The organism is Bacillus sp. USDA818B3_A (assembly GCF_009928415.1).
In the GTDB taxonomy this organism is placed as follows: domain Bacteria; phylum Bacillota; class Bacilli; order Bacillales; family Cytobacillaceae; genus Neobacillus.
In genome coordinates this window covers 523,757-639,099 of sequence record NZ_JAABNN010000001.1, presented here as the reverse complement: position 1 = coordinate 639,099, position 115,343 = coordinate 523,757, and the positions used below count along the sequence as shown (strand labels likewise).

100 protein-coding genes and 1 pseudogene (2 of these 101 running past the window's edge) are annotated in these 115,343 nt (G+C 38.8%); 83 read left to right on the top strand and 18 right to left on the bottom strand.

The window, feature by feature from the left end; all coding sequences use genetic code 11:
* The 20 genes and pseudogenes from GXK58_RS02895 to GXK58_RS02805 all read left to right on the top strand — a co-directional run.
* Positions 1 to 1,252 carry the 3' portion of a family 78 glycoside hydrolase catalytic domain gene (locus GXK58_RS02895; RefSeq protein WP_160719636.1) on the top strand. It extends 2,225 nt beyond the left edge of the window, so only the last 1,252 of its 3,477 coding nucleotides appear in the window; its start codon lies off the left edge, out of view; the stop codon is at positions 1,250 to 1,252.
* 326 nt (positions 1,253 to 1,578) lie between these two features.
* Positions 1,579 to 1,892 (top strand): annotated as a pseudogene (locus tag GXK58_RS27175) (carbohydrate ABC transporter permease); the annotation flags it as partial.
* A 36-nt stretch (positions 1,893 to 1,928) separates the two neighbouring features.
* Positions 1,929 to 2,807 carry a sugar phosphate isomerase/epimerase family protein gene (locus GXK58_RS02890; RefSeq protein ID WP_160719634.1) on the top strand — a complete coding sequence of 293 codons (879 nt, stop codon included), beginning with the start codon at positions 1,929 to 1,931 and terminating at the stop codon, positions 2,805 to 2,807.
* 124 nt (positions 2,808 to 2,931) lie between these two features.
* Entirely contained in the window at positions 2,932 to 4,029 is a 1,098-nt protein-coding gene (locus GXK58_RS02885; protein ID WP_160719632.1) for a Gfo/Idh/MocA family protein, read from the top strand.
* A 291-nt stretch (positions 4,030 to 4,320) separates the two neighbouring features.
* The gene (locus GXK58_RS02880; protein ID WP_160719630.1) at positions 4,321 to 5,289 is read left to right on the top strand and encodes an AAA family ATPase; all 969 of its coding nucleotides are present in this window, start codon (positions 4,321 to 4,323) and stop codon (positions 5,287 to 5,289) included.
* Complete coding sequence (locus GXK58_RS02875; protein WP_160719628.1) at positions 5,286 to 6,407, top strand: DUF58 domain-containing protein; 1,122 nt, start codon at positions 5,286 to 5,288, stop codon at positions 6,405 to 6,407. The genes GXK58_RS02880 and GXK58_RS02875 overlap by 4 nt, the downstream gene beginning before the upstream one ends.
* A 256-nt stretch (positions 6,408 to 6,663) precedes the next feature.
* Complete coding sequence (locus GXK58_RS02870) at positions 6,664 to 7,695, top strand: hypothetical protein (RefSeq protein ID WP_160719626.1); 1,032 nt, start codon at positions 6,664 to 6,666, stop codon at positions 7,693 to 7,695.
* A 566-nt stretch (positions 7,696 to 8,261) separates the two neighbouring features.
* Positions 8,262 to 9,278 carry an amidohydrolase family protein gene (locus tag GXK58_RS02865; protein WP_160719624.1) on the top strand — a complete coding sequence of 339 codons (1,017 nt, stop codon included), beginning with the start codon at positions 8,262 to 8,264 and terminating at the stop codon, positions 9,276 to 9,278.
* 48 nt (positions 9,279 to 9,326) lie between these two features.
* Positions 9,327 to 10,673 carry an MFS transporter gene (locus tag GXK58_RS02860; RefSeq protein WP_160719622.1) on the top strand — a complete coding sequence of 449 codons (1,347 nt, stop codon included), beginning with the start codon at positions 9,327 to 9,329 and terminating at the stop codon, positions 10,671 to 10,673.
* A 150-nt stretch (positions 10,674 to 10,823) separates the two neighbouring features.
* Complete coding sequence (locus GXK58_RS02855) at positions 10,824 to 12,266, top strand: sigma-54 interaction domain-containing protein (RefSeq protein ID WP_160719620.1); 1,443 nt, start codon at positions 10,824 to 10,826, stop codon at positions 12,264 to 12,266.
* A gap of 407 nt (positions 12,267 to 12,673) precedes the next feature.
* The gene (locus GXK58_RS02850; protein ID WP_237389539.1) at positions 12,674 to 13,186 is read left to right on the top strand and encodes a CoA-transferase; all 513 of its coding nucleotides are present in this window, start codon (positions 12,674 to 12,676) and stop codon (positions 13,184 to 13,186) included.
* A gap of 31 nt (positions 13,187 to 13,217) precedes the next feature.
* Entirely contained in the window at positions 13,218 to 13,556 is a 339-nt protein-coding gene (locus tag GXK58_RS02845) for a cupin domain-containing protein (protein ID WP_160719618.1), read from the top strand.
* A 25-nt stretch (positions 13,557 to 13,581) separates the two neighbouring features.
* Entirely contained in the window at positions 13,582 to 14,364 is a 783-nt protein-coding gene (locus GXK58_RS02840; RefSeq protein ID WP_160719616.1) for an SDR family NAD(P)-dependent oxidoreductase, read from the top strand.
* 22 nt (positions 14,365 to 14,386) lie between these two features.
* The gene (locus GXK58_RS02835; protein ID WP_202171273.1) at positions 14,387 to 15,337 is read left to right on the top strand and encodes a 3-hydroxyacyl-CoA dehydrogenase family protein; all 951 of its coding nucleotides are present in this window, start codon (positions 14,387 to 14,389) and stop codon (positions 15,335 to 15,337) included.
* A gap of 38 nt (positions 15,338 to 15,375) precedes the next feature.
* Entirely contained in the window at positions 15,376 to 16,314 is a 939-nt protein-coding gene (locus GXK58_RS02830; RefSeq protein ID WP_160719614.1) for a cyclase family protein, read from the top strand.
* A gap of 187 nt (positions 16,315 to 16,501) precedes the next feature.
* The gene (locus GXK58_RS02825; RefSeq protein WP_160719612.1) at positions 16,502 to 17,350 is read left to right on the top strand and encodes a 3-keto-5-aminohexanoate cleavage protein; all 849 of its coding nucleotides are present in this window, start codon (positions 16,502 to 16,504) and stop codon (positions 17,348 to 17,350) included.
* Between the two features lie 98 nt (positions 17,351 to 17,448).
* Positions 17,449 to 18,756 carry an MFS transporter gene (locus tag GXK58_RS02820; protein WP_160719610.1) on the top strand — a complete coding sequence of 436 codons (1,308 nt, stop codon included), beginning with the start codon at positions 17,449 to 17,451 and terminating at the stop codon, positions 18,754 to 18,756.
* Between the two features lie 140 nt (positions 18,757 to 18,896).
* Positions 18,897 to 19,154: an HPr family phosphocarrier protein gene (locus GXK58_RS02815; protein WP_160719608.1), complete on the top strand. Its 258-nt coding sequence runs from the start codon at positions 18,897 to 18,899 to the stop codon at positions 19,152 to 19,154.
* Between the two features lie 37 nt (positions 19,155 to 19,191).
* Positions 19,192 to 19,992, top strand: a complete 801-nt coding sequence (locus tag GXK58_RS02810; RefSeq protein ID WP_160719606.1) for a DAPG hydrolase family protein — start codon at positions 19,192 to 19,194, stop codon at positions 19,990 to 19,992.
* Between the two features lie 212 nt (positions 19,993 to 20,204).
* Positions 20,205 to 21,452: a GGDEF domain-containing protein gene (locus GXK58_RS02805; RefSeq protein WP_160719604.1), complete on the top strand. Its 1,248-nt coding sequence runs from the start codon at positions 20,205 to 20,207 to the stop codon at positions 21,450 to 21,452.
* Between the two features lie 73 nt (positions 21,453 to 21,525).
* On the opposite strand, the gene GXK58_RS02800 is transcribed toward GXK58_RS02805, so the two are convergent.
* Positions 21,526 to 22,794 carry an AraC family transcriptional regulator gene (locus GXK58_RS02800; protein ID WP_160719602.1) on the bottom strand — a complete coding sequence of 423 codons (1,269 nt, stop codon included), beginning with the start codon at positions 22,792 to 22,794 and terminating at the stop codon, positions 21,526 to 21,528.
* A 99-nt stretch (positions 22,795 to 22,893) separates the two neighbouring features.
* Between GXK58_RS02800 and GXK58_RS02795 the strand changes: the two genes are divergently transcribed.
* The 8 genes from GXK58_RS02795 to GXK58_RS02760 all read left to right on the top strand — a co-directional run bounded on the left by GXK58_RS02795 (position 22,894) and on the right by GXK58_RS02760 (position 33,931).
* Positions 22,894 to 24,303 (top strand): MFS transporter, encoded by a 1,410-nt coding sequence (locus GXK58_RS02795; RefSeq protein ID WP_160719600.1) that lies wholly within the window; start codon positions 22,894 to 22,896, stop codon positions 24,301 to 24,303.
* A 46-nt stretch (positions 24,304 to 24,349) separates the two neighbouring features.
* A complete protein-coding gene (gene uidA / locus GXK58_RS02790; RefSeq protein ID WP_160719598.1) occupies positions 24,350 to 26,140 on the top strand; it encodes a beta-glucuronidase in 1,791 nt (596 codons plus the stop codon).
* Between the two features lie 429 nt (positions 26,141 to 26,569).
* Positions 26,570 to 27,409: an amidohydrolase family protein gene (locus tag GXK58_RS02785; protein ID WP_337248159.1), complete on the top strand. Its 840-nt coding sequence runs from the start codon at positions 26,570 to 26,572 to the stop codon at positions 27,407 to 27,409.
* A 73-nt stretch (positions 27,410 to 27,482) separates the two neighbouring features.
* Complete coding sequence (locus GXK58_RS02780) at positions 27,483 to 28,424, top strand: aldo/keto reductase (RefSeq protein ID WP_160719594.1); 942 nt, start codon at positions 27,483 to 27,485, stop codon at positions 28,422 to 28,424.
* 378 nt (positions 28,425 to 28,802) lie between these two features.
* Positions 28,803 to 29,696, top strand: coding sequence for an ABC transporter permease (locus tag GXK58_RS02775; protein ID WP_160719592.1), 894 nt, complete (start codon positions 28,803 to 28,805; stop codon positions 29,694 to 29,696).
* Between the two features lie 28 nt (positions 29,697 to 29,724).
* Positions 29,725 to 30,624, top strand: coding sequence for a carbohydrate ABC transporter permease (locus tag GXK58_RS02770; RefSeq protein ID WP_202171272.1), 900 nt, complete (start codon positions 29,725 to 29,727; stop codon positions 30,622 to 30,624).
* Positions 30,625 to 30,651: 27 nt separating this feature from the next.
* Positions 30,652 to 32,289, top strand: a complete 1,638-nt coding sequence (locus tag GXK58_RS02765; protein WP_160719590.1) for an extracellular solute-binding protein — start codon at positions 30,652 to 30,654, stop codon at positions 32,287 to 32,289.
* A gap of 172 nt (positions 32,290 to 32,461) precedes the next feature.
* Positions 32,462 to 33,931, top strand: coding sequence for an alpha-L-fucosidase (locus GXK58_RS02760; protein WP_160719588.1), 1,470 nt, complete (start codon positions 32,462 to 32,464; stop codon positions 33,929 to 33,931).
* A gap of 308 nt (positions 33,932 to 34,239) precedes the next feature.
* Here the strand turns inward: GXK58_RS02760 and GXK58_RS02755 are convergent, their stop codons facing one another.
* A complete protein-coding gene (locus GXK58_RS02755; protein WP_160719586.1) occupies positions 34,240 to 35,280 on the bottom strand; it encodes a LacI family DNA-binding transcriptional regulator in 1,041 nt (346 codons plus the stop codon).
* A 367-nt stretch (positions 35,281 to 35,647) separates the two neighbouring features.
* Between GXK58_RS02755 and GXK58_RS02750 the strand changes: the two genes are divergently transcribed.
* The 10 genes from GXK58_RS02750 to GXK58_RS02705 all read left to right on the top strand — a co-directional run bounded on the left by GXK58_RS02750 (position 35,648) and on the right by GXK58_RS02705 (position 47,344).
* On the top strand, positions 35,648 to 36,823 hold the full coding sequence (locus tag GXK58_RS02750) for a serine hydrolase domain-containing protein (protein WP_160719585.1): 1,176 nt from the start codon (positions 35,648 to 35,650) through the stop codon (positions 36,821 to 36,823).
* An 87-nt stretch (positions 36,824 to 36,910) separates the two neighbouring features.
* The gene (locus GXK58_RS02745) at positions 36,911 to 39,262 is read left to right on the top strand and encodes a glycoside hydrolase family 95 protein (protein ID WP_442862451.1); all 2,352 of its coding nucleotides are present in this window, start codon (positions 36,911 to 36,913) and stop codon (positions 39,260 to 39,262) included.
* Positions 39,263 to 39,267: 5 nt separating this feature from the next.
* A complete protein-coding gene (gene fucU, locus GXK58_RS02740) occupies positions 39,268 to 39,696 on the top strand; it encodes an L-fucose mutarotase (protein WP_160719582.1) in 429 nt (142 codons plus the stop codon).
* A gap of 100 nt (positions 39,697 to 39,796) precedes the next feature.
* Positions 39,797 to 42,169: a glycoside hydrolase family 95 protein gene (locus tag GXK58_RS02735; protein WP_160719791.1), complete on the top strand. Its 2,373-nt coding sequence runs from the start codon at positions 39,797 to 39,799 to the stop codon at positions 42,167 to 42,169.
* Between the two features lie 74 nt (positions 42,170 to 42,243).
* On the top strand, positions 42,244 to 42,585 hold the full coding sequence (locus tag GXK58_RS02730; RefSeq protein ID WP_202171271.1) for a UxaA family hydrolase: 342 nt from the start codon (positions 42,244 to 42,246) through the stop codon (positions 42,583 to 42,585).
* A complete protein-coding gene (locus GXK58_RS02725) occupies positions 42,572 to 43,735 on the top strand; it encodes a UxaA family hydrolase (protein WP_160719581.1) in 1,164 nt (387 codons plus the stop codon). Before GXK58_RS02730 ends, GXK58_RS02725 begins: the two co-directional genes overlap by 14 nt.
* Before the next feature lie 17 nt (positions 43,736 to 43,752).
* Positions 43,753 to 44,547, top strand: coding sequence for an SDR family NAD(P)-dependent oxidoreductase (locus GXK58_RS02720; protein WP_160719579.1), 795 nt, complete (start codon positions 43,753 to 43,755; stop codon positions 44,545 to 44,547).
* A gap of 37 nt (positions 44,548 to 44,584) precedes the next feature.
* Positions 44,585 to 45,355, top strand: coding sequence for an SDR family NAD(P)-dependent oxidoreductase (locus GXK58_RS02715; protein ID WP_160719578.1), 771 nt, complete (start codon positions 44,585 to 44,587; stop codon positions 45,353 to 45,355).
* A gap of 59 nt (positions 45,356 to 45,414) precedes the next feature.
* Positions 45,415 to 46,350 carry a fumarylacetoacetate hydrolase family protein gene (locus GXK58_RS02710; RefSeq protein ID WP_160719576.1) on the top strand — a complete coding sequence of 312 codons (936 nt, stop codon included), beginning with the start codon at positions 45,415 to 45,417 and terminating at the stop codon, positions 46,348 to 46,350.
* Positions 46,351 to 46,513: 163 nt separating this feature from the next.
* Complete coding sequence (locus GXK58_RS02705; RefSeq protein WP_160719575.1) at positions 46,514 to 47,344, top strand: helix-turn-helix domain-containing protein; 831 nt, start codon at positions 46,514 to 46,516, stop codon at positions 47,342 to 47,344.
* Positions 47,345 to 47,373: 29 nt separating this feature from the next.
* On the opposite strand, the gene GXK58_RS02700 is transcribed toward GXK58_RS02705, so the two are convergent.
* Both GXK58_RS02700 and GXK58_RS02695 read right to left on the bottom strand, forming a co-directional pair.
* The gene (locus GXK58_RS02700) at positions 47,374 to 48,789 is read right to left on the bottom strand and encodes a HEAT repeat domain-containing protein (RefSeq protein ID WP_160719573.1); all 1,416 of its coding nucleotides are present in this window, start codon (positions 48,787 to 48,789) and stop codon (positions 47,374 to 47,376) included.
* Positions 48,790 to 49,183: 394 nt separating this feature from the next.
* Positions 49,184 to 50,347 (bottom strand): serine hydrolase domain-containing protein, encoded by a 1,164-nt coding sequence (locus tag GXK58_RS02695; RefSeq protein ID WP_160719572.1) that lies wholly within the window; start codon positions 50,345 to 50,347, stop codon positions 49,184 to 49,186.
* 345 nt (positions 50,348 to 50,692) lie between these two features.
* Here GXK58_RS02695 and GXK58_RS02690 point away from each other — a divergent pair, with 345 nt between their 5' ends.
* From GXK58_RS02690 to GXK58_RS02645, 10 genes are all read left to right on the top strand, one after another.
* The gene (locus GXK58_RS02690; RefSeq protein WP_160719788.1) at positions 50,693 to 51,613 is read left to right on the top strand and encodes an aldo/keto reductase; all 921 of its coding nucleotides are present in this window, start codon (positions 50,693 to 50,695) and stop codon (positions 51,611 to 51,613) included.
* Positions 51,614 to 51,975: 362 nt separating this feature from the next.
* Positions 51,976 to 53,781 (top strand): tannase/feruloyl esterase family alpha/beta hydrolase, encoded by a 1,806-nt coding sequence (locus tag GXK58_RS02685; RefSeq protein WP_202171270.1) that lies wholly within the window; start codon positions 51,976 to 51,978, stop codon positions 53,779 to 53,781.
* Positions 53,782 to 54,524: 743 nt separating this feature from the next.
* A complete protein-coding gene (locus GXK58_RS02680) occupies positions 54,525 to 55,883 on the top strand; it encodes an MFS transporter (RefSeq protein WP_160719570.1) in 1,359 nt (452 codons plus the stop codon).
* Positions 55,884 to 56,039: 156 nt separating this feature from the next.
* A complete protein-coding gene (locus tag GXK58_RS02675) occupies positions 56,040 to 58,277 on the top strand; it encodes a helix-turn-helix domain-containing protein (RefSeq protein ID WP_237389538.1) in 2,238 nt (745 codons plus the stop codon).
* Between the two features lie 223 nt (positions 58,278 to 58,500).
* Positions 58,501 to 59,355: a 3-hydroxyacyl-CoA dehydrogenase family protein gene (locus GXK58_RS02670; protein WP_160719569.1), complete on the top strand. Its 855-nt coding sequence runs from the start codon at positions 58,501 to 58,503 to the stop codon at positions 59,353 to 59,355.
* Between the two features lie 19 nt (positions 59,356 to 59,374).
* Positions 59,375 to 60,154, top strand: coding sequence for an enoyl-CoA hydratase-related protein (locus GXK58_RS02665; protein WP_160719567.1), 780 nt, complete (start codon positions 59,375 to 59,377; stop codon positions 60,152 to 60,154).
* 132 nt (positions 60,155 to 60,286) lie between these two features.
* Positions 60,287 to 61,846, top strand: a complete 1,560-nt coding sequence (locus tag GXK58_RS02660; protein ID WP_160719565.1) for a class I adenylate-forming enzyme family protein — start codon at positions 60,287 to 60,289, stop codon at positions 61,844 to 61,846.
* Positions 61,847 to 61,866: 20 nt separating this feature from the next.
* Positions 61,867 to 62,289, top strand: a complete 423-nt coding sequence (locus GXK58_RS02655) for an acyl-CoA thioesterase (protein WP_160719564.1) — start codon at positions 61,867 to 61,869, stop codon at positions 62,287 to 62,289.
* Positions 62,290 to 62,293: 4 nt separating this feature from the next.
* Positions 62,294 to 63,997 (top strand): acyl-CoA dehydrogenase family protein, encoded by a 1,704-nt coding sequence (locus tag GXK58_RS02650; RefSeq protein WP_160719562.1) that lies wholly within the window; start codon positions 62,294 to 62,296, stop codon positions 63,995 to 63,997.
* Between the two features lie 98 nt (positions 63,998 to 64,095).
* The gene (locus tag GXK58_RS02645) at positions 64,096 to 65,271 is read left to right on the top strand and encodes an acetyl-CoA C-acetyltransferase (RefSeq protein ID WP_160719561.1); all 1,176 of its coding nucleotides are present in this window, start codon (positions 64,096 to 64,098) and stop codon (positions 65,269 to 65,271) included.
* 79 nt (positions 65,272 to 65,350) lie between these two features.
* On the opposite strand, the gene GXK58_RS02640 is transcribed toward GXK58_RS02645, so the two are convergent.
* Positions 65,351 to 66,115 carry a helix-turn-helix domain-containing protein gene (locus GXK58_RS02640; RefSeq protein WP_272928113.1) on the bottom strand — a complete coding sequence of 255 codons (765 nt, stop codon included), beginning with the start codon at positions 66,113 to 66,115 and terminating at the stop codon, positions 65,351 to 65,353.
* A 208-nt stretch (positions 66,116 to 66,323) separates the two neighbouring features.
* Here GXK58_RS02640 and GXK58_RS02635 point away from each other — a divergent pair, with 208 nt between their 5' ends.
* Complete coding sequence (locus GXK58_RS02635; RefSeq protein WP_160719557.1) at positions 66,324 to 67,169, top strand: phytanoyl-CoA dioxygenase family protein; 846 nt, start codon at positions 66,324 to 66,326, stop codon at positions 67,167 to 67,169.
* Complete coding sequence (locus GXK58_RS02630; RefSeq protein ID WP_237389536.1) at positions 67,123 to 68,058, top strand: sugar phosphate isomerase/epimerase family protein; 936 nt, start codon at positions 67,123 to 67,125, stop codon at positions 68,056 to 68,058. Before GXK58_RS02635 ends, GXK58_RS02630 begins: the two co-directional genes overlap by 47 nt.
* 104 nt (positions 68,059 to 68,162) lie before the next feature.
* Here GXK58_RS02630 and GXK58_RS02625 read toward each other — a convergent pair whose 3' ends face one another.
* On the bottom strand, positions 68,163 to 69,242 hold the full coding sequence (locus GXK58_RS02625) for an AraC family transcriptional regulator (protein WP_160719556.1): 1,080 nt from the start codon (positions 69,240 to 69,242) through the stop codon (positions 68,163 to 68,165).
* A 174-nt stretch (positions 69,243 to 69,416) separates the two neighbouring features.
* On the opposite strand from GXK58_RS02625, the gene GXK58_RS02620 reads away from it, so the two are divergent.
* The 5 genes from GXK58_RS02620 (at position 69,417) to GXK58_RS02600 (ending at position 76,850) form a co-directional block, all read left to right on the top strand.
* Positions 69,417 to 70,835: an MFS transporter gene (locus GXK58_RS02620; protein WP_160719555.1), complete on the top strand. Its 1,419-nt coding sequence runs from the start codon at positions 69,417 to 69,419 to the stop codon at positions 70,833 to 70,835.
* A gap of 41 nt (positions 70,836 to 70,876) precedes the next feature.
* A complete protein-coding gene (locus GXK58_RS02615) occupies positions 70,877 to 73,627 on the top strand; it encodes an alpha-L-rhamnosidase (RefSeq protein WP_160719553.1) in 2,751 nt (916 codons plus the stop codon).
* A 51-nt stretch (positions 73,628 to 73,678) separates the two neighbouring features.
* Positions 73,679 to 74,995 carry an MFS transporter gene (locus GXK58_RS02610; protein ID WP_160719552.1) on the top strand — a complete coding sequence of 439 codons (1,317 nt, stop codon included), beginning with the start codon at positions 73,679 to 73,681 and terminating at the stop codon, positions 74,993 to 74,995.
* Between the two features lie 40 nt (positions 74,996 to 75,035).
* The gene (locus GXK58_RS02605; protein WP_160719550.1) at positions 75,036 to 75,875 is read left to right on the top strand and encodes an MBL fold metallo-hydrolase; all 840 of its coding nucleotides are present in this window, start codon (positions 75,036 to 75,038) and stop codon (positions 75,873 to 75,875) included.
* Between the two features lie 93 nt (positions 75,876 to 75,968).
* Complete coding sequence (locus GXK58_RS02600; RefSeq protein WP_160719549.1) at positions 75,969 to 76,850, top strand: ROK family protein; 882 nt, start codon at positions 75,969 to 75,971, stop codon at positions 76,848 to 76,850.
* A 467-nt stretch (positions 76,851 to 77,317) separates the two neighbouring features.
* On the opposite strand, the gene GXK58_RS02595 is transcribed toward GXK58_RS02600, so the two are convergent.
* Positions 77,318 to 77,506: a TetR-like C-terminal domain-containing protein gene (locus GXK58_RS02595; protein ID WP_160719547.1), complete on the bottom strand. Its 189-nt coding sequence runs from the start codon at positions 77,504 to 77,506 to the stop codon at positions 77,318 to 77,320.
* Here GXK58_RS02595 and GXK58_RS02590 point away from each other — a divergent pair.
* On the top strand, positions 77,473 to 78,588 hold the full coding sequence (locus GXK58_RS02590) for an MFS transporter (RefSeq protein ID WP_160719782.1): 1,116 nt from the start codon (positions 77,473 to 77,475) through the stop codon (positions 78,586 to 78,588). The genes GXK58_RS02595 and GXK58_RS02590 overlap by 34 nt on opposite strands.
* Before the next feature lie 434 nt (positions 78,589 to 79,022).
* Here GXK58_RS02590 and GXK58_RS02585 read toward each other — a convergent pair whose 3' ends face one another.
* Positions 79,023 to 79,280: a hypothetical protein gene (locus GXK58_RS02585; RefSeq protein WP_160719545.1), complete on the bottom strand. Its 258-nt coding sequence runs from the start codon at positions 79,278 to 79,280 to the stop codon at positions 79,023 to 79,025.
* A gap of 55 nt (positions 79,281 to 79,335) precedes the next feature.
* Complete coding sequence (locus tag GXK58_RS02580) at positions 79,336 to 80,295, bottom strand: EamA family transporter (RefSeq protein WP_160719543.1); 960 nt, start codon at positions 80,293 to 80,295, stop codon at positions 79,336 to 79,338.
* Positions 80,296 to 80,420: 125 nt separating this feature from the next.
* Here GXK58_RS02580 and GXK58_RS02575 point away from each other — a divergent pair, with 125 nt between their 5' ends.
* A complete protein-coding gene (locus tag GXK58_RS02575) occupies positions 80,421 to 81,305 on the top strand; it encodes a helix-turn-helix domain-containing protein (protein WP_237389551.1) in 885 nt (294 codons plus the stop codon).
* A 41-nt stretch (positions 81,306 to 81,346) separates the two neighbouring features.
* Here GXK58_RS02575 and GXK58_RS26955 read toward each other — a convergent pair whose 3' ends face one another.
* Entirely contained in the window at positions 81,347 to 81,511 is a 165-nt protein-coding gene (locus GXK58_RS26955) for a hypothetical protein (protein ID WP_202171269.1), read from the bottom strand.
* 503 nt (positions 81,512 to 82,014) lie between these two features.
* Between GXK58_RS26955 and GXK58_RS02570 the strand changes: the two genes are divergently transcribed.
* From GXK58_RS02570 to GXK58_RS02540, 7 genes are all read left to right on the top strand, one after another.
* On the top strand, positions 82,015 to 83,121 hold the full coding sequence (locus tag GXK58_RS02570) for an alpha/beta hydrolase family protein (protein WP_160719539.1): 1,107 nt from the start codon (positions 82,015 to 82,017) through the stop codon (positions 83,119 to 83,121).
* Positions 83,122 to 83,136: 15 nt separating this feature from the next.
* Complete coding sequence (locus tag GXK58_RS02565; RefSeq protein WP_160719537.1) at positions 83,137 to 84,045, top strand: fumarylacetoacetate hydrolase family protein; 909 nt, start codon at positions 83,137 to 83,139, stop codon at positions 84,043 to 84,045.
* 24 nt (positions 84,046 to 84,069) lie between these two features.
* On the top strand, positions 84,070 to 84,825 hold the full coding sequence (locus tag GXK58_RS02560) for a cyclase family protein (RefSeq protein WP_160719535.1): 756 nt from the start codon (positions 84,070 to 84,072) through the stop codon (positions 84,823 to 84,825).
* Between the two features lie 41 nt (positions 84,826 to 84,866).
* On the top strand, positions 84,867 to 85,997 hold the full coding sequence (locus GXK58_RS02555; protein WP_160719533.1) for an FAD-dependent monooxygenase: 1,131 nt from the start codon (positions 84,867 to 84,869) through the stop codon (positions 85,995 to 85,997).
* 257 nt (positions 85,998 to 86,254) lie between these two features.
* Positions 86,255 to 87,199 carry a VOC family protein gene (locus GXK58_RS02550; protein WP_160719531.1) on the top strand — a complete coding sequence of 315 codons (945 nt, stop codon included), beginning with the start codon at positions 86,255 to 86,257 and terminating at the stop codon, positions 87,197 to 87,199.
* An 86-nt stretch (positions 87,200 to 87,285) separates the two neighbouring features.
* Positions 87,286 to 88,209 (top strand): AraC family transcriptional regulator, encoded by a 924-nt coding sequence (locus GXK58_RS02545; RefSeq protein WP_160719529.1) that lies wholly within the window; start codon positions 87,286 to 87,288, stop codon positions 88,207 to 88,209.
* A 98-nt stretch (positions 88,210 to 88,307) separates the two neighbouring features.
* Positions 88,308 to 89,558: an MFS transporter gene (locus tag GXK58_RS02540; RefSeq protein ID WP_160719527.1), complete on the top strand. Its 1,251-nt coding sequence runs from the start codon at positions 88,308 to 88,310 to the stop codon at positions 89,556 to 89,558.
* A 139-nt stretch (positions 89,559 to 89,697) separates the two neighbouring features.
* Here GXK58_RS02540 and GXK58_RS02535 read toward each other — a convergent pair whose 3' ends face one another.
* The 4 genes from GXK58_RS02535 to GXK58_RS02520 all read right to left on the bottom strand — a co-directional run bounded on the left by GXK58_RS02535 (position 89,698) and on the right by GXK58_RS02520 (position 93,745).
* Positions 89,698 to 91,113: a PQQ-dependent sugar dehydrogenase gene (locus GXK58_RS02535; RefSeq protein WP_160719525.1), complete on the bottom strand. Its 1,416-nt coding sequence runs from the start codon at positions 91,111 to 91,113 to the stop codon at positions 89,698 to 89,700.
* A 213-nt stretch (positions 91,114 to 91,326) separates the two neighbouring features.
* The gene (locus tag GXK58_RS02530; RefSeq protein ID WP_160719523.1) at positions 91,327 to 92,061 is read right to left on the bottom strand and encodes a HipA family kinase; all 735 of its coding nucleotides are present in this window, start codon (positions 92,059 to 92,061) and stop codon (positions 91,327 to 91,329) included.
* A gap of 116 nt (positions 92,062 to 92,177) precedes the next feature.
* Positions 92,178 to 93,272 carry a glycosyltransferase gene (locus GXK58_RS02525; protein WP_237389535.1) on the bottom strand — a complete coding sequence of 365 codons (1,095 nt, stop codon included), beginning with the start codon at positions 93,270 to 93,272 and terminating at the stop codon, positions 92,178 to 92,180.
* A gap of 5 nt (positions 93,273 to 93,277) precedes the next feature.
* Positions 93,278 to 93,745, bottom strand: coding sequence for an NUDIX hydrolase (locus tag GXK58_RS02520; RefSeq protein WP_160719521.1), 468 nt, complete (start codon positions 93,743 to 93,745; stop codon positions 93,278 to 93,280).
* A gap of 240 nt (positions 93,746 to 93,985) precedes the next feature.
* Here GXK58_RS02520 and GXK58_RS02515 point away from each other — a divergent pair, with 240 nt between their 5' ends.
* The 11 genes from GXK58_RS02515 to GXK58_RS02465 all read left to right on the top strand — a co-directional run bounded on the left by GXK58_RS02515 (position 93,986) and on the right by GXK58_RS02465 (position 103,857).
* Positions 93,986 to 94,582, top strand: a complete 597-nt coding sequence (locus GXK58_RS02515; RefSeq protein ID WP_160719519.1) for a serine/threonine protein kinase — start codon at positions 93,986 to 93,988, stop codon at positions 94,580 to 94,582.
* Positions 94,583 to 94,674: 92 nt separating this feature from the next.
* Entirely contained in the window at positions 94,675 to 95,673 is a 999-nt protein-coding gene (locus tag GXK58_RS02510) for an NAD-dependent epimerase (RefSeq protein ID WP_160719779.1), read from the top strand.
* 325 nt (positions 95,674 to 95,998) lie between these two features.
* Positions 95,999 to 96,361 carry an STAS domain-containing protein gene (locus GXK58_RS02505; RefSeq protein ID WP_160719517.1) on the top strand — a complete coding sequence of 121 codons (363 nt, stop codon included), beginning with the start codon at positions 95,999 to 96,001 and terminating at the stop codon, positions 96,359 to 96,361.
* Positions 96,362 to 96,364: 3 nt separating this feature from the next.
* Complete coding sequence (locus GXK58_RS02500; protein ID WP_160719515.1) at positions 96,365 to 96,778, top strand: anti-sigma regulatory factor; 414 nt, start codon at positions 96,365 to 96,367, stop codon at positions 96,776 to 96,778.
* 3 nt (positions 96,779 to 96,781) lie between these two features.
* The gene (locus tag GXK58_RS02495; protein ID WP_160719513.1) at positions 96,782 to 97,786 is read left to right on the top strand and encodes a PP2C family protein-serine/threonine phosphatase; all 1,005 of its coding nucleotides are present in this window, start codon (positions 96,782 to 96,784) and stop codon (positions 97,784 to 97,786) included.
* Between the two features lie 89 nt (positions 97,787 to 97,875).
* Positions 97,876 to 98,475, top strand: coding sequence for a PP2C family serine/threonine-protein phosphatase (locus GXK58_RS02490; protein ID WP_160719778.1), 600 nt, complete (start codon positions 97,876 to 97,878; stop codon positions 98,473 to 98,475).
* 86 nt (positions 98,476 to 98,561) lie between these two features.
* Positions 98,562 to 99,386, top strand: a complete 825-nt coding sequence (locus tag GXK58_RS02485; RefSeq protein ID WP_160719776.1) for an STAS domain-containing protein — start codon at positions 98,562 to 98,564, stop codon at positions 99,384 to 99,386.
* Positions 99,387 to 99,643: 257 nt separating this feature from the next.
* Positions 99,644 to 100,936, top strand: a complete 1,293-nt coding sequence (locus tag GXK58_RS02480) for an ABC transporter substrate-binding protein (protein ID WP_160719511.1) — start codon at positions 99,644 to 99,646, stop codon at positions 100,934 to 100,936.
* Between the two features lie 59 nt (positions 100,937 to 100,995).
* On the top strand, positions 100,996 to 101,985 hold the full coding sequence (locus GXK58_RS02475) for a carbohydrate ABC transporter permease (protein ID WP_237389533.1): 990 nt from the start codon (positions 100,996 to 100,998) through the stop codon (positions 101,983 to 101,985).
* Positions 101,982 to 102,845 (top strand): carbohydrate ABC transporter permease, encoded by an 864-nt coding sequence (locus tag GXK58_RS02470; RefSeq protein WP_337248157.1) that lies wholly within the window; start codon positions 101,982 to 101,984, stop codon positions 102,843 to 102,845. The genes GXK58_RS02475 and GXK58_RS02470 overlap by 4 nt, the downstream gene beginning before the upstream one ends.
* Before the next feature lie 112 nt (positions 102,846 to 102,957).
* The gene (locus GXK58_RS02465; protein WP_160719509.1) at positions 102,958 to 103,857 is read left to right on the top strand and encodes an SDR family oxidoreductase; all 900 of its coding nucleotides are present in this window, start codon (positions 102,958 to 102,960) and stop codon (positions 103,855 to 103,857) included.
* Positions 103,858 to 103,945: 88 nt separating this feature from the next.
* Here the strand turns inward: GXK58_RS02465 and GXK58_RS02460 are convergent, their stop codons facing one another.
* The gene (locus tag GXK58_RS02460) at positions 103,946 to 104,494 is read right to left on the bottom strand and encodes a hypothetical protein (protein ID WP_202171267.1); all 549 of its coding nucleotides are present in this window, start codon (positions 104,492 to 104,494) and stop codon (positions 103,946 to 103,948) included.
* Positions 104,495 to 104,713: 219 nt separating this feature from the next.
* Here GXK58_RS02460 and GXK58_RS02455 point away from each other — a divergent pair, with 219 nt between their 5' ends.
* A complete protein-coding gene (locus tag GXK58_RS02455) occupies positions 104,714 to 106,387 on the top strand; it encodes an ABC1 kinase family protein (protein ID WP_160719507.1) in 1,674 nt (557 codons plus the stop codon).
* A 71-nt stretch (positions 106,388 to 106,458) separates the two neighbouring features.
* On the opposite strand, the gene GXK58_RS02450 is transcribed toward GXK58_RS02455, so the two are convergent.
* Positions 106,459 to 106,845, bottom strand: coding sequence for a hypothetical protein (locus tag GXK58_RS02450; RefSeq protein ID WP_160719505.1), 387 nt, complete (start codon positions 106,843 to 106,845; stop codon positions 106,459 to 106,461).
* Between the two features lie 217 nt (positions 106,846 to 107,062).
* Positions 107,063 to 107,281: a hypothetical protein gene (locus tag GXK58_RS02445; RefSeq protein WP_160719503.1), complete on the bottom strand. Its 219-nt coding sequence runs from the start codon at positions 107,279 to 107,281 to the stop codon at positions 107,063 to 107,065.
* A gap of 249 nt (positions 107,282 to 107,530) precedes the next feature.
* Between GXK58_RS02445 and GXK58_RS02440 the strand changes: the two genes are divergently transcribed.
* The 5 genes from GXK58_RS02440 to GXK58_RS02420 all read left to right on the top strand — a co-directional run bounded on the left by GXK58_RS02440 (position 107,531) and on the right by GXK58_RS02420 (position 111,096).
* On the top strand, positions 107,531 to 108,358 hold the full coding sequence (locus tag GXK58_RS02440; protein ID WP_160719501.1) for an electron transfer flavoprotein subunit beta/FixA family protein: 828 nt from the start codon (positions 107,531 to 107,533) through the stop codon (positions 108,356 to 108,358).
* The gene (locus tag GXK58_RS02435) at positions 108,359 to 109,393 is read left to right on the top strand and encodes an electron transfer flavoprotein subunit alpha/FixB family protein (RefSeq protein WP_160719499.1); all 1,035 of its coding nucleotides are present in this window, start codon (positions 108,359 to 108,361) and stop codon (positions 109,391 to 109,393) included.
* 283 nt (positions 109,394 to 109,676) lie between these two features.
* A complete protein-coding gene (locus tag GXK58_RS02430) occupies positions 109,677 to 110,123 on the top strand; it encodes a hypothetical protein (protein ID WP_160719498.1) in 447 nt (148 codons plus the stop codon).
* Between the two features lies 1 nt (position 110,124).
* On the top strand, positions 110,125 to 110,349 hold the full coding sequence (locus GXK58_RS02425; RefSeq protein WP_160719496.1) for a helix-turn-helix transcriptional regulator: 225 nt from the start codon (positions 110,125 to 110,127) through the stop codon (positions 110,347 to 110,349).
* Positions 110,350 to 110,400: 51 nt separating this feature from the next.
* Positions 110,401 to 111,096 (top strand): DUF4386 domain-containing protein, encoded by a 696-nt coding sequence (locus tag GXK58_RS02420; RefSeq protein WP_160719494.1) that lies wholly within the window; start codon positions 110,401 to 110,403, stop codon positions 111,094 to 111,096.
* 106 nt (positions 111,097 to 111,202) lie between these two features.
* Here GXK58_RS02420 and GXK58_RS02415 read toward each other — a convergent pair whose 3' ends face one another.
* The gene (locus tag GXK58_RS02415) at positions 111,203 to 112,081 is read right to left on the bottom strand and encodes an AraC family transcriptional regulator (RefSeq protein WP_160719492.1); all 879 of its coding nucleotides are present in this window, start codon (positions 112,079 to 112,081) and stop codon (positions 111,203 to 111,205) included.
* 256 nt (positions 112,082 to 112,337) lie between these two features.
* Between GXK58_RS02415 and GXK58_RS02410 the strand changes: the two genes are divergently transcribed.
* Both GXK58_RS02410 and GXK58_RS02405 read left to right on the top strand, forming a co-directional pair.
* Positions 112,338 to 114,740 (top strand): hypothetical protein, encoded by a 2,403-nt coding sequence (locus tag GXK58_RS02410; protein WP_160719490.1) that lies wholly within the window; start codon positions 112,338 to 112,340, stop codon positions 114,738 to 114,740.
* Between the two features lie 5 nt (positions 114,741 to 114,745).
* Positions 114,746 to 115,343 carry the 5' portion of an MFS transporter gene (locus GXK58_RS02405; RefSeq protein ID WP_237389532.1) on the top strand. The gene runs 773 nt beyond the window's last position, so the window shows 598 of its 1,371 coding nt (coding positions 1–598); the start codon lies at positions 114,746 to 114,748; its stop codon lies beyond the right edge, outside the window.

The following is a 115,343-nucleotide window of genomic DNA, read 5'->3' as shown; positions in this document are numbered from 1 at the left end:
ATGGTTATACACCTTAAGAGATAGTCAGTTTGAAACAGGGGCACTTCCTGTGTTTGCCCCAAGCTATATACTGCCTGATCAAGATACAAGTGGATTTGGTGGTTTCTGTGGTGTTTCTTGGGATGCAGCGATTGTGTTGATCCCATATAACTTATATAGACAATATGGTAAGAAGGAGATCATCCGGGAAAATATTGGAGCCATTGATAAATATCTAAACTATTTGCTGGAAAATCCTATGACTGTAGGGGATAAAGTATATAATGGCTTAACAAGCAAAACGGGTATTCTTGCTGATTGGCTAAGTATTGAGCTTACCGACTACACATTAATTAATAATGCCGTTTATGCCTATTTATTAGAAACTTCCTCAAAAATGGCTGAAATAATCGGTCAACCTGAGCTTTCTAATAAGTATAGAGCTGCCTATAAAATAACAAAGACTCAATGGAACGAACTTTATGTGGATGAGGATGGCCGTACAAGAGATTTGGAAGGCAAGCTTCAAGATACTCAAGCATCTTACGCAACTCCTCTTAGATATGGTGTATTTAGTGAAATAAATGAGCCGAAAGCCGTGATCCATTATCAAGAAACGGTTAAGAGGACTTTAACGGAGAAGGGTAACTATACGATTAAAACAGGATTTTCAGGAACCCCAAATCTTGTACCAACGTTATCAAAATATGGATATTTAGAGGAAGCTTATAACCTATTTGAATCAACAGAGTATGCTTCATGGCTATATCCTGTTATCAATGGGGCCACTTCCATATGGGAACGCTGGAATTCCTATACGGTTGATGGTGGGTTTAATGGCAATAATTCAATGAACTCTTTTAACCATTTTTCGCTAGGTGCTATCTATGAATGGATGATGGGGTATCAACTAGGAATCATGTCTGATGAAGAAAAATCCGGCTACAAGCATTTCATTCTTCAGCCTCAAATGGGTGGGAAGTTTGAATATGTAAAAGGAAGCTTTGAGTCGCCATATGGAACAATTCATAGCGGATGGACAAAGAGTGAGGGCAGCTTGTGGGATCGTTATGAAGTAAAAGTACCTGCAAATACAACTGCTGATTTATATTTACCAGTTGAAGATGATGCTAAGTTTGAGGTAGTAAGTGAAGGTGTTATTTATAGAGGAAATACTACTTTTAATCATATAAAAGTGGCATATTTTGAACTTGTATCTGGAAACTTTAAGTTTAATCGAGTCAATGATTGCATTGAAGTATCAATAGATTAATAGTTCGTTGTCATTTCAGTAATGAATTTATTAATACCATTATGCAAATTGTATTCTTTATTCCAAATTGCCAAAAACGTCTTCAAAATCTCAAAATTGAAGGCGTTTTTTGCCTTTTAACAAAAAAATAATACCCTCAAATGTTTCAGGTAATGAAGCGGTAGAACTTTGGATTAATGCCGAAAGATTCAAAAGTGGCAATTCCTCAAAACTAGAGGCCCTATTTGAACTAATTCAGTTGTTCCTAAAGAATGGCGTAAATCTTCCGATTGTTTCTCGTATAGTGAGTAAAGTATATGTAAGTCAAAACCAGATTTTTTTAGATAATGGCCTTGCCGTTCTCTGAAGCTGTTATTTCTGTTGTATGGCTTTATAACTTAGTTGGACACTGGAATGATTTCTTAACAGGAATCATATATATTCGTGACTATAGTTTACAACTGTTGCAAATTGTTTTAAGAGAAATATCATTTCCAACCAGGTGTTTGCTGAAGGTGCAGGGTCCGGTCGTGCAGAAGGCGGGTATAAACAGCGATATACTGACCAGATTTAGTACGGTGTTATCATCGTTTTTACTTTACCGATTTTAATTGTTTATCTATTTATCGAAGAATACTTAGAAAAAGGCGGCCATCTCTGAATATTTATAAGAGTTTAATAGGAGGATATTGAAAATATGATTAAAAAAATAGGCATGAGAATACCACCAAAAATTAGAGAAGAGGGGATGGAGTCCATTGCAAGATTTGCTGCCAGTACTGGCTTGGATGTGATCGATGTTCCCTATTATAACCAAGAGGTGAAAGCTATCTTAGAAAAAGAAGGCCTAGAAGTAGGGTCCATTGATGGTATAGGGGCTGTCGGAAGGACAAAGCTATTAAGTGAGGATAAGAAAAGCCGTAAAGAAGCCGTGGCCGCTCTAAAAATACAAATGTCAGAAGTTTCTGAACTCGGCGGCGAAGTGATGTTTATGTGTTTAGTTCCGGAGGATATCACCATGCCAAGAAACAAAGCCTTTGATATTTGGAAAGAAACCTTTCCTGAGGTCGTGAGGCATGCCGAACAAGAAAATCTTTTTATTGCATTGGAAGGATGGCCAGGACCTGCTCCCTATTATCCAACTCTGGGTTGTACACCGGAAATTCTAAGAGCGATGTTCGAAACAATTCCTTCTAAACATTTCGGGATTAATTATGATCCATCCCACTTAGTAAGACTTGGGATAGACCATTTAAGAGTAATAACTGAGTTTGGTGATAGAATCCAATACTGCCATGGTAAAGACACAGAAATATTACATGAAGAACAATATGAATGCGGTAATATTGCTGCAACCTTTGGAGCTAAATATAATTTTTCGGAAGGGCCATGGAGATACACAATCCCTGGACAAGGGGATGTTGACTGGGGAAAAGTAGCAGTAAGACTTGAAAAAGTGGGTTATCAGGGTCCAATCAGCATTGAGCTAGAAGACCATCACTTTTGGGGATCGTTAGAAAAGGAGCAGCTGGGAATTAGAAAAGCAAAAAGTCATCTTTCCATTTATTTTAGATAAGCCAGAACAATTGTGAGATATAACACAAATTCCAGCAGCAATCTAAAAATCTTCCCAAACAACTGTTTACTTTCGAGAAAGATTTTCGTTAGTCTCTAATTAAGAATGAGTTGGGGGAAACCAGATGTCAAATACGATTAATATTGGAATCATTGGCAGCGGAGGAATTGCTGCAGCCCATGCTAGAGCCTACAAACAAATGTCGGAGGTAAGAATTGTAGCAGTAGCCGACGTCATACCAGGCAAGGCGAAGCAATTTATTAAACAGCTTGAATTAGAAGAGGCGAAAGCCTTTGATAACCATCTTGAGCTTTTGAATATGGATATTGATGGAGTCAGCATTTGTACACCAAATGTTGCCCATCATAACACCAGTATTGCTTCCCTTTATGCCGGCAAACACGTGCTAGTTGAAAAGCCGATGGCGGTTACCTTACAACAGGCTATTGAAATGGTTGAAGCATCAAAGAAGGCAGATAAAATCCTCACAGTGGGATTTCAGCCAAGATATGATCCTAATATGATAGCGGTAAAAGAAATCGTCCAATCGGGTCAATTAGGTAATGTCTACTATGTTCAAACAGGTGGTGGACGCCGGCGTGGAATGCCTGGAGGGACCTTTATCAATAAAGAATTAGCCGGTGCCGGGGCGATGGCGGATATCGGATGTTATTCGTTAGATCTTGCTCTGAATGCGTTGGGCTACCCTAAGCCCCTAACCGTTTCCGCCTTTACTTCTAATCATTTCGGAACAAACCCGCTTTACCACAAGGAAGCGGACAAGTTTGAAGTAGAAGACTTTGGTGTAGCGATGATTCGTCTAGAAGGGGGAATTGTTTTAAACTTTAAGATTTCTTGGGCCATGCATATGGACACACTAGGACCAACCATCTTTCTTGGAACCGATGCAGGTTTGAAATTAACTCCAGCAGGCAGTGGACCAAAAAGTGGAGTGTGGGACGGGGGAATCGGTTCAATCAGTTTATTCCATGATATTAAAGGGCATCATGTTGAATCGGCCATTCCTGTCCAAAATCATCAATTAAATATTTTCTATGAGAAGGTTCGCGACTTTGTTGTGGCAATACAAGAAGGTAATTCTGCACCTATTCCTGGTGAACAAATTTTGATCAATCAAGCAATCATTGATGGAATTTTACGTTCGTCAGAACAAGGCAGTGAAGTAAAGATCAACAAACCCGAATTTAGTGTACGTTTTTAATAATAATTATTAGCGGTTTTATTCTATTAAGATAGAATAAAGCCGTTTTTATTTTTGGCTATGATAAAGCCCCTTCACAGAACTTCGATATTTTAGGGCTAAATGTACCTGTCTGCATTTTTCTAAATTGACCATCCAAAAGGCCGCCAAAATACAATATGCATACAGGAGTATTACAATAATTATGAGTATTCTATTAATTCCCTTTAATATAATATCATTCTATTAATTAATTGCTTATAATAGGTTCAAGGGATGTATCTAAATATCAATGAATAGGGGTATATAAGAGTGCAGTTATCAGATATAAGGGAAGTAACGGCCAAAATAAAGCGAAATGTTAATCATGTTGTCGTCGGGCAAGGGGATACGATTGATTTATTGCTTGTTGCGCTTGTTTCTAATGGACATGTGTTATTGGAAGATGTGCCTGGTACAGGTAAAACATTGTTGGCGAAAGTCTTAGCAAAGTCCGTTTCAGGTACGTTTAAACGAATTCAATTCACCCCAGATTTATTGCCCTCGGATATTACAGGAATTTATTTTTATAGTCAACAAAAGGGAGAATTTGAATTTCGGCCAGGACCCATTTTTACTAACTTCCTTTTAGCAGATGAAATTAATCGTGCCACACCAAGAACACAATCAAGTTTACTTGAAAGTATGGAGGAGCGCCAAGTAACGATTGATGGCCACTCCCATCAGTTAACCAATCCATTTTTAGTTATTGCGACACAAAATCCAGTAGAAAGCTTGGGAACATTTCCGTTGCCCGAAGCACAACTGGACAGATTTCTTTTAAAAATAAATATGGGTTACCCATCAAAACAAGAAGGTATGGATATTTTATTGCGATTTAAACAGAACAATCCATTAGAAGCATTAGAATCTGTAGTTAGTGTGGAAGAGATTGTTGCGATGCAAAAAATTTACCATGAGGTAGAGATAAGTCAGGATGTACTTTCATACTTAATGGATATTATAGAGGCAACCCGAAATCATGAAAGAATTTTGCTTGGGGTCAGTCCGCGTGGAAGTCAAGCCATGTTAAAGGCCATCCAAGTATATGCATTATTACAGGGAAGGACCTATATCATACCGGATGATATAAAAAAAATAGCCAAGCCAGTTTTAGGGCATCGTCTTGTACTAGCAAAGCGAATAGGCATTAAGCATGGTGAGGTTGATGCTGTAATAGACGACATCCTGGCTAATGTAAAAGTCCCTACTGAATCAGAAAAGGATTTGTTTTACAAATGAATATAGCTTGGTTCATCGTTGTATTTCTCTTTATTTTTCTTATACAGGGATTTATAAATCGAAAATGGGGCTTGAAAGGAATATCATACCAACGTTATTTGAAACAGACCTCTGTTAGTGAAGGTGAAAAGGTAGTAATGGTCTACGAAATTATGAACCGTAAATTATTGCCTGTTCCATGGCTAAGGTTAGAAACAATGATCCATTCAAATTTACTAAGTGAAGAATCTGTAAAATTTGAAGAGGAAGGCCCCGTCTATCATTCTACTTTATTTAGTTTATGGCCCTATCAAAAAATAACCCGAAAGATTCTCCTAATAGGAAGAAAAAGGGGTTATTACCTGCTTCCAAGTGTGTCAGTGACAGCAGGAGACGCGATGGGATTTGGTGGCGTCTTTGATTCCTTCGCTTCACAGACCGCACTAACGGTTTATCCGAAACTAGTGCCAATGGAGGAAATCCCTTTGCCCTCTCATAGTTGGCTTGGTGAAATGACTGTGAAACGCTGGATCATTGAAGATCCGTTTTTACATGCAGGAGTACGTGAATATCAGCAAGGGGATTCTTTCAATTCAATTAATTGGAAGGCCACAGCCAGAACACATTCCTTTCAAATCAATAAGAAAGATTATACGGCGGATCATCATTTACTTATTTATGTAAGTTTTGATATAAACGAAGATGTAAGGTTACCGATGGAGAAACTCGATCTATTTGAAAAGGCGCTGTCTTACGCGGCAACACTGGCAAGCTATACCATTAATCAGGGAGTTGCCACAGGATTTGGCTGTAATGGTTATTATGTTGAACCATTTGTCAATTCAATTTCACTGGTTAAGCCATCTGTCCGCATTGAACCGTCAAGTGATGGACAACAAGTAGAATTCATATTGGACGCCATTGCTAAAGTAAAGATGGATCGTAGTCGTAATTTCCCTGCATTTTTACAGGAAGATATCAATGGTGAATTGACAAATACTGATATTATTATATTTGCCTATAAAATTACGGAAAAAGTAGAGCTGCAAATTGATAAATTGGAACAATTAGGTAATGCAGTTAAGGTAGTGATATTAGCAGATGAAGTAAAGAAGGCAGAGGTGGAAAATGCGGGTTAAAGCAAGCCGTTTCCTTAAACCTTTAATTTCCGGACTAGTCGAAGGATTAGTTTTTTTTCCGGTGTTTCTATTGTTAGCTGTGTTTTGTCTGAATCATGAAGAGATCCTCTTATGGTTTTTGGGTTTACTGTTTCTATTCTACATTCATTTCCTTTTTCGTTGTCTTTTACCCAATTGGCGCTTTCTTTCCTTCATAAGCGCTGCAGGCATGGTAACTATATATAGTCTCCTATTTTTTGATTCTATATGGGCAAAAATGATCACACTTTTAATCGGTTTCGTTGTTGCTTTTCGAGGAATTCAACATGCCGAAAAAGATGGGGAACAGCTGATGCAAAGTCAAATCATGTGGGCGATCAGTTTACCCTTGTACTTTGTGAGTTATATCATTTTTGCGTTTAACCAGCACCTCGTTATGTACAAAAATTGGATTAGTACGGCAGGTTTCCTATTTATTATTGTCATGGTTTTTATGACAAACGAACAGCTCTTACATCATGCATCATTTTCTAAAGAAAAACAGAAAAAGGTTGGAAGTGAAGTCAAACGTCTTAACCGGATCTATCTTTTCATTATTTTATTGATCATCTTTTTCATTTCTAACTTTCAATCTATCAAATCGGCCTTGTATTTTGTTGTGAAATCCTTTTTTGGACTTTTATTTGGCGGGGAAGAATCCAATGAATCTGCGGAAGTTGGAACGAATCAGCCAGTAAGACCGCCAATGATTTTAGGCAAAAACGAAACAAACCCGATGCCGGTATGGTTAGATCATCTCCTTTGGATCATCGGTATTATATTTGTTGTTGGATTTTTTGTCGTGTTAGCGGCATTATTGATAAAAAAGTTCAGAAAAATGGTTCGACGATTGTTTTCTTGGATAATCAACCTATTCTCTCGAATTCTAAAAAACAATCATCGTAAAGATTTAGTAATAGAGTATGAAGATGAAAAGGTCTCATTATTTGATTTGGGAAAATTTCAAAGGGAAGTTAAAGAAAATGTTCAAGAATTATTTCGAAATATAACAAAACGTAAACCAAATTTTGAGCAAATGACGATTGAGGAAAAAATTCGTTTTATTTATCTTTTTTTAGCAGGAGAAGTGAAACAACAAGAACAGTGGCGAGCATCATTAACCGCTCATGAAGTCCTGGAATTAAATGAGCGAATGGAAAAATTAGAGCTTATTAAAAAATGGTATGACGACATTCGCTATGGAAAACTGCTGTTAAATGAATTGGAAATGAAACAGGTGGACGATTTTTGGTTAAAGCTAAGGCAATAATTTGGGTGCCTGTCCACCCTGTTCTGAGGGACAGGCACGGACTACATTTATCCATAAAGTCAATATAAAAATGGTCGCCATTACTTTTAAACGGCGAATATATTCTCCGCTTAAATACGTCTTTAAATAACTATATTACTGCGTCAGCCTTTCGGCTGGCGTTTATTTAATATGGAAGTTAAAGATTTGGTTCGCCCGTAAAACAAAAATGAGGCATCAATCTCTCTTCTTCCTTATTTCTGATACATTTGTTTGAAGATTGATACAAAAAAATATCACACCTAAATACATATTTATCAAGACTTTTCCTGAATTATTCCTATACTTGATACATTTTGTTATCGGTTTGTTTACTATAAAAAGACTCGACTCAATCACTAAGTTGCATGGAGATAGCTTCTACCAATTTATTTTAAGGTCTTACTAGTTGGCACGATATTTGCAATATTTAAAATTGAAAAAATAATATACTTTATAAAATTTGTGAGGAGGTTAAACTAAGAAATAATTTTGTAAGCGATTTCTATTTTGCTTTTTCATTTAAAAATACAAAGGGGAAAGAACATATGAAAAGAATTGATTTTGAAAACCATTTTTACGATGAAAGTTTACTAGATGTGTTAGCTAAAAGACAGCAGCCGCCATTTTACAGAAAAGAAACTAACGTTATAACCTGGACGGATGCGATTACGATGCCCCAGGATGTCATCTTGCCACAGCTATTGGAGGTTGCTGAAAAGCGAAATCAGTTAATGAAAGAGCAAGGGGTAGATGTGGTTATTTTAAGCAGTTCGCCGGGGCCGGAGCAATTGGATGAAGAGGATAGTATTGAGGTCTGCAGGAGGACCAATGATACGCTGGCAGAGATTATCAAAAAGTACCCAACCCAATATTTAGGGAGTGCTATTTTACCAGTCAAAAATCCAGCCGAGGCTTGTAAGGAGCTAGAACGATGTGTAAAAGAATATGGATTTGTTTCCTGGCATACCCATTCCAACTATGGTGACACTGCGCCGGATGATGAATTTTATTTCCCTATTTTTAAAAAGGCTGAAGAACTTGGTATATATGTCTATTTGCATCCACAGCTTCCAAACGATATGCGGGTAGAGGGATTTGGATTTACCGTGGCGGGCCCTGCTTTAGGTTTTACATTGGACACCATCATTACGATTACCCGTATGACAGTTTCCGGTCTGTTTGATAAGCTGCAAAACTTAAAGGTAGTGCTCGGTCATTTAGGTGAGGGACTTCCATTTCTATTAGATCGAATGGACAATCGGGTAAAATTTCTGCCAAACCCCTTTATTAAATGTAAGGAAGATGTTAGTTACTATTTTAAGAATAATATTTATGTCACGACCAGTGGAAATATGAGCAAAGAAGCATTTATATGTACAAAAGAGGTATTGGGAATGGATCGGATTTTATTTGGAAGCGATTACCCCTATGAATCTCTTCCAGATATGATGCAGTTCCTAACAGATGTTCCCTTGACTGACGAAGAAAGAGAGAAATTATTCTATCGAAATGCAATTGAAAAATTAGGGATAAACCTTTATCAGCATCATCATCATCGATAAAAATTAACCATTCGTTATAAAAAAAGTATATCCCTGGGGGGGAAATGAATGTCAAAAATCAATATAAATGAGTTTATCAGTACGACAAAATTTAATAAATTTCATCTTACCATGTTCACTTTATTTTTTATGATCATTACCTTTGACGGATTTGATATGGTGATGTACGGAGCTACAATGCCAGTTTTATTAAAGGAATTTCATATGACCCCGACACAGGCTGGTTTGATTGGCAGCTGCGGATTAATTGGTGCAGGTGCAGGCGCCTTAGCATTTGGCTTTCTCGCCGATCGAATAGGGAGAAAAAAAGTGATTATTTTATGTACGATCTTTTTTAGTGTTGGAAGCCTATTGTCAGGTTTCTCAACCACTATGACTACATTTGGATTCTTCCGATTTATCATGGGATTAGGATTAGGGGGAGTCATGCCTAATATTGTATCACTTACCACAGAATATGCACCGAATAAAAATAAAGCAGTCATGGTGGCAGCTATTTTTTCAGGAATGCAAGTGGGCGGAATACTAGCATCCGGGCTCTCTATCTGGCTTTTAAAAGATTATGGATTTGAAATATTGTACATGATCGGGGGTTTTCCGCTCCTCCTATTACCACTCTTAATAAAGTTTCTTCCGGAGTCTACTGTTAATCTCATTAAAAATAACCGAATCGAAACATTAAGAAACATCTGCGGTAAACTACAACCAACGATTAACCTGCCAAAAAATGTGAGTTTTGAACTGGACAATACTGAAAAATCCTCTCTACCAGCCTTATTTAGGGAAAAAAGAGGAGTGAATACCATTTTAATATGGATTGTATTTTTTATGAATATGTTTATTACTGCAGGTGTTTCAACCTGGCTTCCACAATTAATGATAAAGGCTGGTTTTGGGCTTAGCTTTGGTCTATTGTTTTTGCTTACCCTAAATTTAGGGGCACTTTTTGGAAGCAATATTGCTGGTTTTGTTGTTGGGCGTATAGGCTATAAAAAAACATTAGTAAGTTTATACCTGTTAGCCTTTGTTTCCATTACACTGTTAGGTTTCACCACTAATCTTTTTGCCGTACTAACCTTGGTGGCGTTAGCTGGTATTGGATTTTTCGGTGGACAAAACATTGCAAATGGATATTTATCTCTATTTTACCCACCATCCATGAGATCGACTGGGATGGGATTTGCTTTTGGATTAGGAAGATTTGGAGCCATCTTTGCTCCAACGATTTTAGGGTTTATTGTGTCATGGGGCTTGCATCTTTATGTCAGCTTTTTGGCAGTGTCTATTCCTGGGTTGATCGCAGCATGTATCGTTCTTCTCATCCAAGAAAAGAAAAGTGATCTGCAAACATCAAAGACTACGAAAATGGGAGATCCTGAAATTCAGATAAACTAGAAGAAGCTAAAAAGAGGATCATCTATTGATCCTTTTTTGCGTTTTATTCAAAAAATCATTTGTAAAATGGAAATAGGTAAATTAGAGTAGTACATATGATAGCGCTTTATTTATAATATAGGCATGATTGTAGAGAGGGGAAATCCTATTTTGAAAGCATCAATTACTGAGAATGATAGAGTTATAAGCAATACCCTAAACGAAAATAAACATATTGTGATTGATGGTTTTGAACTCGGTGATGAGCTTTCTGATGGAATACTTGTAACCGATCAAGACGGAGTAGTGTTACGAATCAATAAAGCCTACTCAAAAATAACAGGTATTTCAGAAGAGGAAATGATCGGTCAGCATATGCAAACATTTGTTGAAAAAAAGTATATTAATCGGCCTGTATCTTTATTAGTCTTGAAAGAAAAAAAGAAGATTTCCATTATGTCTACCACACCGGCGACCAATAAAAAGATATTAGTTACGGGAACGCCAATATTTGATAAAAAGGGAGAAATCACTCAAGTATACACCATAATAAGAGATTTTACTGAGCTGATCCAATTAAAGGAAATGCTTGAAGAAAAAGAACGGGAAAACGAAAAGTATTATAAGGCCTTACAGCTTTTTAATGAAAATAAAGGAAATCCTAGTTTTATTGGGGAATCGGCTCCTGTTATTAAAATTAAAAGATTAATTGAGCAAGTTTCAAATACAGATGCTACGGTTTTAATTACTGGGGAAACAGGAGTTGGGAAAGAAGTGATTGCTAGTGAACTAGTGAAAAATAGTTCAAGGCATAAAAAGCCTTTCGTTAAGGTAAACTGTTCGGCGATTCCGGAGACACTTTTAGAGTCGGAGCTTTTTGGTTACGAAAAAGGAGCGTTTACAGGTGCTCAGCAAAAGACAAAATTAGGATTATTTGAAGAAGCGAATCACGGTACCATTCTGCTCGATGAGATTGGTGAAATGCCGATGAAGCTCCAGTCAAAACTATTACGTATTCTTCAGGAAAAAGAAGTTGTGAGGATTGGCGGGTCACAACCAATTAAAATTGACGTACGGATTATTGCGGCTACCAATCAAAATATCCTCAATCAAATAAAAGAAGGCAGCTTTAGAGAAGACCTTTATTACCGACTAAATGTGATTCCCATTACAATACCGCCATTAAGAGAAAGATGCGATGACATTTATCTACTCGTATATCATTTTCTTAATCAGTTCAATACGAAATATAATAAACAAAAAAAGATTGCACCTGAAGAATTAGACTTATTAGCGAATTATCATTGGCCAGGAAATATTAGGGAGTTAAAAAATACAATCGAGCGACTAGTGATCATTGGAGAAAACGAATACATTACTCGGGATATCATTATTCTTACATTAGGTGAGGAACATTTTACTAGTCATAAAGGAAATAGAATTATGCCCCTGAAAGAGGCAGTAGCGATACTAGAAAAAGATATTATTACCAATGCATTAAAAAAATATGGCAGTACACATAAGGCCGCAAAGGCTTTAGGTGTAACTCAGCCGACTGTGTTAAGAAAGGCAAAATCCCTGGGAATTACGGAATGGAAATTGAATAGTGAATAATTGAGTAAAAATCTTTACATGACGAAATGAGAACAGTTCGTCATGTAAAGATTTTTTTTGCTGGGTGAATGATTTCAATCATGATACATCATTGTATCGATTGATAAAAAAATGCATCATCGTTAACCTCTTTAGATTGTTCAATCAATTAGACTCTAGTGAAACTTGATAAAAAAATGTATCAGATTCTGAATACGAGATCTATTTTCACCTGACCGATTGATAGGATGGAAATCTTCAAAAAGTTACTAGTTATATGAAAACGCAGACAAAATGATTTAGCTAATCAATGTTGGCACGGAACTTGCAAATATAAAGAATGTAAAGGCCAAATCACAAAAGGGCAAAAAATAATCAATCCGCTATCATGAAAAAAGGTTGTTATTACACGTAGGTGGTGAAGAAGAGTGTCCAACAGCAGGAAAAAGCATTTGATTGCAAAGATGATTGCAGAGGAGTTAAAGGATGGGGATGTTGTCTATCTTGGCCGCGGCTTGCCTCGGATGGTTGCCGATTATGTTGTAGATAAGGAAGTAAACATCATTCTTCAATCAGCCAGGCATATCGATTTAGCCGTTCTTGAGGCACTGGAAGTAGATGAAAAAGGAAACCTCGCATTCGCTAACATCCTAGATATTGGTAGTGAGATGGATTTTGTAACAGGGGCCAAAAAGGTGATTATAGCCATGACGCACACAGGGAATGATGGGGATTCCAAAATATTGAGAGAATGTCGTCTTCCTTTAACGGCTGTAGGCCTAGTAGATTTAATTGTTACCGATTTAGGGGTAATCGAAGTGACACCAAATGGACTTCTTTTAAAAGAAATGGTTTCAGGTGTAGGACTAGAGGACTTTTTGAAAAATACAGAAGCTGATCTATTTATTAGTGACGAATTAGAAACGAGAGCTTCTATTTAAAACAGATGGTCCTTGAAAGGAGGTGTGCAGAATGAGAAAGGTTGATTTTTCTAGTGTAAAACCATATAGTGCTCCATTACATTTCGATTGTGCCACTTTAAAGCTGCATGGAACTGAAGAAACAGGATCCACAAAATTCTGGATGGGAGTTACCCATTTTCTTCCGAACGGCGGCGCTGAATATGCCTATGAAGATTCTACAACCGAGAAGGTTTATTTCGTGTTGGAAGGCGAGGTCACCATTAAGACAAAGACAGAAGACTATATCCTTAAAAAATATGATTCTATTTTTCTCGCTCCAAATGAAGGCCGATCCATTATCAATGAAACAAACATGCCTGCTACGATGTTAGTGGTCGTTAATTATTAAAATATAAAAATAGGTGTGATAATTGATGGTTAAAAAAGAAGAGGTAAACAGTCAATTTAATCTCGAAGGCAAGGTTGCCTTAGTGACCGGTGCAACCGGGGCTCTCGGCAGTGCAGCTGCATGGGGATATGGATACGCTGGGGCGAAGGTCATGCTGACCGCTCGCACGGAAACGAAGCTTAAAGCACTTTATGAACAAATGCAGGCGGAAGGAATTCAATGTGCCTATCGGATTGGAGATCCCGCAAAAGAAGCACAGGTAGAAGCTGTTGTGGCAGCAACGGTTGAAGAATTCGGCGGCATTGATATTTTAATGTGCTCGGCTGGAATGAACAATCCAAAGCCAATATTAGAACAGCCAACAGAGGAATGGGAGGCGATCATGGACGCCAACGTAAAAGGAACTTGGCTTTATTGCAAAAAAGCCGGACAAGTGATGAAAGAACAGGGAAGAGGGGGAAAGGTCATTCTCGTTTCTTCTACAAGAGGAAAGCTTGGGATGAAGGGGTATACTGCCTACAGCCCATCAAAAGCAGCAATCGATCTTATGGCTAAATCGCTTGCATGTGAATGGGGAGAATTCGGGATTAATGTGAACGCAATTGGCCCGACGGTCTTCCGTTCTGACCTTACTGAGTGGATGTTTGAAGACGATACAGCCCGGACAAAGTTCTTAACACGAATTCCAATTGGAAGGCTTGGAGAACCGGAGGATTATGTTGGAGTATGCACGTTCCTGGCATCTTCTGCAAGCGATTTCATTACAGGAACAACGATTTACGTGGATGGTGGATATTTGGCTGGCTAAGGGAAGAAGGTGAGGGAACAGTTTGAGTAAACACAGCGACATGAAAGTAGCTATTTGCGGATCCGGATTAATGGGCAGCGGCATTGCCCAGATTTTTGCAAGCCAAGGGTTTAGTGTCAGCATTTATTCGGTTGAAGATTCAGTGGAGGAAGTCCTTCAGAAAGTAGAAACAAATTTAAATATCATGTTAATTAGGGATGTCATAACGACAAAGGAATTTCAGCATACCTTATCTAGGCTGCATATTACAAGCGACTTAGAAGAAACCATTAAAGATGCTGGATTTGTCGTGGAATGCATCCCGGAAGATATGAACTTAAAACAATCATTTTTTGAATTGCTGGATAAAATTTGCGAGCCGCATGTTATTTTAGCCACCAATACGTCTGTAATGAGCATTACGGAAATTGCCCAAAAAGCAGTACGAAAGGAACGAATCCTCGGAACACATTTCTGGAATCCAGCGTATTTAATTCCATTGGTCGAAGTGGTCCAAACAAAAGATACCTCAGAAGAAGTGATTCAACAGACAATGGAGCTATTAAGTTCAATTGGAAAACATCCAATCAGAGTGAAAAAAGATGTTCCTGGTTTCGTTGCGAACCGTTTGCAGCATGCCCTTTGGCGGGAGGCTATTTCAATTGTAGAAAATGGAATCGCCGATGCCAAAACAGTCGATGATTCAATCAAATATGGATTTGGGATGAGGCTTCCCATCCTGGGGCCAATGGAAAATGCGGATATGGTAGGAACAGAATTAAGTTTGTCGATCCATACTTATCTATTAAAATATCTCGAAAATTCCCCTGAGCCATCACCACTATTAAAAGAACTTGTGGAAAAAGGCGAACTGGGATTTAAATCCGGTAAAGGGTTTCAGGAATGGACGCCTGAAAAAATCGAGAATTCAAGAAAAAAATTAACTGAATACTTACTTGATGTCACAATCGAAGACAAAAAAAAACACCAATAAAACAATAAAATACGAAGGAACTTTAGGAGGAATTTATAATGGGTAAAAAAGTATTAGTCGATTTGAGTCATCCTTTTCATGCGGACATTCCAGTTTGGCCATATTTTGCAAAGCCGAAAATTGACACGATGCATAACCTTTCAAAAAGTGGAGTGCTCACCCAAAAAATCGATGTTGTTATGCACTGCGGGACACATGCAGATGCACCCCGTCATGTGATGGAATACGAGTTTGATGGGAGACGGGCACGTTATACTCATGAAATGCCTTTAGATGCCTATTATGGCGATGCAGTTTGTCTGGATATACAAGTGGAACGATGGGGACTTATTAAAGCTTCACATCTTGATGATGCGTGCAGACGAGCAAACATTAAACCGGAAGAACTTAAAGGGATGGTTGTCTGTTTGAGAACAGGAATGCATCTTAAATTTGACGAAAGCAAGGAATATTATCATTATTCCTGCGGAACGGGCCGAGAAGCAGGGGAATGGTTTGAAAAATATCAGCCAAAATGTGTGGCAATGGATATGCAGGCCCTTGATCATCCTCTTCATACAACCATGGGTAAGAACGGTGGTTCGCTTGCGATGAATTTGGATGGTTATTCAGGTAAAACCATAACAGAAGAATACATTGAGCAATTTGGGATGGAGGCATTTGCAGAATTTAATAAGGAGACTTATATCCAAGTACATGGAATGGATAAATATATGCAGGTCTTTGGAAAACTGGAAGAACATCATCTAGAAGGAACTTGGGAGCCTTGTCACAAATACATGTTAGGTAATGGGATTGTAGGGATCGAAAACCTCGGCGGTGACTTGGATAAAGTTGTCGGCAAACGCTTTAAATTTATGTCATTCCCAATTCGCTGGTGGTTAGGCGATGGCTCGATGGTTCGCTGTGTTGCAGAAATTGATGAAGATGATGTAAACGATGTACCTGAACGTACTTATACATTCGGAGCTTTGTGATAGTTCATTTTTTAATAAATTCAGATGTATGTTTTCAACAAGTGAGTGCTGAAAATGATAGAAGTATTATGTGCTGGAAGAGTGGAAACAGAAATGGGAGTTTTATAGAAACCTGTGTTCTCCTTTCCGCTGTGGGACCATCTTTTATTGTTAAATGACCATTACATTTTAAAAGGAAGCGAGAAAAATGAGCAATTTGGAGAACAAAGTCATTTTAACTGTGGCACCAACTGGAGCCTGGCCAACAAAAAAGGATACACCGTATATACCATTACAGCCTGAAGAAATAGCCAATGAGGTGTATGCTTGTTACAAAGCGGGAGCATCCATTGCGCATATTCATGTTCGTGATGATGAAGACCGTGCTTCCATGAGCTTTGAAAAATTTGAAAAAACGGTCAAACTCATAAGAGATCGTTGCAATATTGTTCTAAATCTTACCACCTCCGGGGGGCTGGGGTTAACCGATGACATTAGGATGAATCCCTATGTGGAGCTAAGGCCCGAAATGGCTTCCTATGATTGTGGAACGATGAACTGGGCGCATAGTACTGTATTTGAAAACAGCCCAAATTTTCTGGAAAAATCAGGGCTTAAGATGCAGGAAGTTGGGGTTAAACCGGAAATCGAGATATTTGATGCAGGGATGGTATACAATGCTCTCTATTATATTAAAAAAGGTATTTTAAAAGAACCATGTCATTTTCAATTTGTTCTTGGAGCTCCGGGCGGAATGACCGCAACTGTAGAAAATCTAGTATTTTTGAAAAGTTTGATTCCAGAAGGTTCTACTTGGAGTGCGCTTGGAATCGGTAAGGGGCATTTACCTATTTTATATGCAACACTTGCTCTGGGCGGCCACTTGCGTGTTGGAATGGAAGATAATATTTATTACGCGAAAGGCCAATTGGCAAAGTCAAATGTTGAATTTGTGGAAAGAACAAAGAGAACGGTTGCTGAAATTGGCAAAGAAATTGCTACACCAGACGAAGCTAGAGAGATTTTAGATTTGAAAAAAAGCTATCAAAAGGCATAATCAATGATCTTGCATTCCCCTGAATCTACCATGATTCAGGGGAAAAAAATAAAGTAATTGTAAGGGTTTTCATAATTAGGATATATGGGGGCTATTTTATGGGAGAAAGGGCCAAAATTAAAAATGATTTTGGGGCTAAAGGTTGGAGCATGATTTTTTTCTGTATGCTGATGTATTACAATTTTGCCGCTTGGACAGCGGATGGCATTAACATCTTTAGCCAAGCTTATGCGAAAGAATTTGGCTGGGATCCTTCATTACTTCTTTCTTTTTCAACACCGGCCAACTGGGTTGGGGTAATCGGTGCGCTAATTTTTGCACAGGTTGTAGTAAAAAAAGGTTCCCGTTTTGTTTCAGCTCTTGGATTAATCATACAAGGAATTATTTCCATTTGGTTTGGAAACATCCACTCTGTCATTGCCTATGCTATTGCCATTTCTGCTTTAAACTTTTTTGTATCCGGATTTGGCTACGTTGTTCCCGGAACCATAATGAACGTTTGGTTTCCTCGAAAAAAAGGCTTGGCTTTGGGATGGGCGACTATGGGGATGGGGTTTTGTACTGCCAGCTTCGTAGCACTTCTTTCTTATTCTTTTTCACATTTAGGCATTTCCAAAACCATGACTATCGTTGGCTGTGTACTTATTGTTCTAGGAATTGCCTCCATTTTCTGGGTGAAGGATACACCTGAAATAGCAGGTGCATACCCGGATAATGAGCCGAATTCCAAGGAAGACCTTGAAAAAATGGCGAAATTAATGAATGCCTATAAAAGCCCTTTTACACTTAAGGTTTTGTTAAAGGATAAAGACATGTGGTTAATTTCTTTAGGATATGGCTGTGTTTGGTTAGTGACGATCGGGATTGTAAGTCAGTATGTCGTTCGTCTGGTTTCAGTTGGTTATAGTGAGTCCTTTGCACTTACCATGCTAAGCTCGGCTGCGTTTTTTTGTCTGATTGGAAGTTATTTATGGGGTTGGTTGGACCAAAAAGCAGGAACCAAAAAGGCAAGTATGATATACATAGTTTCCTATATTATTACACTCGTTTTATTGCTTGTTGAAGGAAATGTGGTTCTTACATTTATTACATCTATTGCTGTGGGTTCTGGTCTTGCCGGTATAAAGAATTTTATTACATCCATGACTGGCTCTGTTTATGGACGATATGACTTTGCTGCTGCAAATCGATTAGTTACTCCTATCGCTAACTCAGTACGTGCTCTTCCATTTGTTATATTGGGTGTTTCTATGAAATATTCCGGTGGATTTGATATTGCCTACATGATTTTTATCGTGATTGATTTGGTAGGCCTGGTTCTTATCAGTCGAATCACCTCTGAATGCAAGGGAACTATAAGCTTGGAAATTTCTGAACAGGATGGGTTACAAACGGCTGCTAAATAAGATAAAAATAACGGCAGTATGAAGATTGTTTCTAGAATTGCTTGTGAGATATTTAGATTAGAAGAACGGGGTACGGGTAGCCTTATTTCATGATGATACGACTCTTGATGAAAACAATAACTTTTGAGGAGGTTTATAAGATGCTAGTAAAACAAGTGGAGGTAAAATTGAAAACAGGGCTTCAGGCGCGCCCCGCTGCACTATTCGTTCAGGAAGCAAACCGATTTTCTTCGGAGATCCTTCTTGAGAAAGACGGAAAAAAAGTAAATGCAAAAAGTATTATGGGACTAATGAGCCTGGCAGTAAGCTCAGGAACTGAAATCAACATTCTTGCTGATGGTGAAGATGAAGAAGATGCTATTTCTTCACTTTCTGATTTTATCAAAAAAGAAAGGTAATATAACCATTCTTTATATATGGAAGGGATGAGAACAAATGGATAGGGATAACCAAGTAGTTTCAGAGAAGAATAAGGAAAGAAGTTATTGTAAATATTTGAATCTAGAGATTGAACATCCGTCTGAAGAGACTCTTAACCTGATTAAACAGGGGCCCACAGATCCCCGAAAAGCGATAAGGATTGAAGAGCGAAATGACTTATTTAATGAAGGATACTTGGATACGGAAACGGGTTATTGTGTAATGGAAAACGGGACTGCTTTTGTAGCTTGCTTAACAAAAATGCCTGAGGTTACTACCGAAATGTTCGAATGGTGGTTTGCTTGGCATGGCCTGGATAGTCTCCGATATCAAATTTGGAATCCTGAAGATCATTTTGAGGTAGAAAACTTGCACAGAGAGAAAGCCCTGGACTCTTCACTTACATATAAAGAGCGTTATTGGAATACGACACATCTTGTTACAGAAGATATTGGCTTAGGCAGAGATATGATCCGGCTTAATTTTAAAAATCCCGCTGATATGGGATATAATACAGATAAAATTGGAACCAGTGCTTGCGGCACCATAATCTGTGCAAATGGTACCTCTGAAAATAAATTAAATGCTGTCATGACACATTTTGTGCGGGCTATTGAAGGTGGAGTTGAATTAAGAACACGTTTTTGGATTGGATATCATATTGATGAAAACAATAACCCAGTAAAGGTACTTCCTGAAGGAGTAATCATCCCAGAATTTGCTCCAAAAGCACTTATCAATCATTGTGCAAAGGAATTTGCTCATTTGGCAAAGATTTTACCAACTTTGTTTGAAGAAGAAAAGCTGAATTTTTAATGAATTAATAAGTTTTAATGTTATAAAAGTTTTTGGGGTCCCGGAAATGAGTAAAAATGAATTTGTCAAACTTTTAATAAGGAGAGGGGACTATTTTAATGGGAGTCAACTCTCCTTATTTAGGTGGTTAAAAAAGAATTGGAAAAAATATATGACTATAGTCCTCTTTTTTTGTATACTTTAGAGAAAAATACCAAACTATGAGGTCGAATATGAAATTTAGCTATGCGTTTGTAACTCCACAGGTTTCTCTTGAAAAACAACAAATGCTAGAAAAACATTTATTTCATGAAAATATTAAACGGTGTAAACTTTTTGCTCGGATCGTCATTTTATTCGAAGCTATTCTTATTCTAATGAATTTGTCCTCGACGTTAGCAGCAAATCAAGGGAAATTCGTGTTAAACACCTATTTAGTATTATATTTTGTTTTATTAATTATGAGTGCTGTCATGCTTTTGTATATGCGTTGGTTTGAAAGAAAGGCTGCTTATACAGAACAACAATTCAAACGGTTTCAATTAGGGTTATTAGGTTTTGTCAATTTCTTTTTGGTATGGGGAGCAGTTGTTACACTTGTTGATCAAGAAGATTATGGGCATGTCATGGCTTTTGCGGTAAATTTTATGTGTGTATCGATTCTTTTTCACGCTTCTAACCGGACAATTCTGATGTTGTACATACTCCCAATCGCTGTTTTATCGATTGGTTTACCAATTTTTCAACCTTCAACTGCGATAGTAATGGGTCATTATATCAATCTTTCTGTCTTTTTATTTTTTTGTTGGTTGGCTTCAAGAATGTTATATATCAGCGATTCTACCAATTTTTTCAATAAAATGCTCTTAACTGAAACGAATATTAGTCTGGCATCAAAAATTGAAGAAAATGAAAAAATTAATCTGGAATTAGCAAAAGCGAATGAACAACTCAAGAAAATGACGATCATAGATGAATTAACTAAAATACCAAACCGGAGAGGATTTCAACAATATATCCGAGAAACCTTGGCTCATACGAATGATAAGCGAAAAATCTCTTTGATGATGCTTGATATTGATGCTTTTAAATTATTCAATGATAACTACGGGCATCTTGAAGGAGATAAAGTTATTAAGTCAGTTGCACAAACAATCCAAACTTGTATAGATTCTTCTGTAAGTACTACTGCTCGCTTTGGCGGAGAAGAATTTGTAGTAGCTATTTATGATTTAGATGACTTTGAGATTTACCAGCTTGCCGAAGACATTAGATTAGCGATCATTCAAATGAATATCCCTCATGAATATTCTCCGGTTACCAATCACGTTACGATTAGTATTGGTATTGCTTCTGGGTTTGTTAGTAATGAGGTAGAGATAGAACAGTTAATGGAGGATGCAGATCGTGCCCTTTATCAATCAAAATCGAAGGGCCGGAATTGTGTTGAATTCTTTGAAGAGCAGTTGGTACTACGTTAGATAAATAAAAGTGTTGGAAACCATAATAGGAGAGACCACGTCTCATCCTATCTTTTTTCCTTTTATATCTGCATTAATTCCTTGAATTCCGAAATTCTGTAGGTGTACGCCCTTCCAACTTTTTAAACACACTAGTGAAATAGACGGCATCATTAAATCCGACGTATCCTGCTATCAAGTCAATGGAGGTAAGTTCATTTTTCAATAAGACCTTTGCCTCCTCAATTCTTCGTTTATGCATGAAAGAGGTGAGTGTCATGCCGGTTTCCTTTTTGAATTGTCTGGACAAATGGGAAGGGTGTGTATGACAATGTTTGGAAATTTTCTCGAGACTGAAAGATTCATCGAAGTTAGTAGATAAATAGCTCACTGCTTTTTGGATCAAAAGGGAATAACCTGAAACAGCACGAGATTCCACTAGGTCGCAGTATTCCTCAAACATGTTCGTAATAAGCTTTCTTAAAGCCTCGATACTTTCGATCCTTTCAATTTGAATCGCAAACTTCTCAGAGATATGATGAAGGTAAAACGGCGGAACCTTTCCATTTTCTGCTGCGATTCTTAGCATAGTATTTATATTGATTAGCTGATTTTTCATTACTCGAACTGGACGATTTGGAAGACGGTCAGAAAAATCAAATAATCCCTCTGATTTTGATAAATTTTCCTTTAATTTCACTTTGTCTCCCATTTGAACAGAATGAAAGATCTCTCTACCCATTTTGTATCTTAATTCAATCAAATCAATATATTGTTTATCTAACTTTTTAACTATGTTTTCCTTATAAGATTGATTCAATTTTTCTAAAGAATCTTTTTGTGTATGCACTGTATGTAAAGGCACTTGCTGAAGTGTATGAACCATATTTAAAACATTTGCCAAACTATTAATCTTGGCGGTGCTTAACAGCTTTAGACTACGTAAGAATTCTTCCACTATGAATAGCTTCTGTTCATCCAATTTGTATTTATTTTTGAGTTCAATAGTATCTGGAAATTGCAGTAAGAAGGGTCCGTTGACAATAAGCTTAGTTTCTTCTCCGTTTACTGTAAAAAGGCTGGATAAATAAGTTAATCCAAATTCGTTGGTCAGCATACAGCACTGTCCAGGATTTTGCTGTAACTCCATCGATAGTAAGTTAAAATTCTGTTGTTGAAGTTGAATTAAAAAGGGAGGCAGGGGATTTCGTTCAAACGTTAGGAGGACGGAACCGTCTCCTTCTACAATATATGTGTTGATATCGTTTAAATTAAAAATGGTTGAAGTGGCGACGATCATCTGCTGAGAAATCTCCATAGCATCGAAAATCCTTTCTTCGCTAAAATAATTATGATAATGCAATTATATTCCTTCTTGCTATATTATAACAGTTGTATAATCCATTTTGTAAGCGCTTATTTATTGTAAATCTTTCAAAAAGAAAATCAGGGGGGAGAAACAATGAATTTAGGTACGGAAGTAAAAAAAGTAACAACAGTATCTGCAGGCGAAATTAGAAAGTTTGGCATGAGGGATAAGCTGGGTTACTTATTAGGTGATTTTGGAAACGATTTCTTTTTTATTTTTACTGCCGCATTCTTAATGGTCTTTTATACAGATGTCTTTCATCTTAATCCTGCGGCTGTCGGGGGTCTTTTTCTAATCGCAAGATTGTGGGATGCAGTGGCGGATATTACTTGGGGGCGTTTTATTGATACAAGGGAAACAGGAAAAAATGGCAAATTTAGACCATGGATATTTAGAATGTCATTTCCGTTAGTCCTTTCCGGTGTGTTAATGTTTGTTCAAATTCCCGGCATGTCCAACGGTTTTTACACTGCTTATGCTTTTGTTACTTATATTCTTTGGGGAACGTTGTATAGTACTGTTAATATTCCATACGGATCGATGGCTTCCGTTATTTCTAGTGATCCAGTGGAACGTACAACACTATCCAGCTGGAGAGGTTTGGGGGCCAGTCTTGCAGGATTAATCATCGGAGTGTTTGGACCAATGCTTCTGTTTGTTGATAATAAGGCGGATGCCAATCACTTTTTAATGACAGCTATCATTTTCGGTGTTTTAGCGATCGCTTGTTATATGGGATGTTACGCATTAACCGTTGAGAGAATTGTAATAGATGATACAGCAAAACCAAAAGTGAAGGTTAGTCAAACTTTAAAAGGTCTTTCAAGAAATAAGCCATTGATTTGGTTTTTAATAGGTGCACTCATTTTTTTGGTAAGCTTTATGTTAATAGGTACCGTAAATACTTACTTATTTAAGGATTATTTTGCTAATGCGAAAGCATTAAGCTTGGTGAATTTATTTCAAGCAATTACCGTGTTCATAGGTATGCCGCTAGTTAAACCTTTAGTAGCGAAATTTGGTAAAAAGGAAATCGCCTCAGCAGGGTTATTACTTGCGGCGATCGTATACTTCCTTTTATACCTCCTCCCAAATTTAACAGCCATGCAATTTATCGGAATTTTAGCCATCGGAATGTTTGGCTATGGAATCTTTAACTTAGTTATTTGGGCTTTTGTAACGGACATTGTTGATTACCATGAATACCTAACAGATTTACGTGAAGACGGAACGGTATATTCGCTCTATTCATTTGCGCGTAAGGTTGGACAAGCAGTTGCTGGAGGTATTGGAGGTGCCGCGATTGGAGCGGTCGGGTATAATCCCTTGGTAAAAGCTCAAAGTCAGAATACCCTTAATGGAATACACACCCTTGGTACCTTGATTCCTGCCATCCTTTTATTAGTGGTGTTTGTAGTATTTGCATTTGGCTATCCATTAAGTAAAAAACGAACAAACCAATTAACCATAGATTTAGCCAAAAAAAGAAATGAAGTAAATTAAGCTATCAAAAAATAAAATAACTAAACATCAAAGGAGAACTTAAAAGATGTTATATCCAATTGTTACTGAAACGCGCAGCATTATTGATTTAAATGGAATTTGGAATTTTAAAGTGGATCAGGGGAATGGTTTCCAGGAAAACTGGCAAAAGTCAAAACTAAGTGGCACTATCAGCATGGCGGTTCCTTCCTCTTTCAATGATATTGGAGTACAAGCAAGTATACGCGATCATGTTGGCTGGGTTTGGTATGAGCGGGAATTTTCGGTCCCAGCTATTCTTCAATCGGAACGTATCATAATACGATTTGCTTCTGCCACACATCAAGCAAAGGTTTATGTGAATGGGGAGCTCGTTATCGAACATAAAGGCGGATTCTTACCATTTGAAGCAGAGCTAAATCAATTTTTAAAAACAGGAAAAAATCGATTAACGGTTGCCGTCAACAATATTGTTGATGAAACAACCTTACCGGTTGGCTTTGTAATTGAGAAGGAAATTCCTGGTGTTGGTAAGGTGAAAAGAAACACTCCTAATTTTGACTTTTTCAACTACGCAGGTTTACAACGTCCGGTGAAAATCTATACTACACCAGTCACTTATGTTAAAGATGTAACGATTGTAACTGAGGTGAATGGACAAGTCCACTATTCTATCGAAGCTTGTGGTACTGCAGAAATAATAGTCAGGGTATTGGATGAATCGGGAGTTGTTGAAGGTGAAGCAAAAGGTGTTTCTGGAATGATTAACATCCCAAATGTCAGACTGTGGGAGCCGCTAAATGCCTATTTGTACACTCTTCAAGTTGAGCTGGAAGCGGATGGAGAAACAATCGATGTTTATGAACAACCGTTTGGGGTTAGAACAGTAGAAATCAAGGGCGGAAAGTTCCTTATTAATAATAAGCCGTTTTATTTCAAAGGTTTTGGAAAGCATGAGGATACACCGATTCATGGAAGAGGATTCGATGAATCGGCTAACGTAATGGACTTTAACCTAATGAAGTGGATTGGAGCCAATTCATTCCGTACAGCCCATTACCCGTATTCAGAAGAAATTATGAGGCTTGCCGACCGTGAAGGATTTGTCATTATTGATGAGGTACCTGCAGTTGGATTGCATTTGAATTTTATGGTCATGTTAAACGGTGGCATGGCTCAGAGAGAAACCTGGAAAGAACTAAAAACATTCGAACACCATCAGCAAGTGATCAAGGAATTGATCGAGCGTGATAAAAACCATCCCTCTGTTGTTATGTGGAATGTAGCAAATGAACCTGCTTCAGAAGAAGAAGGAGCATATGAATATTTTAAACCGCTAGTTGAACTGGCAAAAGAACTTGACCCACAAAAACGACCAGTCACTCTTGTGACGCATATGGGTTCTACACCGGAAAAAGATAAAGTAGCGGGATTGCTGGATATCCTCACCTTTAACCGGTATTATGGCTGGTATACTGATGGCGGTGATTTATTGGCAGCTAAAGAAAAGCTTCGTTCGGAGCTAAATGGCTGGCTTAAACGCTGTCCAAACAAGCCATTTATGATGACAGAGTATGGTGCTGATACGATCGCTGGATTTCACGACGTGGAGCCTGTCATGTTTACGGAGGAATACCAAGTGGAATTTTATCGAGCAAATCATGAAGTGTTTGATGAATTTAACCATTTTGTTGGTGAACAAGTGTGGAACTTTGCTGATTTCGAAACAAGTCAAGGAGTCATTCGAGCTCAAGGAAACAAAAAAGGTATTTTTACCCGTGATCGGAAACCAAAATATGCCGCACATGAATTGCGAAGACGCTGGATGCAAATACCGAATTTTAACTATAAGGGATAACCGGCCTGTGTGGTGACCCCAATTGTTAGAGTCTCTTAAAAGGTAATTGGCAGGTATGATACGGTATTGGACCGGACTCATGCCTGCCAATTTTTGCTTTAAACGCTTGTTACTATAATAATTATTCTTCTATTCTCTTTTATTTATTCTTCAAATCGGCCCAGTGCTTCTCCATAATACATTTCTTGTTTCATTAAACCGAATAAGTTTTCCATAAGCCATTTATCTATATAAGGTCCTTCTCATAATTTGAGGGAACATAAATTTTATTATAATCAAAATTAATTTTTATTGACGAAAAGAATAGTTCGGTGTTAAATTTATGTTACCGGTAACAAAAAATGTAAACAGAATGAGACCTTTTGTTTATTCTTTGCTTGAATCAGCTTTCTAAATAAGTAAATTATCAGAGATTACATGATAGAAAGGATGAAAAAATTGCGGATTGATTCTCACCAGCATTATTGGAAAATAAGCCGGAATGATTACGGCTGGATAACGCCAGAAATTACTACACTGTATCGTGATTTTCTTGAAGAAGATTTAAAAACACATCTGAAAAAAAATAAGATTGATAAAACCATTGTCGTTCAAGCTGCCCCAACCATAGAAGAAACAGAATTCATCCTCTCGCTTAGTAACGAATCGGAAACAATAGCAGGCGTTGTTGGATGGATTGATATAGAAGATCCTTCGTATAAAGAACAGCTTAATAGATTTAGAAAAAACTCTAAATTCTGTGGCATTCGGGTGATGATTCAAGATATGCAGGATGAGAATAAAGTTTTAGAACCAATTTTTTTGGAAGCCTTTTCTTATTTTGTAAAACTTGATCTGCCTGTAGATCTATTAGTTAAGGAAAATCAGCTGCCAGCTGTATTGGCCTTATTAAAGCTAGTTCCCATTCGTGGAGTGATTAATCATATTGCTAAGCCAAGGATCAAAGATGAAATCATGGAGCCTTGGAAAAGTCAAATGGAACAAATAGCAAAATATCCGAACATATATTGTAAACTATCAGGTATGGTTACGGAAGCTGATCACACAAACTGGCAAAAAGAAGACTTTGTTGATTATGTACAACACATTGTCAGTATTTTCGGAGTAAACCGGATCATGTTTGGAAGCGATTGGCCTGTATGCCTGCTGGCAGCGAGCTATGATGAAGTCTATGGTCTATTGAAGGAAACACTGCCAGGTAAATTAACAGAAGATGAAGAAGCTAAGATCTTTGGAGGAAATGCATTGGAGTTTTACGGATTAAAATAGAAAAAAACCAGCAGATAAAATTAATGAAATACTTTGGTCAAAAACATGACAATTCTAAATGGAGGAATTTTAAGTGAAATACAGAAAATTGGGAAATACGGGCTTAGAAGTATCAATCCTTAGTTATGGAGCATCCTCTTTAGGCTCGGTCTTTAGACATATAGATGAGGCGGAAGGAATTAAAACTGTTCATACGGCAATTGATAATGGCATTAATTTAATAGATGTTTCTCCATATTATGGATTAACCAAAGCCGAGACAGTCCTTGGTAAAGCAATCAGAGAAATTCCAAGAGATAAATTTATCTTATCAACCAAAGCTGGACGCTATGGGGAAAACCAGTTTGATTTCTCTAAGCAGCGAATAATGGACAGTATTGAGGAAAGTCTGACAAGATTACAGACTGATTATGTAGATATCCTGCTCCTGCATGATATTGAGTTTGGTTCAATCAATCAAATTATGGAGGAAGGAATACCAGTATTGCAGCAGTTGAAACGCGAAGGGAAAATACGATTCTTCGGTGTATCGGGGCTGCCACTAACTATTTTTGATAGAGTGCTCAATCAAACAGAATTGGACGTTATTTTATCGTATTGTCATTATTCTTTAAATGATACGTCCCTTCTATCTCTTATTCCTTTGTTGAAAGAGAAAAAGACAGGATTGATAAACGCCTCTCCGTTGTCAATGGGATTATTAAGTTCAAAGCCTGTTGCGGACTGGCATCCTGCAAGTGAGCATATCCGAACGATTTGTAAGCAGGCTGCCGAATTTTGTGAAAGAAACGGGTCGGATTTATCTAAATTAGCGATCCAATACTCCGTCCAAAACGAAATAATTCCTACAACTTTGGTAAGTACAGCAAGTGTTGAAAATATTAAGAAAAACATTAAATGGACGAATGAAACAATTGATGAGGAGTTATTGAATAGTGTACTTGATATATTAGCTCCCATTCATAATAAATCATGGCCTAGCGGTAATGTTGAACAATGGGAGAAAATTATATAATAAAATTTTAATAGAAGAGCACTTAAATAAGAGAAAAATTATTATTTTATCTTGAGTTTTTTTAATATATAGAATATTATAAATGTAATGATACCGATAACAAAGACTAAACTTATAATTTGTTGTTATCGATAACAACAAATAAACCAAATTGAGGAGGATGTGGTCTGTGAAATTTTCATAGAATAAACCATTTTGAAAGCGTTTTAACTAGCATCCTTTATTACACTATCAATATCAAGAAGTAGGGAAGTTTAGAGTAGAAAAGCTTAAAATTCAAAGAAAAACGATAAGGAGGGATTTTAACTGAAAACGGTAACAGTAAATCAACAATCACTTTCGGTATCCAAAAAAAGAAAAGTCGGCAGTGGCAAGGCGATGAAAAGCCTGCGAAAACATTGGCAGTTTTATTTACTGATTATTCCTTCCGTCCTCTATTTTATTATATTTAAGTACATTCCCATGCTTGGAACTATTATTGCGTTTAAGGATTACAGTGTGGTTCAAGGAATCATGGGAAGCCCGTGGGTGGGACTTAAGTACTTTAAACTATTTTTTGACAATCCGGCGGCTTGGGATCTGATTAAGAATACATTGTTTATAAGTTTGTATAATATTGCAGCTTGCTTCCCGCTGCCAATCATTTTAGCGTTAGCCCTTAATGAAATCCGCCAAGGCCGTTTCAAAAAATTTGTACAGATTGTAACTTATGCTCCATATTTCATCTCTACTGTTGTATTAGTTTCTATGATTATAGTATTGACATCACCAAGGCTAGGAATTTTTAATCAACTCTTAGAAGCGATTGGGTTAAATTCCATCAATTTCATGGGGGATCCTGGAATATTTCGTTCCATTTATGTTTGGTCAGACGTTTGGCAATTTACGGGTTATTCAGCCGTTATTTATCTAGCCGCTCTTGCAGGAATTGATACTTCTTTATATGAAGCAGCAAAAATAGATGGAGCATCGAGACTGCAAAAAATTATTCATGTAGATCTGCCAGGGATAATGCCGGCTATTACGATTGTATTAATTTTAACAGTTGGAAACGTTATGGGAGTTGGGTTTGAAAAAATATTTTTAATGCAAAACCCGCTTAATTTGGATACTTCAGAGGTGCTGTCAACCTATGTCTACAAAATGGGTCTTCTCAATGCAAACTACAGCTTTGCTGGAGCGATAGGGTTATTTAACTCTGTTGTAAACTTGATACTTCTTATCCTGGCAAATGTATTAGCTAAAAGAATCTCTGGAAACAGTCTGTGGTAATTAGTTTAAAAGAATAGGAGGGTGGGTTTTGGTAGGTAAAACAAATTCAATTAAAGATTCTTTCGGTGACAAAGTGTTCCTTGGGATTGTTTATACATTTTTATTTCTAGTGGTATTAATCATTCTGTATCCATTGATTTATATTGTCAGTTCATCACTGAGCAGTCCGCTGGCTGTATCGTCAGGAAAAGTTTGGCTATGGCCGGTTGATTTTTCATTAGCAGGATATAAGGCTATTTTTAACAATTCACAGGTCATCGTAGGTTATGCTAACTCCTTATTCTATACCTTTTTCGGCACAATAATTAGTGTCACACTGACGGTGCTGTTAGCTTATCCACTTTCTCGTAAATCGTTCTATGGCCGTAATGTCTTGATGATTTTTATCATGTTTACGATGTTATTTTCAGGCGGATTAATTCCAGAATATCTGGTGGTTAAAAATCTACATATGCTAGATACTCGATGGGCTTTAATCATTCCAAAGGCGATTGCTGTTTGGCAGGTCATTATTGCCGTAACTTTTTTTAGGACAAGTATTCCTGAAGAAATAGTAGAAGCAAGTGAGATGGATGGTTGTAGTGACTTAAGGTTTTTATGGTCAGTAGTTCTGCCGTTATCAAAACCAATTATTGCCGTTTTAGTCCTCATGTATGCAATTTTCCAATGGAATTCTTATTTTGATGCCATGCTTTATTTGAAATCTGAAGGTTTATTCCCGCTTCAAGTGGTTTTACGTAATATTCTAATTTTAAATACCAATACATCTGCCACTATTGATGCACAAAAATTAATGGATATGAAACAGCTCGCTGATCTGATGAAATATTCATTAATTGTGGTTGCTAGTCTTCCAGTTCTTATTATTTACCCATTTGTACAGCGTCACTTTATGAAGGGTGTCTTAATTGGCTCAGTAAAGGGCTAAATTTTTAAACATAGGGGAGAGGAAGTAATGAAAAAAGCGGGAATTTTGGCAGTGCTTCTATTAGTTGTACTTGCCACATTATTATCAGGATGCTCAGACAAAACAGAATCAACCACTTCAGGCAATACCAAAGATGGTGCAAATGTTTTGACTATCTTTGGTCCTCAATCGACGGACACTAAGTTGGCTACAAATGTTTTCACTAAGGAAGTAGAGGAAAAATTCAACACAAAGATTGAATGGCAGACAACAACCTATGATGCTGCATCAGCTAGTCAAAAACGCCAAATATCGTTAGCCAGCGGTGATTATCCTGACGCTTACATGCTAGTTCCGTGGTTAGATCAATTCACTACTAATGATCTATTAAAATACGGAAAACAGGGAGTTATTATCCCATTAAATGACCTGATTAAAAAATATGCTCCAAATATTCAAAAAACACTTGATACCAATAAAACATTTAAGGCAATGACGGTTTCCCCTGATGGAAATATCTATGGCATTCCACAGCTGAATGAGTGCTACCATTGTACATGGCCACAGAAGATGTGGATTAATAATGATTGGTTGAAAAAATTGAATTTGCCAATGCCAAAAACTACAGAAGATTTTAAAAATGTTTTAGAAGCTTTTAAAAACCAGGATCCGAACGGCAACGGCAAAAAGGATGAAGTCCCGCTTAGTGGGGCAGTAGGAATTGCAGATCAAAATGTTATTCCATTTCTAATGAACGGATTCATTTATGATGATGGCAAAAAAAGGTTATTATTGAATAATGGGAAGGTTGACTTTGCCGCTGACAGGCCGGAATGGAAGCAGGGATTAGAATACATGCATTCTTTATATAAAGATGGATTAATTGATCCAGGTGCATTCACCCAGAATAGTGATGCCTACCAAAAACTAGGAGATAATGCTGGAGCAGAAATTTTGGGTGCTGGTACAGCCACACATCCTGGTGAGTTTGTTTCAGATCCAAAACGTTTGTTTTCAGATAATTATGCAGCACTCGCGCCACTACAGGGTCCAAATGCTGCTTATGCCTCTTATATTTACCCTGTTGCTCCTGGAGCCGACTTTGTACTTACAAACAAAGCGACGAAGGAAGATCAAATCGCAGCGATTAAGCTAATTGACTACTTGTTTACGGTGGATGGACAATTAAAGGGGCAATATGGTAAAGAAGGTCTTGACTGGAGAAAACCTAAAGCAGGTGATATCGCGATTGAAAAAAGCGCGGAGCCAATTTTCGCTACAATTCCAGCAAAAGACGGTGATAAGCCTCACAATACCGCCTGGGGTCCAATGGCACAATACGGATCGCCAATTTCATTTAGAAATGGATGGATTCAGTCAACTGAAGTTAATACATCTGAAGGATATGAACGACGACTTCAGGATGCAACCCATATGTATGATGGTAAACAGCCAGATGACGTATACCCAACATGGTCAATCTGGATGGACCCATCTGATGCAGATGAAGCAGCCATGTTAGAAACAAATATTCAAAATTATGTTAGTCAGAGCCTTCTGAAATTTGTGACAGGGGAAAAGAATTTAGATAAAGACTGGGATGCTTATGTCAAAGGGTTCAATAAATTAAACCTTAAGCGGTATTTGGAGATTATGCAAAAAGCGTATGATAAATCATCAAAGTAGAACACGATGAATGAATAGGGATAATGAACGCCATCTTTCCGAGGCTATTAAGAAAGGTGGCGTTTTTCCTTAATTGATGTACATATCAATATATGAAATGAGGAATAAGAATTTTATTTATTCATGTTATGGATGTTAAAAAAATGAGGCACTTTATGAAGGGGAATTAAGCATGGATAAAAAACAATATTTAGAAGAGATTGATAGAGTAATAAAAGAAGGAAAATTCAAAGATGACTGGGATTCACTTTCACAATTTAAGATACCTGATTGGTACAGAAATGCAAAATTTGGTATCTTTATTCATTGGGGAGTATATTCAGTTCCGGCTTTTGGAAGTGAATGGTATTCTAGAAATATGTACATACAGGAATCAAAGGAATATAAACATCATTTTCAAACGTACGGAAATCATAAAGAATTTGGTTACAAAGATTTTATTCCTATGTTCAAGGCGGAGAAATTTAATGCGGATGAGTGGGCTCAACTCTTTGAGGCTGCAGGAGCAAAATATGTAATGCCAGTCGCGGAACATCATGATGGTTTTCAAATGTATAGAAGTGAGCTTTCTAAATTCAATGCATATGAAATGGGTCCAAAACGTGATGTTTTAGGTGAATTGGGAGATGCTTTTAAAAAACGCGGGCTTGAGCTTTGTGCGTCTTCCCATCGTGTAGAACATTGGTTCTTTATGGGTCATGGGAAGGAATTTGAAAGTGATGTTAAAGAACCGCTAGTTTGTGGAGATTTCTACTGGCCAGCTATGGCCGAACCAGATCATCAAGATTTATTTAGCCAAGATCCATCACAAGAGTTTTTAGAGGATTGGCTGTTGCGGACTTGTGAAATTGTCGATCGTTACCGCCCGAAAGTAGTTTATTTTGACTGGTGGATCCATCATAGTGCAGTCAAGCCTTATTTGAAAAAGTTTGCAGCATATTATTATAATCGTGCTGAGGAATTGGGCATAGACGTAGCCATCAACTATAAACATGATGCGTTTATGTTTGGTACTGCCGTGGTTGATATCGAACGGGGCCAGTTTGCAGATCAAAAGCCATACTTTTGGCAGACAGATACTGCTGTTGCGAAAAATTCTTGGTGTTATACAGAAAATAACAATTATAAAACCGCAAAGGAAATTATTTGTGATCTTGTTGATATCGTTAGTAAAAATGGTAATCTATTGTTAAATGTTGGACCGAAGTCTGATGGAACGATTCCTAAAGAGGATAAGGAAATTCTATTGGAAATCGGTAAATGGTTAAAGGTTAATGGCGAAGCTATTTATAATACTAAGGTTTGGCGAATAGCCGGAGAAGGGCCAACAACGATTGAGGAAGGTCAGTTTACTGATGGCAAAATAAAAGTATTTACTTCCAAAGATATTCGCTTTACCGTTAATGGCTCATATATATACGCCACTGTTTTAAGCTATCCGAAAAATGGACGAATAGAAATTAAATCTCTTGCGGAAAGAAATGCTTCCAAGCTCCCTCATTTTCATGGAATCATTAAAGCTGTCTCTTTATTAGGCTTTGAAGAACAGATAGCTTGGGAACGAACAGAGGAAGCCCTAATCATTAATACAAATAATGTACAAAGTGAAAAACCGGTTGTTTTTAGAATTTTAGTTGATTAGCTTATATGGAAAGAAAGCAAAGGATAAGGTAACTTAATGCTTTAAAAACATCATTTAAGAAATGTTGTAACCGCTAACCAATAGTGGTTCTTATTTAGGATTTAATGATGAAATAACCATTGAATATATTTGAGATTCAGATTCTTTAAAAATGGCATCTGAATCTTTGATATGTTCTATTTTTTTTTTACGAGCGATTATGCAGAAATATTTAAAAAGGGAAAAAAATTTATTATTTAAATATGAATTTGTTCAAGAGGAATAGCTATGAATGGAGCAGAATGGGAAATAAAAAAACTACCTTTTTTTTATTTAGGTAGTTTAGATTTTTCTGCTTTCCCACGCTGATGAAGAGAAGAAGTTCGCAAATGTATCTCAGAGGGCAGGACAATTTTTCTTGCTTTTTCAGGTGCTGCTCCTTCAATTCTTTCGATTAATAACTGTATGCCAATATACCCGAAATTGTATGCTTGTTGTTCTGCAACGGTTAATATTGATTCATTTTCCGTATAATTTGGTACATCATAGGACACGACGGCCATTTCTTCTGGGACTTTAATATTGTGTTTGTAAAGGATTTTCATCGTATTCATTCCAATAAAGTTATTGGTTGCAAAAATAGCTGTTGGGCGTTCTTGCTCTGGTAAATTTAGAAGCTCTTGAATGGAATTTGTTACATCACTGTCCCGGAATTGGCTTTCCTTAATTAAATGGTTGTTAACTGATATACCATGTATCTTTAACGTATCAATATAGGATTGTTGTCTTTCACGGGCAGTCGATACAACTAAAGGACCATTTATAATAGCAATTTTTTGATGCCCTTGTTTAATTAAATGCTCAATTAACCTGCGGGTAGTTGCTTCATTGTCGCTAAGAACTTGATCGCAGTCAATATCTGGAATATTTCGATCGATTAATACAAAAGGTATATCATGTTTGGTTAGTTTCTTCATATTTTTTTTAGAGTTATCATTTGCCGGAGCAATCAGTACACCATCCGACCCGGTTGAAATAAGCATATCCATATACTTGGATTCTTTTTCAAAATTCTCATCGCTATTACATAGAAGAAGCTGATAGCCCATTTGCATCGCTTTATCTTCCGCCCCGCGGGCAACACTTGTGAAAAAGGGGTTGCCGATATCGGTAATCATAAGCGATAAAATTTTTGTTTTCTTTGTTATTAGATTCCTAGCAGAATTATTGGGAATATAATTTAATTCCTTAATAACCGTTTCAACTTTTTTTCGTGTTTCTTCACTGATTTTTTCTGATTTATTAATAACTCTTGAGACAGTCATTGCTGAAACATTGGCTTTCTTTGCAATATCATAAATGGTAACCATATTTATCTCCTATCCACAAAAGAATGTTCTAACTTAAATTTTAGATGATTACAATAAATATATCAAGAAAGAAGTGTTACCGGTAACAAAGATTATAGCAGTAAGATTCCATCCGTACGTTTCGGGAAAAGTTTGATAGATTTTACCTTAAATAAATGATTAAAATCCTCGATGTAATTTTTTAAAAAGAAATTGACGTAAGAATGCCAGTGTGTTAAATTTTTGTTATCGGTATCATTTCGGAATGTTGTGACTTTTTCAACAATTAAATGCAGTATTTTAGAGAATATAAATAGTTACTAGTTGAAAAAACAGCGATGCTTTTCGTACTTTTTACAGAAACAACTAGATTAGGAGAATATGAAAAATGTTGGATAAAGAAGCCATGGATCAAGTAAAAAAAGTATTAAGACGTAGTATAGAAAAAAATGAAATAGCCGGTGGAAATGTAATGGTGCTAAAAGGCGGTAAGGAAATCTTTTACCATGAAGAAGGATTGGCGGATCGAGAAGCGGGGCTTCCAATTAGAAGAGATTCCATTTTCAGATTATATTCTATGAGTAAACCGGTCACTGCAGCCGCGGTAATGATTCTTCTAGAACGAGGCGAAATTGATCTATATGAACCCGTAAGTCAATATCTTGATGGCTTTAAAAATCAGATGGTATGTGAAGGGGACAGGGTGGTTCCAACAGAACGTGAAGTCATACTGAAAGATTTACTGTCCATGACTTCAGGTTTAGTATATGGAGGAGAGGACACAGCCGGTCGGGAGACAGAGGCTTTGTTTCAAGAAATTGATAACCGGTTATTCAGTGATTCCCCAATGGATACGGTCGAAGTGATGAATAAACTTGGAAAAGGTGCACTTGCCTTTCAGCCGGGAACCCATTGGCAGTATGGGACCTCTGCTGATGTACTTGGAGCGGTGGTAGAAGTGGTCAGCGGCAAACGGTTCGGAGAATTTTTACAAAAAGAGATATTTGAACCACTTGACATGCAAGATACTGGATTTTGGATACCAGAAGAAAAAGGATCCCGTCTTGTTAACGCCTATGCAGATAATGGGAAGGGTGAATTATTGCTCTATACCGGTAACCATCTCGGCATTATTAATAAGATGGATAGAGAACCAGCATTTGAATCTGGGGGAGCAGGATTGGTTTCTACTATTGAAGATTATGCTAGATTCGCTAGTATGCTGTTGAATGAGGGAAGTTTGAATGGGGTTCAGATTCTAAGGCCAAAAACCGTTAAATACTTAACGTCTAATACTTTGAATGCTGTACAGCAGAAAGGCGTTGACAATTGGCTTACACTAAGTGGGCACAGCTATGGAAACTTGATGCGTGTAATGACCGATTGCAGTAAAGCTGGGGGTTTTGGCAGCCTTGGTGAATATGGCTGGGATGGCTGGATGGGTGCCTATTTTTGTAATTGTCCCATGGACGATGTTACCTTCTTATTCATGATGCAGAAAACGGACTCGGGAACAACGGCCCTCACCAGAAAGCTTCGTAATATTTTACTAGGTTCATGCTAAAAATGAAAACGTTGTCTTTCTTTGATAAGTGATTGTGTTGTGAACCTAATGAAAAGGAAATGAAAAATGACCAAAGGAGGATTTATGATGTCCGATAGAATGATATGGTTCGATAAAGCGGCGAAAGATTGGAATGAGGCGTTACCCGTCGGTAACGGTCGTCTTGGTGCAATGATATATGGAAAAACAGCAATTGAACAAATCCAATTGAATGAAGAATCAGTTTGGTATGGCGGTCCAAGGGATAGGAACAACCCGAATGCACTGGAAAATATAGATAAGATAAGGGAATTGCTGCAAAACGGAAGACCAGCCGAAGCAGAGAAATTGTCAAGTATGGCACTTTCGGGTATTCCCGAGACTCAAAGGCACTACATGGGGTTAGGTGATCTTTTTTTAGACTTTGGTCACCATAAGGCAACTGATTACAGACGTAAACTTGACTTAGAAAAGGGAATCGTTTCAGTTGAATACAACTGCCAAGGAGTAACATTTCATAGAGAGATTTTTTCAAGCTATCCATCTGACCTCATTGTCATTCGATTGACAGCCAGTCATTCAACATCCATCTCTTTTTCAGCCAGACTAACGAGGGATGAAAGCCGGCTTATGGAAGAGGTCAGGGCAATAAGAGGCAATTGTCTTGTTATGAGAGGCAACTGCGGCGGTAAAGATGGATCCGATTTTCGAGCTGTTCTTTCTGTGAACGCCAAGGGTGGAAGTGTAAATACTATTGGTGAACATTTACTGGTCAATGATGCTGATGAAGTCACATTATTTTTGGCTGCTGATACGAGTTTTCATCACACTGATCCGGAAATTGCCTGTTTGAATACCATCGATGAAGTAGTACATACAGATTACGAGCTTTTAAAAAGTATTCATATAAAGGACTTTATGGAACTTTATAGCAGAGTAAGTTTAGATCTATTTGATACATCCAGTAGTCAAAATCATCGGCTGCCAACTGATCAAAGATTAGAACGGCTCAAAGAAGGATATGAGGATAATGACCTTCTGGCCATCTATTTTCAATTTGGCAGGTATTTGCTTATTTCAAGCAGCAGGCCCGGATCTTTACCAGCCAATTTGCAAGGGATATGGAATAATAGTATGCGGCCTCCTTGGGACAGTAAATTTACAATAAATATTAATACACAGATGAATTATTGGCCAGCAGAGACTTGTAATTTGTCTGAATGCCATGAGCCATTATTCGATTTGATTGAAAGAATGAGAGAGCCTGGGCGCCAGACAGCAAAAATCATGTACGGATGCAGGGGCTTTGTTGCACACCACAACACGGATATCTGGGCAGATACAGCTCCACAGGATATCTATCCACCGGCCACTTATTGGCCTATGGGGGCAGCTTGGCTTTGCCTGCATTTATGGGAACACTATCAATTTACTGGGGATGAAGTTTTCTTAAAGAAGAGCTATAAAACGATTAAGGAATCGGTTCAATTTTTCCTGGACTTTTTAATAGAAACAAAAGAAGGGTACCTTATCACAAGTCCTTCTTCTTCTCCGGAAAATACTTATATTTTACCGAATGGCGAATCAGGGACATTGTGCATGGGGCCTTCAATGGACAATCAGATTTTGGATGCACTCTTTAATTGTTGTATGAAAGCGAGTGAGATTCTTTCGATAGACGAGGAATTTAGGGGGCAATTATTTGAAGTATTGCAGCGCATCCCTCAACCAAAGATCGGAAAATATGGACAAATACAAGAGTGGCTGGAAGACTACGAGGAGAAGGAGCCTGGGCATCGGCATATCTCCCATCTATTTGCATTACATCCAGGAAACCAAATCACCGTTCGCAGGACGCCGGAACTGGCCTCTGCAGCAAGACGAACTATTGAAAGGCGCTTGGAACATGGGGGAGGTCACACAGGCTGGAGCCGTGCCTGGTTAATCAATTTATGGGCTAGATTAGAGGATGGAGAACAGGCCTATTCAAATCTATTAGCTTTACTTAGACATTCGACACTGCCCAATTTATTCGATGATCACCCTCCCTTTCAAATAGATGGTAATTTTGGCGGTACGGCTGCGATTGCAGAAATGCTAGTACAAAGTCATGATGATGCCATTCATTTGCTCCCGGCGTTGCCTAAAGCATGGAAGGATGGGCATGTTCGCGGATTACGGGCTAGAGACGGATTCGAGGTAGAGATGGAGTGGAAGGATTGTCACATTGTAAAAGTAACAATCAAATCCTTGAATGGAAAACCTTGTCAGTTAATGTTAAATCCGCGTCTTACACTTACAGGCGCAGCAAATGGCCTTAACCAATATTCAACTTCAAAAGAAGGAATCATTCGGTTTGAAACAGCAAAAGACGGAGTGTATACATTCATTGGCCAACCTATTTTGAACGGTGAAGAAGTAATTCAAAACAATGACAATAGAAAAAAGAATCGAGTGTGATTACAATGCTAAAAGGAATCCCATCAATTATTTCTCCTGATTTAATGAAGGCATTAATGGAAATGGGCCATGGAGATGAGATTGTTTTAGCTGATGGCCATTTCCCTGCTGCCAGCCATGCCACACAGCTTATTCGCTGTGATGGCCATGGCATACCAGAGCTTTTGGATGCAATCCTAAGGTTTTTTCCGCTAGATACGTATACTGACCATCCGATTGCGTTAATGGCTGTTGTACCTGGCGATCCGGTTCATCCTGTCATTTGGGAGGAGTACAAAGGAATCGCAGAAAATCATTGGGAAAAGCCGATCTATTTTGAATATATGGAGCGGTTTGCGTTTTATGAACGAACCAAAAAGTCATTTGCCGTGGTGGCCACAAGTGAAAAAGCCCAGTATGCGAATATTATTTTAAAAAAAGGAATTACTTTATAGATTTATAGTCTGAAGTTCAGGTACATCATTGTTTTTTAAAAGTTTTTTCTCTTCATAAAAGCATTTTCATTAAATGAATAATAAATAGGGGTAATGAATGATGAAGCTACGATATGATCGGCCGGCTAAAACTTGGAACGAAGCACTTCCAATTGGGAATGGACGTCTCGGTGCCATGATTTTTGGCGGAATAGAAAAAGAGCAATTGCAATTAAATGAGGATACCCTATGGTCAGGTGCTCCAAAAGCGTTTAATAATCCAAAGGCAAAGGAACTGCTTCCCGAGGTCCGCAGACTGATTTTTGATGGGAAGTATATCGAAGCAGATCAAATATGCAGGGAGATGATGGGTCCTTACACTCAGTCCTATATGCCGCTCGGAGATTTTTACCTGCAATTTCATCATGGCGAAACAGTTCATTCATATGAGCGGAGTCTCAATCTAAAAACAGGTACCGGCCATGTAGAATATAAGATTGGTGATGTGCACTATACACGGGAAATGTTCGCCTCTTTTCCGGATCAAATTATCGCCATTCGGCTTAAGGCAAGTAAACCGGGCTTCTTGAATTTTTCAGTGAGTCTTGGGAGTTCATTGAAATTTTCGGCTGATCCCGATCAAGATCAGTTTGTCCTAAGCGGCATCTGTCCGGAACATGTCGATCCTTCTTATTATAATACGGATAATCCTATCGTATATGGAGACCAGGAGACAGATGCTATGAGATTTGAAGCGCGTGTAGGTGTAAGGGAGAGAGATGGTTCCGTTCATATTGATCATCATGGCCTTCACGTAACTGAAGCTACCACTGTCACACTGTATTTCAGTGCAGCTACGAGTTTTAACGGCTTTGATAAATCTCCAGGCAAGGAGGGGAAAGATCCTTCTTTAGCTGCAAAGTCATTTTTAGAGGCAGCCATGGCAAAATCCTTTGAAGAATTGCGAGAGGTTCATATTGAAGACTATAAGTCATTATTTGATCGCATTGAACTGAACTTGGGGCCTGCAGTCGCACCGGAAAACTTGCCAACCGATCAATGGATTTTAAAATATGGCGCAAATGATCCAAAGTTGGTGGAATTACTGTTTCATTATGGCCGCTATTTAATGGTTTCTAGCTCTAGGCCAGGTTCACAGCCGGCAAACCTTCAAGGGATATGGAATCGGGAGGTTCGTCCGCCTTGGAGCAGCAACTTCACGTTGAATATTAATACGGAGATGAATTATTGGCCGGCAGAAACCTGTAATCTTTCGGAATGCCACGAACCTCTTTTGAACTTTATTGAAGAATTGGCTCAAAACGGCAAGGAGACTGCTTCGGAAAATTATGGATGCAGAGGATGGACAGCCCATCATAATGCAGATTTATGGCGTCAAACCGCACCGGTTGGGGATTATGGACATGGAGATCCTGTATGGGCTTTCTGGCCTTTGGGAGGAGTATGGTTAACTCAGCATTTGTGGGAGCATTTTGCCTTTGGGAAGGATAAGTCCTATCTTCGGGAAAAAGCCTATCCAACGATGAAAGAGGCGGCCCTTTTCTGTCTGGATTGGCTGATGGAAGACGGGAATGGATATTTGGTTACAGCTCCTTCTACTTCGCCGGAACACAAATTTGTGACACCTGAAGGAAAGCTGGCAGCGGTCAGTATGGCAGCCACCATGGACATGTCTTTGATTTGGGAGTTGTTCACCAATTGTATCGAAGCCTCAGAAGTATTGGAAATGGATGAAGAGTTTCGCAATGAAATAATGGCAGCACGTGAAAAATTATCTCCGATGCAAATCGGCCGATATGGACAGCTTCAAGAATGGGCGCATGATTGGGAGGATGAAGATAAGAACCACCGTCACGTTTCGCATCTTTTTGGAATTTATCCTGGAAGACAGCTTGCCAATTCCGAAGGAGATAGATGGTTTCAGGCTGCCAGGAGATCTCTTGAAAGGAGAGGGGATGACGGGACAGGATGGAGTTTGGCATGGAAAATTTGTTTGTGGGCACGATTTAAAGATGGTGATAGAGCTTATCAGTTAATTTCCAATCTCCTTCAGCTCGTGAAAGAGGAGGGAACGAACTATCATAAGGGCGGAGTTTATGCAAATCTTTTTGATGCACATCCTCCATTCCAAATTGATGGGAATTTTGGGTATACAGCGGGACTTGCCGAAATGCTGGTACAGTCACATACGGATGGGATCTGCTTGCTGCCTGCTCTTCCTTCTGTCTGGTCAAATGGTTATGTTAAGGGGTTACGGGCCCGTGGGGGTTTTGAAATTAATCTTAACTGGGAGAAAAATGAATTGGAAAGTGCTGTTATTTACTCCCATTTAGGTGGACCTTGCCATCTAATAATTGAACCATCAATTGAAGTGACTTTAGAAGGACAAAGCATTCCCGTAAAAAGAACGGCTGCTAACAGGATTTCATTCAATACACTAGCTGGGAAGAATTATACGATAAAATGCATTTAAAATTTTATATGAAAAGATAATTGATAATTTTAGAGATTTACCGGCTAACTCAAATAACCGTTCAGGGGGTAATTATGGCAGAAAAAACTTTTGTTCCTAACATGGAAGGGATCGTCATGCATCCCAAAGATAATGTCGTTACCGTTCTTAGAGATATAAAAAATGGAGAACAGATTTGCTTCATGGTTCAGACAGAGATATACCAAATTAAGAGTTTACAAGATTTAAATTTTGGTCATAAAATGGCGTTTAAAACCATCCGGAATAGTGAAATCGTTTATAAATATGGAGAATCGATTGGAAGAGCCACTGCAGATATTTCGATTGGTGAACACGTTCATGTACATAATATTGAAGGAATTCGTGGCAGAGGCGATCAAAAAAATGATAAGGAGAATGTAAATGGTAATGATTAGGGGCTTTCGCCGTCCTAACGGTAAAGTAGGGATAAGAAATCATTTACTTTTACTACCAACAGTTATCTGTGCAAATCAAGTAGTCAACCGGATTGAACAGAAAGTTCCAGATAGTGTGGCAATACCACACCAACATGGCTGCAGCCAGGTTGGATTGGACAAAGAGCAAACACATAATGTATTAGTAGGAATGGGAAAAAACCCAAATGTCGGAGCAGTACTAATTGTGAGTTTGGGCTGTGAAGTAATGGACCCTGTTCGGATAAAAAAGGAAATAGAAGAAACGGGTAAGCTTGTTGAGTGGATCGATATCCAAGATGTGGGTGGATCGATAAAAGCCATTGAAAAGGGTACTGAAATAGCTCGAAAATTATCGATCTCTCTTCAACAAATGGAAGATGAGCCTGTTGCGTTATCCGAACTGATTATTGGGGTGAAATGTGGTGGATCGGACTCAACTTCCGGTCTCTGCAGTAATCCGGCACTTGGTAAAGGGGCCGACCAAATTATTGAACATGGCGGCACCATTGTGATGGGAGAAACAACTGAAATTATGGGCGCCGAACACCTTCTTGCAGAAAGAGCCGTCTCAAAAGAAGTTGAGAAAAAACTATATCATGTTATAGAACGCTTTGAAAAAGAAATTAACCGTATTGGTGAAGATATGAGAGGTGGAAATCCCAGCCCAGGGAATATTGCTGGAGGTCTATCAAGTATTGAGGAAAAATCACTTGGATGCATCAGCAAGGCTGGCACCTCACCGTTACTTGATGTTTTTGACTATGCCGCTCCAGTACCAGATGAAAACGGCTTTTATTTCATGGATTCTCCAGGAAATGATATTGAACTTGTTTCAGGAATGGCGGCATCCGGGGTTCAGCTTGTATGTTTTACTACCGGGCGCGGGACACCCACGGGAAACCCTATCATACCAGTAATTAAAATTTGTGGAAATGGAATGATGGCCAAAAGAATGGCGGATAACATCGACATTGATGTAAGTTCAGTGCTTGAAGGCTCTAAATCCTTAGAAGAGGCAGGAACAGATATTTTCAAGGAAATCATTGAGGTCGCCTCTGGGAAGCTAACGAAAGCTGAAATTTTAGGGCACCGTGAATTTAGTATTAACCGCATTGGTATCAGTCTTTAAGATAAAGGGGGATTCGTATGGGACGCTTAAAAGGGAGAACTGCTCTAGTAACTGGCGGGAGCAGGGGGATTGGTGCAGCTATTGTACTACGGCTTGCAGAAGAAGGCGCCGATGTGGCGATTAATTATGCATCCGAAAATTCCAAAGAAAAAGCTTTAGAAATTAAAAAACAGGTAGAGGCACTGGGCCAGCGGGCGATGGTTGTCCAAGCGGATGTCGGCCATAAGCAACAAGTAGATGAAATGATAGATTTAGTTTCAGCGGCATTAGGTGAGATTGATATTCTTGTCAATAACGCCGGTATTGCTCCATTTGAACCTTTTATGAAGTTAACAGAAGAGACTTGGGACCGAACCTATAATACAAATGTTAAATCAATATTCCTCACATCACAGAAAGTTGCTTCAAAGATGATTGAAAGAGGATATGGGAAAATCATCAATATTACTTCGACGGCGAGTCGGGTTGTCACCAGTCCAGTTATTCCGCATTATATTTCATCAAAGGCAGCAGCACACCAATTGACCAAAGCGTTAGCGATAGAATTAGGGAAATATAACATCAATGTTAACTCTGTAGGACCAAGTACTGTAGATACGGATATGTGTACGGAATACTTGGCTGATCCATCAATCTATCAAAAAGAAGTCGAAGCAAACCCGATGAAGCGTTTAGGTACTGCCAGACAAATAGGTGATGCGGTTGTTTTTTTAGCGTCAGATGAAGCCGTTCAAATCAATGGACATCTTCTAATGGTAGATGGAGGATTAACCGTGAAAGCAGCACAACCTGACGACCATATGGAGCATTAAACATTGTGCAAATCCCTTCGAATAAAGAGGTGTATAGATGAGACTAAAAAATAAAGTTTGTTTAATTACCGGCGCTGGATCTGGCATTGGAAAAGAAACCGCTCTTCTATTTGCAAAAGAAGGTGCGCATGTTGTTGTCAATGATTTCAACGAGGAATCAGGGCAAGAAACGGTTAGTCAAATTAAAGAGAATCATGGTGACGCAATATTTATCCAAGCAGATGTTACCAATCCCGAAAATGTCAAAGTAATGGTTGACAAGGTAATTGATTACTATGGGCGAATTGACGTTTTGTTCAATAATGCCGGAATTAGCGGTGTCGGTCAGCTGCATGATATTGATTTTGAAGCATGGAATAGAGTAATGAACGTAAATATTAATGGTGTTTTTTTGGTGACCAAATATGTAGTGCCGCACATGATGAAACAACAAGCCGGATCTATTATTAATATGTCTTCATGTATTGCGGAAATGGGACTTGCTAATAGGGCATCCTACGCAACCACTAAAGGGGCAATATTATCACTGACAAAATCGATCCAAGTGGATTATGCAAAATACAATATACGCGTGAACGCACTAATGCCGGGTACCATTTTTACACCATTTGTCGAAGACTATCTATCCAAAGATCCTAATCCAGAGGCAGCCATTCAATCTATAAAGCGCAGGCAACTGGGAGGAGATTTAGGGAAACCAATTGATGTCGCATTTGCAGCATTATACTTAGCTTCAGATGAGTCGAAGTTTATGATGGGCACACCATTTATGATTGATGGAGGAGTCGTTAACGGAAAGCTTGGATAATATTCTAGCAAGTTACTTTTTACAGCAGAATGAAATAATAAGTGAAAGGTTGAGAATAGATGAAACTAGTATCTTTTAAAAAAGGAACTGAATACAAATTAGGTGTAAAAATAACGGAAGGCATTATCAATATTGAAGCAGCACAAAATGCCAATCCCGATCGTTCCGTCCCAACTAGCATAATGGATGTGATTCAAGGAGGCACTGAATCTCTGAAAGCTTTACAGCATTTTATAGAAGATCTTAAAGATGCATCTGCTTATCTAGTAAATGAAAATGAGATTGCCTGGGGACCTTGTGTAACAGCGCCTAATAAAATTATCTGTGTTGGTTTAAACTACCGAAAGCATGCGGATGAAACAAACGCACCTTATCCGGAAGTTCCGATCCTATTTAACAAATTTAATAATACATTAACAGGCCATGAATGTAATATTGCCGTTCCACGGGTCACAAATAAACTAGATTACGAAGTAGAGTTGGGCGTTGTCATTGGTAAAAGGGCAAAATACATATCACAGGAGGATGCCTTAGACTACGTTTTCGGTTACTGTACAGTCAATGACTTGTCTGCTCGTGACTTGCAGATGGGTACCCCTCAATGGCTGCTTGGCAAGAGCTGTGACGACTTTAGTCCAGTAGGACCATACCTGATTTCAGCTGATGAAATAGAGGACCCGCAAAATTTAAACTTAACGACCATTGTGAATGGAGAAATCCGTCAAAACTCCAATACATCGGATATGATCTTTACTGTTGCCGAAATTATCAGCTATATTTCTCAACATATGACCCTTGAACCAGGAGATTTGATTTTAACAGGAACCCCTGAAGGTGTTGTTCTAGGATACCCAGAGGACAAACAATACTATCTGAAACCGGAGGATATTGTAACGGTTGAGATTGAGAAGTTAGGAGCACTTACGAATAGGTTTGTTGAAGAAGTGACAGCTTCAAATCAAAAGGACCTGAAGAAAGAGAGAGTAAAGGGATAATATTTTTAACGGTGTTAATAGGGTGATTAGAAATTTCTATTTAGATGAAATCTAACACACTAATAGAGGAATGGCTTTTTATAAAGATGATCTCCACTCTATTTATTGGAGATCTTCTTTTACTTGGATTTAAAATAAAATATATAAGGGAGCAATAGAACCTATGACTGCAAAAAAATGGGGGTTTTTGGGGAAAAATCTTGCCAATGTTCGGCTGGATGTTTCGGCAGCTGCTTATTCAAAGGTTCCTAAAGCATGGAATGAAGATAATTATACAACAGACTTTAATAAGTTATATTACATTATAGAAGGAGAGGGATACGTAAAAGTTAATGATGAAGTGTATTATCCTAAACCAGGTGAACTTTATTTACTTCCATCAGGATCGATTCAATCTTATGGAACCATAAGTGACAATACATTTGAGAAGTATTGGTGTCATTTCAGTGCAAAAATTGGGGATATTCATTTATTTCAACTGATGAAGGCACCGGTTTTTATACAGTTGCCTAAATCTAAAATCGAAGAAAAATTTCAGCAGCTCATATCAAACTGGCATAGTGATGAATTATCAAGTAACTTCAGAGTTCATTCTATTATACTTGAAATCATTGCGATTTTTATGGAAGAAAGTCAACATATCCAGCTGAAAATGGACAAATCCCCCACTTTTGAAAAAATGGATACCATTCTGACCTATATAGAAGATCATTTGGATGGAAATACCACAGTAGAGGACTTAGCACAAATAGCAAATTTCCATCCAAATTACTTTATTGCAGTTTTTAAAGAATTCACTGGTTATTCGCCCATCCAATATATTAATAGGAGGCGTATCGAAAAAGCGAAAGAGCTGCTGGTTATTAGTGAACATACTATTTCTACTATTTCAGATTCGTTAGGATTGGAACTTTCTTATTTTTCGCGTATGTTCAAAGACTTAACTGGATTATCTCCAACAGCTTATCGAGGTTTAGCATCTAAATTCAGTTAAAACCAATCAATATCTAAGTTGATTAAATTTTATGGATAGAATGTATTAACCGGTGTGGTGGTAGGGCACCAACGCGAGTTAAATAAGAAATTGAGTAAGGCTTTGTTTGCATTTTCTGTACCAATATACCGAAGTGCCTCAGCCGCATGCGCTCGAACGTATCTATTTTCATCTTGTAAGGCTATTTCTAAGTAAGGAACTGCAGCGTCTGCTAGAGCACCTAACCTTGTGAGGGAAAGACCAGCCATAAAGCATACTTGAGTGTCAGAATCTTGAAGACACTTAATTAATCCAGAGACGAACTCTTTATCAGGAATAATGATCATTCCGAGTGCTTCGGCAACCGACCTGCGGATAAGAGCAGAAGAATGATCTAATAATGGAATCAAAGCAGGAACTGCTTCTGCAGCCAAATGTCTATGTTCACTTAGTGCAAAAATAGCACGAATAACCGTTGAAGTACGGCTGCTGCTCAATGCAGAGATTAAACCTGGTATTGCATCTGAACCCGATATGGATAAGCCGTATGCCGCAAGTCTTGAGACATTACTATTCTCATGATGCAGTGCTGATAACAGGGCACTCACACCTTGACTTCCATATGAAGCAAGGTCATATGCAGCATTCAGGGCTGTTGGTTCATACGGATGCTCTAAATCCAATAACTTTTCTTCAAGTACATTAGAATCGAAAGCTCGTGTTTCGGAAATGCTTCCAAGTTTGCCTGATAACCAATTCCATGTTTCTTCCCACATCACATCATGCTGGGCAAGTAGTGTGTTTGTGGATTCAGGTAATTTCCATGAACTGTCTACATTGTTCCAGCTTGGTGATGTAGGAGCCACAGTACGCATAAATTCAAATTTCAACATAAAACGGGGCTTGCCAAGTCTATTAGGAGTTGATCGATGCCAAATATCATAATGAATTAATGCAAATGTTCCTGCTTGACCACTCGCTAATATCTCCTGGTCCAATTCGTCTCCTTCAAAAACTCGAGACTCATAATTTTGTGTTCCAGGTAAAATTCCTGTCGGTCCTAATTCAGCAGGTGTATCCTGAGGGAAGTACATAATCATTGCCCACCATGGATGGTGATTGCGCATCCGATTATACCCCCAGTAGCTATCTTTATGCCAATCACCTGCTGTTTCTGATGCATTGTAATGTCCATGTCTATGGGCATGCAGCATATAATCTGGTCCAAGAACGCTTGTGAGTGCTCCAGTAATGACAGGATGTTCAAATACTCTTTGCAGCTCTGTTACTCTAGGTAATATGTTGTTTCCCGGATTGCCTTCCTCATTGTAAACATTTAATAGATGATCGTTTAACTTTTGATGAAATTCCTTAGAAAAATCAGTGCTTAATAGGAGAAATCCCTCTGTAATAAACTTCCTCATCTGCTCGTCTGTTAATAAAAGTGGTTCCTTTTGTCCTGTCATTATATAGCCTCCTTTTAACATTAGAATAATCTACAAAATTATTATAAAATTAGGCTATTCGAAAAGACATAGAGAATATTCATCTGAATATAGACAATAATAAGGTTTTTATAGCACTCTATTAATTAGTTAAACCCATTTAACGGAAAATTCTATATATCTACTTATCAGGAAAGTCTTGTAGCCAAGGGGGATTCTGTTGCTTTTTACTTCAATAAGCTAATTGATACGTGGCTTCCTTATAGAGGAACTTACATAGATCAATAGAAAAAAGCAATCGTCTCAGCATTGGTCTTGAGAGATTGCTTTTCAGTAAAATAGTAATACTAAAGTTTACAAATCACATTGTATTTCCACTATTTCGTTCACTATAATCCAGTACTTTACGTCTTTTTTAAAGCGAACTATAAATAGCCGAACGAAGCCGTGGATGATGGTAAGCTTCAAAGTTAGGTAACATTTGCTGCATATATACAGCAGAAAGCTTTTCTTTTGGATCGATCATTACCCACGTGCCTGCTAAACCACACCATCCGAATTCTCCAACTGAACTGTTACTGCCACCTAAAGGCGGATCCATCATGACTCTGACACCCAATCCATAACCATACCCCTTCAGATAGTCCCAATTATAGTAAGGCAGCACCTCCGGCTGAAGATGATTGGTGGACATTAGTTCGATCGTCTTTCTTCCTAAAATTTTGACACCATTAAGCTCGCCGCCGTTTGCCAGCATTTGGGCAAAGCGACTATAGTCGCTTAACGTCGACAGCAACCCGCCGCCTCCACTTTCAAACTTAGCTTCTGGCTGATAATTCCCATCCATTAAAGAATTTTTAGTTAACTCCCCATTTTCATCACGATTGTAAAGGCTGCAAAGACGCTCTTTTTTCTCCTCGGGAATTCTAAAAAATGTATCTTTCATTTCCAAAGGATCAAAAATTTCATCTTTTAGAAATTGTCCAAAGGATTTACCTGACACGACTTCGATTAGCGCACCTAAGACATCATGACTATAGCCATATTGCCATTGTGTCCCCGGTTCAAAGGCAAGTGGAACCTTGCTGAGCATCTGGGAGAGGGTCCTGACATCTAAATTTTCGGAACCCCTGTCGTTTATAAATTGATCGAGGGCCATTTTAACCTGACGTTCCGTTTCATTTCCATCCCCTGGATAGGTTAATCCCGAGGTCATCATGAAAAGATCTTTGACCCTGATTGATTTAAAAGCAGGTGAAATCGACAAATCTCCGTTTTTATTACTATAGTAAACTTTCGGTTCTTTGAATTCCGGAAGATACTCTTCAAGAGGATCATTCAGTAAAAACAACCCCCGTTCATATAAAATAAGGGCAGCAACACACGTTACCAATTTGGTATTAGAGTATATTCTATAAATCGTATCTGGTAGTATTGGTTTTTCCGTTTCAAGGTCAGCATATCCTATGTAATCTTCAAATACTGTTTTCCCTTGGTAGGAAACGGAACAGGCACATCCAGCCGGACCTTTTTCCACAAAGCTTTTTAATAATGGATGTAGTTTTTCAAATGATTTCAAACAGCTTCCCCTCCTTATAATGCATCCGCTTACAAAAAAGTAGATGATACTTCCATTTAACCATTTATAGTAATTTGTAACAAGATTCTATTAATATATTTAGAGATTCAGAATAGGAAAGAGAAAAAATATCTAGGGGGACCTGCAATATTTATCATTAGCCGAGTGCAACCTTTACGAGTCAGCGTTAATTGGACAGAATTAGCCCTCTAAGGAATCATTTGAAAATATAATTCTAAAAAAATTTCAGTAGTCGAAATAAAAAAAGGAATCATCTGCTTTTTGTAGAAATAATTAATGAAAAGAAAATTCAGTGAATATGTCAGGGAACTAGAGGTGATTTATGTGAAGTATAGACGGTTAGGAAAGACAGATTTAAACGTTTCTGTTGTTGGAGTTGGTACTTGGCAATTTGGCGGGGATTGGGGGAGAGACTTCAATCAAAATGAGGTCGATGCCATATTATCAAGAGCAAAAGAGTTGGGAATTAATTTAATTGATACAGCTGAATGTTATGGCCCAAACCATATGTCTGAAAATTTCATAGGAGATTTTATATCTCGAGATCGCCGTGAAGATTGGGTGATTGCTTCTAAGTTCGGACATATTTGGCACGAAAAATGGGGGCATGCATGGAGTGTCGATGAAGTCCGTGTACAATTGGAAGAATCATTAAAAGCATTAAAAACGGATTATATTGATCTTTATCAATTTCATTCCGGATCCGATGAAGATTTTAATAATGATGATTTATGGACTATGCTGGATAAACAGGTACAAGCAGGTAAAATACGAAACTTAGGAATTTCAATTGGCAGCAATAATAATATTTATCAGACATCCAATGCCACCAAAGTGGGTGCAAAGGCTATTCAAGTGGTTTATAATCGAATCGACCAAATCCCTGAGGAGCAGGTATTCCCTTCTTGTATGAAACAGGATTTGGGTGTATTAGCCCGAGTTCCACTAGCTAGTGGATTCTTAAGTGGGAAATATAAACCTGGAGCAGTGTTTAAGGATAATGTGAGGAAAAGACGTGACCAAGAAGAAATAGATGAAAAGTTACGTCTAGTTGAACATATTCAGAAGAATGAAGTTCCTGAGGGAGTCAATATGGCAGAATGGGCTTTAGCCTGGTGTCTTCAACACCCTGCAGTTACATGTGTCATACCAGGATGTAAAAGTGTAGAGCAAGTTGAAGTGAATGCCAAAGCCGCCAATCTTGATTTAGTAAAAGAAGATCATCCTAGTGCGGTAATAAAATAATAAGATCTTAAATCTGAGTTAATTTTACCACCTACAATCGTAATAGAAAATTATGTGGCCAAAGGAGTAATAGTTAACTTTAGACCCGGTATGGAAAACGTTGCTATGTTTTTATTACAAAATAGATTTAAAAAAGCAAAATAAGAAAAAAAAAAGTTAACAAGGTTGGATGATTTGTCCATTTGTTAGCTTTTTTACATTCCACTTTCCACATTTTTAACGAAATTACCAACCACTTTTAGCACATCATGTACGTATTTTTTAAAATTTCCTTCACCTATAATTAACTTACACATTTCAGAGAATTTATCATCCTATGTGAACAATCTATTAATGAAATAAAAACTGAAAGGAGAATAGTTGTGAACAAGAAGAAAAGTTTTTCCATTCTATTAACGATAGTTCTAGTCATGATGTCCTTGTTTCCTTCTTTTGTTATGGCGGAAAGTGGAAGCGCTTTAAAAACAGATAAACTTACACCACAAAAAAATGCAAACGATACAAAAACAAAACGGGGATCATCTGAGCCAATTCCTCAGCTATCTCCTGCTCAGCCAGGCACATTAGAGAAGTGCGAGGCACTATTATCCTTTGACTTTAAGCGTACCACTATCACAAAGGCAGAGCTTGTTCCTGAAGGAAAGCTGTCCAATGGCGGTCAGCCGGTTGGCAAGCATTGCCTTATCCAGGGCAAAATGAATGAACGAGTAAGCCCGGTAGACGGGCAAACCTATGCCATAGGTTTTGAGATGCGTCTTCCTATTGACTGGGCAGGCCGCTTCCTCTACCAAGCAAATGGCGGATTAGACGGCACTGTTGTTTCTGCACTTGGCAGCATCACAGGTGGCCAGTTGAAGAATGGTCTTCAGATGGGATTTGCTGTTATGAGCTCAGACGCAGGCCACAATGGAAGTCAGAATCCTCTTTTCGGTCTCGATCCTCAGGCCCGTCTGGACTACGGCTATCAGGCGGTCGGAACCCTCACTCCAATGGCTAAGAGTTTGATTAAGGCTGCGTACGGACGTGTGCCCGATCGCTCCTACTTTGCCGGAGGTTCCAACGGCGGCAGGCACACCATGGTGGCTGCTGCCCGATATGCGGATCAGTACGACGGATTCCTCGCAGTTGCACCAGGATTCAACCTGCCAAAGGCAGCGGTAGCCCAACTGTGGGGAGCTCAGCAGTGGGCCAAGGTAGCCACCACCACAGATAACCTTGAGACGGCTTTGCCTCAAGCTGAGCGCCAAGTGCTTGCGCAAGCGATTCTCGACCGCTGTGATAGCCTTGACCGATTGGTTGACGGCATGGTGCAGGACAGCGAGAGATGCCAGAAAGTCTTCGATGTTGAGCGGGACGTCCCAACTTGCGACGTGGTACGTGATGGTACCTGTTTGACGGAAGAGCAGAAGCTTGTTGTGAAGGATGTATTCGCGGGAGCGAAAACAAGTTCGAGAGAAGAGCTCTACTCTTCCTTCCCATTTGATCCAGGGGTCGTACAGAGCGGCTGGGCCAGCTGGAAGTTTCAGAGCTCTGTGGGGCCGCGCGATCCCGTGGCTGTAGGCTTCATATTTTCAACGCCTCCAGCCGATCCTAGCATGCTAAAGAATACCCTTGGCTATGCTCTGAACTTTGATGTGGACACTCAGGCGGGGCTGATTTACGAGTCCAACGAGTTGTACACCGAAAGTGCCATGGAATTCATGACGCCGCCAAACCTGACTAATTTGGATACGATGCGCAATTCAGGAGCCAAAATGATTGTGGCGCACGGCGCCTCGGATGGGGTCTTCTCCCCGGATGACACGGCGCGCTGGTACGAGGATCTTGATAAGAACTACCAGAACAAAGCCGAGGAGTTCGTCCGCTACTTCGAAGTCCCTGGTATGGGGCACGTCCGTGGTGGTCCCGCCACCGATCAGTTTGACGGGCTTGGTGCGCTAATTGATTGGGTTGAAAACGGCTCTGCGCCAGACCGAATTGTCGCCACAGCACGCGGCGAGGGCAATCCGGGCGGTGTTAACCTGGATGTGCCATCCACCTGGGCACCTGACCGTTCCCGTCCTCTTTGCCCATACCCGCTTGTGGCCCGCTATACAAATGGCGACCCGGAACTGGCCTCAAGCTTCCAGTGTAAGCCAAGTTCAGGGGGTTCGGCACTTAACCAATAACCAGCCAAACAAAGAGGGGGTGCCCTATAGCAATCCGGGTATGCCCCTCTTTACTTGTGCAAGATCAGAGAAACTATCAATCTTTTGAATTAAACAAACTTAAAGGCAGCGATCCTTGAGTTATCTTTTAAGTGTCTGATCAAAATGGAGTTAAGAGTTTCCACAATTTTAATGAAAATCATCCTGTTTTTTAGTACATCGTGTACGTATTTTTTTATTTTCCCTTCACCTATAATGAAATTACAAATATTCAGAACATTCATAAATATAAGCGTGAAGCTTGCAGGCAGAAGCTATTTGCTAGATGACATTTTTGAAGGCGTATACTGTTTATTCATTCATATAAATAGTTTCGCAGCTTCTATATGTAAGCGATTGCATTATTAGAAGTTAGCTTCCCTGTTCATGTCTATTCTAGTTGAGAAAATGGAGGTGAAAGGATAAAAATAAGAATCTATCGAAAGGATGTCATTTCCTTATAAGATTTGGGTGCCTATCTTTCAATAGGAAAAGGGGATTGATAATTAAAAAGATAATTCAAAAGTTAAGCACCATGGTGATTTTATTAGATCAAAATGTCAAGCTGCACTAGAAGTTTCAAATAAAGCCTTTTGTCTTGATCAAGGTAAAATCATATTAAATGGATCCAGTGAGGAAATCAATGCTGACCGACAGGTAATGTCGACCTATTTAGGTACTATGACAGTTGGAGTATAATGAAGTAAAACATGGAGGTTATTACAATGAAAGCAGATTCTATTAATCCAAACAACGTAATCGATAATAGTAGATTTCATTCCTATCATTTTTGGCTTGTTTTTTGGATGTTCCTTGTCATCATGTTTGATGGATATGATGTGGTTATTTACGGTGCTTCTGTTCCTTCCCTTATAAAGGAATGGGGGATATCAGATGTCACGGCAGGCGCCATTGGAAGTTATACCGTAATTGGTACCGCGATTGGTGCGATTATGTTCGGAATGGCCGCAGATAAATTGGGCCGTAAGAATATTATTCTATTAACGACATTAATATTTAGCTTGTTTACTTTACTTTCTGGCTTCGCTAACGGTCCTGTTACATTTACCGTTTTTCGTGTCATTGCTGGTATTGGTTTGGGAGGAGTTATGCCAAATGTTATTGCCTTAACAACTGAATATGCTCCTAAACGTATACGTTCTGCAATCGTCTCGTTTGTATTCTGCGGCTATTCGGTTGGTGCGATTGTGGCTGCTTTAACGAGCCGTTCTCTTCTTCCAACGGCAGGCTGGGAGCCCGTTTTTTGGCTGGCAGGAGTTCCGTTATTGTTTCTTCCATTTTTAATGAGAAATATTCCAGAATCTGTCGGTATTCTTTTAGCGAAAGGGAAAGAAGAGAGAGTAAAGAAAATTTTATTTAAGTTAGATTCCACTTTGGATTTGAAAGCAGCAATTCAAGTGGAAAAACAGCAGGTTAAAGCACCTGGTTCGCCTGTTATTAAGTTATTTGAAGAAAAACGTGCATTGAGTACTATGATGTTTTGGATTTCCTGTTTTAGTGCCTTTGTTCTTATTTATTCTATGAATACCTGGTTACCAAGACTGATGATGCAGTCAGGCTATGACCTTAGCTCAAGTCTCACCTTTACAGCAGTTATGCAGATAGGAGCGATTGCCGGTACCTTAATTTTTGGACGTTTAGTAGACAGGTGGGGCTTTAAAAAAGTTCTTGTTCCGCTATTTTTCTGTGGAGCGATTGCCCTGTCATTAATCGGATTTACAAAAAGTACAGTGCTTGCCTTTATCTACATTTCTGTGATTGGAGCTTCCTCTGTAGGAGTGCAAAATATGTCCAATGCTTTTGTTTCTCAGTATTATCCTTTCAGCATGCGATCAACGGCAATAGGCAGTACAATGGCTTTTGGCAGAATGGGAGGAATCGTAGCACCTATATTTGTGGGAGTATTACTTTCTATGAACTTAATGCCTCAGTATAACTTTGCAGCGATTGCATCGGCTGCTGTTCTTGGTGGTTTTGCGATGTTGTTTGTTCAAGAAAAGCATGGAGAATATCATAAAGAAAGAAACGCTTCTCCTGATAAGAAGTTGAAAATGGCAAAATAATGACTAAAAATCCCGGAGATGGTTCTTCGGGATTTAACTAATTAGAAAATAAACAGCTCTAAAAATACTAAATTACGAATTGTTATACTTTTCAAAATATATTTTTCTATTAAAATAAGAAGGGAAGAAGAAAATATGGATGAGGGGAAATGGGTTATGCCGTATATAGACAAGGATAAACTAATGAAGAAATTAGAAAACCATTTACGCTCCACAGCCAGACAACTGATAAAATTTGATACGGAAGATGAAGTACTCCAATATTTAACAGCCGTATTTCATTCTGAATTATACTGTGATTTTGTTGGTGTGATCCTAAATGAAACTGGAAATTTTGTACCCAAAGCATGGAGCGGAAACCTGCCTGCTGTGACAAATTCTTTTCCAATCGAAATACATAATTGTTCCCCGAAGCTTCTGCGTCAGAGTTTAACAAATGATCGTGCCGACTCACCTGAAAGCTGCCAACTTTCAAAAATACTTAAAGAGGCCAATGTTAAAACATGGTTTACTGTGCCCCTTTATGATAACGATTACAATTTAGGGTTTTGTATTGTCGGTTTTTTAAATTATGTTCCATTATTAGATATGGAGATGCCTTTTGAAGAATTCGGTAAAGATATTGCTGTAGCCATGGCGATGGCAAGAGAAAAGAAATCACAATTGAAAAAAATTGAGGGGATTGAATGGATCAGTAAGAATTTATCCCTCAATGCACCGATTGAGAAACATATTGCGGAGCTGACAATGCGAGCAGGTAAGGGAACGAATGCCGACTTTGCTTGTATATATTTATATAATGAAAAGGAAAATAGTTTTGTATTTCAGCCGCCGGCTTATGGAGAAAGTGAGTTTCCACATAAAATCATGATCGAAGACAACTATATGCTTAATAAGTATTTTCCGTTTTTAGAGACTCCTGGCGGAATACAAATGACCTTCCCCTTGGTCATTGATTTAAAAACAATTGGTGTGTTGCATATTGAGAATAAAAAGGATGTTACTTTTACAGAAAATGATTTAAAAATGTTGGAGTTATTATCGAATCATGTGGCCGCTATCTTGGAAAATGCCCGTCTATTTAACAATGAAAAGGAGAGTAAGAACCGTCTCCAATTTTTGTTAGATTTCCAACAAGCACTTGTGAAAGAAACAGTAGAAGTTGATAACTTTGATGGAATTACATCCATGCTTGCAAACTTGTTTCAAAATCCAGTTATCTTATATGATCGATTTATGCAGCCTATTTCGTTTAGTATGTTTGATAAACAGAATCGGGTGCTGCTTCCAGAGCAGATCGCTGATATTGCTAAAAATAGGAGAAATGAAAATAGAGGTCTCGATTATTTTTCCATTGAAGACCCGGAGGATTCCACAAGTAGTTTCTCCTTTTTGATGATAAATGGTGGAGGAAGTTTACTAGGGTTTCTTGCCGTCTGCAGGCCAAATGGAGAAATGGACGAGATTGATCGTTTAACCATTGAATTGTCGCGAAATATTTGTTCCATCCAATTTATCAAACAAAAGCTGGTTCTCGATGCTAAAGAGCAGGCAAAAGATAGTTTTATCAATAAATTGCTTACGGAGAACATAGAAGATTCAGAGGGCATTCTTCAGTACGCAAATCTTTTCCAGTGGGATCTTTTTCAAAGTCATCAAATTGCCGTTCTGTCAATCACGCTTGATGACAGAGAGATAAAAGAAAGCAATCTCTTTGAACAGCAGTCGAAAAAAAACCAAGTATGGGAATATATTAAATCTCATTTACAAGAAGTAGATGAATCTATTATCACTGCCTATCATGATGAGAAATATGTATTAATTGTTCCGTTAAAAAATGAAAGCGCTATTCCGAAAAAACACTGGCAATCGATTTATTCAAAAATTAACAAGTGGACCTTAGAAACCGCTATAAAATGCAAGGTTCTAATGGGAGTGGGTGGAAGCACAACAAACCTGCAAGACTATTTTGTGAGTTATCAACAAGCCATCCAGGCATTAAACATTGTTACCAGTCGTTTACGGCAAAGCGGTTTTACATTATTTGATGAATTAGGTTCTTATGCGATTCTTCATCATTTAAATTATTCGGTAGCCATTGATTTATTTGTAAAAAAACAACTCGGACCCCTGCTATCCTATTCAGAAGGAAAAAATACAGACCTTTCTAATACACTTCATACGTTTCTCCAAAACAATGGGAATGTCAAAAATACAGCTGAAGAACTTTATATCCATCGAAGTTCCTTACTTTATCGACTTGAAAAAATTGAATCACTCTTAGATATTCAGCTAAGCGATGCAGAAGTAAGGTTTAATTTAATGATGGCTTTAAAACTTTATGATATGTATGGGAACGAATTGATGAAAAACACATTATTGAATGTAAAGTGATAACGGTCCCCTTATTTTTGGTCAATAATCCATTTTGCAGATTATTGACCTTTTTATGAATCCGCTGCGACATAGTCTCCTGTTTCATATTCTATTAAACCGTAAAATAGATGAAAAATAGTATGTTTTTTCCTACATTGTGTAGGTACAATTCAACCATACAAATTAGCTATAATAAATTTACAGAAATCATGAAAAATTGAAAATATAAGGAGATGCAGATATGGCCATTCAAACAATTGGTGTTGTAGGAGCAGGATCCATGGGGACAGGCATTGCGAACCTTGCCGCTATAAATGGATTTAATGTAGTTTTAAGAGATATTGAGGAACGCTTTTTAGAAAGCGCTTTAAATCGCATGAGTAAGTTTATGGAAAAGAGTGTCGCAAGAGGAAAAATGACAGAGGAACAAAAGCAAGAGGCATTAGGTCGTATTCTAACAACGACTAGTTTAGAAGATTTTAAAGATGTGGATCTTGTCATTGAAGCTGTCCTTGAAGATCTTAATCTAAAAAAAGAAGTATTTTCAAGCTTAGATAATATTGTTCGTGAGGGAGTCATTTTAACTACAAATACATCTTCCATGTCCATTACGGAAATTGCCGCAGCAACAAACCGCCCTGAGCTGGTTGCCGGCATGCACTTCTTTAATCCAGCACAAATCATGAAACTAGTTGAAGTGGTACGAGGATTTAAAACGAGTGATGAAACTGTACAAGAATTGAAAGCATTATCTAAAAGACTATCAAAAGAGCCGGTTGAAGTAAAAAAGGATTCTCCTGGATTTATTGTCAATCGGATTATGCTTCCTCAGTTTATTGAAGCAATTAGGCTGGTACAAGAAGGCGTTGCTTCCTACGAGGACATCGATAAGGCAGTAAAACTTGGATTGAATTATCCAATGGGCCCTTTTGAACTTCAGGATTTTGCCGGAGTCGATATTGGCTACCATGTGATGAACTATTTTAAAGAAGAATTTAGCGAAAACTATTATGCACCGCCGCTTCTATTAAAACAAATTGTTAAATCAGGCAGATTAGGGAAGAAAACGGGTGCAGGATTTTACGATTACGAATAATTAATTGGAGGGTAATATCATGAGTTATGAATTTTTATTATGTGAAATTGAAAATAAAGTCGCAGTCGTTACGATTAACAGACCGCCAGTAAACCCGTTGAACACACAGGTGTTTAACGAATTGTCCGACCTATTCGACCATCTGGAAACAAATGATGAAGTACGGGCGATTGTTTTAACTGGAAGCGGAGAGAAAGCTTTTGTAGCTGGTGCGGATATCAATGAAATGGCTAACTTGGACCTTGTCGGTATTAATCAAATGAACAAAACATCAAGAGCTGTTTTTTCAAAAATTGAAAATCTAGCAAAACCTGTTATTGCCGCACTCAATGGGCTTGCCCTTGGCGGTGGTCTTGAACTCGCACTAGCATGTGACTTGCGTATTAGTTCTAGTAAAGCAAAATTTGCCTTCCCTGAAGTGGGTCTTGGAATTATCCCTGGCGGCGGTGGTACCCAGCGCCTGCAAAAAATCGTTGGTCAGGGAGTTGCAAAGGAATTGCTTTATTTTGGGGAAATGTTTGATGCCTATCGTGCCTTAGAACTACAATTGGTTAACAAAGTGGTACCGGTTGAAGAACTACTTGATACTGCTAAAGAATGGGCCAACAAATTAGCCCAAAAACCGCCAGTTGCCCTGCAAATGTTAAAATTGGCCGTTAATACTGGAGGAAACACTGATATCGAATCGGGATTAATTATTGAAAGTACCTGCTTTGCAAATGCCTTCTCAACAGAAGATCGTAAGGAAGGATTAAAGGCATTTGTAGAAAAAAGAAAACCGGTGTTTGCAGGACGATAACTTTTCTGACAAAAGGTTCAGCTAACACCCAAAACAACATGAAGTATCCGGCATCATGTGACGGATACTTCCTTTTCGAATTTATTTAACTAAGAAAGTATCATAGTGAAACTAATGGAGTGATGATACGAAATGGTGAATGATCGTAATCATTTTACGGTTTATGGAATCCTTGAACATGCAGCAAAAGTCTTTGGTGAAAAAGAAGCTGTATTTGATTTAACTAATCGAATAACATTCTCACAAATTAAAACTAATGTGGACAAACTAGCAGCCGCATTAATCAGACGCGGAATTAAAAAAGCGGATCGAATTGCCGTCTCCGTACCAAATTGGTATGAAACGATTGTCATATTTTTCGCTGCGGCAAAAATTGGAGCCATACTCGTACCGTTTAACCCCAAATATAAGGCCCATGAAGTCAGCCATATTTTAAGGAATTCAGAACCCAAAGCGTTAATCGCCACAGAAGAATTTGAAAGAAATTTCGGGTTTAAAGATGCACTTTATTTTGTACCTGAAATCATTACGGTAAGGTCCATCATCAGTCATTTCCCATCTTATGAAGATTTAATAAATGATGATGCGTTAGAAATTGGTCAAGAAGAAGATATTGATGTAAATAATGATTTATTTTGTATTTTATATACTTCGGGTACGACCGGTGTTCCAAAAGGCGTTATGATTACTCATCGCAGTGTTGTGCAATCCGCTAATGTAATGGGGATTGAGCTGCGTTGCTCTGAAAAGGATGTTTTGATTCTTCCTTCTCCTTTATTCCACATCTTTGGTATGGCTGTTAACCTGTTTAATGCGGCTTTTACAGGTACTCGGATCGTTTTATTGGAAAAATTTAATCCAACAGAAATTCTCCATTTAATTGAGCAGGAAAAAGTGACCATTCTTAATGGCGTGCCAACCATGTTTATTAAACTTCTAGAAACACAAGATTTTGACCACTATGATTTATCCTCACTAAGAACAGGTGTTGTTGGAGCCTCACCAATTCCAGCGTCGAAGGTTAAAGAAATACGAGATCGAATGGGCATTAATCTTTGTCAGTCCTTTGGAATTACGGAGGCCGTTTCGGTTACATTGTCACCTTATGATGATGAGGAAAAGAATATAACTGAAACACTTGGAAAACCACTTCCAGGAGTAAAGATAAAAATAGTCGATGATAATCGAATGCCATTACCTCCTGGGGAAAAAGGTGAAATCGCCATTCATAGTTTTGGAAGGATGAAGGGTTATTATAAATTGCCCGAACAGACTGCATCCGTACTTGATCACGAAGGCTGGTATTATACAGGTGACCTTGGTATGCTCGATGATCAGGGCAATCTGAAATTTATTGGCAGGAAAAAAGAAATTATCATTCGAGGCGGCTTTAATATTTACCCGCAAGAAATTGAAGCCGTTTTGTCTAAGCACCCTAAAGTAGTAGAAGCTGCAGTCATCGGCATTCCACACGAAACACTCGGTGAAATCGTTTGTGCAGTGATCCAGCTTAAAGACGGGAAAGAAAGCACAGAGGAAGAAATGAAAAATTACTTAAAGGAACAAATGGCAACTTACAAGGTTCCGCAAAAGGTCGTATTTACGGATAAGTTTCCTGTAACGGCAAGTGGCAAAATTCAAAAACTTAGACTAAAGGAAGAGATTGCTGCTAAAACGAGTCCAACATTTTAAAGTTGATGGGAGCAAATAAGATGAAAACTAACTATCATTTTCAAGTACGCTGGGGAGATACCGATGCTGCAGGAATTGTGTATTACCCGAATTTTTATAAATGGATGGACGATGCAACGCATGCGTATTTAGCAGCCATTGGTTATCCTTCTTCGGAGCTGTTTGAAAAACAGAAAATTGGGGTTCCGCTGCTGGAAGCCAATTGTATCTTTAAACGGCCGCTCTTGTTTGAGGATCAAGTCGTAGTAAAGAGTTATGTGGAAGAACTACATAACAAAGTTTTTAAAATTAAGCATGTATTTGTTAGAGGGGATCAAGTTGTAGCCGAAGGGTATGGAGTCCGTGCATGGACGTCTTTCAAAGAAGAAAAACCAAAAGCACAGCCTATTCCGGATAATATCCGAGAAAAGATGCTGCCCCAAGTTGAAGCCGTGGAGGGATAGTATCATGCTGACAGAAAAGAAGGCATATAGAAGCTTTTTAAATGATGAAATTTTGTCAACAGATGTGTTTACCCCCGAGGATTTTGAAGATGAACATATTATGCTTGCCGACATGGCAAATAAATTTGTCATGAATGAAGTTTATCCAAAACTAGGGAAGATAGAGAATCAAGAGTTTACTGAAACCATTAATCTAGTAAAAAAAGCCGGGGAACTCGGTCTGATTGGTGCCGATATCCCCGAAGAAGATGGCGGACTAGAGTTAGGGAAGGTTTGTGCAACCATTATATCTGAAAAAATGGCACTTGGACGTTCCTTCTCCATTACCTTTGGAGGGCAAACAGGAATTGGTGCGCTGCCTATTGCTTATTTTGGAACAAAACAGCAAAAGGAGAAATACCTTCCAGACATACTGACTGGTGAAAAAATAGCTGCCTATGCTTTAACAGAGCCGTCCTCCGGTACAGACGCGATGAGTATAAGAACAAATGCCGTTTTATCAGAGTGTGGTACGTTCTACGTAATGAATGGCGAAAAACAATGGATCACGAACTCTGCATTTGCCGATATTTTTATTGTTTATGCCAAAGTTGACGGAAAAAAGTTTACGGCTTTTATTGTGGAAAAAGGTTATAAAGGTGTTTCTACAAGCACTGAAGAAAAGAAAATGGGGCTAAAAGGTTCTTCCACCCGTTCACTTATTTTAGAAAATGTGAAGGTACCAGTTGAAAATGTGATCGGTGAAGTCGGCCGTGGGCACATTATTGCCTTCAATGTATTAAACATTGGGCGCCATAAGATTTCGGCAACCTCGCTCGGGACCGCGAAACGTGCGATTGAACTGGCGGTAAAATATGCAAATGAGCGAAGACAATTTGGCCAGTCCATTTCTAATTTCAATTTAATTAAAAGTAAATTGGCGGATATGGTAATAAAAACGTTTGTCAATGAGAGCGCGATTTACCGTACGGCAGGTTTGATGCAGGATGGGTTCGATGAAAGGAAGCAAACTGGCAATGATTACGGAGAAACAATTGCCAGGTATGCAATGGAATGTTCAATCAATAAGGTCATGTCAACAGAGATTCTTGATTTTGTAGTAGACGAGGCCGTACAAATTCACGGTGGTTATGGATATATGGCTGAATATGAGATTGAAACCCTCTATCGTGATTCCAGAATCACCCGAATCTTTGAAGGTTCAAATGAGATTAATCGAATACTCATCGCAGCCACTGCGTCAAAAAAACAACAAAAGCCAACGGAGGACAATACTATTAAAAACGGTGTTTTCCAACGTGAGAAACAGGTACTTCAACTGTTGAAAAAACTGTTCAATGAATCTATCGAATCTATAAATGCGAATTCACTTGATAATTTTAATAGTGAACAAGAAATCGCCGCTTTTCTAGCCGATCTGGTTATTTCGATTTATGCAATTGAAAGCGCGATTCTAAGAACGGAGAAAGCTATACAGAATTCTGGTGAGGAAGCAAATAGACTAAAGATTGATTGTACGAGAGTTTATTCGCTAGAAACTTCCCAACAGATTGCTCTTGGAGTTCTAAATATGATCAATCATTTCGGTGAGGGCGAAATTTTTTCACGAATCGCCAGTCTCCTCATTATGAGCAGTCCGGAAAATATCATAGCGGTTAAACGAAGAATGGCGGATGCTGTTATTAGGAAAGAATGCTATGTTTGCTAATTAACTCGGGGATGCAAAAGTATAATCTGAGGGCTGATTCAGAACTTTTCCCTGAATCAGTTTTTAAATGAAAACGTTTTGAAAAGGAGATGGAGTAGATGAGCAACATCGTATTAGTAGAAGGGGCCAGAACAGCATTTACCGAAATATCTGGCACATTTAGAGGGATATCTGCAACAGATCTAGGAGCAGAGGCAGCGCGTGGAGCGATTCGAAAGGCAAATATCGATCCGGAAGATATTGATCAGGTGGTTTTTGCTAACGTTCAGCAATCCAGTAAAGATGCTCACCTCTTAGCACGGCATGTTGGATTAAAGGCAGGGCTTCCCATCCATGTACCAGCGCTGACCATTAATCGTCTATGCGGCAGTGGTGTAGAAGCGATTTTAACCGCAGCCCGTTACATATTGACTGGGGAAGCTAGTGTTGCACTTGCTGGAGGAACTGAGAGCATGAGTAATGTCCCCCATGTCATTCCAGAGATGAGATGGGGAAGTCCGCTAGGCGGCCCTGTTATAGAGGACTGGGTATGGGATGGTTTATATGATACAGTAGGCGGCTGTACCATGGCTGATACAGCAGAAAATTTGGCGAAAAAATATGAAATTACTCGTGAAGAGGTGGATCAGCACGCACTTTCCAGTCATGAGCGGGCCTTAGCCGCGATTGAAAATGGTTATTTAAAAGAAGAAATTATACCGGTAACAGTCCAAGGCAGGAAAGAAGAAATTATTGTGGATCGTGATGAACATGTTCGCAAAACAAGTCTGGAAAAACTAGCAAAATTAAAGCCCCGTTTTATCGACAATGGCGTGGTCACTCCTGGTAATGCCAGCGGAATGGTAGATGGAGCTGCGGCTGTGATTGTCACTTCAAGTGAGTATGCTGAAGAAAAAGGATTAAAACCACTTGCAAGACTTGTATCATGGAGTGTGGTTGGCGTTGACCCTAAATATATGGGGATCGGTCCTGTTCCGGCGATTCAAACTGCATTGAAAAAAGCAGATCTGAAGGTTGAAGACTTAGATTTAATCGAAATCAATGAAGCCTTCTCTGCACAATATTTAGCTTGTCAAAAAGAGCTAGGCTTTGATCCTTCAATAGGAAATGTCAATGGGGGAGCGATTGCGCTTGGACACCCACTGGCGGCAAGCGGTACTAGAATTACATTATCGCTAATCTATGAATTACAAAGAAGAAACGCACGATTCGGTGCATCTGCTGTTTGTATTGGCGGCGGACAAGGAATCGCCTCGATTTGGGAACGTCTTTAATAATTGATATTAACAACGAACCAATCTGTTTAATACGATTGGTTCTATTTTATTAAAAAGGAAAAAACGGCCTGTGCTCCTATTCTTTGGACCGGACACTTTGGCTGAATTCGCTTGGAGTCAGCCCTATGTATTTGCGAAACTGCCGGGTAAAATGGTTGTAATTTTGAAAGCCAACGTCATGGGCAGCTTCAGTTGCATTCCGATTCGTATGCGCAAGAAGCAAGGCAGCCTGCTTAATTCGCATTCGATTAAGTGCCTCCACAATCGATTCTCCAGTATTTTCTTTAAATAGATGCGATAGTCTCGAAGCAGAGAGACCAACGCACCGGGCAAGATCTTCGACTCGAACCGTCTCCTGCATCCGCTGGGCAAGCAAATACAGCGTTTCTTCAATCCGCGGGTCAACCCCGCTTGTTTGCTGCTTGGCGAGCAGCATTAGAATTTCCCGCAGTGCACTCAAGCACAGTTCATGCCAATAAGCAGCTCGTTCACGGGAGTCAGACAGAAGTCGGAGAAAAGCGTGGAGGATACGCTCCCGAACCGCTTGCTGCTCAATCTGCCGGATGGTCAGCGCCTCGTTTGGCAGAAGGCTCGATTCCAAGAGTCCGCCAGTAAAATGGGCCCAAACAAAATTCCACATCTTTCCTTTTGGTGTACCGTAACGATGGGGTGTTCCCGGCTTCAACAGTGTTATATCACCGGCCCTTACCCGCCGCTCGCAACCGGCTGCCTCAAAGTAACCTTCACCATCTAGCGTGTATGTTATTAGCCAGTCACTCATGCCGTCCGGACGAATTGTTGAATAGGTGTCTTGCTCATGAAAATGTCCGGCGATGACCATACCGTTGGCCAATCCGTCATAGTTGGAGGGGCGATCAAGCTCCATGGTAGTCCCCCATTTCTAGTAGTACTTCATTAAGATTAGTTTAGTTTATCCGACATCGGCAAACAAGTGTAATTGTTGAGAAATAGCAGAATCGTATGCATTGTTAGCAAGATACATCCTTCTTCTACGCCCTATTCCAACTATATAATAAAGACAGTGATATATGTCACTTGTAGTGGAAATAGGGGAGGGTAAAGAAGTGGTATATAAGAATCGGGTACTAACAGATGAGCAAAGGCGTAAGTTTGAAACGGAAGGTTATTTAATCGTAAAAGGATTGTTTACGGAGGAGCAACTGGCGGAGATTGACAAAACCTTTGAGGACATTAGCCGTCAGGTGATCCCGGGTCATTTTGAACCAGATTTGCAGCAGGAAACAGTTGACCCGCTAAAGCGGTATCCGAGGGTCATGCATCCGCACCGGTTTAATGAAACAGCCAAACGCTATATGCTGCATCCACAGGTAATGGATGTGCTAGCTGATTTGTATGAGGAAGAATCGCTGGCTGCCCAAAGTATGTTTTATTATAAACCTCCTGGTGCACGGGGACAGGCACTTCATCAGGATAATTTTTACCTAAAAGTCGAGCCGGGTAACTGCATTGCCGCTTGGACGGCAATCGACCCAGCTGATGAGGAGAACGGAGGGCTGTTAGTTGTGCCTAAGACGAGTGCCTATGATATTGTTTGTCCTGAATTGTCGGATGCCAAGGAATCGTTCACTACCCACTACGTGAAGCCGCCGAAGGATCAGAAGGCCATTCCGGCTGTGATGGACAGGGGCGATGTGCTCTTTTTCAATGGGAATCTGATTCACGGCTCATACCGCAATAAGACGAAAGACCGTTTCCGCCGTTCGTTCATTTGCCACTACGCCAACAGCTCGGCCACGCACATTAGCACATATTATCGTCCTCTGTTTAGAGCTGACGGGACTGAGTTGGAACTGGAGACCAATCCGAATGGAGGTCCGTGCGGAGTTGAATATGAATCACCGTATATCCACTAAAAGTGAGCCACGTCTTGAAGTGCTAATGTCCTGGTGGGGGATGAATGGACTGGGAGTGCTAAACGGCATTGGTGAAGAATGGAGCATGGAGGAGAAAGTGCGCCGTATCGCCGAAGCGGGCTACGATGGCATTAACGGCTTCCTGCCTGAGGGCAGGGAGGCCGAACATTGGAATCGGCTGCTGGATCAATACAACCTTTCATACAGCGTAAACGCATATCCGAAAACAGCGGAGGAGCTGGACGCTTTTCTTCGCAAGGCAAAATCGTTCGGAAGGGTTGATTTCGTAAATGTACAGGTGATAAGGCCATTTCTGGTCGGAGAACAAGCGGTGCAGCTGCTTTCCGACATGGCAGAGGTGTCGCATTCTGTGGGCATCCCGGCTTATATTGAGACGCACCGCGGAACGATCACGCAGGATTTGCTGCGCACGGTAGAGTATGCTAAAGTCTTGCCTGAGCTTGAGCTGACAATCGACTTCTCACATTATGTCGTGGCAGGGGAAATGCATACGGTGTCGGCCGAGGCAGAAATGCTGTTACAGACCCTGCTTTCTCGGACGAAGAGCATACATGCCCGCGTATCGAACGGAGAACAGGTACAGATTGATATTCCCGTGTTTGGAAGTGTGAATGAGGAGGGTGCCAAGGACCTCGAGTTCGAACACCCGATGTTAAAGCACTTTACACCTTGGTGGCTTGGAGGGATGCGCAGCTGGCGTCAAACAGCACAGGAAAACGAAGTACTGCCGTTTGTCTGTGAGCTCGGTCCGCCACCTTATGCGATTACGGTCCGTGGTCCGGACGATGCGCCTTGCGAGGTGAGCGACCGCTGGACGCAAGCACTGCTGTTTGCAAGGATCGCCCGGTCGTTATGGAAACAGATTTAAATAAATAAGAGCAGATGGTATAATAACTTGTTTAGCGTTTGAAAAGTCCTTGGTTGTCAAGGGCTTTTTCGGATTGGAGGCTTAATATTGCCCATGTAGCAACCCTATAATGTTTTGTGCGAACTCCGATACTCATTAGGAGTAACCCCATATATCAAATGGAATTTTTTATAAAAATAAGTTAAATTATTATAGCCAATCTCTCTAGAGATATCGTCAATACTCTTTTCGGTCAAACGCAATAACATTGATGCATGTTTGAATTTCTGTTCTTGAATAATTGTAGAAAATGATTTTCCAGTCAACTTTTTAATAATTCGTCCTAAATGAGCTGAGGAAAACTTAAAATGTTCTGCTGTTTGTTCAAGTGTAAGATCCATATAATTCTTCTCCATATAGGCCAATAGCTCCAATATAGGTATACTGGTATCTTTTATACCTTTCTTCAAGTAAATCTCATAGTTCTCACTTTCTAAAAGCCTGCTAAATAATATGATGATATAAGCCTTTATGATTTCGGGATTCGTACTTTTACTACTATCAAACGCTTCACATAAGATATTTTGAATGGTTTGTTTAATTTGCCAATTATCCGCCGTTCGGAATAATAGGAAATTTTTTTCTCTCGCTTGATTGGTTATGATGGAAGCAATCGTTTTTCCAAGAACATTATCCCCCAAAATGCGATAGATGAACTGATTATCAAAAAAATCCTCTTTCGCCAAGAAGTTTATTAGGATATCCTCTTTTCCTACCTTGTTAATAGAATGTTCTACATTCTTGTTAAGGATAAGAATATCACCTTCGCCTAAAATGAATTTTTCTCCCTGAATCTCTTGAATAAAATTACCGCTATAAATGTAATTCATTTCGAACAAATTATGTGTATGTGTAATCATTTTCGCAAAACGAGTATGTTTAGAAATGACGAATATGTCTTCGGTTACATTTAATTTTAGAATGCTATTTTCTAAGGTATAAGTGTAACCAGGCTCATGATTGTTTCTAGAAGATCCGGAAAGGTTAGACCAGGCATTAGCGTTATCCAATGCTGATTCACTAGATAAATAGGGTGTGAGGATTAATTCTTTCAATGTATCATCTGAGAGTTCCTCAGAATATTGGAGTTCTTTTTCCTTATCGGTTAATTCTAATAAAAATTTGTCTAATTCTTCATAGTTCATGTTAACGCCTCCTATCACAATATATCATTTTTGGTTAGTCAAAACAACCGCTTAAGATATTGGTGGAAGTGTTTACATGTTGTAAGATAGCCACATAGGGTACCCGAGAAAAATGTTTGATACGTTAGTGTTATAAAAGCTATTTTAAAGGAATTCTGTGTTGGAGGAAAAGGAATGAATAATTTAAAGCTAAATAAGTTTGAGCGATATTATGAAACTACCGCAAATTCCCCGTTTAAGAAAAGGGAAATTGTCAGTTATACTCTCGGAGGAGTCGGGGATTCGATCCTGTCGGGAATTGTATCAACATTTTTTATGATCTTTGCAACCGCTGTCTTGAAAATCTCACCAATAACCGTTGGAACTATTCTATTAATTACCAAGTTCATTGATGCATTTTGTGATCCAACTGTTGGCGTATTAATGGATAATACAAGAACTAAATATGGGAAATTAAGACCTTATATTTTATTAGGCGGCCTGTTTTGGGCAGGAATGACAGCCATACTTTTCATTAATCCTGGTTTTACTTCGGAATCCTTAAAAATTGCCTATGTATTTATTGTCTATACCCTTTGGGGAATTGGTTTTTCTTTATTTGACGTCCCTTATTGGAGTATGTCAGCTATAATTACTACTGATTCAGAAAAACGGAATTCAATTGTTAGTTTGACTAGATCTGCAACGACCATTGGAGCGTTGATTGTTTCATTAACAGGTGGTCTATTAGTTTCTTATTTTGCCGACCTTCCTTATAGTGGACAGGGATACTCCTATGTGGGTTGGATTTTTTCCTTACTCGCAGCTATCAGTTTTGTGGTTTTATTTTTTGTTTCAAAAGAAAGAGTGAAGCCTCAAACAGAAAAGATCCGTTTTAAAAATATCATTACTATATTAAGGATAAACAAACCATTGCAAGCCTACATCATTAGTCAATTTTTACAAGTGCTTACTATGGTCACACAAGCATTGACTAGCTACTATGCGATCTATAACCTTGGTAGTATTTCTTTGATGTCTTTTATCATGGTACCAATTATGATCGGGTTTTTATTAACACCTGTGATTATGCCGAAATTACTAAAAAGAATAGAACTTACAAAATTGTTTTTATATAGTGCAATTGGCTCTTTGATAGTGGGAGTTATTTATTATGTAGTTGGTTATGATAATTTAACCTTTGTTTTCATTATTTCTATCTTTTCCGGTTTGTTCATGTCCATGAGTATGACATTATCGACGCTTTATGTCGTAGATTCTATCGATTATGCAGAATGGAAAACGGGTTATCGGGCTGAAGGACTGATGTTTGCTACTCAGTCATTGACAGCAAAGATTATGTCTGCGCTTTCTTCTTTTCTTACGGGTGCCTTACTAACAGTGGTTGGATTTAATAATAGTGCTGCAACGCAATCGTCAGCTGCTCTCAATGGAATATTCTTTATGTTTGCCTTGGGGGCTGGAATTAGTGCTCTTTTAGGTTCGGTCCCACTTTTAATGTGCAAATATAAGGGGCAAGCGAGACTAACTATATTAGAAGAAGTTAGGAAAAAAAGGCAGGACACTGTAAGTGAAAGTAAAATTATTTCCTAATTCACATTAGACATCAATATGTAATATGAGGAGAGACACAAATGAAAATTACAGATTTACGGATGAATGGAATAAAAAATCCAATAGGGTTCTCGTATGATATCCTAAAGTGCTCATGGAAAGTGACAGATACAAATTCTAGGAGACAGCAGAGAGCGAAAATAGAAGTTAGTTATGATGAGAATTTTGAAGATATTCTTTATGTGAAGGAATCCGAATCTTTAGACTCCACTGGCGAGCAAATCTGTATGGAATGTCAACCGAAGACGAAGTACTTTTATAGAATTGAAGTGGAAACAGACGAAGGTGAAATTGCGACTAGTGAAATTGCCTCTTTCGAAACAGGAAAGATGGATGAACCATGGGGTGCCAATTGGATTGGTACTCAAAGTGAAGATACATTTCATCCACTCTTTACCAAGCAATTCATAACTAACAAACCTATAAAGAACGCTCGACTCTACATCTGTGGTCTGGGATTATATGAAGCTTTGATAAATGGAGCAAAGGCAGGCAATGAATATCTCACCCCTTTATATAGTGATTACCATACCGAATATCAATATCAAACATACGATGTAACTGGTATGTTATCCAGTAATAATAGCGTAGAAATCATGCTTGGAAATGGCTGGTATAAAGGTAGATTTGGGTTAGGGGATTTAAAAGAGAATTTTGGAGCAGCATTTGCTTGTATTGCAGAACTTCATCTCACTTACCACGATGGTAAGGAAGAAGTAATCAGCACAGATGAAAGCTGGCGCTACCTTGGTTCTGATGTGGAATTAAGTGATATTTATGATGGAGAAATTTTTAATCGTCTGCTTTGGGAGGGAAAGAGCAATCCTGAGAAAGAGGTCAGAATTTTACAGTTGGACAAAAATAAGTTGGTTAGTAGATATAGCATTCCCGTTATAGAAAAGGAAGAGATTTCAATTCAAGAAATCATCTACACTCGAGCAGGAGAAACGGTTTTAGATATGGGTCAAAATTTTGCTGGGTTTATCGAGTTTCGTAACCGATTTCCTAAAGGAACTAAATTAATTTTTGATTTCGGGGAAATCTTACAGAACGGAAATTTTTATAATGAAAATTATCGCTCGGCTAAATCTCAATTTATTTATATATCTGATGGTACGGAAGAAATTGTGAGACCACACTTTACCTTTTTCGGATTTAGATATGTTCGCGTTACCGGATGGATAGGAAGTCTTACTGAAAAAGATATTGTTGGTAAAGTCATTTACTCTGATTTAGACCAAGTAGGGTTGATTCATACGTCGGACGAAAAAATTAATCGCCTTTATCAAAACTGCTTGTGGGGCCAAAAATCGAATTTCATTGATTTTCCAACAGATTGTCCGCAGCGGGATGAACGCTTGGCATGGACGGGAGATGCACAGGTTTTTGCAGGAACCGCATCCTACAACATGGATACCAGGGCATTTTATAACAAATTCTTACACGACCTTAGAGTAGAGCAAACGAAACATAATGGGATCGTACCTGGGTTCATTCCTGTTTTTGGGGAACCGATTGCGTGTAGCGTATGGGGCGATATTGGCACCTTTTTACCAATGGTCCTCTTCAACCATTATGGAGATAAGGATATTCTAGAAAACCATTTTCCTATGATGATAGATTGGGTGGACTATATAACAAGAGAAGATGAAAAACGAGGTCAAAAATACCTGTATGACTTTGGCGCACAGATTGGTGACTGGTTAGCGCAGGACGGAAGATCTCCGCAGAGTTTTAAGGGAGGGACAGATGACAATTTTATCGCTTCTTGTTACTATTATGAATCCACTAGATTGGTTGCCGAAGCTGCAAGTCTATTAGGCAAAACAATAGAGGAGGAGAAGTATAGAAACTTAGCCCTAAAAATTAAAGAGGCCATTTTACATGAGTTCTTTACCCCATCAGGAAGATTAAGTATTGACACGCAAACCGGTTATTTAGTTGCATTAAATTTCGGTCTTTACGTTGACAAAGAAAAAGTAGTAGAAGGTCTTCGTGAGAGATTATATAAAGATTCTTATAAATTGACTGGCGGCTTCGTTGGAGCCCCGATTATGTGCCGGGTTATGGCCGAAAATGGAATGGAAGAAGAAGCCTTGGATTTCTTATTCCAAGAAGAATTTCCAAGTTGGCTTTATTGTGTAAACTTGGGTGCCACTACGATTTGGGAGCGCTGGAATTCCGTATTAGAAGATGGCACTATGAGTGGAACCATTATGAACTCTTTAAATCACTATGCATACGGAGCAATTGTTGAATATCTTTACCGAGATTTAGGCGGGATTAGACCACTAGATCCTGGATTTAAGAAAGTGTTGTTTGCGCCTCAAATTAATGGGAAGTTTGAACATTTTTCGGCTGAATATGATTCCGTAAGCGGCAAGTATGCATCGTATTGGAAAATTAATGAGGACGGCAGTGTTAGGGTACGATTCGAGGTGCCATTCGCTCGGACCGCAGAAGTACACCTTCCTGAGTATAAGGAAGAGACGATTCTTCTAGAAGCAGGCATTCATGAATTTAGCTATTTTCCAAAGAAAGACTATAGAAGTTTATTTACTTTAAATACCCGCATTACTGATTTGGCCAAACATCCACAGGCGCTCGAAATCCTTGAGAGAAAGATCCCTTTTGTTACGCATATGATTTCTCAGGGAGATACCGATGGGATGTCCCATTCCCTAAAAAATTTAAAAAGGTTGGACTTTCTCGGAATCCATCCGGATGATGTCAATCAGGCGGCTGAGGAGATTTTAATGATCAAGCGATAGAAGTAACTAGATTGTCAATAAAATGTCGTTATCTAAATTGGAGGTAGTAAAATGGCTGAGGTTTACCAATGGAGAAAAACTCCTTATATTAATTTAATCATTGCTGCGTTTCTTGGTGTAGGTACATCAGTAGGTGCGATTGTCATATTAAATTTCGGACTCATTCAATTTAATATCATTAGACTTGTGGGACCTGATCGGGTTACAGCAGTATTCGGAACCGCATCAGGAATAAGTAGTTTAGCGGCACTTGTATTAGGACTTATAGGTGGTGTCATTGCAGATAAAACCCGTTTGAAATTTGGAAGACGGAGGTTCTGGATGATTGCAGGCAGTATTGGCGGTGCTCTCTCCATGTTAGGCTTAACCTATGCAATCTCGGTTCCGATGCTTGTTATTGCATGGTGTCTTTTACAGTTCTTTTATAGTATGGTATCGCTATCCTGTTATGCCATTGTTGCGGAACAAGTCGATCCTGACAAGTTTGGACGTGCTTCTGGTCTAATTGGTGCTGCATTTCCTGCATTTGTCATGATTGGTCAAATGATCATGGGGGCATTTTCTGATTCGTCCGTACAAAGTAAACTAATCGCCATCATATTCGTCCAATTAATTTGTGGGGTAGTGGCTGCCGTTTTGGTCAAAGATAACAATTTTTCCAATGCAGCTGCTGCCAAGAAAAAGGGCTTTATTTGGAAAGAAATTCGTAACTTTTATCCTAGTTATAAACAATACCCATCTTTTACATGGGCATTGCTTACAAAGATTTTTATTCAAGTTTCCAATGCGGGTCTTACATTAATGACACTTTTTTATATTGCGAGGTTTCATTTTAGTGAAGGAAGAATCTTTCAAATCAATGGGATCACCTCTCCTTCCATTATGGTTATGGTAGCAGCAGGATTAATTGGTGGATTTCTATCTGATAAGGTTAAGAAACAAAAGCCATTTGTTATTGGATCAGCACTCATATTAGCAGTTTGCTGGATCATATTTGCCTTCTCCTTTAACATCACTTGGATTATTATTGGAAACTTTGTCCTTAACTTTGGATTTGGTATGTTTTCAGCAGTCGATAACGCGCTGGTTAACAGAATTCTTCCATCAAAAGAAACGGCGGGAAAAGATTTATCGATTATCAATAATAGTGCACCTTTGGCCAATTCACTCGTAAACTTTGCGGCACCGGCTCTTATTGGCCTAGGGGTAAGCTGGTTTGGTGGTGACGGCTACATCTTCTTCTTCTTGGTTCTTGCGGCATCCGCAGTATTTTCAGCCCTGTCTGTCATTCCAATCCCGGAATTGGACGCTCAAAAAGGTAATCAATCGGAGATGGATGAGACACCCTTGAATACTTTGATTAATTAGACTTAATTAATAATTTATTATCTAAAAATAGGAGGCCAGGATGGAACCTTTAATATATTTTAGATCAGAAAAAATTTCAGACTGTGTAACTAGAATATTTGGACCTGCGGGCGAACTCATGTATTTAGTGGAAGGGAGTGAACGAGCAGCACTTATTGACACTGGTACGGGTGTAGGGGACTTACGAACCTTTATTGAACACCTGACGGAGAAACCTTATTTTGTCTTATTAACACATGGTCATGTCGATCATGCCATGGGTGCCCCTGCTTTCGATGAAGTTTATATGAATCCGGCAGATAAAGAAGTCTATGCTAGTCACAGTGATTACAATGTTCGTAAGGGATTCCTTGAAATGAGTATGGGTGAGAATTTTGCTAGGGTGAATGAGGAGGATTATATTCCTATTGGTTCAAGTGATCGATATAAACCTCTTTTACCTGGAGACATGTTTGACCTTGGTGGAATTCATTTAGAGGTGAATATTGGAGCAGGACATACTCCTGGCCTGGTGACCATTTTACTAGTAGAGGAACGTACCTTGTTATTAGGGGATGCATGCAATTTCTTTACCTTCCTTTTTGATGAGTTTACTCTCGGTATTATTTCCTATGAAAAAATGTTACGAGAGTTAGATGAAAAAACAGCAGGCCGCTATGACAAAGTCTATTTGTCACATGGAGATGGCGATGCGCCAAAGGAAATGATTGAATCGGTTATCGCTCTTTGCGAAGATATTAAAGCAGGTCGAACAGATGATGTGCCATTTGATTTTATGGAACATAAAGCCTTTATCGCAAAAGAAATCGACCAAAACATGAATAGACTGGATGGCGGTCTTGGAAATATTGTTTATAGTAAGGAAAAGGTTCATCAATAAAATTATAGGAGTGCCCCTAATTTTTTCTTAATGGGGCATTTTCTATTTTGGATAAGGTGAACGTAAATTAAAATTTAGATCGGAGAAAAAAACATGTATTTAGTCATCGATATTGGTGGGACATTTATTAAATATGCTCTAATGAATCAAGCGGGGGACATCATCGAAAAGTGGAAAAAGCGAACACCGACAACTAATTTATCCGAATTTAAAGACGTGATTTTTTCCATTATTGAAGAACATGATTTAAAAGAATTGAGAGGGATTGCCTTCAGCTGTCCAGGGACCATTGATGCAGAGAAAGGAACGATTTATCATGGTGGACTTCTTCCGTTTTTACATGAAGTTCAATTGGCAAAAATAGTGGAAGAAAGATTTGGAAAAGATGTAACCATCGAGAATGATGCGAAATGTGCAGCACTAGCCGAATTGTGGCTGGGCAGTGTGAAAGAGGCGAAAGATTCTGTCGTTCTAGTGCTGGGAAGTGGTGTTGGGGGAGGAATTATTATAGATAGCAAACTTCATAGAGGCTTCCATCTTTCTGCAGGAGAAGTGAGTTATGTCATGAACGAAGTGAATCCCCAAACAAGAGAGGGAAAATTTGTCGGGTCTGAATGTTCCGCTGTTCAATTGGTTAACCGAATTGCGGAAGTGAAGAAACTGAAGGATCCAGCAAACGGAGAGGCTGTATTTGAGTTCATTAACGCTCAAGATAAAGAAGCTAATGCGATCTTCGATGAATACTGTATCCAATTGGGGACCATGATTCTTAATTTGCAATATATTCTCGACCCAGAAATCATTGCCATCGGAGGAGGCATTAGTTCACAACCAGTAGTCCTTGAACGTATTGAATGGGCCATCAATCAATTGAAAAAGAAAAACCCAATCCATACAGCCAATCCAAAGGTTGTTACTTGTGAATTCAGAAATGATGCTAACCTTTACGGAGCACTCTATCAATTTCTGCAATAGATTTTGACCTTTCAATCAAGGCTGGGATTTATGTTATTAAAAAAGGCTAGGTATGCTGATAAAGGGTTCCGTTTTGAGGTATTTTTTTTAAGATAAGTCCCGAAATAACAGTCGTATTGGAATTGCATTGGTACATAAAAAATAAAACTCGTTAGTCATTGGCGAGTGTCCTTAATCAAGTAACCAGCAAAGGTAGAATAAGCTGAGATTTTCCGGTTAAATGCACAATGAGTTCGTTTCGGGGTAAAATAAGCGGAAATTTTCCGGCTAAGCAAAGCAAAAACCCCCATTTTCACGATTTTTAGGTAAATAGGCGGAATCTCTCCGTCTATTTACACTATTTTTAATGCCTATTTACTAATTAAGCGGAAATTTTCCCCCTATTAATCAGCTCGGGTGCTTAACCTGATCCCGCCACAGATAACTTCGGACCCTCTAAATCCTAGATGCGGGAATAAGCAGCTTTACTATATAATCCTCTCAAGCAAAATCCCCAATTCTTTTGCTATGGTCTTAGGCGGAAAAGGCATCCCATCCTTTAACCAGGATTCCAATACCCCTACATAAGCATTTGCAGCGAATTTAACAACAACATCTTCACTTAAACCTTCATTTTTTCCTTCTGTTTTATGCAGTTTTTCTTTGTAACCTTCCAAAACATAATGTCAGCATATCAAGGGCAGGATTACTGGTGAGTCTTTTCGCTCTTACCATTGCGGTTTCTGGACCAACGATGCCGTTATTGTTATCCGGGATCAATCGAAAGAAGGTCATGTTACTTGTATTAAGTGTTTTCGTTGTGGGAAACATCGCATCCGTATTTGTAACTAACTTTAACCTTCTATTAATCATTCGTATCGCGCTAGCTCTTTTCCATCCGGTTTATTGTTCCATGGCATTTACCGTAGCCGCTTCCTCAGTAAAACCTGAAGAAGCTCCAAAAGCTGTTTCAAAAGTATTTATAGGTGTATCCGCTGGTATGGTAGCCGGCGTCCCAATTGCAAGTTTTATATATAGTGCTTTTTCGTATGAAATGGCGATGGGATTCTTTGCTATTGTAAATGTAATTGTATTGGTCGCTACATTGATTTTTGTACCATCAATGCCTGTTGAAGAAAGACAATCTTACGGAGAACAAATTGCTGTATTAAAAAAATCCATTTTATGGGTCTCTATAGTAGCTGTCATTTTATTAAATGCATCCGTATTCGGGGTATATAGTTATATTGCAGAGTATCTTGAAACGGTTACCCAAATGTCTCCGAATACCATCAGTTTAACTTTATTCGTTTTCAGTGGAGCTAATATTATTGGAAACATCGTTGCAGGGAAGGTACTCACTAATAGTCCTATTAAGTCCATCTTAACTTTTCCTTGTGCTTTGAGTGTAGTTTACATCCTTTTATTCTTCACTGGAGAGTTTGCCGTCCCTATGGTAATCATCACTTTCCTTTGGGGAGTATTGGCTGGAGGTATCATGGCAAATATTAATCAATATTTGATTTCATCTTCAGCTCCAGAAGCTCCTGATTTTGCCAATGGTTTATTTATATCAGCATGTAACGTAGGAACAACAGTTGGCACAGCTTTCGGCGGGTTATTCATATCAGAAATGGGCACACAATACGTTATATTAGTGGGGGTCCTTTCCTTGATATTAGGTTTGGTAACTATTTTCCTAAGAAATAATATGTATAGTCCGACAAAGCAAATCTCCACTGAGGAGTATACCATTTAAGATTTATAGTTCTCACTCAATAAAAGAAACGAGCACTGATCATTGAAACATTTCGTTAAACATATACATTAGTAGGGCACGTACAGTTTGAAAAACGGGAAGCCTCAAGAAGGTTTCCCGTTTTCATTAGCAAGGAAGTGGAAATTTTGAAAGAACTGGAGTCACTTGTTAAATATATTTTACGAGGCATCGTTTTCATTGTATATTTCCCTGTTTATATTATTCTGCAAGTATTAAAATTTATTTGGAACTATCTAATTGTTTTGCCGCTTCAATGGCTGTGGGACACTATCATTCTACCCGTTATTATATTCTTATGGAGACATATTCTATTCCCTCTCTGGCACTTTCTAATCTATATTCCTATCCGATGGTTGTGGCACCGGCTCTTGTCACCTTTTTTCTTCTATGTGTGGAACAACGTATTTATTCCGTTATTCAAGGTTTTGTGGTATTATCTGCTGTTTCCTTTTGTGTATTATGTCATTTATTATCCATTTTATTTGCTGTGGAAATATATACTGATCTGGTTCTATCGGGAGATCTTTATTCCGGTTTTGCATCTTTGCAGTAAAATTCTGAAGCTCCTCCTTAACGGGCTTAAGTGGTTTTGGATGCATCTTGTCTATTATCCTGTCCGCTGGTTCTGGAAAACTTTCATTTATTATCCGATCCGGTGGGTCTACCGACAAATCATCAATCCAGTGTTTCAGTGGTTTAAGAAATTGTTTGTTTAGAATGGAAACATTATATACCTGCACTAGACTTGTTAATTTTGAAGGGCTTTTGAACTTTAGATTGTTGGTTACTCTTTGAAGAATTTTTATTCAAAGCCAACAATAATATCATCCCAACGATACAAGCTGTCCCAATCCATTGGAAAAAGCCAAAGGGTTCCTTTAACCAATAGACCGTTGTTAAAACGGCAGCTAGCGGCTCAATGCTGCCTAAAAGACTGGACTCTTTAGGCTGCAGACTTTGTAAACTTTCTATATAGAACCAAAATGCAATCATCGTACCAAATATAATAATGAAGATTAAATATAAATAAGCTTCTAATGTTAAGCTTGTAATGTCCATTTGCCAAGGCGGATGGATAAAACTTAATGCAAGTCCACCAATCATCATCGCCCATCCGACAATGACAAGTGAATCGTATTTCGAAAGAAGAGGTAAAGCATATAAAGTATAAAAAGCTAACGCAATTCCAGAAAAAATACCCCAAACAATCGCAAGTGGCGGCACAGACAATTGAGAGATAGAGCCATTTGTTAATAAGAAAAAACAACCCACTAACGCTAAGGAAGCAGTCAATACATCCCTTTGTGTTAGGACCGCTTGTTTGCGGAGAATTAAGTATAGGATAATCATAACAGGTGCTAAATATTGTAATAGTGTGGCTACAGCAGCATTTCCATGTTCAATAGAAGCCATATAGGTGTATTGAACTGCAAGCATACCGACTAATCCGAAGATAATCAATTGAATAGCTGTCTTTCGATTTTTCCAAACAGCCAATATCTGGGAGCGGTCTTTTATAAAAAATTGAACGGTTAGGAGTAAAAAACCAGCAATGAGCAATCGAATTGCTACCAGCCAATCTACATCAATTTGATACTGTTGAAAAAGCTTTTTAGCAACGGTGCCGCCGATCCCCCAAAATACCGCCCCCGTTATCACAAGAAAGATCCCCTTACGTCTATTCATGATTGATTTTCCACCTTTAAATATAAAAATAGTGTTATAATACTTTAAATAATAAGGGAAGAACCTCGGAATTAATACCCGAATTGAATGAAAAAATATAAGGATATTGAGGTAGGGAAATGCAAATTAAGGACTTCATGGTTGACCAGAGTCTAAAAGAATTAACCGAACATCGTACTATGGTATTACCAATTGCCTGTTACGAAACAACAATTAACCAAAATATAAATGGCTATATACCGCTTCATTGGCATGACGAATTTCAGTTTGTTCTCGTAGTCAAGGGTGAGGCGATTTTTCAGATCAATGAAGAAAACCTTCGTGTGCAAGAAAGCGAGGGGCTATTTATCAATAGTGGATGTCTGCACATGGCAAAGGATCAGATTAATTCGGGTTGTACTTATATTTGTTTAAATGTTTCCCCAAGTTTCGTTGTATCACAAGAACTTTATCCAACCTATGTAGCTCCTTTTCTCCAGGCGACGAATATTCCTTATTTACGTTTGGTTCCAAAGGAGTTCTGGGCGAATCAAATTTTGGATTCTATTATGAAAATCAATCAGTTGATCAAACAAAAGCCAACATACTATGAAATTGATATTTCCGTCAATCTAACCTCTATTTGGAAGAACCTCATTATTATTGGCATCGAATTAGAGTATGAACAGACAGAAATGATAAAAAGTCAGCGTATGAAGCAAATGTTAAATTGGGTCCACCTGTATTATCCTGAAAAAATTCTTTTAGAAGATATTGCACGAGCTGGTCAATTAAGCCGTTCTGAATGCTGTCGATACTTCAAACGAATTTTAAAGAAGACTCCTCTGAATTACGTAACCGATTATCGAATTCAAAAAAGTTTAATTTTACTACAACAACCAGAATCTAGTGTCACGGATGTGGCCTATCAAGTAGGATTTAACAGTACAAGTTATTTCATTGATCAATTCCGAAAGTCGATGAACATGACACCATTGGCATACAAAAAACAGCAAAGCTCTTGGGATTAGATATGACTTCGAGGCAGAAAAAAAACCACTGAAGTGGTTTTTTAATCACGCATTGCTCCTGCCTCGCGAGAAGTCATTGCACCTTGTCCTTCACTTACATCTTTTTGAATTTCTTGTTTTACCTCCTGTGGATCGGTTCCAGCAAATTCTGGCTGCATAATAGAACCAGAACCCAACTTCTTACTCGCTTGATTATTCTGTTTCATCCATTTCCTCCTAAAATTTATTTACAATCTTATTATTAGCAACAATTTTGTAAATAAAATCTCCTATTTTTAAATTGCTTTTATTCCGCAAAATTCTCTTATTTTCAGCATTAAAAAATAAAATCTCCCACTATTTTTAAAGAGTTCTAATCATTTGTGAAACATTTTTAGATGATCGGAATATCTAAAATATTTAATATATTTAGAAAAAAGATAAAAATTGATATTAATTATGACAAAAACGGAAACGTTTTCAAGTTAAATTCTCTTTATAATAATGACTATAAACACAAGTTAAGCTTTGTAAGATTCCTATTTTAAAAGGGGGAGAAGGTGTACAAAATTTCATACTTTTTTCCGCATCCAGCCCATATTGAATGAATGAGTCGAAAATGAGATGATTCAACGGATTTGGATCCAACCTTACAGAGTTTGAGGCAGTAAATTCCTGGGAAGCAAAAGGAATTTATTAGTTTAATAAATATAGAGGAGTTGTTTTTTTAATGTGGCATTTCTTTCCTGAAAATTATATGTGGTCTTATCAGATTGTAAGAATGATAAGCCAATCCTATTTCGGCGGCGGTGAAGTAAATGAAATCCTCGATGCAGCGAGCCGTATGAAGTTAGGAGATCTTGAGAGTTTCCATCATGAATGGATGAGACTCGGAAATAAGTCTCTAACCACTGCAAATGATGCAATGGACAAGGGTCATAAAGAAACTGCACGTTCAGGATACCTAAGAGCAGCAAACTATTTCCGCACGGCGGAGTTTTTTCTTCAGCCCGATGATGCAAGAAAACTTCCTACGTATTTAAAAGGTGTAGAAACCTTTAGAAAAGGAGGCGAGCTGTTGGCTTCTCCTCCAAAGGCAGTTAATATTCCGTTTGAACATGCATTCTTGCCTGGATATTTCTTTGAAGCACCAGGGCAAACCAAAGGACCTTTGATGGTGATGTTCGGTGGTTTAGATTCAACAGCAGAGGAATTGTACTATGGACCTGCCCAGCTATTAAATGAAAGGGGAATCTCTCTCCTTGCCATTGACGGTCCTGGCCAAGGGGGCGCATTAAGAATCCATCAGATTCACTCTCGCTATGATTATAATACAGCAGGTACAGCGGCATACGAATGGGCAGTTGAAAATCTGGATGTCGACCCTGAGCGGATCGGAATTATGGCGGTTTCCATGGGCGGCTATATGGCGGCAAGATCTGCAGCCTTTGAACCAAGATTTAAAGCATGTGCCATTTGGGGAGCTGTTTATGATTACAATGACGTTTGGGCTAAACGGCCGGACAACCATCCTCTCGCAAAAATTTTACAACATATCTTTGGGGTAGAAGACATGCCTGCTGCAAGAGAAAAGCTTCAGCATTATAACTTACGTGGAGTGGCTGAAAAAATCCAAATGCCAACGCTTATTGTCCATGGTGAAGATGACCGTCAAAATACCGTCGACAATGCTTACAATGTCTATAACCACTTGACTTGTCCGCGCTGGTTAAAAATCATTCCGACAAGCAGTACAGGTTCATCCCATTGCCAGGTGGATAATATTACTGAAACCTATGAGATGTATGACTGGTTAAAAGAACAATTAATGAAGTGATACAGGAGGCCCGGTATGAAACTTGTAACCTTTTATAATCCGGAAGGCCACATGAGAACAGGATGGCTCGAAGGAGATAGAGTTATTGATATGAACCTCGCCTCTAATGGTGATGTGCCTGAGAATATGGCTGATTTTATGAAAAGTAATGAAAAATACATGACGATTCTAAACCGAATAAAGGATAGAACAGATCTTCCATCCTTTTCGCTCGAGGAAATTCAATTGACTGCACCGCTTCCCAAACCTGTAAGTTTCCGAGATTATGTATCCTTTGAAACTCATGTTAAAAATGCCACTAAACGTAATGGGGATACAGTAGCTCCAGAATGGTATGAAATGCCGATCTTTTATTTTTCAAATCCCAATGCTATGAAGGGACCAGGGGAAGAAGTAAAACGCCCTTCTAAATGTATCCGGCTTGACTATGAGCTTGAACTCGCTTGCGTCATTGGAAAGGAAGGGAAAAATATCAAGGCTGATGAGGCAGAAAATTATATTTTTGGCTATACCATCTTAAATGACTGGTCAGCTCGGGATATCCAGATGAAAGAAATGAAAGTCTTGCTGGGACCTGCAAAAGGAAAAGATTTTGCTACTTCGATTGGACCCTATCTGGCAACCAAAGATGAACTAGAGTCTTATAGATTGGAAGATCGCTTCGACTTAGAGATGACCGCTGCTGTAAATGGAGAAATCCTTTCCCGCGGTAATTTTAAAGATATCTATTATAGTTTTGGAGAGATGATTGAACGGGCGTCGGAGGAAGTCACTTTATATCCTGGAGATATTATTGGCTCAGGAACCGTCGGCTTTGGCTGCATTATGGAACTCGGTCCAGAGGTTCATAGCTGGCTAGAACCAGGGGATGAAGTAGAACTTTCGATAACAGGGCTCGGCTCCCTAAAAAATCGGATTGTTTAAAATGCATGAACGGAGTGGAACTTTATGTCTAAAATCATTGACTTGAGCGTTTCAATTGAAGAGGAATTAAAAGATCCTCTTCCGTTTTCGATTCGGTATGAAACACATGAAGAAGGTGCTGAATTTGGTGCCAAGCTAGTTGGGGTTAGTCCTGAAGATTTCCCTGAGAGAAAAGGGCTTGCCGGGGAGTTCCTCACCTTAACTAGTCATGCTGGAACACATGTTGATGCACCGTGGCATTATTGGCCAACGTCTGAAGGGAAACCCGCCAGGACCATTGATGAAATGCCGCTAGAGTGGTTTTTCAACGATGGAGTTGTCCTGGATTTCACAGATAAGCCAGCCGGATATGCACTCACGATAGCAGATCTACAACAAAAGCTGCAAGAAATGGACTACCAGTTAAAACCGTTTGATATCGTCATGATTCGCTGTGATGCAGATAAAAAACGATATCAGCCGGACTATAGCGAAATACATGTAGGGGTTTCAGCAGAAGCGACCCTTTGGCTGATCGATCAAGGCATAAAAGTGATGGGAACAGACGGCTGGGGCTGGGATACACCATTGTCCCATCAGGCGGCAGATTATAAGCAAGACCCACGTCCGGGTGTTCTCTGGGCAGCTCATTTCGCTGGGAAAGAAAAAGAATATTGCCAAATTGAAAAATTGGCTAATCTTGATCAACTTCCACCCTATGGGTTTAAGGTATCGGTGTTTCCAGTGAAAATAAAAGGCGCAAGTGGCGGTTGGACCCGTGCCGTTGCCATCATTGAATAGTAATTGTATTCGCTTACAATATATTTAAAGGAGCGATTTATATGTCAAAGGTAAAAAAGGTTTTGATCGTAGGTGGGGGCATAGGGGGGCTGGCAACGGCGATTGCTTTACAAAAAGCTGGAATTGAAACTGAAATTGTGGAAAAGCAAAAGGAATGGAATATTTACGGGGTCGGCATCATTCTACAATCGAATGCAATAAGGGCCATTGATCAATTGGGTCTTTTGGATGAGTTTTTGTCAGTAGGAACAACTCATTCTGCCTTGCATGTCCGAGACTCGCAGGGAAATATGATTATGGACGCTCCAATTCATCCTTCCGGAAATTTTAATATCACAGGAGGGGTCCCAAGAAGAAATCTTCACCAAATTTTATATAAGGCGGCAATTGAATCTGGAACTAAGATCAGGTTGGGTACTTCTGTAGAAATCATTGAAAATGGAGATAGTTTTGTCTATACAAAATTTACCGATGGAACATCTGGGACCTATGATCTTGTCATTGGTGCAGATGGTGTGAGATCAAAGGTGCGTAATATGGTGTTTGGTGAGATTCAGCCGAATTTTGTCGGTCAGGCTGTTTGGCGTTACACCCTTCCGCGTCCAAAGGATATTGAGAACATAACCATGTATTATGGTCGAAAAGCAAAAGCCGGCATTGTTCCGATGACAAAAGATAGCGTGTATGTTTTTATCGTGACAGCTGAACCAGGTAATCCTTGGAAGCAGGAGGATCAGCTCCATGTTGAAATGCGGGAAGCTTTTCAGGAATTTGGCGGTTTAATAGCTGAATTAAGCGAACAAATCACTGATCCAAAAGGTGTGGTTTATCGGCCGCTCGAGACTCTGATCGTTGAGAAGCCTTGGTATCGCGACCGAGTGCTCCTTATTGGAGACTCTGCACATGCAACCGTTCCTCATTTGGCTCAAGGAGCTGCCATGGCAATTGAAGATGGACTGGTATTAGCTGAATTGCTTCAAGAGGACTTGCCTCTAACAGCCATTTTAGATCAATTCATGGAACGGCGTTTTGATCGCTGTAAATTCGTAGTAGATAATTCGAACACGCTGGTGGAGTGGGAACTATTGCAATTGGAAGGAAAGCTTCCAAAAGAGAACAACCCCAATGCCATCGTTGCTCAGAGTTTAATTAGAATGACTGAGACTATTTAAAAGTACTAATTTTTAAATATAAGGATCTGTTAAACCACATTGTTGTTTTTTTACACTGTTGATTGGAGCGGAAGGCGATCGACTCCTGCGGGAGTACGGGGCTGGGGAGACCCCGCAGACGCTTTCAGCGTCGAGGAGGCTCCCCGGCACGCCCGCGGAAAGCGAACGCCTGGAGCGGAAATCAACAGCTAAGTTTAACAGAGCTAAATATATAACTGATGTTTATAAAACTATTAATATATTTGGAGGAATAAACAATGCCAAAAAGAAATCATTTTATCTCTCAATTAGCACACGTCGAAATATTAAGTCCAAAACCTGAAGAGTCTGCAAAGTTTTTTAAAGATGTTTTAGGGTTAGAAGAATCAGGCCGGATGGGTCAATCTATCTACTTACGGGCATGGGGGGAATTTTTCCATCACAGTTTAAAGATAACAGAAGCAAAAACCAATGGTCTAGGCCATATTGGCTGGCGTGCTGAAAGTGACGAGGATTTACTGGATGCGGTTGAACATATAAAAAATATGGGTTGTGGAAAAGGGTGGATTGATGGCGATCTTGGCCATGGGAAAGCCTTCCAATTTTATTCGCCTGAAGGGCATCTGGAAGAAATATTTTGGGATGTTGAACTTGCCGATATTCCTGACGAGAAGAAAAGTAAATGGAGATCCCGTCCGCAAAAGAACCCAAGCCGGGGTGCGTCGGTAAGACGTTTGGATCATATAACACTTTGGACAAGCGATGTAACTCGTCATCGTAAACATTATCAGGAACTGGGTTTCAAACATAATGAAGGAATTGTCATTCCAAATGGAACAGAGGTTGGATCCCTCCTGGCTGTATCAAGTCTATCTCATGAGATCGCTCTTTTCGCTGATTTCCATAAAGAAAACGGACCACTAAACCATGTTTGCTTCGCGGTTGAAAATCGTGATCAAGTACTTGAGACAGCTGATTATGTTGTTGATAACGGTTATAGATTAGAAATGAAACCATTTAAGCATGCTGTTGGTGAGGCATTCACGACTTATGCCATCGAACCGGGCGGCAACCGAATTGAAATTTATGGCGGCTCTCCACTCTATTTTGCTCCGGATTATGGTCCTAAAATGTGGAAAGTCGAAGAAAATCCAAATGATGCCTGGGATGAAGTCAATATTTTTGAAACAGCGCAGTTTGATAGTATCCGAGAAAAAGCATAAGAATTGATACTGAAAAGGACATCTTATATGGTGTCCTTTTTGTAAATTATAGACAAGATTCTTTTAAAATCAGGAGAGTTGTGGAAATGAATTACCCATATGAAAGTGTAGCAGTTAACGATGATGTGCCATTTTTCATGTTAATGACTAGTGTAAAATATATTGCTATGCACTGGCATGATCGGATTGAAATCATATTTGTGCTAAAAGGGCAAATACATGCTTATGTCGGAAAAAACGAGTATCACCTACAGGAAAATGATCTGCTTCTTATTAACCATGATGAGGTCCATGGAGTTGAATCGAGTGAAGATAATCGGCTGATCGTATTGCAGATACCTCTTTCCTTTATTAAAAAATATTATGCTGAAATTGAAATGGAAGTCTTTGACTGTAAATCATTTTACCACGAAAATCAAAAACGTTTTAATAGGATGAGAACGTTACTTGCTCAATTAATGGCTGCCATAAACGAGAAGGAGCCGGGGTATACCATTAAAATTCATTCACTGCTTCTGGATATTGTTTACAACCTTATCACCAAATTCAAACAAAATAATAATAACAAGATAAACTCAAGCCGCAAGAAAGATAGAAATAGATTAACGAGAATAATCAATTATATCCATCAAAATTATATGCACCCTCTAACACTTAATGAGCTTGCACTAAATGAAAAGCTAAGTGTCCCGTACCTTTCTAAGTATTTTCAGAAGCATATGGGACAGTCTTTTATAAAGTTTTTAAATAGTATCAGACTAGAACATGCGGTCCAACAATTGCTTGAGACGGATTTGCCGATGATTCAAATTGCGATGGAGTCCGGATTTTCAAATATCAGCTCGTTTCATAAAATTTTTAAGGATACCTTCCATACAACACCTTTTCAATTTCGAAAAAAATTACAGAATAACCCTAAGAATGTTAGTCACAGCAAGAGAGGCATAGAAACTTATCAATATTTGGAACAACTAAACATATTAGATTTGGAAAAATATTTAAAATATTAGGAATATGATAAAAATTAATATAATTTTCAATAAAAATGTAGACGTTTTCATTTTTGTTTCTATTTATAATAACGATTAAGAATAAAGGAGGGGAATCCATGAGAGAAGACCGAAAGAGTTTTTGGAAATATGAAAACTTTCTAATCATCATCATGTTTTTAGTTGTTGGGTTGGTGTTTTTGGATCGTTTAAGCTTAGGGTTTGTATTTCCATTCATCATGCCTGATTTAGACTTAAACAATACTCAACTTGGGGTAACAGTAGGTTTAACAGGTGTATTTTTTGGATTATCAACATTAATTTTTGCCAGCCTTTCAGACTTTCTTGGGAAAAAGAAAATGATGCTCGTCCTTTTTGTTTTCATCTTCTCCATTGCAACATTATTAACCGGTATTGTTGGCTCTTTTACTTCGTTATTATTAATTAGAGTATTGATGGGATTGGCAGAAGGGCCTGTTATGCCGCTTGTTCAATCCATTGTTATGGCCGAGTCCTCTGAGAAACGAAGAGGATTTAACATGGGGGTTGTTCAAAGTGCTTCATCGTTGATAGGTGGTACATTGGCACCGGTTGTGACCGTGGCATTGGCTGTGTCTTTTGGCTGGCGATCCTCTTTTTATTTAATTGCGATACCAGGAATGATTGTGGGTTTGATTTTGTGGATTTATTTACGGGAACCAAAGGCTGTATCGGCTCATCATGCTGAAGTGTCCGTGGACAAACCAACCAAAGCAGAGTTTCTTCGTGTATTTAAGACTCGTAATGTTTGGCTAAATGCGATCATTGGTATATGCAATATGATGTTTATTTTAACTTTAACCGCGTTTTTACCAACTATGTTTGCAGGTGCAACGGATTATAATGAAAGTCAAATCGGGATGTTGTTAGGGTTAATGGGGCTAATGATGTTTCTCAGTCAATTAGGCGGCCCAGCTCTTTCAGACCGAGTCGGCCGATTGCCTGTTATCAAAATATGTTCATTCATTGCGATATTCCTGCCAGTTACGATTGCACTTACCTATCAGAATTTTCCACTTTTACTTATTTCAATGATCGTGTTTGCCATTGGAAATGGATACCAGCCACTTATTTTAAACGTTATACCAGCTGAGTCTGTTCCGAGAACGTTTTCGGCGACATCAATCAGTTTCGTCATTTTAACGAGCGAAATCATTGGTGGCAGTGCAGGTCCGATCTTAGCGGGAATTCTAGCAGATAAGATTTCATTGACTGCGCCATTATGGGTTGCTGCAGCTGCTGGTTTGGTTGCTTTTATTGGTACGTTTGGTATTAAAGAAACTGCGCCGGCTAAAAAGCGCAGTCCAAAGGATATAACTGTATCATTATAAAATATCCTTCTTACAGAATCGTTTACTTGGATAAAATCATTCATACTAAAAGCCCGAAAATCATAGTTTTCGGGCTTTACTTTTTCGATAGGTTTGGACAAACCTTCCTCTAAATTTCAGTATTAGTCGAATGGATGAGTCATGAAACAATTTCAAAAATAGTACCTTGGTTTAAATCAGTCACTTTCATCGAGCCATAAACTCCTAAATAGAGTCTGGTTTGATCCCGATTTGTTCCCAAATTAACATAATAGGCGGATTGAGATCCAAAATCATGATCCGTTTCAATTACCGTAAAGTCATTTGGTTTACCATCTGTTCTAACCCTGGAATAAGCTAAAACGCCTCTAGCAGGGGAGTGAGTTTTTTCTTTTCGCGCAAGATCGGTGAACACTACGCCACCCGTTAAGCCGGGGATTCCATTCCCCGAATAGGCTTGAACTCCTGTAAGAGCAGTTCCTCCGAATTTTTCGGGCCTGAGATCTGAATGAAAATAACTAGTTAGAGGCAGACGGCGCCTCGCTGTTGTGTTCACTGCTTCATTGAAATAGGCAATCATTTGCTCATCCATTGTCGGATTTCCGGCGCACCGATTTATTATTGAAGTAGGGAAATCACCTTCCCAGCCTCGCCAGCCAAAGTTAATCAACCCATCTTGGTCTAGTTCCATGTGTCTTAAAGAAGCCTGAATAAGTTGAGTTACCGCTATTGGTTTATAATGTATGAATGAAAAAATCGACTCGGCCATATCCTGTCCGACATTTCCTGCATATTTTATATATTGATTGTAAGACCTTTGATAGGAAATTCCTGGTATATTGCGGACTCCTTTGGCTATGACTGTTAGGATTTCTTGAATTGGTACAGGAAGTTCGTTAAAACGTGTGACTACCGGTGGATGATCGATAAATGTATGTTTACTGACGTCAATTTCAATAATTTTTCCGGCTATTTCCATAATATCCTGACTTAGGTTGAATGGATCATAGCCTGATCCACCATCACCAGTTGTTAGAACAAGTTTTCTTGTTTCTGGTGAAAAGTTTAAACTGTTGACACCATTATGATTCATAAATGGCCTTCTTAAGTTAAGTAGTGTCCGCCGTTTTCGAGGGTGACCATTCGATTGTAAAAACCATTCTTCCACTGTATCGATATGATCATAGTGTGTCTCTCTATTTACCCACTGCTGGTTTAAGGTTTTAGGATCACAGGGGTTAGGCTTAAAATTTTCAGTAAGAGCACCTGGGCCTTCTGATCCAGCTAGTGAATAATGGAGATAAAACAGACCGTTATAATAAAAATCGGGATGAAACGCTAACCCGAGTAATCCCCGTTCATCATATCCTCCGCTAGAAGCACCAAGTTTGATGATTTGCTGGCGTATATCTAAAAAAGTTCTTAAACCTGAGTTTCCGATGTAAAAAATCTCGCCTGCCTGGGTGGCAATAAATAATCGTTCAATAGAATCACCCGGCAGGATAGTAGTTTTCATTACAGTGGGTAAATTGATCTTATTAGCAATAGGCCGTAACCTAACCTTAACTTTAACCACTAAACTTTCCACTCCTTCTTAATGGATTCCATTAAAGAGTATGGTTAACTTTGGTTTATTAGTACCAAATTAAGGTTTAGTCGAAGTACTTATAAAAGCTCATTTTGATATGTAAAGGACTCGTAAAAACGAGCGAAAAAAAGGGAATGGAAGATTTTCAAGTAAAAAGTAACTGCCTTCAAGAAAGGAGTTACTTTTGGTTTAATGAGGTTGTCATTTTACATTACTATGATATTGAATAATATGATCTACAATGTCCGGCAAGTGATTTTTCTGGTTTAATAGAAACTGGTACAGGGCATCTTTATCTTCTGCACCGACCTTCCACTCATTAGGGATCGATTGGATTACCTCATAAATGGATTCGTTAGGTAAGTTTACAATTTGATTTATATACGAAGTAAGTTCATTAGGACTTTCGAGTTGAGTGTATGCCCATATATAAAATGGCCAGTGGTAGTTATAGACGGGCTTCTCGGTAAGTGTCTGTGCAGACCATTGGTAGCGCCCAGGAAATACCCTTCCGTGATCAATCATATGGACATAATAGCTGCTATCCCTTAGAATTTCAAAAATCACATTTCTTGTACTGCGATCGGAGTTGTTCACCCATTGGTCGAATACCATTATCCCTGCAAGCAAATCGCGGTTCTTAACCTCCTTCTTAGTGGGAGGAGATTCTCTGATATCTTCAAATACTTTACCGTTTTCAATAAACTCACAAACATATTGGATTCCTGCAGTGAAGTTATATATAGTTGATTGTAATTGCGGAGTTTGCTTAATAAATTTTTTCGGTATATAGACAAGTTTAAAAGGAATCACAGGAAGTGACAAAAGCTGGGCTAGTTTGCCAATTACATATTCATTGACCACTTCTTTTTCCCTTCCTTTTGCAGCAGCAAACCACTTCACGACATATTTCTTGCCATCGCTAAAAAGAATCACATGAGCGGTTCCACCTATTAAGGTTTGTATATATTGAACAGGGTAAATAAGCTTTTTAGCTTTGTTTTTATCCTTAGAAATTTAATTCACTCCCTTTCTTTATGAATTTTCCAATTTTATTGATTTCCATTATCGTAGTCTTCTAGCACAATGCCGTATAGCTGTTGTTGTACCTGGATTTGCTTAAGTAAATCAAATTTTTCATCAATAACTTGTCTAGCGCTTCTTGTACATCTTTTCCACACTCTTGGATGGTCAAGGAAAAATTTTAGTGCTTGGGCTAATTTTAAATCATCTTTTTCAGGAACAAGATAGCCTGTTTTCTTATGTTCAATTAATTCTGGAATTCCTCCGTGGATGGTGGATACGACGGGTAACCCGCTTGCCATTGCCTCTTTTAATGCATTAGGTATTCCTTCTACATCCCCATCGTGGCTGGTCTCGCTCGCAAGGCAAAAGAGATGTGCTTTTCTTAACTCCCTTGAAATTTGCTGTGAATCCATTGACCCTCTGAGAAAGACACGATCAGTTAATTGGTTCTCTTCAATAAATAATCTGATTTTCTCTTCATCTTTACCTTTTCCAATAATGTGCAGGGTGGTTCTAGGGTATTCATACTGAATCCGTTGAAAAGCTTTCAACAGGGTAAGAAATCCCTTTTTTTCAACTAGTCTTGCAACAGACAAAATTCGGATTTCACCTTCCTCTGGCAGAGACCGTTCGAAATAGGGGTACAAGTTTAAATCCAGACCACCATATAAAACATGAATCTTCTTTTCTGGAAATCCTAGTTTTTTTAATTCCTCCGCCAAAAAACCACAAACAGCAAAATAACCTGCTCCTTGTTTTACCAAATCTTTATAACGGAGCACATTCTCTCGAAATCTCTTATAGGTTTGTGTGGAGGAGTCACGCCCTCGAAAATGTACGATTAAAGGGATATTATAATGCTTTGCAAGAGGTAAAATTTCAAGGGAATGTTTCCCTTGATGCGCATGAATGGCTACGACATTTTGCTCCTTAAAAAAGGCTTCAAAGTCTTCAATTTCGTTCAGATTATAGTAATTTTCAAACTTATAAAGCACATTTTCGCTATTTGGGAAAGGACCGATGACTATAGGTCGATATTGATCCAACATAACCGTTTGATTGTACATAAACCCTTGATTTATTTTAAAAGGTTCACTAATGTAAAAAGCAATGGACTTCACTTTTTCTATCCCTTCCTTCCATTAGAAATCAAGCTTTCAATAAAACTTTGGAAGATCTGACGGTCTCGCTCGACTAATTCTTTTGGAAAAGCGGACCATTTAAAAAATTGCACCCTTTGTATTTCTTTATCATCTGGGGTTAAATCCCCACTGCGTATATCTTCGGTAACGTAAGCGATCGTTATAGGAAAGTATTCATCGCCATTAGCGAGTTTTGTAAAATAGCTCTCTCCCGAGAAAACGCCTATTAATTGAATGTTACCAATTTTAATTCCAGTTTCCTCTAAAATCTCACGTCTGCAAGCTTCTTCCGCAGATTCTCCTAATTCGATAAAACCGCCCGGCAGCTTCCAAACCTCGTCGGATTGAACCATCAGAAAACGTCGCTGTTGATCAATGACCAAAGCGGTGACCCCAGTTAGTATTAAGGGTCTTGTACCGACTAAAGCTCGAAGATCTTCAATGTAACCCATCTTACTTCTCCTTTTTGAGTTATTCTTGTCCAATTTATAAATGCTAGAAATTTACAAATCCTCTTTTATATTAGATTCAAAAAAAAAAAATTTGAAATGGACAAAAACATATTTTTCGCGTTTTTTTGTAAAGGGCTGCTTCATTTTGTGAAAAAATATGTGATTAACCTAAATCAACAAAGGAATTTTTTCATATTATAGTTAGTGGTTATCCAAAAGTAGAAAATGGTGATAGATTGGATGGAAGATTATAAAAATATAAGAGTCGAAAGAACAGAAATCAATGGTAAAAAAGAGCTTATTATTCATAATCCAACCTCACTGAAACTAATTGGGGAAGGAAGTCAAGGTGCTGTTTTTCAGCTTAGCGAAGATCGTTGCGTGAAAATATATGTAAATCCAGATGCGGCGATAAAGGAAGGAAAGGCACTTGAGGCGGCTTCGAACACTCATAGGGTTCCAAATGTTTATGAAGTCGGACCTAACTATGTCATTATGGACTATTTAAAAGGAATGAATTTAAAGGATTACTTAAAGAAGGCAAAAACGATCCCAGTATCTTTTACAAAACAAATCATTCTGATTCGAAAAGAACTAAAGCGGGTTGGATTTACTAGGATCAAGACATCAATCGGACATTTTATTATTACAGAAGGAGATGTCCTAAAAGCGATTGATCACTCAGATGGACTAACTAAGAATGACCCATACAATCCTAAGATGTTTCGTGATTTGAAGAATCTGGGACTTTTGGACACATTTTTGAAGCAAGCAAAAGAAATCGACCCTGAAAGCTATGAAGATTGGCAAAAAAATATAGATTTCAATCGGTTATAAATACCAACAGTAAGAGCCTTTATAGGTTACTTGCTTTTATGGCAATATTTTATTGTCCGAGCCATTAGAAAAGGGGGCCAAAGTTGACGAAATTGAAAACGATCTTAATAACTGGTTGTGCAGGCTTCATTGGGTTTCACTTGTCAAAACGATTACTATTAAACAATTATGTGATTATAGGAGTAGATAACTTAAACAGTTATTACGATGTCAATCTAAAAAAAGCAAGATTAAAGCAATTAGAGGTATATAAAAACTTCAATTTTGAATTATGTTCCATTGAAGACAAAGAAGCGATGGAAAAAATTTTCAAGCAAGGTCAAATAGATATTGTGATTCATTTAGCCGCACAAGCAGGGGTTCGCTATAGCTTAGAAAATCCTTATGCCTATATTGAATCGAATGTCGTTGGGTTTATAAATATTTTGGAATGCTGCCGTCATCATAAAATTGAACACCTGATCTATGCTTCGACAAGTTCTGTTTATGGAGCAAATACAAAATTGCCGTTTTCAACGGAGGATAATGTCGATTACCCGGTAAGTTTGTATGCAGCTACCAAACGTGCCAATGAATTAATGGCGCACACCTATAGTCATTTATATGATCTGCCGGCAACCGGTTTAAGATTTTTTACGGTTTACGGCCCGTGGGGCAGACCTGATATGTCGTATTTTATGTTTACAAAAGCCATAATGAATGGAGAAAAAATTCAAGTTTTTAATTATGGTCAGATGAAGAGGGATTTTACGTACATTGATGATATTGTAGAAGGAATTGTCCGTTTAATGGATAAAAAACCAGAACGAATCCAAGTGCCTGGTATTTCGAGTACAGCACCTCACAAAGTTTATAATATAGGCAATAACCAACCGGAAGATCTTATGACATTTATTTCGGTGTTAGAGGAGAAAATCGGGAAAAAGGCAAATAAGGAATTTCTCCCTATGCAGCCAGGAGATGTTCATGTGACATATGCAGATGTAGAAGACCTAGAAAATGAAATTGGTTTTAAACCAAAAACAAGCATTAACGAAGGGTTAGGAAAATTCATAGATTGGTATAAAGAATATTATAAATTAGATTTTTAGTGTTTAACTTTTTTAAATACGGGTATCTAATAATTAGCTGCTTTCCCCATACCTTACTTTGCTATTATCTTTGACTATCTTATTGATAGTCCTTTTTTTTGATTCCTTTACCTAATGCAACTTGTTATGACTTTGTTAATGGGTAGAAGGACTGATATTTTTAGTGAATTTATTAATATTTACCAATATTGGTATTCTAAAGACCGATAAGCAGTCGTAGGGTTGTTGAAAAATACAGTGCTAAAGTCTTGTTAATTTTAGGGGGCTTGTAGTGATACGATGATAGTGAAGACGAATCGATAGATTGTATACATGGAGGAATACAATGAATACAAGAATACCAATATTAAAATTATATAATTATCTGTTTGTTTCCATTCAATGGGAGCTCGATGATAAAACGGCAATTGAATTTCAAGAATCATTGCTCCAAAGGATACATGAAACTGGCGCTAGCGGTGTTGTCATAGATTTAACGTCTGTTGATATGATTGATTCCTTTATTGCTAAAGTTCTAGGTGATGTGATTAGTATGTCTAGAATGATGGGTGTAAAAGTTGTTATAACTGGGATTCAACCAGCTGTAGCGATTACGTTAGTCGAACTTGGAATTCATCTTAAAGATGTCGATACAGCATTAGATCTAGAAAAGGGGTTAGAAATTTTACAAAGGGATTTGGGGGATTAGGATATGGAAAACGAATCCTCTGTAAAAATATTATCAGAATGGGATATCGTTACAGCTAGGCAGTTAGGAAGAAACATTGCTAAAGAGCTAGGGTTTGGTACAGTTGACCAGACAAGAATCACTACTGTCATTTCTGAGCTGGCACGTAATATTTATTTGTATGCCGGCAAGGGAGAGATTCATTTCGAGCCTGTAAAATCTTTTGATAAAAGAGGTTTAAAAGTAACCGCTCTAGACCAGGGCCCCGGAATTCAGGATATTAGGAAAGCGATGGAGGATGGGTTTTCCACATCTGGCGGTTTAGGGGCAGGATTACCAGGAGTGAAACGCTTAATGGATGAATTTGATTTAATCTCCTCACGCGGGAAAGGGACAACCATTCAGGCAGTAAAGTGGCTTAAAGGGAGGTTTGGTTAAAGGATGGATTTTAAACCGATTTTAGAATCCAGTTATCGGGAAATGCTTCGGAGATATATAGATGAATCTTCCGAAGCAGCACTGTATCAAGGACAAATGTTTAGCAGGAAATCCATTGAACAGCAAATACCTCCTGAAGAAATTATAAGTATCCATTGTAAAGTCTTAAAGGAGCTTTTTCCGGATATTGGAGACGATGTGCTAGCTTCGTTTGATTTCCTGATTGAATTTATGATGAACTATGGCTTAGCCTATCAAGAACATCAGAGCTTAAGGAACAAGCAGAATGAAATAAAAACGGAAATGGAAATGGCTGCGAGCATACAAGAAAACTTTTTAGAAACGTCTATTCCGAAGCTTGCGGAAGTAGATATCGGTGCCATCAGTGTACCGGCAAAGAAAATAAATGGAGATTTTTACCGCTTTGTTGAGGATGGAAAAAGTATTAGTATAGCCATAGCAGATGTAATTGGCAAAGGAGTACCTGCCGCCCTATGTATGTCTATGATTAAGTACGCAATGGACAGTTTACCAAAATCCAGAAATAATCCAAACGAAGTGTTATGCATTTTAAACAGAGTCGTAGAAAATAATCTTGATTCAAGTATGTTTATTACCATGTTTTACGGAGTATATGATTTCAGTAATCATATGTTTACATATGCTGCTGCAGGGCATGAACAAGGATTCTATTATCACGCGTCTTCACAATCCTTTGAGGACCTTATAACAAGAGGCATGGTTTTAGGTGTAGAACAGGATATAACATATGAACAATATGAAAAAAAGGTTAGCCCCGGAGATATGATCGTTATGCTATCTGACGGTGTGACTGAATCAAGGACAGAACAGGGATTTATTGAACGATCAATCATTACTGATTTGATTGAAAGCTATATGCATTTGTCCGCACAAGAAATGGTGGAAAACATTTATCGTGATATCGAGAGATTACAAAATTTCGAGATTAGGGATGATTTTACGCTGATTATTTTTAAAAGAGTGTAAATAATGTTTAAACAATTATTGAGGATGGAAAAACAAGTAAAAAAACAAAAACTTTATGAAAGGCATTGGTAAAGATGCATCGTAAAAAAATGCTTGAACGTGACTGTAACCAACATATTCAGGCAATTGCCTATCAAATACCTAAGGAAGGTAATGTGTTTAACGGGGATAGCTTTTATATGAAAGTAACAGACGAATACTTTATTTGTGTGGTTGCTGATGGTTTAGGGAGCGGGGAACATGCCTATCATTCGTCAAACGCGATTCGGCTGGAAGTGGAAAAAAAACATGACCAAGAGGTAGATATATTAATTGAAAGTTGTAATCAGGTCCTAAAGGATAAAAGAGGTGCAACGATATCTATTTTAAAGGTACATTTTTTACAGAAAACATTCACCTATAGCTCGGTTGGAAACATTCAGTTTGTACTTTCTTGTCCGTCTGGAAAGTTCATCTATCCACTGCCTATCCATGGATATTTATCCGGAAGGCCCCAAACATACCGATGCGAAACATTTTCTTATGAAATGGGGTCCAAGTTTATTATTCATACGGATGGTCTTGCAATACCCGGTATTAAGGCATTAGCAAGTTCCTCTAGTTCGATTGAAGAAATCTCTAACTTTTTAGATAACCATGCAAAAAAAGGGAAAGATGACCTGACATATATTGTAGGTCAAATTTTTTAAAAAAGCATGTTTCATTACTCAAAAAAGCGGGTATTACCATGGGGTCCCTCTGTAGATATAGTAGAGATTTAACAAGGAGGAATAAAATTTTGGAAACATTCTATGATACGAATAACTTATCCGAATATATTAATAATAATAAACAAGAATTTCAGGAAAAACTATTATCTGAGGCTGTCAATGTCGCTTCTAATATTGAAAGTATTTTAAGAGAGGGTAATATTGATTTATTGAAAAATGCTCAAAGGCTTGTTCTTTATGTGGTGGAAAGTAGAAACGAAGAACTTATTGCTTTTGCTAATGAAGAAGGCATTGCATGGGCGAAATTTTCATTAACTCTTGCGTTTAAATTAGAATGGGTGCATGCAATTAGGCGGACATTATGGCATTTTATTAATCTATATGATCAAGTCAATGAAAATGCAAAATTTGTTGATGATTTTTTTGAATTGGAGAAAAAGGTTAATGATGGGATTGATGAATTTTTAAACTCGTTCTTTATTAGTTATTCACAGTATAAAGATGAATTAATCCTTTCCCAAAGGAAATTAGTAGAACACCTATCGGTACCTATTATACCAGTCAGCCAAACAGTAGCTGTACTGCCGTTAATCGGTACATTCGATTCTTATCGCATGGATATTATTGAAGAAAAAGTTTTAACAGATATAGCAAAGTTAAGGATTCTAACTTTGATAATCGACTTGTCTGGTATATCGGAAATGGACGAAGTAACCATTGCTCATTTCCAAAAAGTGTTGATTGGGATTACGCTGATGGGGGCTAAATCAGTCATAACTGGATTACGCCCGGAACTTGTCAGAAGTATGGTTCATTTAGGAATTGATCTTACTAGTTATACAGAAACAAAAGCAACCTTACAGCAAACATTAAATAGTTATCTTACTTAAACTTATACATATGTATAATACCCGGGAAGAACCTTCCAGGGGTTTTTTTATGTTCAACATCCCATTTAACCTAAGGCGAGGATACAGGAATAGTTGAATCCACTTGTATTGCTGTGTATTTACTTTGGTGATATTTATGAGACTTTTCTCCTGTTTTGACAGGAAATTGGTTTATTAGACAGGATTCGGGGTATATGTCTTTTAGTAAAAGATTCCGGATATCTTTTCGAATATTAATCAAACTAAGGAGCTGCCATATGAAAAAGATACTTGGAAGTTTATCACTTGTGATACTCCTGCTCCTGTCAACCATCCTGTCTGGATGTTCGAGCAAGAGCAGTGCTGCTAGTTCAAATGGGAAAGTAGTCGTCGATTTTTGGACGTTCTGGGGATCAGAAACAAGACGGCCGGTTATTGAAAAAATAGTTGATGACTTTAACCGATCACAGGACAAAATCTTGGTTAAACATACCTTTATCCCTTGGGGGGATATTTGGACCAAAAACCTGGCGGCTGTAGCTGCACGTAACCCTGCTGACGTCGTAATCAATGATATTAATAGTGTTTCGCAGCGTGCCGAAAACAATCAGGCAGAGGATTTATCAAAATACATAGATCAAGATACATATAAAAAACAGTTTTACCCGAATCTTTGGGAAACGGTACTATACAAGGACAAACCCTACGCGGTTCCGTTTACAACCGATACGAGATTGCTATTTTACAATAAGGACGCATTTAAAGAAGCAGGTTTGGATCCTAACAAACCTCCAGCCACCTGGAAAGAGCTTGAAGAATATGCCGAAAAGCTGGATATAAAGCAAGACGGAAAATATACACGCATTGGATTTTATCCTTTGTTTGGCGGCTTCGGTGCACCCAGCTGGCTGAAAAATGCGGATAATGGGGTTGGATACGTCGAGAACGGAGATTTAAAAATAAATACGCCAAATAAAGTGAAAGCCTTAGAATGGTTAGCTGACTGGCAAACACGCTACGGAAAGAAGAACATCCAAAACTATCAAGCTGAATTCTCCAACGGGCAAACCAATCCATTTATTGCAGGAAAGGTTGCCATGTTTACAGATGTAGCCACCTTTTATACTCAAATCCGTGACTCAGGTACAAAAATGAACTTTGGTGTAACAACGATGCCGGCATTTGATGAAAACAGCAAGCCGTATAGTGACGGCGGCGGATTCGTGGCAGAAGTTCCGAAGGGAGCCAAGCATCCAAAAGAAGCTATGGAATTTATTAAATATCTGACTGGGGAAAAAGCGCAAAAATATTGGGCAGAGAAGAATTACGATAATGTCGCCAATATAAAAGCTTCAAATAGTGTGATGAATGGTTTAACAGGTGACGCTAAAACGGTGTACCGGACCGCAGTAGATTCACTACAATATACCACACTATCGCCGGTTCCTAATCAGTTTCCTGACTATCAAGAACGAATTAATCCCTTGGTAGAGTCAGCAATTGCCGGAAAAATAACACCTTTAAAAGCCTTAACGAAAGCAGAAAAAAATGTCGCCAAAATGAAAAAATAACGTTGAAAGAGAAGCGGACTTTACGCTTCTCTTACTCATATAGGAAAGGAATATGCAGGATGGAAAAAGTGGCAGCGCGTCAAGTAGAAACTAGCATGCCGAGTATACCGTTGAGCACGACTGAGACAAAGCTTGGGGCTCGGCCGGTTTCTAGTGTTACGTGGAAACGTAGTCTGATAGGCTATGTATTTATTTTACCCTGGCTGATTGGTTTTGTTGGGCTGACTGCAGGCCCTCTAGTTTTTTCTCTTTTTGCCAGCTTTACAGATTATAATATTACGTCCAAGATGAATTTTATCGGACTAGAAAACTATAAAAGAATGTTCACACTAGATGACATGTTCTGGACATCACTCTGGAATACTCTTTACTATGTTATGTTTTCTGTACCATTGACAACGGCCGGAGCAATTGCGATTGCTGTCCTATTAAACCAAAAGGTGAAAGGGATGAGGGTATTCCGTACCATCTATTATCTTCCTTCCATTCTATCCGGCATTGCACTGTACTTCCTATGGATGCAGCTGTTAAGTCCGTCCACAGGGTTAGTGAATCAATTTTTACATATATTCGGAATCGAAGGTCCCTCATGGTTGTTTGATCCGCACTGGACAAAGCCGGCTCTGATATTGATGAAAATGTGGAGTGTAGGTGGAGGGATGCTTTTATACCTAGGCAGAATGCAAGGGATTTCTCCGTCTTTATATGAAGCGGCGGATTTAGATGGGGCGAGCGGTTATCAAAAATTCTTCCACATAACTCTTCCGATGATCACGCCAATTATTTTCTTTGATATCATTACGAGTACCATCGGATCATTTCAAATTTTCCAAGAAGCTTATGTCATGACTCAGAATGGACAGGGCGGACCAGGCAATTCGCTCCTATTCTACAATCTGCATATGTGGAATAATGCATTCAGATCCTTCGATATGGGATATGCCTCGGCCATGGCTTGGTTCTTATTTATCATCATTATGGTGCTGACATTTATTAATTTAAAGGCAGGGAAAAAATGGGTTTATTATGAAGGAGGCGATGAAAAGTGATTGGAGCAGGAGTAAGAAGGGCGGAGAAAAACAAAAAGCTCAACTTTAAAAAATCGATGGTGTTTCTAGTCCTTTTCATAGGAAGTGTCGTATTACTCACACCACTTTGGTGGATGATCTCCACTTCTCTAAAATCCCCACAGGAGATCATGCAATACCCTCCTTCCTTTTTTCCAAAGGAGTTTCATTTTTCTAATTACATAGAGGCATGGAAAACTGGCGATTTTCCGAGATGGAGTTTGAATACCTTACTAATTGCTGCAATGAGTACAATTGGTAATGTCTTTGTCAACGCCTTTATCGCCTATGGATTTGCCAAGGTCCGATTTAAGGGCAGGAATGTTCTGTTTGTTTTGGTACTGTCCACCATGCTGATTCCTGGTTTTGTAACGATGGTGCCGCAGTATGTTTTATTTTCAAAATTAGGGTGGGTCAATACCTACCTGCCGCTTGTCGTGCCGGCCTTTTTGGGGAGTGCGTTTAATATCTTTCTCATTAGACAATTTATGCTGACGATTCCGAACGGAATAATAGAAGCTGCGATAATGGACGGGGCAAGTCATTTTCGAATTTGGTGGTCGATAGCTATGCCGCTGGTTAAGCCGGCTTTGATTACCGTCGCGATTTTCTCCTTTACGGGTTCTTGGAATGACCTGTTGGGACCTTTATTGTATCTAAGTGATGAAAACCTGTATACCCTTCAATTGGGACTTCAGACTTTTAAAGGTAGTGTCCAGACGCAATGGAATTATTTAATGGCCATGTCTGTAATGGTGATGATTCCGACGATATTGATTTTCTTTCTATTCCAGCGGTATTTTATCAAAGGTGCCAATATTTCAGCGGGAATGAAGGGATAACTGATTTATTTAGGTTAGTATTGTTGGAAATCAGGGTAATTAATCAATAGCTGCATGGCTCTATGCCTATGCAAGTAATTCATTCACATATGAATCAAAAGGAGGATACAAGATGAGCAAGGACCAATACACGATGCAGGATCCAACAACGATGTATACGAAGGCAGGTCCGGAATTTCAGCAGTTCCAGAACCCGCCGGGACTGGAGGAGGAAATGATCCCAAAGCCTGATGCAGGGGAAGAAACCTATCGCGGAACAGGCCGTCTGATGGGACGCAAAGCAATCGTAACCGGAGCAGACAGCGGCATTGGCCGGGCTGTCGCTATCGCCTTTGCCAGGGAAGGAGCGCATGTAGTCCTCTCCTACATGCCGGAGGAGGAGGAAGACGCCAAGGAGGTTGTTAAGCTGATCGAAGAGGCTGGGCGCAAGGCTGTAGCTGTACCTGGTGACGTGAAGGACGAGGAATATTGCGAATCACTTGTCCAGGCTGCAGTGGATCAGCTTGGAGGGCTCGACATTCTCGCGAACGTTGCGGGTATGCAGCAGTTCGTAGAGGATATCTCTGAATTGACGACGGAGCAGTTCGACGCCACCTTTAAGACGAATGTGTACTCGCTGTTTTGGCTCTGCAAGGCGGCAATCAAGCATATGCCCCCAGGCAGCTCAATCATCAATACGAGCTCTATCCAGGCATACAGTCCAGCGCCGATTTTACTTGATTACGCTACCACCAAGAGCGCGATCAATACTTTTACCAAAGCGCTTGCCCAGCAGGTAGCACCGAAGGGGATCCGAGTGAATGCCGTTGCCCCCGGTCCAGTGTGGACACCGCTGCAAATCAGCGGCGGACAGCCACAGTCCAAACTGAAACAATTCGGTATGAATACACCGCTCGGCCGTCCCGGCCAGCCTGCTGAGATGGCGCCAGCCTATGTGTTCCTTGCCAGCCAGGAATCCAGTTATGTCATTGGTGAGACGTTAAATGCCAATGGCGGGAAGCCTACACCTTAATGAACGTAAATAATATTTATTCCGATATAAAAAGCAAGCTGGCTCGTATACGAAGCCAGCTTGCTTTTTAATTAAACCGAAAAATCAGTTACTTACAATCATCAGTGAATGGTTCCTCGAGTTTATTTTGCTCTTCCATTTTCATGAAAAGAATGTCATCACTTATTTTCTTTTCATGCTGGTTCTTCAACGTGAGTACTGCCGCCTTTCCATCACTGGGCGAACCATCCGAAAAATACATAGGAAACAGGGAGAAAAAAAGCATATAAAATGAGAAATAGATAAACTGATACCAAAAAACTGATTTTACTAGAATTCCCTGAGAAATGAGGGCATGTACCACAAAAATGCCTGCCAGATTGAATAAAGCCCCGCCAAGGTATATGAAGGTGTTCGTTAAACGGTTATCATGCCTTAACGATTTAAACTCGCAGGCCCCATTCCAGAAGTAGTATTTTCTTACTTCAATATTCCAAAAGGACAGTACCTTTGTCCCGCATCCAATCACGATTTTTTTCTCAGATGCCCCGAAAAGTGTAACAAAAAAAACATGCCCGCTTAAGTGGATAAGAGTAACGAAAGGCAGAATGATAAAAAAAGAGATTAGAAATTTTAAAACATCTGCGATTCCAAACATGATAATCCCTCCCAAATATTCTATGTAGAATAAGTCAGTTCGTACAATGCATACAGGACTGTACGTATGTACCCGCTGAGCAATGGGAATTAACTAGAAAAAATTTGCAGTAGATTTGTTTGCGGAGCTTCTCTAAAGGGAAAAGAAAAACTAGATGAACGGGCTCCAGATGATAAGGGAAACAAATACAGAAAAGTCAGAAAAGATATAGGTGGCAGAATGAATAAAAATGTAAAAGGTATGAAACGATATAAGCAAATTGTTTCCCTGTTGATGAAACATGGGTTTGGTTACATCGTACAGGAGGTCGGGCTAACTGATACCCTTACTTTGAAAGACCGGTTAATAGCAGATTTTAATCAGAGAAACCCGCAGGAAATGGGGTACAGGTTACGACATTTATTAGAAGAGCTTGGGCCGACCTTTATCAAGTTAGGACAGCTCCTAAGTATTAGGAGTGATTTGCTGCCAGTCGAAGTCATTCGAGAATTAGAACTTCTCCAGGACCAAGTAAATGAGGTGCCAATTAATGAGATAAAGGAAAAAATACAGGACGAATTCGGCCGGGCGGTAGAGGATGTATTCGTTCGCTTTAGTGAAACACCGGCCGGGTCTGCTTCCATCGGCCAAGTTCATGAAGCGGTCCTTCCGGCTGGTCAGAAGGTAATGGTAAAGATACAGCGTCCTAAAATAAAAGAAACAGTAGATGAAGATCTCGGAATATTAAAGGATCTATCTAAGATGTTGGAAAATCACTATGACTGGGCACGGCAGTACCATATTACAGATTTAATGGATGAGCTGGCAGAATCAATCAAAAATGAACTGGACTACATGGAGGAAGGCAGGAATACCGAAACGATTCAGCTGCAATTTGAAAACCACAACGACATCAAAGTCCCCGATATTTATTGGGATTACACTACAGCTGAAATACTTACGATGGAAATGATTGATGGAATAAAAATAACCGAGATACCGCAGCTTAGTCTGAGTCAGGACGAAAAAAGACATATTGCTGATAGGTTAGTAGAATCGTTTGTTATCCAAATTTTAGAGGAAGGATTCTTCCATGGCGACCCTCATCCTGGTAACATCCTTTACATTCCTGATACGAAACAGCTTGGATTTATCGATTTAGGGCAGATTGGCAGATTATCTTCGAGAAAAAGATATGATGTAACCACATTAATGATTGGACTTATGAATGAAGATACCGATCTACTAGTGAAGGCCATGTACAGACTTATGTATGTACCTTCAACTGTTGATGAGAAACAATTTTATGACGACATTGACAGAATTAGAAAAAAATTCAGCCATACCCCTTTAGGTGAATTAAATTTTGGTTTAACAATCAACGAACTTTTTTCGATTGCGCAAAATCATCAGATATATATCCCAACGGACTTCATGATGCTGGGAAAAACGCTAATAACCTTGGAAGGAATCATTTCAGATATTGATCCTTCATTAAACCTGCTGCAACTAGCTAAACCTTATGGAAGGCAGCTATTGATGGAACGCTATAATCCAATTAAATTTGGAAAACGGCTTTTGAACGATGCTGAGGACATAACCGAGAGCTTTACAAAAATTCCCGGACAGATCGAGGAAGTTCTTCAGAAGACATCTGAAGGTGACTTAAAGGTGAAAATTAGTGTTCATGAACTGGGAGATATTTTTACAAAAATTGACCGCTTAAGCAACAAATTTTCGTTCAGTTTAACACTTCTCGCTTTTAGTATTGTGGTATTGGGTTTAATTGTTGGGGCCACTTTCGGAACCAACACCATTCTAACCAGTATACACGCGCTTGAAGTGGGCTTTGTTATCGCATTTTTTATGTTTTTATGGATTATTTATTCGATTATAAAAACGGGCCGCTTTTAACATTTATTTCTTATATGAAAAATGCCCGTGAAGGTCTCTTCCCGGGCATCAAAACTTCATTAATTTTATTCTTATGATACCTCTTCGAATTGGAAATAGGTAAACAGTTTCCTCTGTACATGCTGTTCCCAATCATCCAAGGGAGCGTCTATTTCTTTTAGGAGATGATAGGCATTGACCCATGCCTTCATTTCTGCATTGATCCGATAGGGACGGTTCGAGATCCACTGGTCGTAATCTAAGTTTCCTTCGAGGTAGTCAATTAGATGTCCTGTTTCATGTGCAAGGGCATAGAGGTTCTCTTTGTCCGCGACCGGCGGAACCGTTAGGGTCAAATCCGGCCTAAAGCTTACCCGATTTTCGTTTGAGAAGCGGACCTTTCCTCCCATATGCTCCACTATGTCAATTAATTTGTTCATAAATTCATTGATGTCAGGCCTGCCGATTAAAATCTGCATCTTTTGTAGCCCATCCTTTTTCTATTTTATTAGATCCATCTTACCACATTTTAACTTGAATTTATTACTAAAAATAAGCATCTAAGGTGCTTACTGTAATTTTAAGCTGTAACGACAAACATTATGACACAGTTTTTGATAGAAAGCCATAAAAAAAGAGCCTATATAATTTAGACTCTTTTAATCTTTATTTAATGGAATCAATGATTACAAATAGTTACAGACCACCATATTTTTTTTCACTAGAAGAAGTATGCTTGCTATCACGTTTGCGCTTTTCTTCGTGTTTTTCTTCATTTAAGTCTTCCATGGGAATGGGATCGACCGTTCTTTCACTTTGGAATTTATCAAATAAGCTTTCTTCGGTTGTTTCATATTGCTCAGGATGATCCATTTTATTTGTTTGGTAATTTGAATCGTTTTTTTTATTTTTCATCCACTCACTCCTCATTCTTTTATTTTTATTTACCCAAAATTAGTTGTAATTCACTCATGCTCAACGTTTTTTTAATTATTTTTAATTTTCATTGAAGATTTCTCTGACTATTTATCGGAAATTCGAATGTAAGGACTTTTCTTTTAATAAAGTAAATGTAAACGGGCGAAAAAAGCTTTACAGCCGGAAATGCTGGCACGTTGCATACTGTGGTAAGTAAGTCTTTTTTATATAAGAGGGAGGGGTAAAATGCTGCATATTGTAGTCTGTATCAAGCAAGTACCTGATACCAAAATTATTAAGATGAACCCAAAAACAAATACAATGGACCGCAGGACGGCACCAGCGATTTTGAATCCATACGATGCCCATGCAGTTGAAGAGGCGGTTCGTCTAAAGAAAAGGTATGGAGGAATCGTATCGGTTGTAACGATGGGGCCTCCCCCAGCGGTTTCCGCGATAAAAAAATGTATTGAAATAGGTGCCGATGAGGGCTATTTAATCACTGACCGGAGATTTGCAGGGGCGGATACATTGGCAACCAGCTATGCCGTGACAAAGGCGATTGAAAAAATCGGTAAACTTCAGCCAGTAGATTTAATCATTTGTGGAAAAATGTCCATCGATGGAGATACCGGGCAGGTGGGGCCCGGTATTGCGAGAAGGCTAGATATCCCACCTCTGACCTCAGTGAACAAAGTAGCGGAAATCAACCAAGAAGAAGGGTATGCCGTTGTCCATCGCAAGTTGGAGGATGGTTATGAAGTCGTAAGGTCCACGCTGCCATGTTTGTTTTCTGTTGAAAAAACAATCAATGAAGTACCATATTCTCCGTTTCCAAACATGATCAAAGCCGCCAGATATAAACCTCATATCTGGTCGGTTGATGACCTGGAAGAAGTGGATATAAAGCAGCTTGGTTTGAAGGGATCTCCAACGATTGTTTCCAAAGTATGGGCACCACAAAAGCCTTCAGGGGGAACATTCCTGGAAGGAAACCCACTGGACCAAGTGGATCAGTTGGTCTCAGTCCTGCTTGAAAAGAAAGAATTGTTTGAAGCAAAGGAGGAAATGTAATTGGATTTCCGAGAATATAAAGGTGTTTGGGTATTCATTGAACATAAGGATGGAGTGGTGGCTTCGGTATCCCTTGAACTATTGGGGGCCGGCAGAAAATTGGCAGACAAGCGGGGAGTGGAGTTAGCAGGTATTCTAATCGGGGAAGATGTTAAACATTTAACGCAGACAGTTTTTGAATATGGAGCAGATACGGTTTATGTTTATGATCAACCCATCTTCAAACATTACCGGACTGAATCATACATGAAGGCGCTGCTCGAATGCACGGATAAATATAAACCGGAAATTATCCTCTTCGGAGCTACCTCAACAGGTAAAGACCTCGCAAGCGCAGTGGCTACCGATATGCCGACAGGTTTGACAGCGGATACAACGGAGCTCGATGTGGAAGAGGAAACCGGGTTACTATTGGCGAGCAGGCCTGCTTTTGGCGGAAATATAATGGCGACCATTTTATGTAAAAAATACCGGCCGCAAATGGCGACCGTACGTGCCAAAGTCATGAGGGAGCTGACTCCGGAGCCTGGAAGAACAGGAAAGACAATAGACGAAACAATAGCTCTAAAAGAAGAAGATATTCGGACAAAAGTCTTGGAAATTGTAAAGGAAACAGTTAAGAAAGTAAGAATTGACGAAGCAGATATCATTGTTGCCGGCGGAAAAGGATTAGGGAGCTACGAGGGATTTCAGTTGATCCATCAATTAGCGGAGACGCTTGGCGGAGCGGTTGGTGCGAGCAGGGACGTGGTGGAAGCGGGCTGGATCGATCACGCTCATCAAGTAGGGCAAACTGGTGTGACGGTAACGCCAAAAATTTATTTTGCAATTGGAATTTCCGGTGCGATTCAACATATTGTGGGAATGAAAAATTCTGGGTTAATTATTGCCATAAATAAGGACAAAGAAGCTCCTATTTTTCAGAACTGCCATTATGGAATTGTTGGTGATGCCTTTGAAATCGTTCCAATACTAATTGAACAGTTTAGTAAGGCTATATCTAGAGAAAAGATTAGCACCACCAGTAAAGGTTGAGTATATGAGCTTACAAGTTAGAAAGAATGACGCTTTTTGTGTTTAGCATTTTAAAATGCGGGTATTTAATGATTAGCTGCTCTCCCCCCCATATTCTAATTTGTTACTAACTTTGACTATCTTTTGGATAGTCTCTTTTTTTGCTTTCTAAAAGAGTGGCTCCTGACCTTAGGTGTTTGGCCTGTACAATGTAATCTTTAAATAACTAATTGTAAACTTTTTTTTACATGGTGCATATAATACCTTACCTGATGTAAAAGGAATGATACAGGAGGAAGTAACCATGACATATCAAGAAAAGAAGAGTATCGTATCGTTGATTACCGTTATTCTCATTTTCGGCTTTTATTGTTTATACATGTACCCACAGCATCCTGAGGAAGGGCTGGGGTCTAGTGAAACTTTTCGATATTGGGGTAGCTTCGTCCTCAAATTAACATTAGTTTCTATCGTGGTACACATCCTTATCAGCATTATTTTTAATATCGTCTATAGAATAACGACGAGAGAAAAGGAACCTGCATTTGCCGATGAACTGGATAAGTTAATTGCTTTGAAAGCGTACCGAAATTCCTTCTTTGTATTTATCATCGGCTTCCTGCTTGCAATGGGGTCAATCGTCTTTTATCAGCCGTCACAAGCGATGTTCATCATCCTGATTATTTCAGGATTCCTTTCAGATGTGACTGGCTCTGTTTCGAAAATTTATCACTATCGGAGAGGAGTCTAATATGGGCAAAAATCTTGTCGGCAATCACATTCGAAGATTACGCTTCAACCATGATGAAATGACTCAGCAGCAATTGGCTGACAAGGCAGGCGTGACAAGACAAACCATCGTCGCTCTCGAAAAGGGGAAGTACTCCCCATCCCTAGAACTGGCATTTCGCATTGCCCGAGCCTTTAACTTACCTTTGGAAGATGTATTCTTTTATGAGGACCAGACAAAGCAATAAAGTGTTTTGCTTTACTTTTTTATAAATTGGAGACGAGAGGGCGATGGAAAGATGAATACAAAAAAATCGGCTAAAATTGTGGGCGTACTGTTTATCCTTGCTGCTGTTACGGCGGTAATTGGTCTTTTATTATACGATCCGATCCTAAACGGTCCCGATTACTTAATTAAGGGTGCCGAATATGCCAATCAGGTGACGCTCGGAGCACTTATGGAGTTAATTCTAGTTGTATCAGCAGTTGGTACTGCCACAACCATGTTTCCGATTTTAAGAAAGTATAATGAAACGATCGCTCTTTGGCATATGTGCTTCAGGTTTTTAGAGGCCATTATCATTACGATTGGGGTCATTAGTATGTTGTCCCTGCTTACCTTAAGTCAGGAATATGCAGCAGCAGGAGCTCCGGATATCGCCTCTTTTCAAACTTCAGGGATTGTATTAAAAGCCATTCATGCTTGGACATTTATGCTCGGCCCCCTTTTTATGCTGGGGATTAATACAATGATGTACAGCTATATATTTTATAAAACTGAGCTCGTACCAAGGTTCATTGCTATTTTGGGAATGACAGGGGCGGCGCTTGTTTTTATTTATGGATTGTTGGTCCTATTCGGTGTCATCGAACAAATTTCTGTTTGGAGTATTTTATCGCTGCCGGTAGCAGCTAATGAAATGATTTTGGCAGTCTGGCTTATTGTTAAAGGATTCAATGAAACTGCACTTGCTTCCATATCGGCCAAAAAGTAAATTTCGATAACGCTAACACTGCAATATTAATAATGGTCATCTATGATTACAAGGTGATTGGGGAAGGAAAGGCTGAGTTCACTGCGTCAGGTAGACAGCGGTCAATTCAGGCCTTTCCTTTTACACTTCTCATATGTTTTTTTCGATAATTAAGAGGTGATAGGCCGTAAGTTTTCTTAAATGCGCTAGAAAAATAGGGGCCATAACTGAAACCACACTGTTCTGCGACTGATTGAATTGTATGATCTGTTTTTAACAGCAAAATTCGTGCTTGCTCTAGACGATAGGTATTTAAATAATCTAGCGCAGTAACTTTATAGAATCTTTTCATGTACTTAGCAATGGTGTTTTCATGAACATTAAATTGTTCTGCCAACATCGTATTTGTAATTGGTTTATGATAATTATCCCTGATAAATTGGGCCACTTTTTCGGAAATAATGTACCCGCTATCCTTTGCCATTCCTTGAGACTCCAATAGATTAATGAGAGAAAAAAAACTAATCTGTATGTCCCAAAAAGATAATTCTTTATTCTCTTTCGTGGTCGCTAATAAAAGCTGATCGATCTTTTTGTATATCTCATCATAGTCTACTAATTTACACTTTTTTTGTAACTGAAGGGTATAGCTGTGATTGTGAAAGTGTAAAGATGGGATTGGAATATCTGATTTTAGTTTCCTCGGTTCATCCCCCTCTGAATAGTAACTATCTGTATAGAAATGCAGCCAATAAAATTCGGTTTCGTCCTCTGTAGGATGGGTCGAATAATGGTGCTTCAAAGGCAGTAAAACCAACATTTCATTCTGATTTACAATAAAATCCTTCCCATCCTCAGTTAAGTAAAGCTTTCCTCTTTTTACAAAAATAATATCGAAATACTCCAAATCACTTCTATCAGGATGTGTTGCTCCTTTTTCATATTTTGTGATATTCCCCTCAATAAAAATTGGGAAAGGCGGTACGGCAATTGACACGATTTCCATACGAATCACCTCTTCTTTATTCTAAAATCTCACTTCTAAATACTTAGCTCGACCTAAATCTTTTCTATTATCAAAATGTTTAACTGTGTGAAATATCTTAAAAAGTGGCTAGAATACTTTATTTTCATTCTTTTTTTTATTTGATATATTTTAGTAGCGGTTAACGCTTACAATTCATTATACCTTTAGAACTTATTAAATACACAGTTATTTAACCGTTTTCCTTTAAGGGATTTTTGAAAAGGAGGTCATTTTTTTGGAAAATAAACAATTCAGAATAGAAGTTTCATCGAGTGGAAATTTGACAAATTTACTCTTAAAAGATGATATTAATAAAATGAATTGGGTGATGGATCCATCCTATCTAAGTCAAAGTGGATATGATGAAGAAGATAAATTGTTTGGTGATTTTTCTATAAAAATTGATGGGAAATTATTAAATAGCATAGATGGAATTCCATCCATAACAAAAAACGATGCACAAGCAACAGTCATTTACGTTTTTGAACAAATAGAAGTGATCATGAAGTATGATTTAACAAAATCAGAAGATCGTTTCGTATGGAATATCACCCTAAAAAATCGTACAGCAAACGAATTGAATATTACTGACTTTGCAATATGGTCTTCTTTTTCTTATGTGATGTACCGAATCAATGATTTGAACTTACAAACGAATCATTCGGCAGCGGTCTTTCCTTCGATCTCAAAGAGTTATACAAAGTTGGCATGTGTTCGTAGAAGTAATGAGGCACCTCATATAGGGATGTATCAAACAAAGGGACAAACATTATCGGTGGGAACTTATTGTGCCTATAATAATCTATTTTTCGAAAGCGTTTCCCCATCTTTAGATGGACTGCTATTCCATCAATTAATATTAGCGGGAGGATATCCAGAGGGGTTTGAAAATGCCGATTGGTTATATGAAAAAGAGGGATTTATTCTTTCAGGTTTAAGCGAAAAAGAATGGGAATACTCATTAGAGCCTTTTAAAGACCAAAGCGACTTTTATCTGATTAGTCAAAAAAATTACGATCATCCGATTTTTGATTTCGAACCACTTGCTATTGCTGATCAGAATTATGAATTCGCTTTCGAATTACTTGAAGTTCAGGATTTGACAGATGCCTATGTTGAATATTTGGATGAAGCCGGTGAAAGAAGAAGAAAAAATATCTTTGCAGAAATTAAAAATGAAAAAAATAAATATCAGGCGAACCTCCTATTCACTATACCAGGGGAACATAAGATCACGATTGAAATAGATAATCAATATTTTGATAGCGTGATCCTAAATGTGATGGAACCAATCAAAAATATGATTGAAAATCGTTCACATTATATTAGTGAAGTATTGTTTAACGGAGAAAACAGTGAAATCCCGTACAGTTACTCGCCAATTTCCAATCAGGGTGAATCACTGGGGAAATTAAGTCTTGTGCTAAAAAATAACCTATTAGGAACGACGAATGCGAAGGAAGTTCAAAAAGTAGAAGCAAGCTGTGTCTATTATATCCGTCAAAAGTGGTTCCAAAACGGGGATTTTACAAAACCAAACAAGTTATACGGTGATTTTTACCGTTGCATGGACTTCGAATATATCGGTCATGCATTTTATCTTCTATCACAGTTTGAAGAGAATATTTTACACTTGCACCATCCGGATACTTACTTATCCTGGGCGGCTGACGTGTTCTCTTTACGTGTGAATCCTGATCTACATGATAACCCTCGAGGCAAAGAAGAAGCTGAAATGCTGGGTGTTTTCTTCTTATACATTGATGATTTAATGGAAGAGCTTAAAAGTCGTGGTCTAACGGAAAAATATAAGGAAATCAGTTCTTTATGGACCGAAATCGCGCGAAAGGTATCGAATGATAGTAAAACCTATAAAGCGGCAGTAACCGAGCATTTCTTTGATAATGCTGGATTTGGTCCTGCAACTGGCGCTTTAGCAAGTACCCATCATTTCGAAGCAGCCAAAAAATATGGTGAATTAGTTCTTGCGAATATGGGCTTTTCAAACGATTTCCGTGCCCAAAGCCCTGACCGCTGGTGGGAAGCTCTATCCTATATGATTCATTCCTTATGGGGAGGTATTACAGCTGCAGCATGTCTGAAAGCTTATGAAGAGCTGCATGATAGCAGGTACTTAAAAGCGGCCTATCGTGCGACGATTGGAATCCTTTATTGCTATGATACCAATGCAAAAGCTACGGATTCGAAGCTGTCAACTGGGGAAGCGGCTTCAACCTATAGTATTGCGGGTCCTCATTTCAATCGGCCGGACTTATCCCGAAACCGATTTGGCCAGTCGACTTTCTATAGAGACGGAGGGATCTTTACTCGTTTATTTACGAAAGAAGAAGAAACGGCTGATTGGGATATGGGCGAAGAGCTTGTTGCCTATTTAGATGGATTTGGAAAGAAAACGTTTTTATACGAAGAAAATGGAACCGTCTCTGTTGTGAATGGCTCGATCGAAAGGACAGAAGAGGGACTTTTAATTACTAGTTATGCGCCTTACCCGACGGAATACCATTTATATGACAGAAATTTACATTTTGTTTCGGAAAATGGAGAAACTATTCCACAAGTTTTATTAGTAGATGGGGAATTTAAATTAAAAAAAGAAGAATTACTTACTAGGGAGTGAGATGGATGATGGAGGGAAACACAGCGAAAAATTTGGAAATCGGTATGAAGGAAGAGAATAACTCCAAAATGCCTTTAAAACGAGTATTAGCATACGCAAGTACGGACACTGCTGGTAATTTGCTATATTGTACACTTACTAGTTTTATTATGTATTTTTACACCGATGTTTTTGGTATTTCGATTGCTTCAGCAGGATTAATTCTACTCATTGCGCGTATATTTGATGCTTTGGATGCACCAATTTGGGGATTGGTGATTGACCATACAAAAACCAAATGGGGCAAAAACCGCCCATATTGGCTATGGTTATCCGTTCCTTTTGGGCTCATGGTATTTTTAGCCTTTTTAGCGCCAGATTTATCAGCAAGTGCCAAGTTTACCTATGCATTAATCACTTATATTCTTGCTGGAGTCGTCTATACAGGGATTGGAACACCAATCACAGCGATATTACCTAATTTAACAAATAACTCAACTGAACGGGTTCGTCTAAATTCTTGGAGAAGTAATGGCGGGATGATTGGTTATCTAATTACGGCTTCATTCACTTTGCCACTTGTCTCGTTTTTCGGTAAGGGAGACGATCAATTAGGTTTCCAAG

Bases quoted from the DNA above. Each gene is read 5' to 3' on its own strand.
- GXK58_RS02515 (WP_160719519.1), top strand. From the start codon at position 93,986: ATGGAAGATTATAAAAATATAAGAGTCGAAAGAACAGAAATCAATGGT.
- GXK58_RS02730 (WP_202171271.1), top strand. From the start codon at position 42,244: ATGGCAGAAAAAACTTTTGTTCCTAACATGGAAGGGATCGTCATGCAT.
- GXK58_RS02725 (WP_160719581.1), top strand. From the start codon at position 42,572: ATGGTAATGATTAGGGGCTTTCGCCGTCCTAACGGTAAAGTAGGGATA.
- GXK58_RS02450 (WP_160719505.1), bottom strand. From the start codon at position 106,845: ATGCAGATTTTAATCGGCAGGCCTGACATCAATGAATTTATGAACAAA.
- GXK58_RS02775 (WP_160719592.1), top strand. From the start codon at position 28,803: ATGAAAAGCCTGCGAAAACATTGGCAGTTTTATTTACTGATTATTCCT.
- GXK58_RS02455 (WP_160719507.1), top strand. From the start codon at position 104,714: ATGAATAAAAATGTAAAAGGTATGAAACGATATAAGCAAATTGTTTCC.
- GXK58_RS02545 (WP_160719529.1), top strand. From the start codon at position 87,286: ATGAATTACCCATATGAAAGTGTAGCAGTTAACGATGATGTGCCATTT.
- GXK58_RS02830 (WP_160719614.1), top strand. From the start codon at position 15,376: ATGGGTAAAAAAGTATTAGTCGATTTGAGTCATCCTTTTCATGCGGAC.
- GXK58_RS02650 (WP_160719562.1), top strand. From the start codon at position 62,294: ATGCTGACAGAAAAGAAGGCATATAGAAGCTTTTTAAATGATGAAATT.
- GXK58_RS02815 (WP_160719608.1), top strand. From the start codon at position 18,897: ATGCTAGTAAAACAAGTGGAGGTAAAATTGAAAACAGGGCTTCAGGCG.
- GXK58_RS02570 (WP_160719539.1), top strand. From the start codon at position 82,015: ATGTGGCATTTCTTTCCTGAAAATTATATGTGGTCTTATCAGATTGTA.
- GXK58_RS02760 (WP_160719588.1), top strand. From the start codon at position 32,462: ATGGATAAAAAACAATATTTAGAAGAGATTGATAGAGTAATAAAAGAA.
- GXK58_RS02560 (WP_160719535.1), top strand. From the start codon at position 84,070: ATGTCTAAAATCATTGACTTGAGCGTTTCAATTGAAGAGGAATTAAAA.
- GXK58_RS02785 (WP_337248159.1), top strand. From the start codon at position 26,570: ATGAAAAAATTGCGGATTGATTCTCACCAGCATTATTGGAAAATAAGC.
- GXK58_RS02890 (WP_160719634.1), top strand. From the start codon at position 1,929: ATGATTAAAAAAATAGGCATGAGAATACCACCAAAAATTAGAGAAGAG.
- GXK58_RS02475 (WP_237389533.1), top strand. From the start codon at position 100,996: ATGGAAAAAGTGGCAGCGCGTCAAGTAGAAACTAGCATGCCGAGTATA.
- GXK58_RS02870 (WP_160719626.1), top strand. From the start codon at position 6,664: ATGATCACACTTTTAATCGGTTTCGTTGTTGCTTTTCGAGGAATTCAA.
- GXK58_RS02625 (WP_160719556.1), bottom strand. From the start codon at position 69,242: ATGAACTATGAAGAATTAGACAAATTTTTATTAGAATTAACCGATAAG.
- GXK58_RS02715 (WP_160719578.1), top strand. From the start codon at position 44,585: ATGAGACTAAAAAATAAAGTTTGTTTAATTACCGGCGCTGGATCTGGC.
- GXK58_RS02505 (WP_160719517.1), top strand. From the start codon at position 95,999: ATGAATACAAGAATACCAATATTAAAATTATATAATTATCTGTTTGTT.
- GXK58_RS02445 (WP_160719503.1), bottom strand. From the start codon at position 107,281: ATGAAAAATAAAAAAAACGATTCAAATTACCAAACAAATAAAATGGAT.
- GXK58_RS02860 (WP_160719622.1), top strand. From the start codon at position 9,327: ATGTCAAAAATCAATATAAATGAGTTTATCAGTACGACAAAATTTAAT.
- GXK58_RS02555 (WP_160719533.1), top strand. From the start codon at position 84,867: ATGTCAAAGGTAAAAAAGGTTTTGATCGTAGGTGGGGGCATAGGGGGG.
- GXK58_RS02705 (WP_160719575.1), top strand. From the start codon at position 46,514: ATGACTGCAAAAAAATGGGGGTTTTTGGGGAAAAATCTTGCCAATGTT.
- GXK58_RS02885 (WP_160719632.1), top strand. From the start codon at position 2,932: ATGTCAAATACGATTAATATTGGAATCATTGGCAGCGGAGGAATTGCT.
- GXK58_RS02430 (WP_160719498.1), top strand. From the start codon at position 109,677: ATGACATATCAAGAAAAGAAGAGTATCGTATCGTTGATTACCGTTATT.
- GXK58_RS02745 (WP_442862451.1), top strand. From the start codon at position 36,911: ATGTCCGATAGAATGATATGGTTCGATAAAGCGGCGAAAGATTGGAAT.
- GXK58_RS02665 (WP_160719567.1), top strand. From the start codon at position 59,375: ATGAGTTATGAATTTTTATTATGTGAAATTGAAAATAAAGTCGCAGTC.
- GXK58_RS02765 (WP_160719590.1), top strand. From the start codon at position 30,652: ATGAAAAAAGCGGGAATTTTGGCAGTGCTTCTATTAGTTGTACTTGCC.
- GXK58_RS02425 (WP_160719496.1), top strand. From the start codon at position 110,125: ATGGGCAAAAATCTTGTCGGCAATCACATTCGAAGATTACGCTTCAAC.
- GXK58_RS02710 (WP_160719576.1), top strand. From the start codon at position 45,415: ATGAAACTAGTATCTTTTAAAAAAGGAACTGAATACAAATTAGGTGTA.
- GXK58_RS02630 (WP_237389536.1), top strand. From the start codon at position 67,123: ATGGAGGTCCGTGCGGAGTTGAATATGAATCACCGTATATCCACTAAA.
- GXK58_RS02550 (WP_160719531.1), top strand. From the start codon at position 86,255: ATGCCAAAAAGAAATCATTTTATCTCTCAATTAGCACACGTCGAAATA.
- GXK58_RS02750 (WP_160719585.1), top strand. From the start codon at position 35,648: ATGTTGGATAAAGAAGCCATGGATCAAGTAAAAAAAGTATTAAGACGT.
- GXK58_RS02865 (WP_160719624.1), top strand. From the start codon at position 8,262: ATGAAAAGAATTGATTTTGAAAACCATTTTTACGATGAAAGTTTACTA.
- GXK58_RS02415 (WP_160719492.1), bottom strand. From the start codon at position 112,081: ATGGAAATCGTGTCAATTGCCGTACCGCCTTTCCCAATTTTTATTGAG.
- uidA (WP_160719598.1), top strand. From the start codon at position 24,350: ATGTTATATCCAATTGTTACTGAAACGCGCAGCATTATTGATTTAAAT.
- GXK58_RS02660 (WP_160719565.1), top strand. From the start codon at position 60,287: ATGGTGAATGATCGTAATCATTTTACGGTTTATGGAATCCTTGAACAT.
- GXK58_RS02615 (WP_160719553.1), top strand. From the start codon at position 70,877: ATGAAAATTACAGATTTACGGATGAATGGAATAAAAAATCCAATAGGG.
- GXK58_RS02810 (WP_160719606.1), top strand. From the start codon at position 19,192: ATGGATAGGGATAACCAAGTAGTTTCAGAGAAGAATAAGGAAAGAAGT.
- GXK58_RS02490 (WP_160719778.1), top strand. From the start codon at position 97,876: ATGCTTGAACGTGACTGTAACCAACATATTCAGGCAATTGCCTATCAA.
- GXK58_RS02720 (WP_160719579.1), top strand. From the start codon at position 43,753: ATGGGACGCTTAAAAGGGAGAACTGCTCTAGTAACTGGCGGGAGCAGG.
- GXK58_RS02540 (WP_160719527.1), top strand. From the start codon at position 88,308: ATGAGAGAAGACCGAAAGAGTTTTTGGAAATATGAAAACTTTCTAATC.
- GXK58_RS02735 (WP_160719791.1), top strand. From the start codon at position 39,797: ATGAAGCTACGATATGATCGGCCGGCTAAAACTTGGAACGAAGCACTT.
- GXK58_RS02795 (WP_160719600.1), top strand. From the start codon at position 22,894: ATGAATTTAGGTACGGAAGTAAAAAAAGTAACAACAGTATCTGCAGGC.
- GXK58_RS02465 (WP_160719509.1), top strand. From the start codon at position 102,958: ATGAGCAAGGACCAATACACGATGCAGGATCCAACAACGATGTATACG.
- GXK58_RS02580 (WP_160719543.1), bottom strand. From the start codon at position 80,295: ATGAATAGACGTAAGGGGATCTTTCTTGTGATAACGGGGGCGGTATTT.
- GXK58_RS02500 (WP_160719515.1), top strand. From the start codon at position 96,365: ATGGAAAACGAATCCTCTGTAAAAATATTATCAGAATGGGATATCGTT.
- GXK58_RS02420 (WP_160719494.1), top strand. From the start codon at position 110,401: ATGAATACAAAAAAATCGGCTAAAATTGTGGGCGTACTGTTTATCCTT.
- GXK58_RS02480 (WP_160719511.1), top strand. From the start codon at position 99,644: ATGAAAAAGATACTTGGAAGTTTATCACTTGTGATACTCCTGCTCCTG.
- GXK58_RS02600 (WP_160719549.1), top strand. From the start codon at position 75,969: ATGTATTTAGTCATCGATATTGGTGGGACATTTATTAAATATGCTCTA.
- GXK58_RS02640 (WP_272928113.1), bottom strand. From the start codon at position 66,115: ATGGTCATCGCCGGACATTTTCATGAGCAAGACACCTATTCAACAATT.
- GXK58_RS02700 (WP_160719573.1), bottom strand. From the start codon at position 48,789: ATGACAGGACAAAAGGAACCACTTTTATTAACAGACGAGCAGATGAGG.
- GXK58_RS02805 (WP_160719604.1), top strand. From the start codon at position 20,205: ATGAAATTTAGCTATGCGTTTGTAACTCCACAGGTTTCTCTTGAAAAA.
- GXK58_RS02645 (WP_160719561.1), top strand. From the start codon at position 64,096: ATGAGCAACATCGTATTAGTAGAAGGGGCCAGAACAGCATTTACCGAA.
- GXK58_RS02655 (WP_160719564.1), top strand. From the start codon at position 61,867: ATGAAAACTAACTATCATTTTCAAGTACGCTGGGGAGATACCGATGCT.
- GXK58_RS02460 (WP_202171267.1), bottom strand. From the start codon at position 104,494: ATGTTTGGAATCGCAGATGTTTTAAAATTTCTAATCTCTTTTTTTATC.
- GXK58_RS02845 (WP_160719618.1), top strand. From the start codon at position 13,218: ATGAGAAAGGTTGATTTTTCTAGTGTAAAACCATATAGTGCTCCATTA.
- GXK58_RS02820 (WP_160719610.1), top strand. From the start codon at position 17,449: ATGGGAGAAAGGGCCAAAATTAAAAATGATTTTGGGGCTAAAGGTTGG.
- GXK58_RS02565 (WP_160719537.1), top strand. From the start codon at position 83,137: ATGAAACTTGTAACCTTTTATAATCCGGAAGGCCACATGAGAACAGGA.
- GXK58_RS02670 (WP_160719569.1), top strand. From the start codon at position 58,501: ATGGCCATTCAAACAATTGGTGTTGTAGGAGCAGGATCCATGGGGACA.
- GXK58_RS02755 (WP_160719586.1), bottom strand. From the start codon at position 35,280: ATGGTTACCATTTATGATATTGCAAAGAAAGCCAATGTTTCAGCAATG.
- GXK58_RS26955 (WP_202171269.1), bottom strand. From the start codon at position 81,511: ATGAAACAGAATAATCAAGCGAGTAAGAAGTTGGGTTCTGGTTCTATT.
- GXK58_RS02675 (WP_237389538.1), top strand. From the start codon at position 56,040: ATGCCGTATATAGACAAGGATAAACTAATGAAGAAATTAGAAAACCAT.
- GXK58_RS02610 (WP_160719552.1), top strand. From the start codon at position 73,679: ATGGCTGAGGTTTACCAATGGAGAAAAACTCCTTATATTAATTTAATC.
- GXK58_RS02680 (WP_160719570.1), top strand. From the start codon at position 54,525: ATGAAAGCAGATTCTATTAATCCAAACAACGTAATCGATAATAGTAGA.
- GXK58_RS02605 (WP_160719550.1), top strand. From the start codon at position 75,036: ATGGAACCTTTAATATATTTTAGATCAGAAAAAATTTCAGACTGTGTA.
- GXK58_RS02635 (WP_160719557.1), top strand. From the start codon at position 66,324: ATGTCACTTGTAGTGGAAATAGGGGAGGGTAAAGAAGTGGTATATAAG.
- fucU (WP_160719582.1), top strand. From the start codon at position 39,268: ATGCTAAAAGGAATCCCATCAATTATTTCTCCTGATTTAATGAAGGCA.
- GXK58_RS02840 (WP_160719616.1), top strand. From the start codon at position 13,582: ATGGTTAAAAAAGAAGAGGTAAACAGTCAATTTAATCTCGAAGGCAAG.
- GXK58_RS02825 (WP_160719612.1), top strand. From the start codon at position 16,502: ATGAGCAATTTGGAGAACAAAGTCATTTTAACTGTGGCACCAACTGGA.
- GXK58_RS02875 (WP_160719628.1), top strand. From the start codon at position 5,286: ATGAATATAGCTTGGTTCATCGTTGTATTTCTCTTTATTTTTCTTATA.
- GXK58_RS02520 (WP_160719521.1), bottom strand. From the start codon at position 93,745: ATGGGTTACATTGAAGATCTTCGAGCTTTAGTCGGTACAAGACCCTTA.
- GXK58_RS02620 (WP_160719555.1), top strand. From the start codon at position 69,417: ATGAATAATTTAAAGCTAAATAAGTTTGAGCGATATTATGAAACTACC.
- GXK58_RS02440 (WP_160719501.1), top strand. From the start codon at position 107,531: ATGCTGCATATTGTAGTCTGTATCAAGCAAGTACCTGATACCAAAATT.
- GXK58_RS02495 (WP_160719513.1), top strand. From the start codon at position 96,782: ATGGATTTTAAACCGATTTTAGAATCCAGTTATCGGGAAATGCTTCGG.